The organism is Alkaliphilus peptidifermentans DSM 18978, from assembly GCF_900101495.1.
In the GTDB taxonomy this organism is placed as follows: Bacteria; Bacillota; Clostridia; order Peptostreptococcales; family Natronincolaceae; genus Alkaliphilus_C; species Alkaliphilus_C peptidifermentans.
This window is the reverse complement of record NZ_FMUS01000002.1, coordinates 57,672-173,014: the sequence shown is the minus strand read 5'-3', so window position 1 is coordinate 173,014 and position 115,343 is coordinate 57,672. Positions and strand designations below refer to the sequence as shown.

Here is a 115,343-nt window from a genome sequence, read left to right as displayed (position 1 = left end):
GGGTAGACCCACAACAGTTGGATCAGTTGCTTCATCCAACCTTTGATGAAGAAGACCTGAAAAATGCAGAAGTTATTACTAGAGGCTTACCCGCCTCTTCGGGTGCATCCTATGGCAAGATATATTTTTCTCCAGAGGATGTGGTAAAGGCCAATAGTAGTGGAGAAAAAGCAATACTTGTACGTCATGAAACATCACCTGAGGATATTGAAGGAATGGTGGCTTCCGTTGGTATTTTGACAGCAAGGGGAGGTATGACATCACATGCGGCTGTAGTAGCAAGGGGTATGGGGAAATGCTGCGTTGCAGGAGCAGGAGAGGTTAAAATCGATGAAGCTTCAAGAATCTTCAAGGTTAGAGATCAAGTTTTTCATGAAGGAGATTATATATCCTTGAACGGAAATACTGGAGATGTTTATAGTGGTGAAATAAAAACAGAGAATCCACAGCTGACAGGGAATTTCCAAATATTTATGGGATGGGCAGATCAATATAGAAGGCTTAAAATTAGAACTAATGCAGATACCCCAAGAGATACAAAGCAGGCCTTGGAGTTTGGTGCAGAAGGGATAGGACTTTGTAGAACTGAGCATATGTTCTTTGATGATACTAGAATACCAGTGGTTCGTCGAATGATTTTATCTAGAACCATAGAACAACGCAAAAAAGCTTTAGATTTACTACTTCCAATGCAACGACAAGATTTTAAAGAAATATTCGAAGCCATGGGAGAAAAACCTGTAACCATTAGACTCCTTGATCCTCCACTACATGAATTTTTACCCCATGAGGAGGAGGATATTAGAGCTTTAGCAAAAGGTATGGAGATATCATATCAGCAAATAAAGGAAGTAGTAAGTGATTTAAAAGAGTTCAATCCAATGCTGGGGCATCGTGGCTGTAGATTGGCAATAACCTATCCAGAAATCTATCAAATGCAGGTACAGGCAATAATAGAAGCTGCTGTAGAGCTGAAAAAGGAAAAGGGGCTTGAAGTTGTTCCAGAGATTATGGTTCCATTAGTAGGAGAATTAAAAGAATTACAATATGTTAAAGATATTATAACTAAAACAGTAGATGAAATAATTGAAGATAGTGGAGTAGACATTAAATACTTAGTTGGTACAATGATTGAGGTACCACGGGCAGCAATTACTGCTGATGAAATTGCTAAGGATGCAGAATTCTTCTCCTTTGGTACAAATGATTTAACACAGATGACCTATGGCTTCTCTAGGGATGATGCTGGTGCTTTTATTAAAGAATATGTCGACAAAAACATATTAGAAAAAGATCCCTTCCAAAGGATTGACCGAGATGGTGTTGGAAAACTGATGGAAATAGCAGTTGATTTAGGTAAAAAGACTAGAGCTGATCTTAAAATTGGCATATGTGGTGAGCATGGAGGAGAGCCAAATTCAGTAGAATTTTGCCATATGTTAAATTTAGACTATGTATCTTGTTCACCTTATAGAGTGCCTATAGCAAGGCTAGCAGCAGCCCAGGCGGCGATTAACAACAAAGACAAATTAAAATAAGACTTGCAAGCTATAAAGATAACTTTTGAAATGTTGAAAAATCAAAGTTAGATAGAATGCATACAAAATGATGGCGGGGTATTGTCTATTGATAATTCGATAGACAATACCCATTTTTTTATAATTTTTATCATTTTGGAATAAAAAATACTGATAAAAATAAGTATTATGAAACACATTTAACTTAATTATGGCAGGTTTAACTTTAAAAAAAGTAATAAACTAGAAAGGTAGTATGTTTTTCTTATTGATGCTGCAAATTAACATGTTAATTTGCGTTGTTATTTAAGAATATTTGGTTTATAATAATTATAAGGAGTGATGAAAAATGCCAAATATTAAACCAATATCAGATCTGAGAAATTATACAGAAGTATTAAAAGAGGTATCCTACAATAAGCCGGTATACCTTACCAGAAATGGAAGAGGTGAGTATGCAATTATTAAAGTGGAAGAACTTGATAAGCTCCGTGCAATGGTTAGGCTTATGGCACAGCTTGAGGAAGGGGAAAAATCAGCTAGAGAGAAAGGGTGGCTTTCTGCAGATGAAGTAGAAGCTTCATTAGGATTATAGTATGTGGAAAGTAGACTACTCACCGAAGGCTCTGGAGGATTTACAGAGTATCAAGGCATATGTAATTGAGAATTTTGGCGTTGATACTGCCCATAAGGCTCTAGGTAAGATTACAGCCAGCGTTAGGAGATTAGAGGAATATCCTCTTTTAGGAATGTCGTTGGGAAAAATGATTGATGTTTCTACTGATTATATGCATATTTTCATTGAAATGTATTATGTGTTTTACAGAATCGAAGGTAATATAGTGAAGATTGTCAGAGTTCTAAATGAACGACAGGATTTTATGAAGATACTTTTTGAAATTCATACAAGCTTTGAAGAGGATGAAGATTGCTGATTACATGAAGTATTCCATAATGTGAAAAAACGCAGGGAAATTGAACCTTATTTTGTTACTTTCAAGTGGTCTGAGTGGTATGTCTTTGGATACTGTAAATTAAGGCAAGATTTTAAGCTTTTTAAACTTAATAGAATTAGTCATCTGAAAACAATCAATAATCAGTTCACTCGTAGAGATATCCCCAGGGAAAAACTTGATTTTAATATCTATTTTCAAAGTGAACAAAAAACAATTACTATTCTCATCGACCGATCCGTTGAATATCAAATTGTTGATAGCTATGGTGCAGACTCCTATGAAATTACCGAGGATAACCGTATAAAATTTCATCTCGTATACACTAATCATCATTACGCAATGGATTTTATACAGAGCCTCGGTGATAAAGCATATGTGATATCATCACAATCGATAATTGATGAACTGAAAGCTAATGCACAAAATATTTTAAAAATGTATAAATGAACATGACATACTGTTGTCATGTTCATTTTGTTATGATGTTTAAGTAAAGTGGTAGCTTAATGATGATCTAATGCTTATTATAAAAAAGATTAGGAGGAGATGTAAATATGAAAAAGTATAGAGTGATTAAAAATAGAAAAACCAGTTCAGAAAAACCAATAATTTTATTTAAGGATGAAAGAGTTATATGCGGTGAGGAGTCCAGTGAAGATAGCGGTTGGACTGGTTGGATATATTGTAAAAGTCAAAATAATGAAGGATGGGTTTCGAAACAAATAATCAATAGAAATGATAATATTGGTATTGTACTAGAAGATTATGATGCAAGAGAATTTGATATAGAAATAGATGAAATTATAATTATGGATAAGATATTAAATGGTTGGATATGGGGAGCTAAAAAAGATAATTTGGGTACAAAGGGATGGGTTCCCCTAAATCATGTAGAAGAGTTTACTGAAATTAACAAGCCATGCCATCTTAATTGGTAGGGTGTTTGAGGGTGTAAATAATTCTGTGTATAAAGAGAAGATCGAATATATCCAATCTGACAAGAGATAACGGATTAGAAAACTAACTATTAAATTAGATTTGAGTATATAATCTTCAGAAAATATAAAGAAAAAGTTTTTCAATGCATATATTGTAGATATGAGTTTATATGCTACTCGATGATTATTTTATGTTGAACGGTTTTAATAAATATTAAATTTTAATTGTTTAAGATTATATAAACTTCATAAGATTATTTATATAGTGCGGGGTTACACTTAAACAAGTGAAAACGTCTAAATGATTATCCGTTGTTTTTCGTTATAGTGTAAAATTTTTAGAATAAATCTTGGCATTGTTTCTGATGTCATATTCCCATATACTTATCTTGTAAGTGAAAGGCCATTCCTTAACATAATTTTGAAAGAGGTGTGTAAAAATGAAACCAACTCAAAAAGAATTAACAGATTGGGCTATTACTCAAATACAAGAGAAATATAAGGACGATATTGCTCTGCTCATAGGGATTTCAGGGCATTCATTAGAAAATGACTGTCATGGTGAGTGCTTTGATTACTTTGTACCTGCAAATGAAAATGGAAATAAGCTAGCACAGACTTTTATCATTGATGGTGTTGGCCATGACTTGTATCCCCGTTCATGGAAACGCATAGAGAACATGGCAGAATTCAATGACGATTTTACAAATGGTTTAGCGGATGCAAAAATTCTGTATTCGCGCAACGAAGAAGATAAAAAGCGTTTTGTTGAGTTTCAGATAAAACTGATGGCAAACCTTAAGAATAAAGATTTTATGTTCAAGAAAGCTCTAGGAAAATTGGATACAGCTATGGATATTTACCGCACAATGATGTTTGAAGATTCACTTTATAAGGTGAAGATGGGAGCAGGCTTTATAGCCCGTTATTTATCCATTGCAGTTGCATGCATCAATGAAACATTCTTTAAACAGCGGCTTGATTTGGAGACTGTAGAGTTGTCACAGATGGAAGAAATACCAGATGATTTTATTACTTATTTTGAGGAGATTGTCAAAGCAAAATCTGTTGAAGAGTTGAAGAAGCTTTGTTATGAGATCATTAGTACCTCCCGGAAGTTTATCGCAGAACATAAGCCATCCAAGGTTGAAGAGTTAAAAACGCCTATTTATAAAGATTTGGCGGCATGGTATGAGGAAATGTCGCTGACATGGCGGAGAATTTATAATCATTGTGATACTCATAATTATCAAAGGGCCTTTCCAGATGCACTTAATTTGCAACACGAGCTTAACATTATCAAAGAGGAGTTTGGACTTCAGGAAATGGATTTACTCGGGAGCTTTGATGCGACGAATTTAAGTGGACTTAAGCAAAGGGTGCAGGAGTTGGAAAGATATATAGTTTCTGAGATTGAGGGCCACGGTGTTGCTATAAATAAATATGATACGCTGGAGCAATTTTTAGCGAAAAACAGTTAGCGAGGTGCATTCAATGAAATATAGAAATGCATCAGACATTTTACCGGATGAATTGCTCAAAGAGATACAGAAATATGCCGCGGGTGAAACTCTGTATATTCCAAGCAATATAGAACGCAAGAAGTGGGGGCATGATACTGGGGCAAGAATGTTTTACAAACAGCGAAATGACGAAATTCAAAATAGATTTTTTAACAAAGCAAGCATTGAAGAACTTGCTGAGGAATACTATCTTTCACCGGAAACAGTCAAGAAGATAGTATACAAATAATATGCCCAGTACATGATTTTATAACCACATATGTTTTTTATTAGAAGTGTTCCATAATGTGAAAATGGTGATTCGTCTATTTTGATAGCAGCGGCACAGGCGACGATTAACAACGAGGGCCAATCGAAGTAAGGCATAAAACAATAATTTTTTAGTAAAGTTTTTTCAATTATGTTGAAACTAATAATACTACAAAATAAAGGTGTTGGAATCAGTTTTTTAAGCTCCAACACCTTATTTTTATTAATTTAATAGAATAATTCTTGCCACAGTTACCATACAATTATATAATTGTGTGGTAGAAAAGGATGTGATAATATGCCTGTAAATTCATTTGAAAATTACCCCATGACTTGGAAACCTGTTTTAGATACAGTTAAACCATTATATCGCTCTTTAGCAAATCAACTGGAACAGGATATTATAAATGGAAGGATACTTCCAGGAACTAAATTACCACCCTATAGGGAACTAGCTGATTTTTTAGACATAAATGTAAGCACAGTTACAAAGGCTTTTAAGGTGTGTATATTAAAAGGCCTAATAAGCACAACTGTGGGAAGTGGTGCATTTGTTTCCTTTGATGCCCTTTCAAATGCTTATTTGCTCACTGATGGAAAACCAAAGAATATAATTGAAATGGGAGCTACTATCCCGGAACCAGCCTCTTATGAACCACTCATGGCACAATTTAAAAACATAGTGAGTGAATCTGACCTTATAAAATACTTCAGATATAACAGACCTGGAGATGTTCTATGGCAGAAAGATGCAGCAGTAAAATTTATGCTTAAGGGTGGTTATACTACAAATATCGAGACTATTTTATTTGCTAGTGGTGGCCAAAACGCTATCACAGCTGCACTTATTGGTTTATGTCAGCATGGAGATAAGATTGGTACTGACCCCCACACTTATTCTGGCTTAAAAACAACCGCCAGTATGCTTGGTATTCAACTAGTGCCTATTAAATATAAAGGGTTAGTAATGGATGAAAATGCACTGATATATGCCTGTAAAAATGAAAATTTAAAGGGTATTTATTTGATACCAGACTATCAAAATCCAACTACCCATATTATGTCCATTGAAGGCAGAAAAGCTTTAGCTAGAATTGCTAAAGAGAACAATATTTTTATTATCGAGGATGCTGCTTATAGTCTGATGCATGAAAAGCCAATACCAGCTGTAGCATCATTTGCACCGGAGAATACAATCTATATAGCCAGTATGTCTAAAGCCATTGGTCCTGGCCTCCGTTTAGCTTATGTATCAGTTCCCCTAAAGTATAAAAAACCTCTATCTAATGCACTTTATAATATGAATATATCTGTTTCTCCATTGATGGCAGAATTAGCTGCTCGTATGATTGTGTCAAATCAATTTGATACTATTATTCAAAGCCACAGGAAGAACACAATTGAAAGAAATCAATTGGTTAATGATTATTTATCTGAATATGATTGTCTCGGTGAAAAAACCTGTATTTTTAGGTGGCTTAAACTACCAGGAAAAACATCAGCCACAGACTTTGAAGCATTGGCCTTGAAGCATTGTGTTCAAGTGTATGGGGCAGATCGATTTGCAGTTGGTAATAGTAATCCTGAAAAAGCAGTTCGTTTGTCTATTTGTGCACCTGAAACCATAGAAGAGTTAGAAAAAGGCTTGAAAACTTTGAGGAAGTTACTGAGTTCCATTAAACAATAAAACGAAATTGTACGCCATACAATTATTAGATTGTATGGCGTATTTGCATGTGATAGCATAGGTTTCAAGATAAATGTTTGTATATAAAGGAGTTGCATATTATGAAGACATTTGGTTTTGCTGTAAAGCAAATAATACCTTTGATATTTTCATATGTTTTTGTAGGAATTGCATTTGGAATTCTAATACATGAAGCAGGGTATTCAGTTCTCTGGGCTTTTTTATCAGGAGCTTTCATTTATGCAGGTTCTATGCAGATTGTTATGGTTTCTCTTATGACCTCTGGTGTACCGCTAATTATGATTGGGATTATGACATTCTTTATCAATGCAAGACACATTTTCTATGGTATAGGATTTGTGGCTAAGTTTAGTAAGATGGGCTGGAAGTATCCTTATATGGTTTTAACACTAACCGATGAAACATATTCAGTATTCTGCTCCATCAAATATCCAGAGAATATGGATGAGGAAAAAGTAGACTTTTATATTGCTCTAATATGCCATGTGCTGTGGATTATCAGTTGCACAATTGGTGCTTTGGCTGGTGAAATGCTATTCTTTGATATGAAGGGGATTGAATTTTCTGCTACGGCATTTTTTGTTGTGGTCTGTGTCAATCAATACTATCAATTTGATTCCCATATCCCTGTTATCACAGGGTTTGTCAGTGCTATTGTATTCTATTTTCTATTAGGATCAGACTACTTTATACTTCCTGCATTATCGGTTAGTTTAATTATACATACCATCATGAAGGAGCGTATAGACATTCAAATGGGAGGAATGAATTATGACAATTGAACTTGGATTTTCTACTTTAATTCTTATTGTAGTTGCATCAATAACAGGCCTCACTCGTGCTATACCCTACTTTTTGTTTGGTGGAAAGAAAGAACTTCCCAAAACCGTTCACTATCTTGGCACAGTATTACCTGCATCGATAATGATTATTCTAGTGGTTTACTGTCTAAGAAACATTAACTTCACCACTTTCCCCTTTGGTATGGGGGAATTACTTTCAGTTGGCATTGTCATAGCTGCACAAGTCACAAAAAAAAATGCTTTTCTCAGTATCTTTCTTGGAACAGCCTGTTATATGATTTTGATTCGTACGGTGTTGCCCATATGATATAAATTTAATCGGAGAAGATGAAAATCTTTTAATATCAATCATTACAATAAGTGTCCTAGAATAGTAAAAAACGGTGATTGGTCTATTTTGCTAGCGGTAACCTAGGCGGCGATAAAGCATCAAGGGTCAATCAAATAATAGGACAAATGATAAAGCCTAGCTTAAAAAGCTTTACAGCATAGACATTTGCGATTAACTATAATATGAAAAAAATAGGGTATTACACATGAAATCGGTAATTTCAAGTGTAATACCCTATTTCATTTAAATACTGTGTCTACAGAATTAATTTAGTCTAAAGTGTTGTCGATGGAGTAAATTATTATAGTATTATTGTCTCCATAAAAGATAAGAAAGATTTTTTTATATTGCCATTGACAAAGTAGTCTACAAATTGTAAACTGAAAGCAACACTGGTCTAATGTTTGTAGACTGAAAGGGGCTTGGATATGAAAGAATATAGACTTACTGATATGGAGACTAAATTTGCTGATATTATCTGGCAACATGAACCTATTCCATCAGGTATATTGGTAAAGTTGTGTTATGCAGAGCTTGACTGGAAAAAATCAACCACCTATACTATGCTAAAACGTCTTGAGGTTAAAGAAATCTTTGAAAATGATAATGGCATGGTGAAATCACTAATAACAAAAGATGATTTTTATGCTGAGCAAAGCAAGCAATTTGTAGAACAAAACTTTGGATCACTACCAAAGTTTTTAGCTGCATTCTCAAGAAGTAAAAAAATGAGTGATAAGGAAATTGATGTGTTACAAAGGTTAATCAATGAACATAAGGAGGAATAGGTGTGGATACGTTGTTTTTACAGATTTTAAACATGAGTATTACTGCTAGCTACGTTGTTTTATTTGTTATAGTAGCTCGACTACTGCTTAAAAGAGTGCCTAAAATTTTTTCCTATGCCCTGTGGTCAGTGGTGTTTTTCAGGCTTATATCTCCATTTTCCTATGACAGTATGTTTAGCTTAGTACCCGTCAGCACACAAACCGTACCAACGAACATTATGTATTCACAGATACATACAATTAACAGTAGCATTACAGTTATGGATCAAACAGTAAATAACTCTATGATGTCTGCACCTGTAGTTGAAGTGAGTGTAAATCCGTTGCAGCTATGGATTACTTTGGGTGAAATACTATGGATTTTTGGTATTGCTGTATTGCTTATATATAGCTTTTTTACAGCTATAAAGCTATATATGAAACTCAAACCTGCTAGTCTAATTTTTGATAATGTGTATACAATGCATGGTATTAAAACCCCCTTTATTTTTGGTATATTAAAACCTAAAATTTATCTACCAATAGGTCTTACAGAGAAGGGAAAAAACTATATCATTAAGCATGAACAAACTCATATTAAAAGGTTGGACCATATTATAAAGCCTTTGGCCTTCTTAATCCTGTGTGTTCACTGGTTTAATCCTCTTGTTTGGGCTGCTTTCTTTTTGATGAGCGAAGATATGGAGATGTCATGTGATGAAAGTGTTATTAAGCAAATGGGTAGTGAAATTAAAAAGGATTATTCTACATCTCTTTTGTTTTTAGCAACAGGCAGACGTATTATAGGTGGTAGTCCTCTTGCTTTTGGAGAGAACAACACCAAAGGTCGGATTATTAACATATTAAACTACAAAAAGCCTCGATTTTGGGCTATTATTGGGGCAGTTATTGCTGTAGTGGTAATTAGTGTAGGGCTTATGAGTAATCCCCCTAAAGAACAGTGGACAGTAGAAGAGTATGCTGAACAATTTGTAAAGGAGAAGATAGAATTTTATAGCACGGCTTATAAGACTGTTGATAGTAAAATTACTAAACTTGAAAAAATAGCTTCCTTAGATCAATTACTTCCATCCAATGTAGAAATCTGGAGTCTTGAGTATCGTCTAAAGCCTGATGATATAAGTAATGTTATGTTAGCGGGTGGTATGAATGCAATTGATGGATGGATAACAGAAGATGAAAGTATGGGTAAACCATTGTTAGTTTTTTCTTACGAAGGTTCTAAGTTGCAGTATTTAGGATATATGAAAAGTGGGGAAGCAGATTTTTCTAATTTAGCTGGGCAGGAAATAGCCCTACGTATTTTTCTTGAAGGCAAAGGGCTATTAGAAAATGTAAGCTATAAGGGAAATCATATCCTTGTGCAATTTCAATTATCGACCGGAGAAACATCACAGCTGTTAGTATCGCAGCCAGTTATTCAAGGTGAACAGGGAATTTGGTGTGTGGAACGCTGGATGGATGGAAACGGTACAGTCTATTATGTTACGCCAGAAACGGATATTAGGATAGCCGAATACTATAAGGAACTACAAAAACAAAGTGATGATGGAACTAACCTTTCTCTTTTAGATCCTATGCAGGTTGCTACTGACTTCATAATCAATGATCTTGGTCAAGGTGGTTCTGTTGACAACATTGTTTTGAAGTATTCTGCAAAACCTGAGGATTTTTATAAAACTCCGGAAAGTCACTTTATAGGATTTATTTCTAACTTTAGTAAGGAAAGCGCTTCCTTTCATTTAGATAAAATTGAGTGGTTGACCTTAAATGACACACAGAGGCTTAAAGAGTTGAATATAGACCCAAATGATTTAAATGGGTTCTACATTTACAATCCTGATAGCTATCCAATGTATTTTCAAGTAACAGAACAAACTGAATATAATATTATAAATTGGGATGAAGGTGCTGTTCATAAATCGGTTACTATGGAGGAATTCATCGATTCTTTTAAAAAATACTCGGATTTCACACCACCCTTTAGAATTATTACAAAAGATGGATACGTCCAAAGTATTACAGAGCAATATGTGCCATAATTTTTATTCTTTGTCTTAGATTTACGTCTCATTAGCTTGTTAAATCTTTGCAAAACTGCTGCTAATGAGTGAAAAAATACAGGGAATAAAACTCAAAATTAATTCAATGGACATACCCCAGCTTGGAGTAAGCAAAGAAAGCCCTTGCATTTATACATTTGATATAGTGGAATAAAGCAATTGAAATCATTTTTACATCTGCTACTTCTAAAATTATTTCTCGCTTCTCATCAGGAAGATTTAAGAAAGTCTGCTTTGGCATAGTTAATCACCTCCTTTCTTCTATGACTACCCAGTCATATTATTATGTGACTGGGTAGTCATATTGTCAATACATAGTATTAACAATTAACAATATTTAATTCATGTAGTTGAGGAAGCCTGTAGCAACATCAATAGCACCATGTAATGCAAATTGTTCATTGCCTCCAAACCACTCAAAAGGAGTAGCATCCATTTGAATTAATAAGCCTTCTTTAGGCATACGCTTCCGACGATGATGTTGCTTAGGCTTACGATGTTTTTTAGGGCTCTTAAAACCTGCTTTAGTTAGGATGTGATATAAAGCATTATAGCTAATTTTAATCTTTTCATGAATTTCTAATAACTCCTTGAAGTGAAGAAAATTAGAATTCATGTAAACATCAGTATTTCTCAGACTAAGAATTTGATTTTTAAGATTATCTTCAATGGTATGAAGAGGTTTTTTGCCAGAGTTTTTATGTATTAAGAAAGCAACTCCTTCTTTCATCACTCCTTTTTTTAATCTTATAATCTGGCGTTCGCTTAAGCATAGAGATTTAGCAGCATCAGCAACCTTTAAATGCCCATCAATTACCATGGAGATAACATTATACCTATTCAATTGATTTTGACTCAATAGATAAATCACCTCGTTATTCATATCTAGATTTTGACCATAGGTGACATTTTCTAAAGATAATTACAAGGTGACATTATCATAAGATAAACACACAATTTTTTAAAAGGATTGACAATAATATATATTACTTATATATTAGAGATAATTACAGTCTATAATATCTTCGTAAGGAGGCTACATATTGAAATATACTAAAGCTACAAACTACGCACTTCATACCATGGCGTATATGATTAAATATAATAAAGACGATAACTTTAATTTACAAGTATTATCAAATCACTTCAATATATCTGCGACTTATCTTTCAAAGATTTTAACGCAGCTAGTAAAGGCTAATTTAGTTCAGTCGACTCCAGGTGTAAAAGGTGGCTATGTTTTACGTAAAAAAGTAGAGGAAATTTCATTTATGGATGTAATTAAGGCAACTGAGGGAACAGGAGGGTTATTTAGTTGTGAATTACATGAGGAGGAGAGCCAGTGTGAAATCTTCAAAGTGATGAAAGAAGCAGAAAACACTATGGAGACGTATTTGCTGAATAAAAAGATTTACGAAATAGTCTAAAATACAGCAATCAATGGAATATGTAAGGAATAATCTCTGCCATATTCAGCTAGATTTAAGCTTTTTATACCATGATTACAGATAAAATATATCTACAATATATACAATCTAAAAAATATGGATATGAATGATGGAGTTGAAAAAACTATTATAAGGAGATAATGATATGACAGAATTCTGGGAATCAAGCTTTATAGAAAAACAATCAATGTGGGGATTTGAACCTTCAGACTCCGCAATTTTGACAAAGGATTTTTTCCTTGAAAAGAAAGTTAAGGACATATTGATACCAGGTATTGGATATGGTAGAAATTCAAAGGTATTTATTGAGAATGGAATTAATGTAACGGGTATTGAGATTTCAAGAACGGCGATTGAGTTGGCAAGAAAAAGCGGGCTTGATGATATTAGTATCTATCATGGTTCAGTAACTGATATGCCCTTTGACAGCAAACTTTATGACGGCATATTTTGCTATGCACTTATCCACTTATTGAATAATCATGAGAGAAAGAAATTTATTAAAGATTGTTATAATCAATTAAAACCAAATGGATATATGATTTTCACAACTATTTCAAAAAAAGCCCCAATGTTTGGACAGGGGAAACAACTGAGTAGAGATCGATTTGAGAGAATAAAAGGCGTAAAAATCTTCTTTTATGATCCTGATTCAATAAAGCGAGAATTTGGAAAGTATGGGTTAACAGAAATTTCAGAAATCGATGAATCAGATAATAAAACAGAGAATAAACCTCCATTAAATTTTATGATTGTTAAATGTAAAAAAGCAGATTTTGCATAGTTAACAATATCTTTTAGTTTTTTTGCTCTTCATTCTGAAATGAAGTTGGAGAATCTTATGTTTTGAATATATTTAGATCCTCCGCTAACCCTCACAATTATAATGCCATTATTAAACTCCTTTTATATGAGTAGCTTTAGAATTCTGCTAGGTCTTCCGGCTTTACCAACTATCTTTTTGCCAACTACCTCTATATAGCCCGCTTGTTCAAGCCTTTCAATGATTCTGTTCATACTTCTGAGGGAATTTCCAAATTCCTCAGACAGTTCTAAGCTAGTGAAGGTAGACTTTTTATATATATCCATAATACACTTTAACTGATAGATATTATTTATACTGACGCCGCTTTTTTCTGAGATATCCTTCAAAGGGAGATCCAGTGGTGAAATACTGCTGTTGGATCTATCGAAGGGCGTAATTCTTTCCATACGATTTCTATCGTATACTACAAAACACTGATTTCCACCCATCTTTAGGGCTTTATTCTTCCCAATGATTGCATTGACTTTAGCTTCCCTTGCTGTGATCCCAAAGCCAATCCCAACACTAACAGTGTTGTTGGTTTTATTTTTTATGGAGCTTAGAATAGAAAGCTCCCCCAAATTTTTAGTCTCAAACTCAACTATTTGCTTTGTTGTGAAAAGCAAGTAGTTTTTTTCTGTTTCTATTACAGCAGCTTGAATACGTTGTGTAAATTTATACACCTCTTCTGTTATTCTTGTTTTTTGAAGCATAATGCTGTACTCATTTTCAGATATTAGGTCATATTCATTATTTACATCAATTTCTATAGATATTACGACAATCTGACTAATGCTCATATTTTCAAGCCTAATCTTCTCAAGAAGGTTATATAGCCTATTCTTGATTGCATTTTCATTAGGGGTTAAGAGGAGGCTTGGTACCTGATGGGCTTGAAGAAGCCTATAGACAGAGGAAATTCCTGTAATACATATTAAGTCTGGCCTTGCTAAATAGTTGTTCTTGTGAAACTTAAATAAATCATCTATAAAGGTTTCCTTAAAAATATCAAGCTTGGATACATAGGCAGAATATTGTCCAGAGCTTAGTCCAGAGTCTTCATATATGGCTCTTACAGTACCTTCAGAATAAGAGTCAATGCTAATTTGGGTGATGTCCATATGATGCTTAAGGCTTGCTTCCAGTAAAATGCGCTGTAATTGGCTCTCATCGTTTTCGATATATACCCAAGGATTTTGTGAATGCATGCTGTGATTCATAATGTCAAAAAGAATTTTCCCAGTGAAGATAATACCATCAAAATCATTAATATGCTCCTTTAGATAATTGACGGTTGTTTGAATGTGGCTCATCTCATTAGTTTGAATAGGATAGCCATCGATATTGGGGAAGCTCTTATCAATCACCTGCTGAATTCGGTTGATGTTGTCAGTATGGCCTACTATTCCGATTTTTTTCATAATAAAACCCTGTATAATGAGGTATAGTTTCTCATTATAACTTTTCCTTTCTAAGTATTTTAAAACACTAGTGCTATGGAGGGATGTATCACCCTATAGTAATTTTAAGATATACAGCAATTAAAGTCAAATTAAAGACACTATAAGGCTTTGCATATATGTGTTATGCTTTAATCAATAAATCTCAAGGGGGAATTAAAGTGATTAAATATGTTGCAGAACCTTTTAAAATCAAAATGGTTGAGCCACTGAAAATTACAACAAGGCCAGAAAGGGAAGAGAAGCTAAAGGAAGCTAATTACAATCTTTTCGGGCTTGACTCTGATGACGTGTACATTGATTTACTAACGGATAGCGGTACCGGCGCCATGAGTGATGCTCAGTGGGGAGGTATGATGACTGGTGATGAGTCATATGCCGGGGCAAGAGGCTATAAGAGGCTTCAAAATACAGTCAAAGATATTTTCAATTATAAGTACTGCCAACCTGTACACCAGGGTAGAGCAGCAGAGCAGGTTTTACTTCCAAGCCTACTTAAGAAGGGTCAAAAATGCATATCAAATATGCACTTCGATACTACCAGAGGACATGTAGGCCTTCTTGGTGCAAGACCAGTTGATATAGTTGTGCCTGAAGCAAAGGATACTCAAACATATGTGGCGTTTAAAGGCAATATGGATATTGAAAGATTAGAGGCTTATATTAACGAGGTTAGAGCAGAAGAGGTTGGACTTATCATTATGACGATAACCAACAACTCTGCAGGTGGACAACCTGTTTCTATGGCAAACATTAGAGCAACAAAAGAAATTGCAGATAAATACGGCATTACTATGATAATCGATGCTGCCAGATATGCAGAAAATGCGTATTTCATTAAGCAAAGAGAAGAAGGCTATGCAGATGTAGAAATTATAGATATTGTTCGTGAAATGTTCAGCTATGCTGATGCCTTTACCATGAGTGCTAAAAAGGACGCTATAGTCAACATGGGCGGTCTTATCGGAATTAGAGAATCTGAAGAGCTATTTACTAAGGTAAAGGGTCTGACAATTCCATATGAAGGCTTTGTAACCTATGGTGGTCTGGCAGGTAGAGATATAGAAGCCCTTTGTATAGGCCTGTATGAAGGCTTAGACAAGAATTTTCTACGATACAGAATTGGACAGGTTGAATACATTGGTGCAAAGCTTAAGGAAGCAGGGATCCCCTTCCAATACCCAGTAGGTGGTCATGCGGTATTCCTAGATGCTAAAGCTTTATTGCCACATATTCCATACTTCCAGTTCCCAGGTCATGCTTTGGCTTGCGAGCTATACCTTGAAGCAGGTATTAGATCCTGCGATATAGGCTCTTATCTTTTAGATTTAGACCCAGAGACAGCTGAGCAACAGGAAGCAGAAATGGAGTTTACAAGGCTGGCTATACCAAGAAGAGTGTACACTCAAGCTCACTTTGATGTTGTAGTTGAGGCTCTGATTAACATTAAGAAAAGAGCAAGTGAAATTAAGGGCTACGAGATATTATGGCAACCACCTGTGCTGAGACACTTCACAGCAAAGCTAAGACCCATTGAATAAGTAATATTAGAGCTTTAATAACTAGAATTAAAATATTAAAAACCTGATTTGATATGATCGAGTTGATAAGACAAAATCATACAGATTAGGTTTTTTTTCTTTATTTGATAAATACTGAGAATGTTAGGCGCAAGCAATAGAGAATGACTTAGAGATTGGAATTCTGATTAAAGAGAGTAATATGACAATCAAAACTTTTTTACTGCAGATATAAGTATTATACTGTATTGCAATTTAATTTCATTAGTGATTTTATGATACCCTGCTTTATTTCAAATACTGATTCTATTAATTAATATTTTGCCTATAAATGTACTAGAATCAGAAGTTTATCATTCTATTGACTCATTAGTTTTATTTGGGATTATTAACTGTGAACCGTATTATAAGGTAGCGAAATGGGCTCGAGTGCTATACTATTACAATATCATTTACATGCCTTGGAGAGAGATGCTTTTTTATTCCTTAACTGATATGAAATGTTGAGCAAATAATATATAATATATAATATACGCTTAAAAATAAAACGAAATTATATTAGCTTCACATTAGAATTTTATATTTAGGTTAATTTTTGAGGTGAACAAAATGAACATTACAGCATCAATCAGTACGGATATTCTTGCTATTATCGCACTTTGTTTAGCAATATGTTTGGCTAAACGGAACCCAATCATAAATAATTATAAAAATAAAATGTACATATCGGTGTCAGTGGTAACAATTATTTTGCTTGTTTTGGAAATTATTACTATATTGTTGGTACTTTCGACCAATAACAAACTGGTGGTATTCCATCGTATCGCTAACATCATGGGGTTTTCTTTGAGTCCTGTAGTTCCTTTTATCTTTCTTATGCTCTATGATAATAATCAAAAAAGAATATTTAATAAATGCTTTCTAGCCATACCCTTATATCTTAATGCAGTCATATGTATTCTAAGCTATAGTACAGGCTGGATCTTTTTCGTTGATGCTCAAAATCAGTATTTACGTGGGAGTATTTTTATACTGCCGATGATAATTAGTGCCTTTTATTTTGTTATGATAATGATTGCCGTTAAACGAAACACAGATGAATACCAAATCGACAATAGAAATTTTTTGGTTTTAATCATTATTATGCCTATGCTGGGAGCAACTCTTCAAATTATATTTGAAGATCTACTATTAATTTGGGGAAGTATGGGTATATCATTGCTACTGTATTATATTCTGTTGCGGGAGTTACAGTTCAAATATGATATTCAAACTGGAATTAAAAATCGTTCAGCATTTGAAAAAGAAATGGAGCAATATATTAAGGATGATAAAAATGCTGCAATTGTTGTGTTGGATATTAACAACTTAAAAAAAAATAATGATAGTTATGGACACAAAGCCGGAGACGAGATCATTTTCTATACTGCTAAAAGTATACAGGAAAGTTTTGCCACTATCGGGAAGGCCTTTAGGATCGGTGGAGATGAATTCTGTGTTATTTGCGAGGAGATTAAAAAAGAGTCAGTTGACCGTGGGCTGGAAAAATTAGATAATTTATTAACAAAATTAAATGAAAAACGTACCATTAAAATTGAAATCGCTTATGGGTATGCTTTTTATACAAAAGAAGAAACTGAAAGTGTATATTCTACATTCACTCAGGCTGATAAAGCTATGTATGAACATAAAGCAAGATTAAAGAGTCTTTGTGGCAGAAGAATAAATGATTAGCAATTGGAAACAAGTGTATGAGACCAAGGGTTTGAAAGCTATAGTGTAAAATAAAGGAAGGGTATTTTTTCTTAGCGATTTAAGAGAAGATACCCTTGTTTTAGATCTCTTGTGTTATGGTAGAAAAAAATATTTTATAGCTAAGGTGTGGTCATAGCACATTCATCATCATGATTTAATTGCCAGCTAATTCCAAACCTATCGATAACAGCACCATAGCATTTGCTCCAGAAGGTTTCCTGCAGAGCGATATTGATATTGCCATTATGTTTCAAGAAAAATATGAATCTAAGAGGGAAGTCATAATTAAAGGAAATATAATTGATATGGGAATGAAGTATTTTCAAAGAAAACTAGATGTTGTATCCCTTAATAGTGCTACTCCGCTGCTTAAATATGAAGTAGTAAGGAAAGGTATTCTCTTAAAAGAAAGTAAAAGAAGAGCAGAATTTGAATCTTTAGCTTTACGAGAATACTTTGACTTCCGATATTATGCTGAAGCATATAATAAAGCTATGATAGAAGCAATAAAAAAAGATTTAGCTCAGAAAGCTGGTGATATTAGTGGTAAACCAAGAGATATTAATGACAAGATTAAATAAGTTAAAGGAATATATTCATTTTTTAGATAGTATAAAAAAATATACTGAAATTGAGTATGTAAAAGATCCTTTCATATATGGATCCAGCGAAAGGTTTTTTCATTTAGCTATAGAATGTGCCATAGATATTGGGAACCATATTATTTCTGATATGAGATACAGAAAGCCAGAGACTAATAGAGATGTGTCTGAAATATTACATGAAAATGAAATTATATCTTTAAAACTAAAAGAAAATCTTGGGAACATGGCTTTTTTAAGATATCCTTTCAGAAGAGTACCCTTTTCAACGATTTCTGCGTTATAAAAGAAAATAATAAAAAATGGGCATTAAAACATATACTATTGACTTGGCATTAGTTATTGATTATAATACTATTAATTTAATATCTGCATAACGAAGATTTGTGGCATGTCACATTTCGGAGTATAAGAATAAAAGCTGTGATAAGAATTAGTAGCAATCAGGAGGCCAAACAGAAAGTTACCGGGTGATGAGAGGTGCATGGTTAGCGGTTGTGAATACATCTTTGAGCTTTGCACCCAACGGTTTTACTCAGTAGGCTGCAACGGAAATCAGCACCCGTTATTGTGCTGGAGTATCTCATCCTAAGATGACGTACTTGGTAAGGTAAGTAATGAGAGTTGCTTATGAATTTAAGGTGGTAACACGAGAAGATATCTCGTCCTTTTGGAAACAAGAGGGCGAGTTTTTTTATTACCAGCTTTTTCTTATAGACCTTGCAAATATTGAGAAATAATATTTCAAGGAGATGTTAAACATGTTAAAACCAGAAGAGCAAAAACAAATTATTCTAAAAGGGGTCCACACACTTGTAAGTGAGGATGAGTTACTGATAAAACTCAATAAATCCTTTGATACAAACCAACCACTAACGATTAAACTAGGTCTTGATCCCTCAGCACCAGATATCCATCTAGGTCATGCGGTTGTGCTGCGTAAAATCAAACAAATGCAAGACCTCGGCCATCGAGCGGTAATTGTTATTGGTGATTTTACAGGGAAAATTGGTGATCCTACTGGAAAATCTAAAGGAAGAATTGTACTCACTGATAAACAAGTAAAGGAGAATGCAAAAACCTATTGTGAACAGATATTTAAAGTGCTGGATAAAGATAAAACACAAGTACGGTTTAATAGCCAGTGGCTTTCTAAGCTTAATTTCGAAGATGTTATTAGGCTTGCTGCTACTACTACCGTTGCTAGGATTTTGGAACGAGAAGACTTTCAGCAAAGGTACAAAAGTCAAACACCTATAGGAATTCATGAATTTTTCTACCCGTTGATGCAGGCATATGATTCTATTGAACTGAAATCAGATATTGAGCTAGGCGGCACTGATCAAACCTTCAATATTCTAATGGGCAGAACTCTCCAAAAAACATTAAGTCAGGAGCAGCAGATTGCCATATTTATGCCTATTCTTGAAGGCTTAGATGGCGTAGAGAAGATGAGTAAAAGCCTTGGTAATTATATTGGTGTGAGTGAGCCTGCTGAGGTGATTTTTAAAAAAGTAATGGAGGTGCCGGATAATCTTATTATCAAATACTTTGAACTTGCAACTGACGAACATCCAAGTGAAATCGAGAGAATAATAGCAGAACTAGATAGGGGAACAAACCCAAGGGATATCAAATACCGTTTAGCTAAGATTATAACAACCCTATACCATACACCTGAGAATGTAGAAAAGGCAGTTGAATACTATAATATAGCTTTTAGTAAAAAAGCTATTCCAGAGGATATCCCAGAGCTTTCAATTGAAGGGGATCAAGAAACTGTTACGGATATTATTTCACAGCTAATAAAAATGGGTTTTGTAAAAAGTAAAAGTGAATTTATCCGTTTAGTAAATCAGGGTGGCGTACAGTTAAATTGTGAAAAACTGTCATCTGATGATTTTGTGAGTGTGATAAATTCTAACGATGTTATGAAAATTGGTAAAAAGCGTTTTGTTAAATTCAAAAAATAACTTGAGTATACTTGACCCCCTAGATGTAGTAGGGAGGTTGCAAACACATATATAAGGGGAGGAAAATCATGAATTATACTGTAAAATCAGAGGTGTTTGAGTTTAATCCGCGGCTCCACTTTGGAATTCTTATCGGGAAAGGACTTAATAATAGTGAGTCAACATCTTCAGACATCGATTTGCTCAGGAGTGCGGAGAACTATGTAAGACAAGTAATTAAGGAGGAAGAGCTCAGAAGTCTTCCTATCATACAAGACTATCGAAATACGTTGCAAGAGGCAGGGATTAATCCTAATAAGTATCCACCCTCTACAGAGGCTATGCTAAAGAGGGTACTAAAGGGTCATTCTTTGCCCACAATCAATGCCTTAGTAGATTTATGCAATGTAGTTTCTTTAGAAAATCAGATTTCTTTGGGAGGTCATGATTTAAGAGATATATCCGAGGATTTGAGTGTTTGTTTAAGTAGAGGTACAGAAAGATTTTTACCCTTTGGCGCTAATGAATATGAAACTGTAGAAGAAGGGGAGCTAGTTTTTACAAGTGGAGATATTGTACAGACAAGAAAATGGATTTGGCGTCAAAGTGAATTAGGAAAAATGACATTAGATACAAAAAATGTTTTCTTTCAGCTGGTGGGCTTTGAAGATAACGAAGGAAGTTCCTTGATTAGAGCTCTTAATACACTGGAAAAATTTGTTGCAGACCGATTTGGAGGCGTATGTCAACGCTACATAGTAAATCAAAATAATGCCAGTATTGAATTTTAGTTTAGTTAGTCTCTAATACTAAATAAAGAAGAGTGACATTATATAAAGCCGCAATGAATATTCGCATATTGTGTAATTGATTTGTAAAGATATGATGTTATTGTATAGGAGTGTGCTAGAATAGTAAAAAACGGTGATTGGTCTATTTTGCTAGCAGTAGCCCAGGCGGCTATTAAGAACAAAGACTAATCGAAGCATGATTTAAAGTAGTTCATCAAAGGGTAAGAAGCCTTCTAATTAAGTTCATAAAGAATGGTCTAAGTAGATAATTAGGTAGGGAATTGTGTCCTTGCATTAGATGTAATGGAGAAATGGATAAAAACCATTGAGTAAGTAAAGAAAATATCAGTAATATATAAGCTGAAATAAAGGAAATAGAAACACTAATGGCGAAGTATCTCGAATAACAAGGCTATTGGTAGTAAAATACTTAGAAGGTGCTTTTTTATAATTCTGATGTATGAAAGGAAGGGAGGCACTATGGGAAAAGAGGGTCTGTTGGAAAAACTAGATGAATTTCTAGATCAAATTAACCAGCAATATCCTATAGAGTTTGCTTATTTATTTGGATCATTTGCTACAGAAAAATATAATAAAGAAAGCGATATTGATATTGCCATTATGTTTCAAGAAAAATATGAATCTAAGAGGGAAGTCATAATTAAAGGAAATATAATTGATATGGGAATGAAGTATTTTCAAAGAAAACTAGATGTTATATCCCTTAATAGTGCTACTCCGCTGCTTAAATATGAAGTAGTAAGGAAAGGTATTCTCTTAAAAGAAAGTAAAAGAAGAGCAGAATTTGAATCTTTAGCTTTACGAGAATACTTTGACTTCCGATATTATGCTGAAGCATATAATAAAGCTATGATAGAAGCAATAAAAAAAGAGATTTAGCTCAGAAAGCTGGTGATATTAGTGGTAAACCAAGATATATTAATGACAAGATTAAATAAGTTAAAGGAATATATTCATTTTTTAGATAGTATAAAAAAATATACTGAAATTGAGTATGTAAAAGATCCTTTCATATATGGATCCAGCGAAAGGTTTTTGCATTTAGCTATAGAATGTGCCATAGATATTGGGAACCATATTATTTCTGATATGAGATACAGAAAGCCAGAGACTAATAGAGATGTGTTTGAAATATTGCATGAAAATGAAATTATATCTTTAAAACTAAAAGAAAATCTTGGGAACATGGCTTCTTTTAGAAATATATTGGTTCATGACTATGTGAAAATAGATCGGGTAATGGTTTATAAAATTATTACAGAGGATATTAAAGATCTAAAATTATATATGAAGGACATTATTGGGCATTTTTATGGTTAGTCTTATTAGCCTGTAGGGAGTAAGTAAAAATGAGATGTGCGCAAGCCTTCCCCACTGAAAAGCTTATCTCATTTGGAGAAGCTTCGTTTTTTAAGATATTCTTTCAGAAGAGTACCCTTTTCAATGATTTCTGCGTTATAAAAGAAAATAATAAAAAATGGGCATTAAAATATATACTATTGACTTGGCATTAGTTATTGATTATAATACTATTATTTTAATATCTGCATAATGAAGATTTGTGGCATGTCACATTTCGGAGTATAAGAATAAAAGCTGTGATAAGAATTAGTAGCATTCAGGAGGCCAAACAGAAAGTTACCGGGTGATGAGAGATGCATGGTTATCGGTTGTGAATACATCTTTGAGCTTTGCACCCAATAGTTATACTCAGTAGGCTGCAACGGAAATCAGCACCCGTTATTGTGCTAGAGTATCTCATCCTAAGATGACGTACTTGGTAAGGTAAGTAATAGGAGTTGCTTATGAATTTAAGGTGGTAACACGAGAAGATATCTCGTCCTTTTGGAAACAAGAGGGCGAGTTTTTTTATTACCAGCTTTTTCTTATAGATCTTGCAAATATTGAGAAATAATATTTCAAGGAGATGTTAAATATGTTACGGAATAGTATTATAAGTACATATGAAAAAAAATATAAAATAGGGTTATGATTCTGCCCAAAAATGTTCCAAATAGTTGACTTATAATTGTTTATAAATCTTTATTGGGAAAAAGATAAAGGATTCTTCCATATATAAAATATATTGGAAATGCTGCTACCATTGAAAGCAAAAGAAGTGAGGATGTATCATGACAAAAACATCATATTTATACAATGAGTGTAGCAAGCGTCTATCCCCATTATGTTACTAAGGCAGAGAAAAAAGGACGTGCTAAAACAGAAGTCGATGAAATTATCCGTTGGTTGACAGGTTATAGCCAGGAAGAGTTAGAAGCTCAGTTTGAAAAACAGACCGATTTTGAGACCTTCTTTGCCGAAGCTCCTCAACTAAATCCTTCCCGGGATTTGATTAAAGGTGTAGCCTTTGGTGTCCGAGTGGAAGACATCGAAGAGCCAACTATGCAAGAAATTCTATTTTTGGATAAGCTGATTGATGAGTTAGCAAAGGAAAAAGTGATGGATAAGAATTTGCGTAAATAATTATTAAAAACGAAGAAACACTGATTCTATATAAAATATAAAAGAATCGGTGTTTTTTGATGAATCGACAATAATATTGAAGCTTCAGGTAAACGAGTCCAGTAATCCCTATAATAATTCAAAAAAAGCCACGTCTAAGAGTCTTTATGTGTTTTAGCTTTTACCTACGAACAAGAACAAAGCGTTACCTTGATTTGATAATTGAAATAAATGTTCATTCCTTATTGAGAAATGTATTTGAAATCAATATAATAAAGGAAATAGATTAAATGAGAAAATGGGGGAAATAAAGGTGGTTAGATTATTTGTTTTTTTATTCACACCTATGCTATTAATACTATTTGGGATATTAATTAAGTATTTTAAACAGTACTGGTTGATTGCAGGATACAATACAGCCTCTAAAAAAGAGAAAGAAAATATCGATGCAGAAAAATTAGGCGCCTTTATTGGGAATGTAATGTTTGTTTTAGCAGCAATTAATCTATCGGGACTATTACTGCGATATTTAGGCTACAGACTGTTGGGAGATTTAACTTGGGGTTTGTTTATTATAGTAATCATATTTACTGTGTTTAGAGGACAAAGCTTTTATAAGGAAAGTGGTTCTACCAATGGAAAAATGGATAGGTTAAGTCTGATAGTAGTATTAATAGTAACCCTACCTATACTTATGTTTGTAGGGGGTCTAATGTGGTATGGGAATGTGACCAATGAGGTTACAGTAGAGGGAGATATAATTAGAATTAGTGGTATGTATGGAACATCTGTATCAAGGGAAGCTATTACATCTATTGAATTACTTAATGAGATTCCAAATATTGAAAGAAAACTCAATGGATTGAATTTTGGAAATATTAATAAAGGAGTTTTTAGGTTAGCAGACTGGGGAAATGGATGGGTCTATTTAGAATCTAATAAGGGTCCCTATGTAGTTATTAGATATAATATAGAAGGTTTAATTGTAATCAATTATAAGAACTCAGAAGATACAGAGAGGGTTTATGCGATGATTTCCAATTAGTTAGCCTACACCCTTCTTGATAGGTGAAGTCGCCTTTACTATACTATTCTTAGAGGGGATACTAGGTTTATTAACAATCCTCTAATAAGAATTTTACAAATGTTGACAGCAAAGAAAGTAATCTATATAATAAAGTTGAATATTATAAATTCTAATACTAAGAAAGGGCAAGGTATTTATAGAAATGAGAATATAATTCACTTAAACTATTTATGTAAAATGAAGACTGAAATAAGACCTAAAGCAAAGGTTTTATTGTTATGCATTTTATGATAATTTGTGAGTGGATAGTATTTTTATCTGTAGATAGCTTGTTAAAATATATGTAATCTTAATTGAGGACTTAAATTTTTATGTGGAAATAAATTTATTTACACATTGCTTAAATTTAATCCCATACTAATAAATTAGATTAGACTATGGCTTTAAAATAAAAAGTTCTCTTTCAATTCAGCCTTTTTTACTTCTGATAGATTAAGATTATATATTGTTAAGATACTATCCTCTCCGACTACAGGGAGGATTTTTTTATGTTATTAATTGAATGTAGCAAGATAAAAAAGTATTACTGCGATAGATTGATATTAGATATAGATAATTTGAAAATCTATTCTGAAGATAGAATAGGTATTGTAGGTGCCAATGGTGTAGGTAAAACTACCTTGATGAGCATATTGAGTAAAAGGCTGGAGCCTGATGAAGGATGGGTTAAGTTATATGGTAGCTATAGTTATATAACACAGATGGAGGAGCCAAGAGGTAGAAGGATAAGTGAGGAACTAGCTTCTAAATTTGGAGTCGAATCTACTTGGAGAGTAAATATGAGTGGAGGAGAAAAAACTAGATTTAAGCTGGCTGAGGCTCTAGGTAATGACAGTGTAATATTATTTGCAGATGAACCCACCAGCAATGTGGATATGGAAGGAATTCAACTGATGGAAGAGCGATTTCATGAATACAAAGGTGGACTGATTGTGATAGCCCATGATAGAGGTTTTTTAGATAAGCTATGTAATAAGATATTAGAGATAGAAAATGGTAAGATAAAAATCTATCAAGGTAATTATAGTCACTTTAGGGATCAAAAGATGAAAGAAAGAGAAAGAGCTGAAATTGAATACGATGCTTATATGAAAGAGAAGAGACGACTGGAAGAGGTAATTAATCATACAAAACAAAAAGTAAAAAACATAAGAAAGGCTCCCATAAGGATGGGGAATTCTGAAGCTAGACTGCATAAGATGGGAAACCAAAAGGCAAAGGTCAATCGTGAAAAGGCAGTTAAAAATGTAGAAAAAAGAATAGAGCATCTGGAATCTAAAGATAAACCTAAGAAGGAAGAGAGAATTAAACTAGGGATTATGGATACTGATAGAATCCATAGTAAAATAATCATAGAAGGAAAAAATTTAAATAAAACATTTGGAAATAAAATAATATTTAATGATGCAGAATTCAATATTTATAACGGCTATAAAATAGCTTTGATTGGCTCCAATGGCTGTGGTAAAAGCACCTTGATTAAAATGATTATGGAAAATGATGAAGGAATAAAGGTTGCTCAAGGTGCAAAAATAGGGTACTTTAGTCAGGATATGGATATTTTAGATGAGAAGGAAAGTATCATAGAAAATATAATGGAAAGTAGCATATACCCTGAAAATTTTGCAAGGCTATTGCTGGCAAGGCTGTTATTTAAAGGAGAAGCTGTTTACAAAAAAATTGCTGTATTAAGTGGAGGAGAAAGGGTAAAGGTTTCCTTTGCTAAGATATTACTACAGGATATAAACTTACTGGTATTAGATGAGCCGACTAATTTTATAGATATCAATGTCCTTGAAGTAATAGAGGAAGAACTAAAAGATTATGATCGAACCTTATTATTTGTTTCTCATGATCGAAGTTTTGTAGACGCTGTTGCCAGTCATATTATGACAATTGAAAATCACAAAATAAAAGTATTTCCAGGAAATTATAAAGCATATTTAACCAGCAAAGAAAAATTCATACATATTAACGAAACAGAACTTGAAAAAAGGATTTTTATACTAAAAAATCGTTTGTCAGAGGTTGTAGGAAGATTATCGATGCCGTCAAAAACAGATGATATAGTAGCATTGGATAAGGAATACCATGAAATATTGGGAGAAATAGAGAAACTGAAGGAGAGATAGAATTATTAAACTATTTAATCTCTGTATTGGATAAATACCTACAAACTTGTGCAGGAAATGTCGGATAGCTAAAAGTTATTTCTGCTATTCTATAGATAAGAGGGAGGTCATAGAGTTGGATTCGCTAAAAAAAATGAATGAAGCACTAAATTATATCGAGGAAAATCTCACCGATGAGATTGATTTTAAGAAAGTAGGCATGCTAGCTTGTTGATCGGAGTATCACTTTCAGAGAATGTTTTCTTTTCTTGCAGGGGTTACACTATCGGAGTATATCCGTCGAAGACGTCTTACCTTGGCTGCTTTTGATCTACAAAATAGCTCTATAAAGGTAATTGATATTGCATTGAAATATGGATATAATTCTCCAGATTCTTTTACAAGGGCATTTCAAGCTATGCATGGGGTAACCCCAACAGTTGCTCGAAGTAAAAGCATTCCATTAAAAGCTTATCCACAAATGACCTTTTATCTATCAATTAAGGGAGGTATTGAAATGAATTATAGAATTGAAGAAAAAGAGGCATTTCGCATAGCTGGTATTATGAAAAGAGTACCTATAATTTTCCACGGAGTTAACCCGGAAATTGCTGCAATGTGGGAAAGTTTGAATGACAAAATAATAGAACAGCTTTATGAACTTTCAAATGTAGAACCTAAGGGACTGATTAGTGCATCCACTAATTTTTCTGAAGGGCGAATGGAGGAGGAAGGAGAGCTTGATCATTATATAGGTGTGGCAACCAACAAGGAATGCCCAGATAATCTATCACGGCTTGAAGTTGCTGCCTCAACATGGGCTGTATTTGAAGCAGTAGGACCTTTTCCTGAGACTCTACAGGATATATGGGGACGTATCTATTCTGAATGGTTTTCATCCTCAAACTATGAAATAGCAGAGGGACCTGAAATATTGTGGAATGAGGATAAGGATTTAACTGATCCAAATTTCAAAAGTGAGATATGGATACCGGTTGTAAAGAAATAAGGAATGAACCCCACTGAAATCAGTGGGGTTTATTTGAAATTAATCATATTTTACATTATTGAATCTAACCTACTTAGACATAATATAAAAAACATAGCTATATTCAGAATAATATTTGTGGTATAGATTAATCTCTGTTTGCAACAGATTAATAGTCTGTTTAGCAACCTCATTGTCTGCATACTTTTGAAGCATACTGTTAATGCTGGCTTGTAGCGGAGTATAATAGTTATCGGTCCAATCTGTAACAGGCGCAATAAAATGGGTTTTATAACTATATCCTGCCTTCTTAATTTGATTTATTTTGTTTTCTACAGTATCGATTTGTGGATAGTCATTTGACCAAAAATTATAAATTTCTTCTGATGGGTTATTTACTACCCAACTAATCTCACTACAAATAAGATATCCATCATCCCTAAGAAACCTCTTCCAATCATGAAGTCCATTTTCAAATCCAGCTATGTAAATAGCACCCTCTGACCAGATTAAGTCAAATGAATTATCCTCAAATGGCATTTCAAACATAGATATACACTTTCCTATTACCCTATCAGATAATCCATGTTCTCGTGCCGTGTTATTCAAATTCTCTATAAAGGTCACATTATTGTCTATTGCAGTAATTATGGCATTGGGAAACTCCTGTGCTAACAACATTGTGTGAATGCCGTTGCCACAACCAATGTCTAAAATCTCAATCTGCTCTTTTGAGCTATGAAACATCGATATTGCCTTTAATGTAGAAGCTTTGCTACCAGGACCCATCCTATCTAAACCTTCAAATGCTTCAAAAAAATATTTTTCCATTTTATAATCCTCCAGTTAGTTTATTTACTTACACTGGAATGCAGGAGGGCACATAATAAAATTATAATTTATTTGGAAAAACCCTCCTGCTTGAAACCGACTCATTTTTAATATTTTTATACATAAAAACATCCTTTCTGTTATTATCTATTATCAGAATCTATTATATTACGATGGAATGACGTTGTCTATACGTTAACTCATCATTAAAGCCTTAAGCAAGTTACTTCTTGATTTCAATGTTAGTTCATATTTAGTTCACATTAAAATTATACAATATATCTATAATCAAGAGAATAATTAAAGAAATACATAATATAGAAAGCAAATAACTACGAAGGAACAAGTGGGCATGAAAAATGAAAAGCAAAATATTAAGAGATTATTGTATAGCTTATCAATTAAGTTGGAGGGGTAGGATGAATAAATTTAGGAAAGAACACATGATGACCAACTGTCCTAATTGTGGAGGAATAAATATAGGAAGATTAAATAAGTATAGTTATTTTTGTCGAGAATGTTTTGTAGAAGTAGCTATAACAAGGAAAAATCATATATATGTCTATATTCATTCGGAGGATGGTATGATAACAAGAAGGATCAAGGTAGGATAAGGGATAAGGCAAAAGAGTAGGGTTGCAAAGCTATAGAAAAGATGGTGTTTATTATAATTTAAGGGGCTCTTTAAAGGTTTGTCAAACTTATTAGCAGTTATCAACTACAATCAAGAAATTGTGAGCAAGAATAGATTCAAATAATTTACATGGAAAATCGCTAGAAAAAGTGCACTCATTCTAGCGAATTACAATGTTTAATGAAGCTAATAAAGTGGTGGAGTCGGAGCATTACATGATGGAAATGGAAGAACATCTCGGATTCTGTATAGGGGGTAGTGTTTTAATGCAAACTGAGTATGATATAAATACTCCAGCAAGTATATTTCATTATGAGTTATAGTACAAAGTATACCTGAAACACCTGTGCCGTCAGTTAGTGACACACCTACAGGTTGGTTTATTAAATATTGCATAGTTGTTTGCCAAGGCATATTGCCTCACCTCCTAATATAGAATATTCAATACTTAAAAATAAGGTACTGTATAGAGAAAAAAAGACACGGGGACAAACGAGAAAGGTCCCCCATGTCCGAATATCATCAATACCCAGCAATCTTACCTATTAATACATAGGTTACCTTTGCTGGGTTTTTGCGCCTTAAATCTAAAAAACTTTTAAAGTACGGATAATACCACGTAGCTAAAGAGAACTAAAAGTGTATAAAATTCTGACAATTGTAAACAGTATTTAATGGAGAAAAAATGTTCGGTTAATTAGAAAGGATTTTGAACCTAAAAAGCGTATATATATAGTAAGCTTATTATAGGAAGGTTGAAGGAAAATGAAAGAAAACCTTAGAAAAATGACCGAAGAGCTTGAATCTAAAAATTTATCTCCCTATGCTCAATTAAGTCATAAAACTAGGGGCAGGTTAGTAGAGGAGGATGAATGTGATATACGAACTGTTTATCAAAGGGATAGGGATCGCATTATTCATTCCAAATCATTTCGTGCCCTTAAAGAGAAAACCCAGGTTTTTATTGTAAAGGATGATTTTTTTCGAACTAGACTAAGTCATACTCTTGAGACCAGTCAAATAGCTAGAACTATTGCAAGAGCTCTTAGAATTAATGAGGACCTAGTAGAAGCAATAGCATTGGGGCACGATTTGGGGCATACCTGCTTTGGTCATAGCGGAGAAGAGGTGCTTCATAGCATTACCGGACATTTTAAACACAATGAACAAAGCCTCAGGGTGGTAAATGAACTGGAAGGAGACGGTAACGGGCTAAATCTCACATTTGAAGTGAGGGATGGTATTTTGAATCATACAGGGGAAGATCTTCCTGTTACTTTAGAGGGTAAGCTAGTTAAACTTATTGATACAATTACTTATCTTTGTCATGACATACAAGATAGCATAAGCGCAGGTATATTAAAGGAAGAGAAAATTCCTAATAGCTTTATTGAAGTTTTGGGAAATACCCATAGTAATAGAATAAATACCTTTGTGAAGGACATTATAGAAGAAACAACAAAACAGATATCTGTAGGAAGTGCAATTAATATATATCAGAGCATTGAGATAGCTGATGTTACTCAAAAATTGAGAGAGTTTATGTTTAAACAAGTATATAACGGAGATATATGCTTAAGAGAAAAGGAAAAGGCAACCTTTATAGTAAAAACCCTTTATAACTATTTCGTAGAAAATCCTAATAAAATGCCATGTGAATATATAAAGCGATTGGAGAAGGATTCTTTAGATAGGGTAGTAACAGATTGTATCGCAGGAGCTACAGATTCATATGCAATAAAATTATTTCAGAATATTTTTATACCATCACCCTATTGATTAGTACCGAAGTTAAATATTCAGAATTTACTTTTTTTATTCTATGGGGAGGATTTAACAAGTTTTATGTCGAATAAACTTCACCATGTCATTAAAGAGGGGTTAAATTAAATATGAAGGTAATTGTTGATGCCGATGCTTGCCCCGTTAAAGAGATTGTAAAAGCTTTATGTATTAAGTACAATATAGATTTGTTATTTATTCATAGTATTAGTCATATTTCAGAAGCTGATGAAAATGTTGAAAGAATTATTGTTGATAGTGAAGCTCAGGCAGCTGATATGGCAATTATTAATAATTCACAAAAGGGAGATTTAGTTATTACTGCAGATACAGGTTTAGCTGCTATCATATTGGGGAAAGGCTGTTATGCCTTGAATCCATGGGGACAAATTTATACTAATGAAAATATAGATAATCTCTTAGAAAATAGATATTTAACACAAAAGTTACTTGCTTCTGGCGGACGGGTAAAGGGACCTAAGAAAAGAAAAAATATTGATAACCAATACTTCACAGGGGCTTTAGAAAAATTCCTACAAAAAATTATCCAAATCGATGGTTAGTAGAAGGACTTTATAAAAGAAAACAGAACTAATAATATATAGAAAGTAACTAATAATTAGGTGGTATATATGGGAAATTTTTTTCCTGATGAAATTATTGAAGAGGTAAAGGACAGAAATGATATAGTTGATGTTATATCCGGCTATATATCTGTTAAAACTACAGGTGGTAGCCATAAAGCCCTTTGTCCCTTTCATAGAGAAAAAACTCCCTCCTTTGTTATCAATGCTGAAAAGCAAATTTATAAATGCTTTGGGTGTGGCGTAGGAGGAGATGTAATTCATTTTGTAATGAAAATTGAAAATCTAGATTTTATAGATTCTATTAAAGTTCTAGCCCAAAGGGCAAATATCCATATAGAGGAAAATAATATTTCCAATGAGGAAAAAAGAGAACTGCAAAAAAAAGTAGAGCTATACGAAATAAATAAAGAAGCAGGGCGATTTTTTTATTTGAATCTTATAAAAAGTGGCAAATTAGCACTTGAATATCTTGAAAAAAGAGGATTAACAAGTCAAATCATTAAAAGCTTTGGTTTGGGGTATTCATTAAATAATTGGGAAGATTTATTAAATCACTTGCTAAAGCTTGGTTATGATGAAAAAACTATAAATATTTCCGGGTTGATAATCGCAAGAAAAGATAAATCTGGGTATTATGACCGATTTCGAAATCGAATAATGTATCCAATTTTTGATACTAGAGGAAATGTGATTGGTTTTGGAGGTAGGGTGCTTGACAATAGTTTACCAAAATACTTAAATTCACCTGAGACTCCAATTTTTAATAAAAGCAATACATTATATGGATTGAACATTGCTAGAAAGAATATTACTGATGGTAAAATAATTATTGTAGAAGGCTATATGGACGTTATTGCACTACATCAGCATGGATTTAAAAATTGTGTTGCATCTTTAGGCACATCATTAACAAAGGGACATGCATTATTACTTAAAAAATACTGTCAAGAGGTTATTGTTTGCTTTGATGGAGATGAAGCAGGAACTAATGCAACCATTAGAAGCCTTGATGTATTAGAGGAAGCAGGTTTGATCCCTAAGGTACTGGTTCTTCCCAACAATTTAGATCCAGATGACTTTATTAACCAAGATGGTAAATTTCAATTTAAGGAACAATTACAGAGTGCGATAGGTCTAATTGATTATAAGTTACTTCTTGCTAAAAAAAAGCATGATTTAAATTCATCAGAAGGTAGAATTGGGTTTGTAAAAGAACTAGCAAGCGTTATGAAGGATATTAAAAGTCCTGTAGAAAGGGAGGTTTATATCCAAAAGATTGAAAAGGAAACAGGAGTCTCTAAGGAAACCATACAGCTTGAAATATATGGAAACAGATCTCCGAAGCCCTTTGAAAAGAATCAAAAGTATACTTCTAAAAACAAAAGAGATAATAAATATATAGATGCTATAAATCCTGTAGAACAAAAAGGACATATTATAGCAGAAAAGCAATTAATTAAGGCAATGATCATAAATAAAGAGCTTGTTCCACTATTTGCGTCAAAAGTTAATCTTGAAGAGTTTTCAATAGCTGAATATCAAATGATTTTTGAATACTTACTATCTAATAATGACAAGATTTACAGTATAGAGTCACTACTAAATGAACACCCTCAACTTCAGGAGATAATAAAAGATATATTGAAGACAGACATTGAGCATATAAATATAGAAAAAGCTTTAGAGAAATATATTATTAATTTAAGAAGATACAAGCTATTATATCAAATTAGAATATTACAGCAGCAGCAAAATGATCTGCTTAAGGAGAAAAAATTAAATAAGGAAGAGGTTGAGAAGGAATTGCTTAAAATTGGAGTAGAGATTATGAGATTAAATACAGAGATACAGAAGCTACAGCTTTAAGGAAAGGAGGGGACATTTGTGAGTAATCCACAGGAAGGCAAAAAAGAGACAGTTAAGCTACTGATAGAAAAAGGTAAAAAAAGAGGAATGATTACCTATACGGAAATAATGGATGCATTTGAAGATATTGCTTTAGATAAAGATCAGATTGATGAAGTTTATGAACATCTTTCAACTTTAGGAATAGATATCGTCGGAGATAAAGACGATGATATCGATATTGAAGTTGATGAGGCTGAACTAGAAGCTGAAATTCCACTAGAGGAAAACATAGAAGATGATGTGGCATTATTAAAAGGGATTAATATAGATGATCCTGTAAGAATGTATTTGAAGGAAATAGGAAAAGTGCCATTGCTTTCAGCTACTATGGAAATTGATTTAGCTCAACGAATGGAAGCTGGAGACGAAGAAGCAAAAAAACAGCTTGTGGAGGCTAATCTTCGACTGGTTGTTAGTATTGCTAAAAGGTATGTAGGCCGAGGGATGTTGTTTTTGGATCTTATTCAAGAAGGAAATCTTGGTCTAATAAAAGCTGTGGAAAAATTTGATTTTCGTAAAGGGTTTAAGTTTAGTACCTATGCTACCTGGTGGATACGTCAAGCAATTACTAGAGCAATTGCTGATCAAGCCCGTACAATTCGAATTCCCGTTCACATGGTTGAAACAATAAATAAATTAATACGTGTTTCAAGACAATTATTACAGGAATTAGGACGTGAACCTAAGCCAGAAGAAATTGCAAGAGAAATGGATTTATCAGAAGAAAAGGTTAGAGAAATTTTAAAAATTGCTCAAGAACCTGTTTCTTTAGAAACACCAATTGGTGAAGAAGAGGATAGTCATTTGGGAGATTTTATCCCCGATGATGAGGTGCCCGCACCTGCAGAAGCAGCAGCATTTTCATTGTTGAAGGAGCAATTAATTGAAGTTCTAGATACTTTGACCCCAAGAGAACAAAAAGTTTTAAGACTCCGTTTTGGGCTAGATGATGGAAGAGCAAGAACTTTAGAGGAAGTAGGTAAGAAGTTTGATGTTACCCGCGAGCGTATTCGACAAATAGAAGCTAAGGCATTAAGAAAGCTACGACATCCAAGTCGAAGTAAAAAACTAAAAGATTATCTTGAATAAATCAATAATAGATTCGCAACTGCGAATCTATTATTTTATCACCATAATGATGTTAAGAGTATAATTCTTTTAATTACCAATATTGTTTTTGCTTAGCGTATTCAATTTTCTTCTTTTTTTCCTCTGCTGTTTCACTGTCATCAATTTGATCTTGCAAAACGTGCATTATTTGGTCTGCTTCTTCCTCCCATTCTTGGGTACGTCCTCCCCATTTAAATTGAACCATGTCCTCTGGAGGAACAATCTTTTTTTTCTTTTTATTTGTATGGGGCATTATATAACCTCCTTCAAATTAATAGTTAAATGCTGTAATTAAAATTATTGTTAAGTAAAGGAGTCATAAATATGCAGGTAAAATTAACCCCAAGATTAAATAAGATTACCCAACTAGTGTCAGAAGGGTCAATTGTAGCAGATATTGGAACAGACCATGGATATATCCCTACTTATTTAATAGCCAATAATATATGCTCAAGAGTAATAGCCAGTGACGTAAATGAAAAACCTTTAAAAAGTGCCATTAACAATATTAAGAGCTATGGATTTGAAAATCAAATAGAAACAAGATTGGGTAATGGTTTAGAGGTACTAAAGCCCCATGAAGTAGATACTGTTATTATAGCTGGCATGGGTGGACTACTTATTAGTGAGTTGCTTAATAACTCTAAGGAAATTATTGATACAGTTGATTTCTTTATCCTACAACCAATGCAGGCACAGGAAGAACTTAGAAGGTATTTAGTGGAGAATAAGTTTACAATTGTAGAAGATGTATTGGTAAAGGAAGATCATCGCATATATGAAATTATTAAGGCCAAGAAAGGAAATCAATTGGTTGATGATGAATTAAAATATGAAATAGGATTTCATATTGAAAAAAACCAACTTAATCTTGCGGAAGAATTCCTAGAAGGAAAGCTAAAGGCTTTAAGAGAAATTATATTACAAGTAGAAGCACAGAAATCTGCAGCAGCAATTGAAAAGTTTAATTATTGTGTTGATAAAATTTATAAAATTGAGGAGGTGCAAAAGTGGCTGAAAAAATTAAGTTAAAAAAGCTAACTGATATACTTGAAGCCCTTGCCCCCACTAATAATGCTTTGTCCTGGGATAATGTTGGATTACAGGTGGGGGACAATAATAGTTGGGTAAGTAAAATTTTAGTTTGCCTAGATGTTAATGAAAAAATCCTAGATGAAGCAATTGAAAAAGGATGTCAGGTCATTGTTTCCCATCATCCATTAATATTCAAGCCTATGAAGTCGATACTAAACAATGATATAAGGGGTAAAATCATCATTAAGGCTATTAAAAATAATATTAGTATTTATGCAAGTCACACAAATATGGATATTGCCAATGGTGGTTTAAATGATTTTATAGCACAAAAACTAGGGTTAAAGAAATTGAGATTATTGGATGTTACGAAAAATAAGAGTTTTTCGAAGCTGGTGGTTTTTGTACCAGAAGAGTATTCGGATATTATTGCAGATGTAATGGGCAATGCTGGAGCAGGGCATATTGGCAATTATAGTCACTGTAGCTTTAAAACCCAAGGGGTAGGAACATTTAAACCATTAGAAGGGACAAATCCATTTATAGGACATAAAGATGAACTTGAGAATGTTAATGAAATTCGTTTGGAAACAATAATAGAAAATGAAAAGCTCAATTACATTGTTGAAGAAATGATAAAGGCTCATCCATATGAAGAAGTTGCATATGATATATATCCTTTACATAAGGAAATACCCCAAAATGGAATTGGGAGAATTGCTGATGTAGATCCAATTCTAACATCTGTATTAATTGAAGATATAAAAGCCTCACTAGAAATAGAGAATATTCGATTCATTGGAGATGTAAATAAAAATGTCAGTAGTATTGCAATTGTAAATGGTAGTGGAGCTGAGTATATTCAAGCAGCAGTTAAAGCGGGATGTGACTGCTTGATTACAGGAGATGTAAAATATCATGAAGCTCAAATAGCCCTAGAGCTTGGTCTAAATGTTATGGATGTTGGTCATTATGAATCTGAGATACATTTTATTGAATTAATAACAGAATACCTACAGAAAACTTTTCATGAAATGAAAATTAATGCTGAGGTAGTAGGGTCGAAGGTTTTTAGCAATCCATTTCAATATATGTAAAATATAATGTAAAATGATAAATGTTTAATGTTGAATTAATGAAGCTTCGGAGATACGAAGCAAATTCATAAGAAATTTCAAAGTAAAAAATTAAACCTATTAAAGAATTAGGCAATAAGATAATCAATATTAAATAAAAATTTAGACTAAATTTTTTTACAACAATTCAACATTTATCATTCAGCATTCAACATTTTAATTGGAGGTGTTTTACTAATGAAAGCAATAATATATACCGATGGTGGTTCTAGGGGGAACCCTGGAGAAGCAGGAATTGGGATAGCAATAGAGGATGAACAGGGAAATATAATTAAAGAAATAAGCCAATATATTGGAAAGCAAACTAATAATGTTGCTGAATATAAAGCCCTAAGTAGAGGACTTGAAGTAGCACTTGACATGGGAGTAAAGGATATTGTATGCTATCTTGACAGCGAATTAGTTGTTAAGCAAATAAAAGGGGAATATAAGGTCAAAAACGAAGGTCTTATTCCAATATATAATATGATAATGCCTTTAATTAATAAATTTGAAGCCTTTGATATAAAGCATATAAGACGAGAGTATAATAAAAAAGCAGATAAGCTGGCTAATGACGCAATGGATAATAAGTAAATTCCAATTTTTACATTTTGACAATTAGTATGATATATACTATAATTAGATTTCCAAAGAGAAAAAACAAAATAAAGTGAGTAAGTCAGATGGTCGCGTGGGCTTTTATGCCTACGAGGAAAGTCCGAGCTCCATAGAGCAGGGTGCTGGGTAATACCCAGTGGAGGCGACTCCAAGGAAAGTGCAACAGAGAGATACCGCCCATCATTCTTTAGAGTGACGGGTAAGGGTGGAAAGGTGAGGTAAGAGCTCACCAGCAGCTAGGTGACTAGCTGGCTATGTAAACCCCATCTGGAGCAAGACCAAGTAGGGACTAAAAAAACGGCTGCTCGTCGTGTCCCGTGGTAGGTTGCTTGAGCCAACTGGCAACAGTTGGCCTAGATAGATGACCGTTTAATACAGAACTCGGCTTATAGATTTGCTCACTTATAATAAATCAACATTTATGTTGGTTTTTTTGTTTTTTGAAAAATCGTAAGTAAAGATTATAGAGAATAAGAAATAGGATAAAATTTTCAAAAGCTAAGCAACAATTTGAACTTTTTAAAAGAGTTTAGTAAATTTCAGTAGAATGATTTGATATAATATCTATAATGGAAAGCTGCTCATTCAGTTATAAGGAAGGTGTATCATATGAAAATCGACAGGCTTCTTGGTATAATAACTATTCTTTTGAATAATGAAAAAGTAACAGCTAAGATTTTAGCTGAAAAGTTTGAGGTGTCTGTCCGTACTATATATAGAGACATTGAAAATATATGTATGGCAGGTATACCTATAGTTACCTATCAGGGAGGTGGTGGGGGAATCAGTATTGCCGAAGGTTATAAACTTGATAAAAGTATACTAACTAGTGATGAGCTTGGTAATATAATAATCGGTTTAAAAAGCATTGAAAGCATATCAAATAATTCAAATATTAATCTCCTATTAAATAAGTTATCACCAAAACATGAAGATATTATATCCTTTAGCGATAATATTTTTATTGATTTAACCTCTTTCTATAAGACAAGCCTCTCTCAGAAGATAAGCCTTATTAGAGAAGCTGCCAATAGTAACTATGAGGTTGTTTTTGACTACTTTTCCACAGCAGGGGTGTCAAACAGATATGTAGAGCCTTATTTTATTACTTTCAAGTGGGCTGCATGGTATGTCTTTGGATACTGTAAATCAAGAGAAGATTTTAGACTTTTTAAACTTAACAGGGTTAATCGTCTAAAAATAACCAATAGAAAATTCTCTCGGCGTGAGGTTCCAAAAGAAAGACTTGATATTGATAGGTATTTTGAAAGGGATAAAAAAACAATCACTATGCTTATTGATCCCTCCATGGAATATAAAATTGTAGATACCTACGGTGTAGATTCCTATGAAATTACAGATGATAATCGCATCAAGTTTCAACTTATTTATGTCAACCATCAGTATGCAATGGATTTTATACGTAGTTTGGGTGATAAAGTATGTGTTTTATCTCCACAATCAATAATTGATGAGATTAAAGCTAATGCTCTAAATATTTTAAATATGTACTAACCAACATGACATACTGTTGTCATGTTGATTGTGTTATGCTTGTAAATAGATAAAACTTATATCATAAAATTGGATAGAGAAGGGGGAGTAATTAGTTGAATAAGGATTACATAAGTACAAGAATTTCTGAATATAGCGAATTTATCTCAATGGTTAAAGATATTGGATTTATGACTTTATCAAATAACCGTATTGATTTTCCCTGTCTTTCTGACTTAACAAACCAAGAGGAATGGCATACTGGTCTATCAACAGACCCGTGGTTGTGGCGTGTGAGTATTGAAAAAGATCGTAAAGCGGCCTATGGTAAGCTGTTTGACAAAAAACCTGGATTTATTTCTCTTGAATGGTACCCTAAATTTCTTGCTGCTAAGAGAAGTGGACGGAATTTTTCGGAAATATATTCTGCGGGTTTAATAAGTAATTATGCTAAACAGATATATGATTTATTTGAGGATGACACAATTTTAGCTGTCCATGAAATAAAATCATTAGGTGGATTTACAAAGGACTTAAATTCCAAATATGAGGCGGCAATGTGTGAATTACAAATGTGGATGTTTATAACAGTGAAGGGTAGCAAACAAAAGATAAGCGCTAAAGGAGAACCGTATGGTTGGCCTTCTACTGCATACTCTACTGTAGAAGCATGGGCAGGAGATAAGATTATGGAAGAATCCAATAATATTAAACCTAAGGATGCAATGGAGGAAATTTTTCAGAGAATTAGGGAAATTTCTCCTGACATTGAACCAAAGAAAATAAAACGCTTTCTAAACTTTTAAGCTTACAAAAAACATAAAAGGAGAGACATATAATGGATAAAGAAATGATTGGAATGTGTGGTACCTACTGTGGAGTATGTGAATGGAAAGAAAAAACCAATTGTCCAGGCTGTCAAGCAGTCAAAGGTAAACCCTTTTGGGGAGAATGTTTGGTTGCAGGTTGTTCTATAGAAAAGGGTTATAATCATTGTGGACATTGCTCAAGCTTACCATGCGAAAAGTTACAGGATGCATATAATAATGAAGAACATGGCGACGATGGTGAACGATTGATTAATTTAAAGAATTGGGTGGATGGAAAGGAAGAATATTTACAGATAGGAGAACTTAAATCAGGTGAAAAATAAATTTCAGTCTGAGCCAACATTATTTATGTTGGTTTTTTTATTGAAGTTTTATCATCTATACAAAATGTTGGTTATGATAAGGGCCCGGCGGAGGAGATAGAGGCGGTGAGATCATTGTCACGGGAACGCCAGCAGATTTGCAAAATACATACGTTCTTCTATGGGCACTTTTTTGACATAAGAGGGTTGTATTGTGCAGATAAACCTCCAGAAAAATACAGAAGATTCTTTCAAAGATATTATACTCTTAAGATAACTGATGTCTGATAAGTTAATTATTAAATTAAACATCCTAGAACTATATGTAAATCCATTTATAAGACATATATTTAATTCTCCCTCAGGAAGAAATGACTTTAATGCTGGAAAAATTTAAAACCTATGGTCAGAAATAAACTAATCTTACCGAAATAAACTCAATTGTCCACCAAAACCATAGCAGAGAGTAGTCAATTGGAAAGGTTTTTAGACATTATTTTTTTTATAATTGTAACTAGTTATAATTTTTTACTATATTAAAAAACCTAATAATAGAATTCTTCTATATACCCTCAAAGTATTTAATATTTTAATATTAAGAATCTCCACTAAAACACTAAACTGACCGCCTGTGATATTAAATACAGGCGGTTTTACCTTTAATAAAAGTGAGCATATATGATTTTTATATTGTTTAATTTGTTATTTTTATATAAAAGTAAACTAACATCGAAACTTTCAATTGTACATTCCTAAACAAACCTAATAAAATCAAAGTGAAAAAGTTTTATTATTAGAAATTGTGTATGCTTTAAAAGATTATTTTATAAAGAAAGCATCATAATGGTTTTCTATGTACTTATGGAGAACTCAATGAATTCAACATAACCAAATTTAGAGAAAGAGGGGGAGTTTATTTGAGACCAGTACTTATGGAGAAAGTAGAAGAGCTTAGAGGAATTAACTCTGTAAAAATTAAAGAAGCCAGTGAAGCAGGACAAAAAGTAGTTGGAATGTATTGTGTTTTTTCACCACAGGAAATTGCATTAGCAGCTGGAGCTATTCCTGTAACCCTATGTGGTACAAAGCAAGAACCAATAGAGGATGCAGAAAAGGAACTACCAAGAAACCTATGTCCACTGATTAAATCCAGCTATGGCTTTGCCATTACTGATAAATGCCCATACTTCTATTTCTCAGATGTACTATTGGCAGAAACAACATGTGATGGCAAGAAAAAAATGTATGAATTGATGGGTAAAATTAAACCTATGCATGTAATGAATCTTCCTCAAACAGCTGATGGAGAACAAGCCTTGGCTTACTGGAAGGATGAAGTAGTACGTTTTAAAAGCTTTCTTGAAGATAAATTAGGAGTAGAAATTACTGAAGAAAAGCTTAGAGATGCTGTTAAGCTTGCTAATAGAGAAAGAAGAGCCTTAAAAAAACTGCATCAATTAAATGCCCATAAGCCGGCTCCCCTTACAGGGATGGATATGATGCTAGCTCAATGGTTAAAGGGATTTAATGTAGATAAGAAAGCTGGTATTAAGTTGATTGAAGATTTAATTATTGAAATAGAAGAAAGAATGTTAGAAGGAAAATATGCTTTTGATGAAAGTGCTCCTAGAATATTGTTAACTGGAGTACCGATTGGTAGTGGGTCTGAGAAGGTATTAAAGATACTGGAAGAAGTAGGGGCTAGTGTAGTGGCTTTGGAAAACTGCACTGGATATAAGGGATTAGATGTAATGGTGGAGGAAGAAAAAGAACCAATTCTAGCTATAGCAGAAAAATACCTATCTACACCATGTTCCTGTATGAGCAATAACAATAGAAGATTAGATTTAATTAATAGATTGGCAAAAGAATATCAAGTAGATGCAGTAGTAGATTTAACATGGCAAGCCTGTCATACTTACAACATAGAGTCATTTACTGTAAAAAAATATGTAAAAGATCAATTAAACCTACCTTTCTTACAAATAGAAACCGATTATTCTGATTCAGATATAGGACAGATCAAAGTTAGGGTAGAAGCCTTCTTAGAGTCTTTCTTTGAAACAGCAAAGTAATATTCTTATATTTTGAAAGAGTTTCTTAACCGAAACTCTTTTTCTGGTATAGTAGTAATTAGTTATGATGAAAAGCATTAAAAGTGTTTAATATATCATATTAGTAAAGAAGGGATAAAATGTATACAATAGGCATTGACATTGGCTCAGTAGCCAGTAAGGCAGTGACATTTGATGGTGAGAAGGTGACTAGCAAAATTATACTACCTACTGGGTGGAGTCCTAAAGAAACAGGAGAAAAATTATTAAAGATCCTGCTAGAAGAAAAAATGATTGCAAGAGAGCAGGTAAAAACCATCATTGGAACTGGTTATGGTCGTGGGTCCTTGTCTTTTATAGATAAAAAAGTTACAGAAATCACCTGTCATGGTGTAGGGGCATATTTCTTAGACCCTGAAGTTAGAACTGTTATCGATATAGGTGGACAGGATAGCAAAGTAATAAAATTAGACTGTAAAGGTAATGTTATTGATTTTTTAATGAATGATAAATGTGCTGCTGGCACCGGACGCTTTTTACAGGTAATGGCTAATTCTCTAGAGATAGATATCAGCGATTTATCAGAGGTAGCACAAGGTGATGCACCACAAAAAATAAATAGTATGTGTACGGTTTTTGCTGAATCAGAGGTGGTTAGTCTTATGGCAGAGGGAGCCTCTAAAGAAAGTATAGCAGCAGGATTGTTACAATCAGTAGCAAATAGAACCTATTCATTAGCAGGCAAAGTACAGGTGGAGAACAAGGTATACTTTTCTGGGGGAGTATCAAAAAATTCCTTACTAAAAGAATATCTAGGAAAAAAGCTAGGGGTAGAAATCTATTCTTCCGATATGGCACAGTTTATCGGTGCAATAGGGGCAGCAGTTATTGGATATAAGTGAGGAAATATTAGAATGTATTACCTAATGTATATATGATCTGTTAGGAATTGATAGAAAAATGAAATATACCCCAAGGCTATATACTGATGTCAGATTGTGCTTTACCATCCCTTACACCTCCTATAAATGTACATGCCATGGTGAAGGCACGTAGGAATTTTTGGAGATCTCAGTTAGAGATTGTGTATAATTCTTTAAAGAGACAAGGCTGATTTTACTCTATTTTGGGTTTAATTAAGTGGTTACTGATAAAAAAGAGCAGATATACCGGCTTTATAGCTTAGAATATGCCCAAAGGATTATAAAAATAATATATTTTATTGAAGATGAATATGTAGAGAATAATAATCCACGGGCTAAGCTGGTGGATTTTTGATTTAATCGGTACTATTTTAATTGATATTACTATAGATATATAAAGAAAATAATGATAAGATTGAAACAAAAAAATATTGATGGGAGATATAACAAATGGGGAGACGGAAAAATAGAAAAAATAAAGGGGTGGACAGGGTAATTTTATTTATAATATTAGCTATAGCAGCAATAGGTTATTACTTCATAAATAATGACAATAATTTCATTACTATATTTAAAGAAGGTGATCTAAATCACGAAAATTATCAAGAAGCAGAAGTAGAAGTAGAATTAGTGAGTGACAATTCAAAGGAAAAAGATCAGTTGCTAGAGTTTTATACTGACATTCCAAGTATCGATGTTGAAGTTATAAATCCAGAGTTTTGGATAGGAAGGGTAAAGGATGCAGATGAAATTTTAATGAATTCTGATGAAATACTAGAATTTAATAAAAGAAATATAGAAGTATTGGGAGTTCTTAAAGACATTGCAAATCATGAGGATTATATCTCGAAGGATGAACTAAAGGAACTGCTTCAAAGTATAAGTAAAATTCCGGCCACTACTATGTATAATAAAGAAGGAAAAACTCTAACAGCAGAAGATTATAATCTATTAATGCATAATACTAATATAGAATCCATTAATGATATTAATGAAGTTTTATATGGTTTAGTATGTAGACGAACTGCAATGAGAACCTTTCCCAATGAAAAACCTGTATACAATAAGCCTGGAGATATAGAATTTGATAGATTTATGGAGACAGCAGTTTATCCGGCTGAAGCAGTTACTATTCTATTGGAGAGTGTCGATGGTGAATGGCTTCTTGCACAAACCTATAACTACTTAGGCTGGCTTCCTAAAAAGGATGTGGCCATAGGCTTGAAGGACGAAGTTCTAAATTATGTAAATAAAGCTCCATATATAGTGGTTACAGCAAGGCAGATGGAAATATTGGTGGAAGAAGAGGTAGTTTATGTTGATATGGGAGTTAGAATACCATTACAAAATAATAATGATGTAAATTCGTACAAGGTAATCTTTCCTGCCAGAAGCCAGGAAGGCAAACTATATTTTACCTATGCTGACCTTTCTAAAAATAGTGAAGCCAGTATGGGATTTTTGCCCTACAATAGAGCTAATATTATTAAACAAGCTTTTAAGTTTCAAGGAGAAAACTATGGATGGGGCGGTATGAATAATGCTAGAGATTGCTCAGCTTTTATTATGGATATTTATCGAACCTTTGGAATAAAGCTTCCACGAAACTCATCGGAGCAAGGAAGACTATCCCAGGGAATTACATACAATGTGACTACCCAAAATATAGATGAAAGAAAAGCGTTTATTCAAAACATAAATCCAGCTACACCTATATACATGTCTGGTCATGTAATGCTTTATCTTGGTGAGTACAAAGAGGAAAACTATATAATTCATAGCTTTTCTGGATTTTATAAGGAAGATAAAGATAATACTTTAAAATATCAAAAAGTAATGAGAACACTAGTAACACCACTTAGTATACGACTGGCAAATGGAAAAACCTTTTTAGAGGCTTTATACTGTGGTAAAGAATTTCTGTAAAATAGAACTTGAATCTGCGGTTCGGTATTATGGAATTACTGTTCGATAAAACGGACTGAGGAAATTGGAATTATGTTGGTTAAAAATTCATGCCTATTGAGATAATTACAAAATATTACCATTATAAGAAGTCCTGATTATCGAACTCTTAAGTCTACTAAAAATATTGTAAGCTAGGAAAACTCTAGCGGCTAAATAAATGCAATCATTGGCATAATAATTGCATTTATATATCTGGAAAATTAAGAATATTTAATAAATTATAAACAGCTGTGTCTAGGTACAAGTTCTTTTATGTGTATTATAGAGTTTATAATTTTTGTGAATTTCAACATAATATTGACTTAACATATTTGATTACTAATAGAAATAATAATTTGAGGAGGTGGAAAAAAAGACTTAGATATACTTTAAACTAAATTTAAAATGGAGGGGTTAAAATGTATAAGAGGAAAAAAATGAGTTTAATTTTGGCTTTGCTTATGATATTCTCAATATTTATTACAGCTTGTTCCAGTGAAGAAGCAGTAACAACGCCACCAGATGAAACTGTTGGAAATGCAGAAGCTAGCAAATACGGGGGGATATATGAATCCTATATAGAAGCAGACTTTAATACTCTTGATCCAGCATTTGCTACAGCAGCCCTAGATGGATTTATGGTTTCTTTGATTTATGATGCATTAATTGGTTTCGATGCTGAGGGTAAGGTAATGCCAGCCCTTGCTAAATCATGGGAAACACCAGATGAAGTGACTTATATCTTTGATCTGGTAGATAACGCAAAATTCCACAATGGAAATTCATTTACTGCCAATGATGTTAAATATACCTTTGAAAGAGTGCTAGACCCAGAAGTTGCATCTCCTCGAACCTGGGTATTTGATAAGCTTAAGGGAGCAGAAGCATTTATGGAAGGAAACGCAGCTGAGGTTGAAGGCATTGAAATACTAAGTGATTATAAAATTAAACTTACTTTAGAGGATCCCTTTGCTCCATTCTTGAGTATGCTGGGAATGCCTGCTGCTCATATTGTTGATAAAAATGAAGTCGAGAAATATGCAGATCAAACTCAATTTGCATTACACCCTGTGGGAACAGGTCCATACATATTTGATGTATATAATCAAGGAGAAAGACTAACCCTTAATGTTTTTGAAGACTACTTTGCTGGTAGAGCCTTCTTAGATGGCATTAACTATAGAGTTATACCAGATCCTTCAACTCAAGTTGCAGAGTTTGAAGCAGGTAATTTGGATGAATTGCTTATTCCAGCTGCTGATCTTGAGCGTTTTAGAAATAATCCTACCTATAGACCATACTTACGTGATATGAATACTTTTTGGAACTTCTTTATTGGTTTGATGGCAGATAAGCCACCATTTGATGACGTAAGGGTACGACAGGCATTTAACTATGGTGTTGACCGTGAAGCTATTGTTCGGGCAGTAAGAGGTGATACAGCCATTGTAAGCCATGGTCCAATTCCTCCTGGACTAGACGGCTTTAGACCAGAGTTTAAATCTTACCCATATGATCCTGAAAAATCAAAGGCGTTATTGGCTGAGCTTGGCTACTCACCAGAAAATCCACTACCAATAGAGTTTCTTCACATTGAATCAACCGCTAATGTAGCCTTATTAGAGCCAGTACAGGCAATGCTAAATCAAGTTGGCTTTGATGTTAATCTAATTTCTATGGAATCTCAAGCTGCAAGGGTTCAATTTAGAGAGGGTGGCAGTCATAATGTTTACTATTTAAGCTGGGGTGCAGATTATCCAGATGCGGAAAATTATCTATTCCCGTTATTCCATTCATCAAACTGGGGTGGAGGAGGAAATGGAACCAGATACTCAAACCCAGAGGTAGATGCACTTCTAGAAAAGGCTCATAAAACAGCAAATTATAATGAAAGAATTAAGTTATATCAGGATATTGAAGACATCGTTGTGGAAGAAGCAGCCCGTATGTGGTTCTTCCTAAGCAGAAACTGGAGGGTTTATAAACCAGAGGTAAAGGATGTAGTTCTATACAGAATATTTAATGCTAATAAAATGTTGGATGTTTGGTTAGATAGATAATTTATTACTTAAATTACTGGGGTTAAGCCAAGGCTAGCCCCAGTAATATTCAGATATAGGGGGCGTAATCATAATGCTTACTTATTTAACAAGAAGAGTTTTATTATTAATTCCAGTAATGATTGGTGTATCTTTGATAACATTCTTTCTGTTATATTTTGTACCAGGTGATGTTGCTACTACTATTGTTGGTGATAGAGCCTCAGACGAAGCGATAGAAAAGGTTAGAGCTGAACTAGGTCTGGATGATCCCTTTCACCAACGGTATATAAGCTATATGTCTAATGCAATAAGAGGTGATTTAGGTAAATCCTATATAAATCATAGAAGAGTTGCTGATGAGATAAAAAGGCGATTTCCTGTAACTATTAAACTTGCCAGTCTATCTTTTTTAATTACAGTTGTGGTGGGGACTACTGTAGGAATTATCTCTGCAGTCAAGCAAAATACATTGTTAGATAGGTTTGTTAGGTCGATTACTTTGATTGGAGTCTCCACACCAGTAATTTTTTTTGGATTACTTATGATGTATATTTTTGGAGTGTGGCTCAAGATTCTACCTGTTTCTGGTATAGGGAATGGTAGCTTTAAATATTTCATTTTACCATCAACTGTATTGGGATTAAACTCTGCCGTATTTAATGCAAGACTGACTAGATCTTGTATGCTGGAGGTAATTAGACAAGACTATATAAGAACTGCAAGGTCTAAGGGACTATCGGAAAGAGTAGTTATTTATAAGCATGCATTGAGGAATGCCATGATACCGATTATAACCAATATGATTATGACAATAGGTCTTTTGCTGGTGGGTTCTGCTTTAACAGAAATTGTTTTCTCTCTTCCTGGTATTGGATCATATACAATGCAGGCAGTTTTTGCCAGAGACATTCCAGTAGTTATGGGGTGCTTCCTATTTCAAGCCTTCATTTTTGTATTTGCAAATCTGTTTGTAGATATTGCATATGCAATTGTGAATCCAAGAATCAAGTTTAATTAAAAGGAGGAGAAGATGTTATGGAAAGCACTAAAGAGATCATGGTAGAAGAAAAAGTCAAAAAATCAAATAACCCTTGGGTAATTGCAATGGGTAGATTAAGACGAGATAAAAGTGCTATGCACGGTTTATATATTATAGTCTTTTTAACCTTTATAGCTGTCTTTGCCTCCTTCCTATCACCATATCATCCTATAAATGACTTTAATTTAGATAGAGCATTTGAAGGACCAAGCTATCAGCACTGGTTTGGTACCGATTGGATGGGGAGAGATGTACTTTCTAGAGTATTATATGGTTCTAGAATTTCCTTAACTGTTGGTCTGGCATCAAGGTTGGTGACACTGAGCATAGGTATTACTTTGGGGGCAATAGCAGGTTATTTTAGAGGGATACCAGATATGATAATCATGAGAATTGCTGAAATAATGGACGCATTCCCAAATTTTTTATTTGCCATTGCCATATCTATAGCAATAGGCCCAGGGCTATATACAGTGTTTTTTGCCCTTGGGTTTGTGGGATGGTCTGGTATGTGTAGACTTATTAGAGGACAGGTATTGGCTTTGAGAGAAATGGAGTTTGTAGAGGCAGCAAGGTCATTGGGTGCTTCAGATACAAGAATTATTTTTAAAGAGATTCTTCCCAATTGTATGGCTCCGGTGATTATATCGACAACCATGGGAATTTCAAGTGCTATAATGTCAGAGGCTGCACTTTCCTTTTTAGGATTAGGAGCACAGCCTCCTACACCTACTTGGGGTTCTATGATGAATTTTGGAAGGCAATATATTTATAATGCCCCTCACTTAGTTATTTTCCCTGGAATCGCCATTGCATTGACGGTTTATGGGTTTAATTTGTTTGGCGATGGGTTAAGGGATGCATTGGATCCTAGGATGAAGGACTAAAGGGAATGGAGGAAAAAGGGATATGAAAAATAATGAAAAATTATTAGAAATAAATAACCTACATACCTACTTTTTCACCCAGGACGGTATGGTTCCGGCTGTCGAGGGGGTTAGCTTTCATATAAAAAAAGGAGAAACTCTTTGTGTTGTTGGGGAGTCGGGTTGTGGTAAAAGTGTTACAGCAATGTCTATACTTAAATTAATTCCAGTACCACCAGGTAGATATGTTGATGGAGAAATATTATTCAACGGAGAAAATATTCTTAATAAAAGCGACGAAGAAATGAGGAAAATTAGAGGAAATGATATTTCTATGATTTTTCAAGAGCCAATGACTTCTTTGAACCCTGTATACACAGTTGGAGATCAAATTGCAGAGGCTGTAGTACTGCATCAGAAATTAAATAGATCTGATGCAATGAAGGTTGCCATTGAAATGCTAAAAAAGGTAGGCATCCCTTTGCCAGAAAAACGTGTGAAGGAATATCCGCATCAGCTTAGCGGAGGTATGCGTCAAAGGGTAATGATTGCTATGGCCCTTAGCTGTAATCCAATGCTTCTAATTGCAGATGAACCTACAACAGCATTGGACGTGACAGTTCAAGCTCAAATCCTGGATTTGATGAGAAAAATGAAAAAAGATAGCAATGCATCAATATTGTTTATTACCCACGACCTTGGCGTAGTTGCAGAAATGGCAGATAGAGTTGTAGTTATGTATGCAGGTAAAATAGTAGAGCAGGGCAGAGTAGAAGAGATTTTTAATGAACCAAAACATCCTTATACCATCGGGTTACTTAAATCAATACCTCAAATAGATGGAAGGAGAAAGGTTGACCTCCATGTTATAGAGGGTATGGTACCCAGCCTATATAACCTTCCGAAGGGTTGTAGATTTAATCCAAGATGTAAATTTGCAATGGATATTTGCTTAGAAAAGGAGCCATCATTAATGAATTTGGGGCATGAGGAAAGACAGTGTGCCTGTTGGCTTATTTCAGAGGGGGAAGTCAGATGAAGCAGACATTACTAAAGGTCACAGATTTAAAAACATACTTTCCAGTAACAGGAGGAATCTTTGGTGGTGTAAAGGCCCATGTAAAAGCAGTGGATGGTGTATCTTTTGAAGTTTATCAAGGGGAAACCCTGGGATTGGTGGGAGAAAGTGGCTGTGGAAAATCTACAACAGGAAGAACTGTACTCAGATTAATAGAACCAACTGCAGGAAATATTACCTTTGAGGATCAGGATATACTAAAGCTAAAAAAAAGTGAAATGGTTAAACTTAGGAAAGAGATGCAAATGATTTTTCAAGATCCTTATTCATCACTAAACCCAAGAAAAATGATTAAAGAAATAATTGGTCAGGCATACGAAATTCATGCACCTTCAATGAATAAAAAAGAGCGTGAGGAAAAGATAGCAGGTCTACTTAAAGAGGTAGGATTAAATCCTGATTATTTAGTAAGGTATCCCCATGAGTTTAGTGGAGGACAAAGACAAAGGATAGGAATAGCGAGGGCAATTGCATTAAATCCTAAGCTTATAATTGCTGATGAGCCGGTATCTGCTCTGGATGTTTCTATTCAATCTCAGGTACTTAATTTGATGAATGAATTACAACAAAAATACGGTTTGACCTATATTTTCATTGCTCATAATCTGAGTGTTGTAAGGCATCTAAGTGATCGAGTAGGAGTAATGTATCTAGGTAAAATTGTTGAGCTTACAGATAGTGATAGTCTTTATAAAAAGCCCCTGCATCCATATACTCAGGCATTGCTTTCAGCCATTCCAATACCAGTTGTAGGAGGTAAAAAGGCTCATGTTATTCTTGAAGGTGATGTGCCAAGCCCTTTAAACCCGCCAACTGGTTGCAGATTTCATACAAGATGTAGATACTGTATGAATATCTGTAAAGAAGCAGAACCTGAGTTTAAAGATATAGGAAATAATCATTTTGTAGCATGTCATCTTATGGATAAATAATTCATTTAATTAAGTTTCTTTTCATATTCTGAAGGTGGAGGTGGTTTTGAAATGAAATTATATGGGTCTGAGAATAATACAACCATTTTACACAAAGGAGAGGATTTTCAAAAAGGAATAATGAAGTCCTTAAAACTTACTCCAAAGGGTTATTTGGCGCTTGTGGAAAACTCTAAGGAGGGAGTATTCTACTCACCGGAAATCAACACACCCGGTTTTAAAAAACTGATTGCCTCATGGAATGCATTAACTCCAATAAATACAAGTGTGGAGCTTAAAATAAAAGTAAGGAAAGGGAATCAATGGTCTGAATGGTTTTCCTATGGGAAATGGGGCTGTAATGGCAAAGCCAAAAGTGTTGAAGTGGAGCAAAAAGATAAAATTGCCCATATGTCTGTTGATATTATAAAACTATTAAATGAAGGATCGGCAGATGGACTACAATATAATATTAGTATCAATAGGGATGATCTTAGTATAGAGTCTCCCCAATTAAAACTAATTGCAGTGGCATTAGAGCTATCAAATGAGGAAAAGTCCCATTCGTTAATAAATGATGATGACTGGATTAGAGATCTTCAAGTTCCGGTCAGGTCACAAATGGTTATCGATAACATAGGAAGGATAATATGTAGCCCTACATCATTGGCAATGGTGATGGAATACTATGGGGAATGCATGGAAACTGAAGAAGTTGCAGAAGGTGTAAAGGATTATGGGGCTTCAATATATGGAAATTGGTCCTTTAATGTAGCCTTTGCTGGTTCGCTGGGGTTTAATGCCTATGTAGAAATCTATAATTCAATTAATGAAGTAAAGAGGATGATTGCCAAAGGATTTCCTTTGATTGCCTCCATAAAAACCAAATCAATTGAAGAGCTTTCCGGCTCCCATATGCCCTATCCAAATGGACATCTTGTTGTTATTAGGGGATTTAGTATAAGAGACGGAATAGAATACATAATTGTTAACGATCCTGCTGCACCTAATGAGGTAGAGGTAAAAAGAGAATATCCTATTTCGGATTTTATAAATGTTTGGAATAAAGTAGTTTATTATATTGAAAAAGAAAATATGTGATAATTTTATAAATATATTACTCGATATTCTAAGGAGATGAAGTCATAAATGAAAATATTTATATCTGTAGATATGGAAGGTATATGGGGTCTTTCTGCAAAGGGACATGTTTCAAAAGAGTCCAATGAATATTCTCGAACAAGAAGTCTTATGCTGCAGGAAACTAATTGGGCCATTGAAGCACTATTTAAAAATGGAGCGACAGAAGTAGTTGTTAATGACTCCCACGATAGCATGGACAATATTATGATAGAGGGGCTAGACCCTAGGGCAAGTCTTATTACTGGTCAATTTAAACCATTCAGTATGATGGAGGGAATTGATGAAACTTTTGATGGAGTGATGTTTATAGGATATCATTCAAGGATGGGAACAGAAAATGGTATTTATAATCACACCTATTCAGGAAAAACAATAGAAAAAATCATTATCAATGGAAAGGAATTAGGGGAAGCAGGTATTAATGCTGGTGTAGCAGGATACTATGGGGTGCCTATTTTAGTGGTTTCAGGTGATGATAAACTAGCTCTACAAATAAAGGAAGAGATAGGCGATGTTGAAGCGATTGTAGTTAAAAAAGCAATTTCAAGATTTTGTGCCCATAATATCCCAATGAACTCTGTTAAGGAGCAATATTGCAGTATAATTGAAAAGGCCATTAAGAATATTACTCAATATCCTGTATTAACCTATGAAGGGGAAATTAATATTGAAGTTACTTATAACATGGAAATTATGGCAGAGCAGGCAACACTAATTCCCGGAGTAATAAGAAAAAATCCTAAGACTATAGTTATATCTTCTAGTGACTATATATCACTTTTTAAGCTTTTTAGAGGTTGTCTTATCCTGGGTGGATCAATATAGTTAATTAAGGTGGGGAAGAAAGTGGAAAATAAAACTATATTAAAGGGCATTGTAAAAGAAACTATTGCACCTATCAAAAAGCATCCTGATTTTGAAAGTGAACTGGCTGATGAAGCCCTTTTTGGAATGGTGGTTAAAATTTTAAGGCATGAAAAAGACGGGTGGTATTATATTGAAACCCAGTATGATTATCAGGGTTATATACATGAAAAATATTTGCATATAGACAAGGTTAGAGCTGAAGAATGGGAAAAAAATGCAAATAGTTGCATTAATCATGCTATAATTGATGTGATGGCAGAACCCAAGTATCAAAGCTACGGAATAAAACTCTTAACTAGAGGTGCAATTGTTTGTACAACTGGTGTAACTGAAGGGGAATGGAGCCAGATGCTTATGCCGGACGATACAAAGGGATGGACAAAAACCAGATTTACTAATAGAATTAACAAGTGGAATGAAAAAGAGCAAGAGAAGATAATTAGAAAAAAATTGGTTGAAACGGCACTGCTTTATTTAGGAACACAATATAGATGGGGAGGTAAAACACCACTGGGTATTGATTGTTCTGGCCTTTGCTCAATGGTATACTTACTTCATGGAAAAATTATTCATAGAGATTCTAAATTTAATGAAAAGTATTTGAGGAAAATATCAAGGGAAGAAATACAAGCTGCTGATATTCTGTTTTTTCCAAAGCATGTAGCTTTATATATAGGAGAAGACAAATATATTCATTCCACATCCTTTAGTGGGGAGGTTGTAATCAATAGTCTGAATTCACATCATGAAGATTATAGGGATGATTTAGCAAATACAATAACAGGATTTGGAAGTGTATTTAAAGCTCCACCATTAGACTTATAAACAGTATATGCTTTTTAGACAAAAGACAAAGGAAGGTGTAAAAACATGAGTCCTTCAATAAATATTGGCAAAAAGTATAAGCACTTCAAGGGTCAAGAGTATCTTGTTTTACATTTGGCAAAGCATTCTGAAACCCTTGAAGACTTAGTTGTGTATCAAGCCCTATATGGAGAATTTGGTATATGGGTGCGTCCTTTAGATATGTTTTTGGAGAAGATTAACGTAAATGGTGAATTAGTAAATAGATTTCATGAGCTTGAATAATCTGTATTCTAACTATAACCTTATAAAAAGAATCAATCGACATTTTTCAAATGGAGGTTGGTTCCTTTTTGTTGTAAATAGCTGTTTTACTTACTTCTTTCATTAATGAAGTTTTTAAGTCTTTCGTTTAATTGAGGCTCTTCATGAAAAAATTGAATTAGTAAATCTAATCTTTTTAGGGTGTCCCAATTAATATTATGTTCGAGAGCTTCAGTTTGAGAGAGTAAATTTGAATCAACGGTTAAAAGCTTTAAAAACTCTTTTAACGTGTTATGTCGATATAAAAGAAACTCACCTATTGACCTTCCCTTTTCAGTTAAATGGATAATACCATATTTTTTGTAGCTTAAAAGACCTAATTTAGTAAGCTTTTGTACCATTTTAGACGCTGATGATGCTTGAACATTCAGTTGATCAGATAGGGTATTAATTCTTGTATAGCCCTCCATCAAGCATTGACGATAAATCATTTCTAAATAGTCCTCCATACTATGACTTAGAAGTTTGTTTTCTCTTCTTTGAAGCTCATAACCCCTAACGGTGCAGTATTCTTCTTTTTTATTCAATAAAATCACAACCTTATAATTATTTACAATCATATTAAATTGCATCCTTTCTAGAATTATATTCGTAACACTTTTTTTTTATTTTCATATATTGGTCTCAGGAAGAGATTTTTCACATGACTAAATTATTATGAGGAGGAAAAATATATGAATGAAAAAATAGTACCACTTCATCAGCTTCCTATTGGGGCCTTTGGTAAGGTAAAGAAACTTAGCTCTCAAGGAAATGTAAGAAGAAGAATGCTGGACTTAGGATTGATTACAGATACAAGGGTAGAATCACTTAGAAAAAGCCCATCTGGAGATCCTACAGCCTACGAAATAAGAGGTGCAGTAATCGCCCTTCGCTCTGAAGAGGCATCGAAGATTTTAGTAGAGATAGTGGAAGGTTAAGGAGGGATTGACTTGGGACTCACAAATCAATCTACAGGTACTGGTGTATTAGATGAGATGTTTAACGTACAATTAGATTCGCCAGATGAAATTGTAATTGCTCTAGCTGGAAATCCTAACACAGGGAAAAGTACTGTATTTAATAGTCTAACTGGGTTAAATCAGCATACAGGAAATTGGCCAGGTAAGACAGTTACCAATGCACAGGGAAGATATAAATATAAGGATGGAAAGTTTGTTTTAGTAGATTTACCAGGAACATATTCCCTATTATCAAATTCTGTAGAGGAAGAAGTGGCAAGGGACTTTATTTGCTTTGGGAGTCCACAGGCTACAGTAGTAGTTACAGATGCCACATGCCTAGAGAGAAATCTAATATTAGTGCTTCAGATACTGGAGATAACTGAAAATGTTGTGTTGTGCGTAAACCTTATAGATGAAGCAAAAAGAAAAGGAATAAAAGTAGATATAAAAAAGTTATCTTCAAAGCTGGGAATTCCGGTAGTAGGAACCAACGCAAGGGATGGAGAAGGGCTAGAGGACCTTATGGATACTGTCTATCAGCTGGTACAAGGGGATATAACAACCAACGCGTTAGAGATAAAATACAATGAAGAAATAGAAAAGATAATAGATGCAATTTCAGCACCTATTACAGAATTATTTGATGGAGAGATGAGTAGCAGGTGGATTGCTTTACAATTATTGTGCAATGATTCAAGTATGAAGGAATCCTTAAATCAATATATAATTGATAATACTACAAAATACACAAGTGATGACTTATTAAGCAAAATTGAGGCAATTACAGAAACAATTTCTTTAACACCAGATTATATTCAAGATAGCATTGTGACTTCAACGGTTTTAATGGCAGAGGAAATATATAGTCAGGTGGTTGAGATCCACAATGACAAATATAACGAAACCGATAGAAAAATAGACAACATACTTACATCAAAAATATTTGGTTTTCCCATTATGATAGGAATATTAGGAGTGATTTTTTGGATAACAATACAAGGAGCAAATTACCCGTCTGAAGCATTGGCTACATTTTTCTTTTGGGTAGAAGGACATTTAACAAGCTTGTTTAACAATGCAGGTGTACCGGCATGGATTCATGGTATTCTTGTCCTTGGTGTTTATAGAACTCTGGCTTGGGTAGTGTCGGTAATGCTTCCACCAATGGCTATATTTTTTCCATTATTTACACTGTTGGAAGATTTAGGATACTTGCCACGAGTAGCCTTCAATCTTGATAATTTCTTTAAGAAAGCATGTGCCCACGGAAAACAGGCGCTAACCATGTGTATGGGTTTTGGCTGTAATGCAGCTGGAATAATCGCCTGTAGAATTATAGACTCACCTCGGGAAAGGCTTATTGCTATAATTACCAATAACTTTGTGCCCTGTAATGGAAGGTTTCCTATACTAATTGCAATGGCAGCGGTATTTATTGGTGGAGCCACTGCAGGGTTTTCTCAGTCAATAATTGCGACTATAGCAGTTCTAGGGGTTATAATACTAGGTATTATTACTACTTTGGTTATTTCAAAAGCTCTTTCAAAGACTATCTTGAAGGGCGAGCCTTCCTCATTTACGCTGGAGCTACCTCCTTATCGTAAACCTCAGATGGGAAGAATTTTAGTGAGATCTTTACTGGATAGAACCATATTTGTGCTAGGTCGTGCTATTATGGTGGCAGCACCAGCAGGGATTGTTATTTGGGTAATGGCAAATATAATGGTTGGAGATTTGAGTCTTTTAGATCATAGTGCTGGGTTTTTACAGCCATTTGCTCAACTAATAGGATTAGATGGATATATACTTATGGCTTTTATACTGGGACTTCCAGCAAACGAAATTGTTATACCTATTATAGTAATGAGCTATATGGCTACTGGATCGATGCTAGAGTTAGACAGCTTAGAGGCTTTAAGGGAATTACTAGTAAGTAACGGATGGACCTGGTTAACAGCTGTGTGTGTAATGATATTTACACTAATGCATTTCCCTTGTGGAACAGCCCTCTTGACAATTCGAAAGGAAACTCAAAGTAAGAAATGGACGTTTATTTCATTTTTAGTACCTACTGTATCAGGAATAGTAGTATGCTTTATAGTGGCTCAATCTGCAAAATTACTAGGTTTGATTTAACCTGTTCTATTGACTGAAATATAATCTATAATTATAACTAACTACTTTAAAGGGCAAAATATATATTTTTCCTCACTTAATAAATGTTACACTTTTATGTATTCGAAAAACTATCTTATGTATATAACTAAAAAAGTTGATGCCAGTTGGCATTGACTTTTCCATTGTTGGGTATAAATGGAGAAATAAAAAGATGTTAACCAATACCTTTAAAAAAAGTTACAAAATATTACAAAATTTTAAAAAAAACTTGACTTTTTATCAATAAATACATAAAATAGAATTTATTAGCAGGTAATAATTTCTATTAAAATATTAAAATGAATTGTACGAAGTTAAAAACTGTAAAACTAAAGAAGGAGGTTGTCTTTAGCAACTTTTCAATTTTTATAGGGGGTATGCTTTATGCATAAGGGTGATACTTTGATATTTTATAAGGAAGATGAGACGTATTATGGAACAATAACCCATAAGGAACAAGAAAAAGTAGTCTTTCAATCAAAGTTTATCGACAAGCTAGAAAATCAGGAAACAATGCAGTTTCACCTTTTAAGTCCAGTTTATGGCGTAGTAACAGGAGAATCTAAGGTTTATAAATTAGAGAGTCCTTTTGAAGATATAGCTGTTATACAAGTTATAAATAATTCAACACAGAAAAGAAAAGACATTAGAGTAGAAACAGATTTAGCAGGAAAGATTATTGACTTTACTGAGATCAAAACTGGTAACATAGTAATTACAAATCAAGATATAACAATAAAAAATTTATCACAAAATGGCTTATGTCTAGAATCTAATCAACACTTTCCCGTTGGCACCATTCTACATATAAAAATATCTCTATTTGACTCTCCAATAAACATCTACACTAAAATAATTAGAGGAAAAAAGAATACCAACTCATATGAAATGGGCTGTATACTGGTAAATACTCCTCAATATACTAAAGGTATAATTGGGAAGTATGTGCTAGCTAAATTGAAGGATGAATTTGCAATACTTAAAAAATAGAGGTTGTATTTAAATCAAATCAATTGAGAAATTATTAAAATATTTAAAATATTTAACATTATTAAAGTATAAATATGGACATCATGTGAAAATAGGAAGTTGTCTGGTTATACTATATATGGCAAATCAAGTACAGTTTTATAACGCTAAAAAGTTCACAAAATAGTGTGGACTTTTTTTAATTGTATAAAATACGTAACACATATTAATTTTTTTTAAATTTTTGCAATATTGTTAATAGTGTGTAACAGTGTTAAAATGAGGTTGAACGCATGCGGATTCAATAAAATATGACAAAACATGGTGGTAGTATTATGAAAATTAAAAATTTTAAGGGTTATTTTTTTATCATGCCTAGCTTAATAGGCTTTTCGATGCTCTACGTAATACCTTTTCTTTTAGGGTTAAGGTATTCTGTTAGTCGTAGCGGTTTTGATGATACCTTTGTTGGATTCACTAATTACAGAAACATAATTAACAGTCTCTCCTTTAGATTAGCATTAAAAAATAATCTTATCTTTTTATTTGCAGGATTAACCATAATAATTGTATTATCATTTGTTTTAGCTTTAATAATCCATGAAATAAATGCACCTAAAATCCTTAAGTTGTGTATTGTTTTACCTATAGCTATTCCTTCAGCAACTGTAGCTGGCTATTTTAGAGAGGTTTTTGCTACTGGGGCAAACAATCTTATGGATTCAGAATTTGCAATGATAGGTGTCATATTAATTTTTCTATGGAGAAGCACTGGATATAATCTTATAATTTACCTAGCAGCTCTATCCCAGCTGGATAAAAGCGTTATTGAAGCTTCGGAAATTGATGGAGCAAACTATTTAGAAAAATTACGTCATGTAATTATACCACTGGTGACTCCTGCGACATTTTTCGTCAGTATTATTTCTATTATTAATTCCTTTAAAATCTATAAAGATTTATATATACTTCAAGGGAATTATCCAAATCCCAAAATTTATATGCTTCAACATTACATGAATAATAAATTTAGAGACCTAGAATATGAGAAGCTAACATCTGCTGCATATCTTTTTGCAATATTTATTTTTATAATAGCTCTAATGTTTTACTATATGGATAGACGTTACATAAAGAAGATAGGAGAAAATTGATATGAAAAGAATACTGCTCTGTCTAGTTGGAATAGTAGCTGCCATATTTTTAATTCCTGTTATCAATACAATCACCAATTCTTTTATGGCTACAGAACAGCTTTATACATCAGGGTTACAATTCCTGCCACAAAGATTCAATATTCAGCAATACTATATCCTGACTGTCTTCAAAGGAGAATATTTTAAGTTTTTCTTAAACTCAATTAAACTAACTGGATTCATAATAGTAGGGCAGGTTATTATTGGAGTTATTACAGCCTTTGCATTTGCTAAAATGAAATTTCCGGGAAGGGACTGGATTTTTGCCATATACATATTGGTGGCATTATTGCCATTTCAGGTAACTCTTGTACCTAACACAATAATATTTAATGCCCTAGAGCGTACCTTAAGCTTTAGAATAATAGACACCCATTGGTCAATTATATTACCTGGTGTATTTTCTTCCTTTGGAATTTTTCTTTTAAAGCAGTTTATAACCAACATACCAAATGAGCTAATAGAAGCGGCTAGAATTGATGGTGCAGGGGATATGAGGATTTTCTTCAGAATTGTACTGCCTATGGTAACACCTGCTGTCTTTATCTTGGTCATGTTAACCTTCATAGATTATTGGAATGTAGTAGAGCAAGCATTTATTTTTCTAGACACTCCCGGTCGATTTCCTCTGTCTGTATTTTTAGAAGACATATACTATGAAGATTTTGAAGTTTTTTATTCAGGTGCAGTATTGTACTTTATACCAGCTATTATAATCTTTTTAAAGGGTGAAAAATATTTAACTGAAAGTATTGGGCTAGGAGGACTAAAATAATGATAAAAAGTAAAGTTTTAAGTTTTTCTAAAAAGGTGTTAATAGAGTTTTTCATACTAGTATTTATAATTGGATTTTTCTCTAAATCTTTTATAAGCTATTCACTACCCCAAGCCAGATCAGTTTTAGCCTTTTCTGGTACCTTTAATGAGAGCATTTCAATTGAAGGAGGACTGAAATATAAAGATGTTTATTTGGTTCGACTAGGGTCAAGGGTTATTGTACGGGACTTCTTTATAGAACCTGGAAGAAGGGTAAGTAAAGGAACACCCCTATTTCAAATAAATTTAGATTATGGAATAAATGATTATCAGCAGCAAAATGGTGAGCTTCAAATAAAGATTGAGAGGGAAAGGAATAACCTTACCAGATTACATAGTACCAGCTTTTTAATTGACGAAAGCAATATTGCTTCTTTAAAGAGAAGGATACAACAAGAGGAGGCTGAGCTTGATAGGTTAAACTCTCTATACCAATCGGGGGCTATTCCATTAACTGATGTGGAGAAAAAAGATAATGAACTTCTTAACTTGAAAGAAAACTTAATGATTGAAGAAATAAAAATGAAGGAAAAGGCCTTGGATGTAGAGCTTCAGATTAAGGAAGGCCATAATACTATTGCCAGATTAGAAGCTGAGATACTTGAAAATGAAAGGAAAAATGAGTTTTATGCCAACATCGGAGATGATGGGATATACTATGCAGAATTTGATGGAATAATAGTATCTCGAGGGCAAGCAAATAAGGTAATACCAATAGATGAAACCATAATGGAAATTGCTGTTATTACAGAGGATACATCTGTTATGAGAAGAGACTTAATATTCTCAGGATTAGTTCCAGTGGAATACGCAGACTACTTTGAGATAGGAAAATCTGTGTACATTGAAATATTAGATTTAAAAGAATCTATTAGATTTAGGGTTACTGATGTAAGTTATGGAGATAAGGATTATGTAAGAGTTGAGGGAGATTTCATTGATGAAAGAATAAGTCGTATAGTCCCTTTAAGAAATTATAAGGGAGTTGTAAAAAAGCAGAATTATGGATCTAACGTTGTCCCTAAATCAGCAGTAATTACTACAAATTTTAAACCGGGTGAAGTAGGAAAGGTATTTTTGGTGGAGACCACAGAGGGAATATTAGGGAAGCAACACACTGCTAGGGAAGTAGAAATTACTATTGATGAAGTTGGTGATCAAAGGGTTAGCATTATAGGGCTTGAAGGTTACGAAAATCCCAGAGTAATTACTAATCTTTCCTATAAAATAAGAGACGGAGTGAAGGTATTCCATGGTAATTAAAAGGATTTACATACTGACTTTAATTATACTATGCTCCCTTACAGGATATTTTTATCTGCAGGAAAATCATAATCCCTATAGTGTTGAAGTCTTTATAGAAGACCTTGTAACCCATGAAAAAATAAAAGAAATTGCCCAAAGTCAAAGCATAATATACTCATTGAACTATGAAATTAAGTATAGAAATGAAAATGTTATGATGACCACCGGGTATGATACTATGTTTAAAAATATTAATGTTATTGAAGGAAATTTTATAACAATGGCTGATAGAAATGCAGTTGTAATAGGAGACTTGGTGTCTAATTCATATTATAGAACATCAGAGTCTGTAGGAAGAAACCTTACAATTTTAGGGAAAGAGCATATAGTTATTGGAGTAATAGAGGACAGTACAGATATTTATGTATCCTATGATGAGAAGCTACTAAATAGGCAATGGGATAGAATTATCCTTCGTTTTATGCCACCATCAGATTCTATATTTGATAGAAAGGTGGAGGATGTAAAGAGGGTTATAGATACAAATGGGATAAGATACAGTGAAATGATAGTTCTAAGGGAAAAGATTGACTCCTATGTTAACTATATAATTGCAGCCATAATAGGAATTTTAATTACATTAGCTATAAAGCCAGGTTTAAAACTAATAAATGATATTAAAAGATTGTATAAAGGCTATAAAGAGAATCACAAAACAATTGAATGGTATCGATACATAATAAACAACAAAAAAAGCACTTTGAAGATTTGTATTTTATTGGGTGGAGGAGTTATAGTAGCATTAATAATGTATCAACTGACTAAAATCATTACAATACCAAAGGAATTAATTCCTGATAATTTATTTTCGCCAGTTAGCTACATAAATCAAGCTAAGTCACTATTTGAAATATGGTATGAAAGGATGAATAGAGGCTTTAGTCACTTTTTGATTAATAGATTATTGGTTAATTTTAGCATGATAGCTGTTATCTTTGCCGTTCAAATAAAATGGCTATTAAAAGACCCATGTCAAATCCATTATGAAGGAGAACAGAGGATTGAAAACTAAGAAGCTTATAATCATTACTCTTTTTGTAATCCTGCTGCTACTTTTATTGGTTTTAAGAGGCATATGGCCTACTGCAGAGGAGCAGGAGGAAAATGAAATAGTTATTCTTTTCCCTTATAGTGATACCCCAATGGAAAGCTATGCCTTTATAGAAACCTATAGACGACAATATGAAGAGGAAACTGGGGTAAAGGTAAGAATTGAAAAAATAAGAGCAGGTAATCCTGATAAATACACCATGAAGAGAAACAGTATGCTATATATGAAGAATGGACCTACCTTATTGCTATTGGGGCCTTTTGATAACGCTAGGGAATTTGTAGAAAAGGGAGTTGCCCTTGAAATAACTGGTAAAATCCAAAATCAAGAAAAGCTATACAATGGTTTAAAGGACGACTACTACCTTCCCATAAAAATTCATGGGAGGACAATTTCCATTAATAGAGAACTCCTGAATAAATTAAATATTCCAGAGCCAGGACTTGATTGGACTTTAGCTGATCATGACTATTATTGGGAGAGGGCTCTTGAGGCTGAGGATATCTACTTTAACAGGAATCTATTCTATCAAATAGTGGGAATGAAGATTAGAGATTTGACTTTTATTGATGAAGAATCAAATAGGGCCCTTCTGAATAGCAATGAAACTAAAAAGGTAATAGAAGAAATTAGAGAAGAAGTTTTTTCAGGTAAGTATATTTTAGAAGAAAGCTATACCTATGAAAACTATTATAGAATGTTCCACGAGCTTAATTCTCAAGAAAGCAAAGACTCATGGGATAAGTACATGGCAAATTCGGCTAGGTTTTTCATTATGAACTCGGTAGGCCATCATTATAACGGTTTAACCAGTATACGAATGGATAATGTGTTTAAACATATTACAACCTCCCTTTTGGTACCAGATGTTCGAGGTAATGAAATTCATTCAGTTGGATTTGTTGTAAATAGAAATGGGAAAAATGTAGATCTTGGCTTAGACTTCCTAAATTTCTTAATAAGTGATGAAATACAATTCAATATTTATGAGAGAGAAGCTGAATGGGAAAATGCAACTAATGCCCCTGTTAATAAAGCTATAATGAGTGAGGTTGAAAGAATAGAAAGTAATAGAGGGATTTTAGAGGAAACCTTAGAGCTAAGAAGATTCATGACAAACAGACTTGATGAAGGGGATTATGAGAGAGTCTTTTACGGACTTGATTCACGAGAAGTAGTAATCAGAAATAGATTTTTTAATGAGCTTATAGATATAGTATTTGCCGATGAACCATATTCAGATGAGGAATTAAGCAGAAGATTGAGAAAAGCAGAAAATGAGCTAACAATTTATATTAATGAATAAAGCCCATTTTCCAATATGATATAATACAGTATAATCTGCTTATTGGAGGTGATAGCTTGCCACTTTATGAATATATATGTAATGAATGTGGAAATTCCTTTGATGAGTTAAGAAGGTCTGAGGATATGGATAAAGAAATAGTATGTACCAAGTGTGGTAGTGTTAAAACAGTTAGAAAGCTTTCAGCCTTTGGTGTTGGTGGAGGTAATGGTAATAAAACTCAATGTGCCAGAAAAAATCAATGCGGTGGTGGCTGACTATAGGCTATCCTTAGGAAAGGATATATTACTAGTCTATATCAAAGATGGAACCTCCAGCAGCTAATGAAATAGTAAATTCCAATGTTGTGGTGGGGTTAATGTAAATAGTCAATTGAGCGGCGGCAGCCGCTCTTCTTGTGCCCGGAGAAAATACTACATCAAAGGGTATACCCACCTTAATTAACAGAGTTATTGCGGCATTAAGTTGAACTATTTGGAGAGTATCAGAGCCTATTATTTTTTTAAACACATCAGTGGTTAATAGTGCAAATACTTCATTTTCAAAGGAAGCCATCTTCATACCCCATTTCCTATTGCTTTGTTATACTGTATATTATGTAATATATATGAGATATGAAATTACTTAGTGACAATTATTTTACATATCTGCCACATACCTTAGCAATTTCATTGGCAGCAAGCATTCCTGTTTGTAATGCCCCCTGCATCCATGCTCTAGAAACTGAGACATGCTCTCCTGCAAAAAAAACACGATTATTATACTCAGGATCTATAGCCTCCTTTGAATAAAGCACCTTCTGCTGAGGTGAATAAAAAGCAAATGCTCCCAAAGACCAAGGATGATTATTCCATAGAAGGGTTTTATGATCAATAACTATGGAGTCTAAGCTTCCATATGGAAGGCCATGAACCTCTTCAATTTGCCTTTTTAATACCTCGAACCTTAAGGGCTCTTTAAAATTTCCTAGACGAACTGAATCCTGAGTCCAATTGTATGAAGCTGTTATCACACCTGGAATATGTGGATTAACAGCACCTACAGAGGGATACCAGATGGTGTTTATTACAAGATCTGTGGCTGAACCACCACCGATAATTCTTTTATTTGGCGGACCTGCCTCCCAAAACCTATAATTACAGAGCATAACAGTCTTTTGAGAAGCTGGCATATTCAGCATTCTAATGGCCTGCATTTTACTGCTGTTGAATACAGGGTTAAGGTTAAAGAGTCTTAGATTAGAAAAAGGAACAGCACAAACAATAAAATCAAATTGATCCTCCTTATAAAGATTTCTTTTTATATGCCTATGGTGAACAGTTACAGATCCATTTTTCTCCATCTGACTCAGGCCCATAACCTGATGACCTGGTAGCCATCTAACATTACCCAGTTTATCTGAGGATATGCAATTACTATATTCCTTAGGTGTTTTACTTAAAAGTGATGAAAGAATAGACAGGGGAAGCTTCACTAAACCCCCAATTATCTCATATGCAAAGGAAAAGCTTACAGGATATAATTCTTGAAGCATTTCAAAAAAACTATGTATTAAAAAACCACCTAGAAAGGGCTCTACACTACTGAGCATTTCTATTGCACCTTTACTTAAGCCAAACTTTTCCATCATTTGACGGATATTAAAGTAATCTGATTGAACAATTTCAGGTGAATATGTAGACTTAATTTGTAAAATTTCCCTCCGGATCTCTGGGGGCATAGCCAAGAGGTAACCCTCAAAAACTTCATCGAAAATTTCAGTCCATGTTTGCTCACGTTCTTTTGGTGTCATATTAAACTCAGGATATATATATTTTTGAACCTCTCTTCCTTCAGGGTCGTTTTGTACTCTAATTCCTTGAACATAGCGAAATGCATTTTCATTTGCTGATATGAATGGTCGTGTTTGAAGCTTGAATAGATTAATATAGTGCCAGGTTGTTTCATGGCTAACTGGAATCCGCATTGGACCAAGCTCTCCGTAAAGAGGTTGCCCTTTATCAAAATAATATGTGTACACTCTACCACCAATACGATCTTCCTCTGCCTCAAAAATGGTTATGTCAAAGCCAGCCTTTCTTAGCTGGAAGGCAGAAGACAGTCCAGCCAAGCCGCCTCCCAAAACAGCCACCTTAATGTTTTTACAGCTTCCTATAGGTACAATAGTTGTAATGTCAGGTGGAGGGTTTAGGAGTTGAACTATATTAAAAAAGTCCTCCAGTCGGTTGTTTTCTTCTAATGCAAGTTTTACCAGTTGATGCCTTTCTTCTGTAGTAGGATTATTGGGTTGAATCATTTTACTCATATAATACCCCCTGATAAATTAAGTAGTTATGTAAAATATATGCTTGAGATAACTAAAAAAAAACCTTGACAATGTTTTAGATAACGTGTTAAATTAATGTTATAAATGCATACGATTTCAAAAGGCTAGGTGTGTCACTGAGTAATATCAGGCATAAACCTATGTGCGGTGTGAATTAGCTTATTCATCGCATTTAGGTTTGTGCCTTTTAAATTTTTTTAGGGGGTAGGGAAATGATTAATAAAAAGAAATATGAAATTATTAAAGTACTAAATAATAATGTAATACTAGCCCTAGAACCTAAAAAAAGGCAGGAAATGATATTGGTTGGTAAGGGTATAGGCTTTGGTAGAAAAGATAAAACAGTTATAAGCCTCTCCAATGATGATCTTGAAAAATCCTTTATTGCCTATGATGAAAAAACTAAGAATCAATACTTTCAGCTTATTGATCAAATTGATTCAAAGGTAATGGGCATAAGTGAAGAAATAATTGCAGAGGCGGAAGAAGCTCTAGGTAAACTAAATTCACATATACATATTGTTTTAACAGATCATATTGGTTTTGCACTAGATAGAATTAAAATGGGAATGGAGATAAGCAACCCTTTTATATATGAAATAAAAACATTATATGATGAAGAATTTAGAGTAGGTATAAAGGCTGCAGAGCTAATAAGAGATAGTCTTCAGATTGATATTTGTGAAGATGAAATCGGTTTTATTGCTCTTCATCTACACTCAGCAAGGCAGAATAAAAAGATCACTGAAACAGTAAAAAACACTCGACTTCTTAAGGAGCTTATACAAATAATTCAAGATGAGCTGTCAATAACCTTAGATATCAAGGATTCAATGTATATTCGCTTAATAAATCATTTAAAACTCGTAATCAATAGGTTGGAAGAAAAATCATATATCGATAATCCTTTATTGGGGGATATTAAAAAGCAATTCTCGGAATCATTCAATATAGCTTATAAAATAGGCGCTCACATATCAAATATTAAGAATATAACCGTCCCAGATAATGAGTTAGGATATATGACAATTCATATTGAAAAACTAAGAAATGAAAAAGAAAAAGTTAGTAAGCGTGTTACTGTTTAATCAGGCATGAGCTTATATACAAATACGACTTATCAATAGGTCGAGGTATATAGTCTCATGCTTTTTTGCATTTATATGAAATAGAAGGAGGGGAGGTATATTTACCATATTGTTTAGATTTACATAAAAATAAGGGGGTAAAGTAAATGGGAAACTTTTTTGGTAAGCTACAAAAACTAGGAAAGGCAATGATGCTTCCAGTGGCAGTTATGCCTGTGGCATCAATTCTTCTAAGGATAGGGCAGGATGATTTGCTTGGTATACCATTTATATCAGCAGCAGGTAGTGCAGTTTTTGCAAATTTAGCAATACTTTTTGCTATAGGTATAGCTGTAGGACTGGCAAAGGATAATGCAGGAGCAGCTGGACTTGCCGGTGCAGTAGGTTACTTTACGTTAACAAGTGGTGCTACTGCAATTAATTCCACTGTAAATATGGGGGTATTGGCTGGTATTATATCTGGTATTATCGCAGGAATTTTATATAATAAATATCATAATATTAAGCTACCAGAATGGTTAGGTTTCTTTGGAGGAAGAAGGTTTGTGCCAATAGTTACATCCTGGGTATGTATAGTTTTGGCTATAGTGTTTGGAAATTTTTGGCCTTATGTACAAAATGTAATTGATGCTGTAGGACAATGGATTATCGGTGCAGGTGCACTGGGAGTATTCACCTTTGGCTTCCTAAATAGATTATTGATACCTGTTGGTCTGCATCATATACTTAATACCTTAGTTTGGTTTATTTTTGGTGATTTTGCAGGTGTTGATGGAGCAGTAGTTACTGGTGATTTGAGTAGATTTTTTGCCGGTGATCCGACTGCAGGAGCATTTATGGCTGGTTTTTATCCTGTTATGATGTTTGGTTTGGTGGGAGTAGCCCTTGCAATATATACTACAGCTAAGCCAGAGAACAGGAAAACCTTAGGAGGTGCACTTTTTTCTGTAGGTTTTACTTCCTTCCTTACTGGTATTACAGAGCCAATTGAATTTATGTTTATGTTTTTAGCACCGGTACTTTATGTATTACATGCATTGCTAACGGGAGTTTCATTTGTAATAGTTTATATATTGAATATTAAGCATGGTTTTGGATTCTCAGCAGGGTTATTTGATTTTGCACTGAACATGAAGCTGGCAACAAATGGCTGGATGCTACTTCCTATTGGTCTTATATTTTTAGCAATATATTATGTTATATTTGTTTTTGCCATAAAGAAAATGAATTTACCCACACCTGGAAGACTAGACGAAGAAGGTGCGGGCTCAGAATGCATAATTGCCGACAAAGGTATTCATGACTTAGCAAAAGAATATATTGCTAAACTGGGAGGAGCTGATAATATCATTGAGGTAGACTCCTGTATAACTAGATTAAGATTAACTTTAAAGGACAGTAGTATTGTTAAGGATGAAGAGCTAAGGGCACTTGGAGCATCAGGAGTGTTAAGACCAAGTAAAAAGAATATGCAAGTTGTGGTTGGAACAAAGGCAGAGTTAATTGCTGAAGAGATGAAAAATTATTTAATTACACTACAAAAAGCTTAAGCTATAGCCTTATAGTATATGACGATCCTATTGGATTGGATCGTCATATACATATATAGGTTATGGACTTCATTTCAATATTTGGGTCTATACTAAATGTTATGAGCTGGAGGTATACAATGAAAATCATTATCCTAAAGGACAGCAATGAATTAAGTAAAAGAGCAGCTCAAATCTTAGCCAATCAAATAATGGTGAAACCAAATTCTTCAATTGGTTTAGCAACTGGAGATACACCATTAGGTATGTATAAAGAGCTAATAAAACTTTATTTAAATAACTGCATTGATTTTAGTAGAACTACAACCTTTAACTTAGATGAATATTATGGCCTGAAACCTGATGATCCAAAGAGTTATTATTACTATATGTATAATAATTTATTTAAATATGTTAATATCGACTATGAAAATGTAAATATACCCAATGGTATATGTGAAAGTATAGAGGATGAGTGTAATAGATATGAAAAAGAAATTGAAAAAGCTGGTGGAATAGATCTGCAAATACTGGGAATAGGAAGAAATGGACATGTTGGGTTTAATGAGCCGGATGCGAATTTTGAGGCTAAAACCCATATCATTCATTTAAAGGAAGATACTATTCTAGCAAATTCTAGATTTTTTACATCTCCTAATGAAGTACCTAAAAAGGCCATCAGTATGGGCATTAAATCAATAATGAGATCAAGGAAGATATTGTTATTGGCTAAAGGGATAGAGAAAGCCACAGCAATATTTCAAACGGTAAATGGTAAAATTACACCACAGGTTCCTGCTTCAATTTTACAGCTTCACCCAAATGTCACATTGATACTTGACCTGGAGGCGGCATCATTACTGAAGTCTAATGAAATAAACGGAGCAATGGACTTTCCATTATATAATTATATAGAGTAAGGAGGACTAAAGATGTTTGGATTATTCAAAAAAGATAAGGAAGTATCTTTTATTGCCCCTATGGAGGGTGAGGTTGTAGATATAGTAGAAGTACCAGATCAAGTGTTTTCAAGAAAAATGGTTGGAGATGGTATAGCAATTAAGCCTACTACTGGTGTAGTTGTTGCACCATGCAATGGAAAAATTGTAAGTCTCTTACCCTCAAATCATGCAGTAGGAATTATTGATGATGATGGTATAGAGATATTGATTCATGTAGGTATAGATACGGTAGAGCTAAAGGGAAAGGGATTAAAGAGCTTTGTAAATGTGGGAGATGTAGTGAAGAAAGGGGATCTATTAATTGAAGCTGATTTAAAATTTATAGAGTCTGCTGGAAAATCAACAATTACTCCAATAATCATTACAAATATGGGCAATGTTAAGGAAATAGTTAAAATTCAAGGAAATGTTGAAGTAGGTAAAGGTGAGGTTATGAAAATATTAATAAAAGCTTAGATTTGCTGAAATGAAAAGGGGATGAGTTATGGAAAAGGTGGAGGTTATATTAAATAACAAAACTGGCTTGCATGCTAGGCCAGCTTCAGTTATAACAAAAGTAGCATCAAGGTTTAAATCTGATATTAAAATTACTAAGGATGGTAGAGAAGGCAATGCTAAAAGTATAGTAAGTATATTGAGTATAGCAGCAGTTTATGGAGATTCACTATTTATATCGGCTGAAGGTATAGATGATATGGAGGCAATTACTACCATAAAGCAGCTTATTGAAAATAACTTTGTTGAATAGTATTGGAGTATGTATAACTAAATATCTAGTGCTAAGGGGAGTCAAAATATGACTCTTTTTTATTTGTAAAATCATAATTTTTCTAGAGATTGGAATACTACCAGTAGCAAGCTTTCACAAGGGAAAGGAGTATTTAAATGAAAAAATATAAAAGGACTGTAATACTACTTATAATTATTGCTTTAGCATTATCCTTTGGATGTGGACCAAGGGAGGAGCCAGAAGCTAGGGACCCAGTAGATGAAGATCCCAGGGTAGTTGTACCCAGTCCTGAGGATATGCTGGTTGCCGCAGAGGATTGGAAGGAAGAATATCCTTTAATTTACGAGTCATTTATTAGAACATCAAGAATGCAGGATAATAAAGTAGAGGACTCCTCATTAGGTGGACTCCATCCTATTGATTACTTAAAAAAATATCCCAACATAATTACCTTATATGAAGGCATGGGTTTTTCAAAAGAATATTACATAGCACGAGGTCACTATTACGCATTGGAGGATGTTATTAATACATCTAGGCCTAAGCCTGGTGCTTCATGTTTAGCCTGTAAAACTTCAGAATATGAGAAACTATATGTTGAGCACGGTGACGACTTATTTGCTAGGGATTTTCAAAAAACCTCTCAGGAAATAAGCCATAGCATTAGCTGTTACAACTGTCATAGAAATGAACCAGCTGATGGAGAAATTCAAATAACCTCGCCACATTTTGCTTTGGGCATTGAAAAGCTTGAAACAACACCAAAGGCTGGTACTCAAGCATGCGCTCAATGTCACGTAGAGTACTATCTTGACCCTGAGACAAGGGAGGTAATTCTACCTTGGGACAATGGGATTGGTGTAGATGAAATAGAAAGCTTTTTTGACGAAAGAGATTATTATGACTGGGAGCATCCCCGAACTGGCACACCCCTTATCAAGGTGCAGCATCCTGAGTTTGAAATGTATACAGGTAGCATACATGACCAAATGGGTGTCAGCTGCGCTGATTGCCACATGCCAAGGGTTGAAGAAAATGGTCAGGAATATAAATCCCATTGGGCAAAAAGTCCATTAAAGACTGTGGAGGAGTCCTGTGGAAGGTGTCATGGAGCTGATAACGAGGGGCTTATTGCCCAGGTGCAGGAGGGACAAAGAGAAATTGAAAGCCTACAGGTACAAGTAAGTGACATGCTGGTAAAGCTAATTGCAGATTTCGGAGTGGCACTAGAGGAACAAGAGCTTGATGATGATACAATTGATCAGCTTAGAAGTCTTCATCGAAAATCTCAGTACAGATGGGATTTTGTATTTGTAGAAAACAGTACAGGCTTTCATGACTATGATAAAGCTAGAGAAACATTGGAAAGTGCAAAAGAATATGCAAGAGAGGCATTAAATATATTAGAAGCACAATAATTTAAGTAAAAAAAACTACCACAATCTTTGAGGTTTAAGATTGTGGTAGTTTGTCTATATTCAATAAAAGGAAGTATATGTATTTTATTATATCCTTAGCTATTAAGGATCAACAAATATGATATAGGAGATTGAAATGATAAAACCCAAAGTATTAATTAACAAGATAAAATCAATGAAGCTTGGATTGCTTCTACTAATGCTGCTGGCAAGCATATCAGTAATTGGATCATTTATACCTCAAGGTAGGGATATGGCTTTTTATGAAAGCATGTTTTCTAAAGAGGGGGCCCTATGGATAGAGCGATTAAAGCTATATGATATATATCATGGATGGGTTTTTATATTTCTGTTTGCTGGCCTGTGCATAAACTTATTTCTTTGTAGTGTTACAAGAATAAACGGAATAATAAAAAAGGTAAAGGAACTACCCTCCATAGAAAAGATGATTAAAGTAGAAACATATCAGGCATCAACGGAATTAGATGAAAAACAAATACTTTCAGCCTTTAGAAGATATGGTTTCAATAAATATTATAAGAGTAAATATAACGAGGGTTATTACAGCAGGAGGAATGTACTAGGTTATTTCGGATCATGGCTAATACATATGGGTTTGTTATTTATTATAGTTGCCTATGGATACGGTCAATTTACCAGCTACTCTACTGCAGTTTATGGAATAGCTGGTGATGTAATAGAAGTAGGAAACACTCAATATAAAATTGCCATCAATGATTTTCAAGTAATACATAGAGAAGATGGCAGTATTAGTCAATATATAACCGAGGCAGACTTAATGGATTTAGAAGGAAACCTATTAAAATCCTCGGAAATATATGTAAACAAACCCCTAAGATATGACAGATACAATTTTTATCAAACAGCAAGTGGTTGGACAGTTGGTATTAGTTATATTAGGGATGAGGTTTTACAGTATGATGATATATTATACGAAGGAACTGCTCTCATTAATGAAAATGATAATATTGCTATAATGTTTTCTAAGTTTTATCCAGATTTCCTTGAGACAGATAAAGGATTCTTCAATAATTCACCGATGCTAAATAACCCTAAAATCCTTTACTCGATTTTTTATCGTGAAAATCGTGTTGCCATGAACTTTGTTGACCCAGGTGAAATGATTACCTGGAACAATTATAAATTTATTTTTGATAATCCTAACCAATATACATATTTGCAAGTAAATAGAATAAAAGGGAAGTCTATTATTTCAATTGGGTCATCATTGATTATCATTGGTCTTATCCTTGTATTTTATCTTAAGCCCCAAGTGCTTGTAATTGATAAAAGCTATAATGAGGTTAATATATACAGGTATTAAAATAAAAAAGCAATATTTCAGGAGGGTTTGTTATGTTATTAGAAAGTCATAGCTTTAATATTGCATTTCTTCTTTATGGTTTATCCATGGTGCTTTACTTAGTTTTTTTTATTCTTAGAAGTGATAAATATGCAAGTCTAGCAAGCTATTTAGTTATTTGTGGTCTGCTTTTCCACACTATATCTTTAGCCACAAGAACAGTAGAGGCAAGCAGATTACCTTTAAGTAATCAATACGAGTTTGCCACCAGCTTCTCCTGGGGTATAGCAGCATGCTTAATAGCATTCGAAAAAAAATATAGATTTAAAATACTTGGCACCTTTGTTTGCCCTATAATAGTACTGGTTACCTTTTATGCAGCACTACAGTCAAGAGAAATCAGACCTTTAATGCCAGCACTGCAAAGTAATTGGATAATTCTTCATGTCAGCACTGCAGTTATTAGCTATGGTGCATTTGCAGTTGCTTGTGGTATATCTGTTATGTTTTTGATTAAGAGCTACTTAAACAAAAATAGCTTCATACAAAAAAATATGCCTTCACTAGAAATATTAGATACCATTAGCTATAGAGCCATAGGGTTAGGCTTTGTCATGCTTACTATAGTAATAGTAAGCGGAGCAATATGGGCAGATCAAGCATGGGGAAGATACTGGCAGTGGGACCCAAAGGAAACATGGTCCTTTATAACCTGGATAATTTATGCTGTATATTTGCATGTGCGGCTTTCAAGGGGATGGAAATATAAAAATGCAGCATGGTTTGCAATAATAGGATTTTTATCAATCCTGTTTACTTATGTAGGAGTAAATACCTTGTTAACTGGATATCATTCATATGCAATAATATGGTTGAATATGTTATAATGTATTGATAAACTAAACAGGCAGGTGAAATATTATGCTTTTTAAAATAAAACTACCACTGTTGTTGGTTTGTTTTTTAATCATGGCTCTGTTTATAACAGGCTGTGGTAGAGGTGAGAAGTTTGATTCATCTTTAAATGATGACGAAGCAATAGACTTGGAAGAAGCTATAGATGTTAAGGAAGATGATACAAGACTTTTTTCCTTTGAAGAATTAAAGGATAAGCTATTGGAAGCTACTTTAATAGAACTAAAGGACACTGACAATCAAACAATTGGAGCCATTTCTGATAGAGATGACATAATAGAACTGGTGGAGACTCTATTCGGTTATCCGTGGCAAGATAAATTTCCAGAGGAAAATCAAGCTTACTCTGTTATTGGTCCAATTAACTTTTACTTCGATGATAAGGATAATATTTTTGGACTGGTGAAGGAAAATTATATTTACATCGAAGGGTATTATTTTTTACCAAATAAAACTCAACAAGAAGCCCTTAAGAAAGTATTTCAACAGAATATATTACATGCACCAGTAAGTGGAACTTAAGAATCAATACAACCTACATTCTAAAAATCAAATGCACCTGTGCTTTCTCGTATTAATTATATACGATTTAGTGCAGGTGCATTTTTCGACTCTATAAATTATTAATATTATTTTCAGTATTAGAGGGTTTTATTATATCCTCTATAAAGCTATTTAGTATTCTTGCTGTAATACCCCATATTATAAAATTTTTATAGCTGTAAAAATAAACTGGATATATACCTTTATTAAAACTATAATTTTCACCATTTTCTATGAGGTGATATGGGAAATCTGATGGGGTAATAAGGCTCATTTCCATATGGTATTTTAGTGGTTGTTGCTTTATAAGCTCATCCAAAGGAACCGTAAAGATTGAATAAACCTCTTCTTTATTATATTTAATTTCTTCGCAATCAACTCCCTTAATTACACCGCAAAATGGATAAATAATAGTATTAAAGGGTGTTATAAGGGTATTCAATTCACCAAGAATATTTATCCTCTTTTCTGATATACCTAATTCTTCAACTGTTTCCCTAATAGCAGTTTCAGTAGGGGTTTCACCAAGCTCAATTTTTCCACCAGGAAAGCATATCTCACCAGGTTGTTTTTTTAAATGATGTGCACGTATCTGGAATAATATATGAAGCTTGTCATCAATTTCTATAATTGGAATTAAAACAGCATACTGCATTGTTATGTCAATAAAGCCGTTGCTTTTTTCACTTAGAACATCAGAAATACTTTTGATTGTCAACATATTTTTACTCCTTAATAGTTTTGTTACCTTATATTATATTGTATCATATCCAACTATAAAACCAGTTCAAAGAAATTTATATATTTTGTACCAGCTAAAGTTCATTTAATATGATGCTGTTTACTTTGTTGTATCTTATTTTTATCTAAGGGTAAGTCATTCTACTCTATAATTATTGAAATTACAGTAAAAATTAATATGTGTTTTAAAGGATTTATTTATATCATTCAAGAATATTTCATATAAGAAAAAATGAAAAGAAAGGAGATAAAAGGATGAAAAATAAATTCATAGTGCATCCATATATGCCCAATAGTGTACCGGAAACGAAAAAAGAAATGTTAAATGCCTTAAAGGTCGAGAAGGTAGAAGATTTATATAAAGATGTCATTCCTAAGCATTTAAGATTTAAAGGAGAAATGAGGCTTCCTGATCCGATATTTAGCGAGTATGAATTAAAGAAACATGTAGAAAAGATACTTTCAAAAAACATTTCCAGTAGCGATTATATTAGCTTCTTAGGTGCAGGCTGCTATCAGCATTATGTGCCTGCTGTTTGTGATGAAATCAATAGCAGATCTGAATTTTTAACAGCATATTGTGGAGATACATATTCAGATCATGGAAAAATGCAAGCTATATTTGAATATTGCAGCATGATGGCTGAGCTTGTTGATATGGATGTTGTGAGCTATACAAATTATGATGGAGGACAGGCTTCATCTTCTTCTATTCGAATGGCCTTAAGGATAACAGGAAGAAGAGAGGTAATATTACCTAAAATAATGCATCCAGAGATTCTTTCGCAGGTAAGAGATTATTGTAAGCATGTAGCAGATATCAAATTTGTAGATTACGATCCAGTAACTGGTCAAACTGATTTAAAGGATTTAAAGAATAAGATATCTGAAAAAACTGCTGCTATTTATTTAGAAAATCCTTCCTATATTGGTATTCTTGAAGAACATGGTCAAGAAATTGCTGATATGGCCCATGAACATGGTGCATTATTTATTGTTTCTGCAGACCCATCGTCATTGGGGATTTTGGAATCACCAGCTAACTATGGAGCTGACATTGTATGTGGAGATATACAACCATTAGGTATGCACATGCATTATGGTGGAGGCTGTGCTGGCTATATTGCTACACCACAAGAAAAGAAACTCGTACAAGAAATTCCAACCTATTTATATGGAATTACTCTTACCAAGGTTGAAGGAGAGTATGGCTGGGGGAGAGCATTAAATGAAAGATGTTCACATGGTAGTAGAGAAGATGCAAATGAATACTTTGGAACGGAATGCGGTTTGTGGGCAATTACTGCTGGAGTGTATTTAGCACTAATGGGTCCTCGGGGTATGGAAGAGTTAGGTGAAACAATAATCTATAGAGCTAATTATGCAAAGAATCTACTTTCCAAGATCGATGGAGTAAAAGCAGGTATATTTGATTCTAACCATTTTAAAGAATTTGTTGTAAATTTTGATGAGACAGGAAAAACCATAGATGAAATTAATAAGAGATTATTGGATTATGGAATCTTTGGAGGAAAAGATCTTTCAAAGGATTTCCCTGAGCTTGGAAATAGTGCTCTTTATTGTGTTACAGAGATAATTGGAATAGATGAAATAAAAAAACTCGTGGCTGCATTGAAGGAAATTGTTTAAGGGTTAGGCTTTGATATTATTCCATTTATACAGAACTATAGAAGGGATTGATTATTTATGGGAAATGAAAATAATAAAGCAAGAAAGAGAAATTTTCATCAAGCAAGATGGAATGAGCCTATCATAATGGAAATGGGAACAAAAGGAGAGCGGGGCATACTTATTCCAGCAGTAGAGGCAGAGGTAAGGGCTATAACAGGAGAAATTGAGAGCTTGATACCTAAGGGGCTTAGAAGAAAAAAAGCTCCTGCATTGCCAGAAATGTCACAAATGCAAGTACTAAGACATTACCTGCGACTTTCTCAGGAGACAATGGGTGCAGATTTTAATATTGATATTGGACTAGGTACTTGTACTATGAAATATAATCCTAAAATACATGAGGTGTTTGTTCGCTCACATAAAATGACAGATTTACACCCATATCAGGATGAAAGTACAGTTCAAGGGATACTTGAAGTACTTTATAAAATGGGTGAATTTTGTAAAGAAATATCAGGACTAGATACATTTACATTCCAACCTACAGCAGGGACTCAAGCAATTTATTCTAATGCTTCAGTGGTAAGGGCATATCATGAAGATAATGGGGAGGGTGAAGAAAGAGATGAGATAATCACCACAATATTTTCACATCCTGGGAATCCTGCGGCTGCCAGTACAGCAGGGTATAGGGTTATTACTTTAATGCCTGATGAAAGTGGCTTACCAGATTTTGAAGCTTTAGAAGCGATTGTTTCGAATCGTACTGCTGCTCTAATTATTACTAATCCAGAAGATACGGGCATATTTAATCCTCGTATTAAAGAATTTACTGATTTGGTACATTCAGTGGGAGGCCTGTGTATTTATGATCAGGCTAACTTGAATGGTGTATTTGGAATAACGAGGGCAAAAGAAGGCGGTTTTGATATGTGTCATTTTAATTTACACAAAACCTTCTCATCACCCCATGGCAGTCAAGGACCAGGTGCAGGAGCTCAAGGAGTTACAAAAAAATTATCGAAATACCTTCCTACACCCACCATAGAATTTGACGGAGAAAAGTATTATTTCCAGTACAATAGGCCTGATAGTATTGGTAAATTAAGAAAATTCTACGGGGTTCCACCTGTAGTGTTAAGGGCTTATGCATATGTAATGAGCTTAGGAGCTGCTGGATTGAAGGAGGTTGCTGAAATTTCAATATTGAATAATAATTATATGCTTGAGCGTATGCTGAAGGAAATTCCAGGAATAAGTATGCCTATGGCTGAAGGAGTAAGAAGGCTAGAGCAGGCTAGGCTGAGCTGGGAAAAATTAAAGGAAGACACTGGTGTAGGAACAGATGATATTGATAGAAGAATTGTTGATTATGGATTCCAAAGCTATTTTACTAGTCATCATCCCCAGATTATTTCCGAACCATTTACCCCAGAGCCTGTTGAAACCTACTCAAAGGCTGACATTGATGAATATGTAGAAGCATTTAAGGAAATCGCCAATGAGGCCTATTCAACCCCTGAAGTTGTTAAAACAGCCCCCCATAATGCAGCATTATCAACAATAGCAGATCCGGAAGGCTTGGTAAATTACGAGAAATTTGCTTGCACATGGAGAGGCTTTAAGAAATACATTCAACCGTAAAATTAGGAGGCAAATATTTTTATGACTAAAAAAATAGGACTCATTGTAAATCCTGTAGCTGGAATTGGTGGGAGGGCTGGCTTAAAGGGAAGCGATAGCCCGGAAATTATAGAGCTGGCGGCAAAAATGGGGATAGAATCAGAATCTCGAAAAAGGTCAGAAGTAGTCTTAACTGAAATTTATAAATTTAGAGATAAATTTGAGCTAATAGTGGCTCCTGGTGAAATGGGGGAGGATGCAGCAAAAGCAATGGGATTCAACCCAATGATATTGGGGGAAATTAATTCTGGAAGTACAACCTCCAATGATACAGAAAAAATAGCAATGAAAATGATGGACATGGGGGTGGATCTTTTACTATTTGTAGGAGGGGATGGAACAGCACGAAATATTTATAATGCTGTTAACACTTCTATTACTGTTCTAGGAATCCCCTCTGGTGTGAAAATGCACTCCTCGGTTTTTTCAATTACTCCTAAAATTGCTGGAGAACTAATTAGCAAATATTTTCAAAATGGAATGGGAACAAGAGAAGCAGAGGTAATGGATATAGATGAAGAACTATTCCGTCATGGAAAAGTAGTTGCAAGGCTATATGGATATTTAAAGGTTCCCAATTTAGCAAACTTAGTTCAAGGAACTAAAGTAGGGGGAATCGATACTGAAGCTTCAATAATGCAAGGAATAGCTACCACCGTAACAGAAATGATGAAAAGAGACAACGAGTATATTTATATTATTGGACCAGGAACGACTACTAGAGCAATTACAGATAAATTGGATTTAGAGAGTACATTACTTGGGGTGGATGTATTGTACAAGAATAAATTAGTTGCTAAAGATGTAGATGAAATTACAATACTAAACCTTATAAGGGATAAGCCAGCAAAAATAATTGTTACCCCTATTGGAGGACAAGGCTATGTTTTTGGAAGGGGAAATCAGCAAATAAGTTACGATGTAATTAAGCTGGTTGGCAAAAATAACATTATAATTGTGTCAACCATTGAAAAATTAACATCTATAAAAAATAAAACTCTACTGGTTGATACAGGTAGAGAGGATGTAGATAACATGTTGTGTGGGGTATATAGAATTATTACTGGATATAGAAGTGAACATACATATAAGATTAAATAAAAACTAATGAAGAGTGGCTAGTGTAAAAAAAAATTAATAATATTTAATAAATAGCTTTGATGGCTTGAACATATTCATAGTATTAATAGGAATATATATACAAAATAATTAAAAAATGTAAATGAATGTGATTGATTTACCTTAAAGATTACGAAAATATGGAAAAAGTCTACAATAAATTGCTTGAATTTTCCATGAATTTAGAATAAAATAAAAATCAATCATATAAATATTTAGCTATGTAAAAAATAGAGACATCCAAGTTAAATATTACCAAAAAAAAATATTTTTCATATAAATATTTTTATTAAAAAGAAGGATATTTTACAAAAAAATAGAATTATTTGTAATAATAAAATTATTTGTAATAAACACAATAGTTTGCATTTGTTGAAAATTAAAAAATGTTTAAACCTTTATGGTTTAAAATTGAAAAAGTTTTTGATAAAGGTTAATTTTTAAAATTAACCTTTTTATCAAAATATTTAAAAGGAGGAGAAAGAATGAAAAGAAAATTAAGTTTATTACTTTGCTTCGTTTTAGTAGCAGCAGTATTTTTGACCGCATGTGGGGGCGGTACAACTACTGAAGCTCCAGAAGCACCAGAAGGTCAAGGTGGAGAAACTCAACCACCACAAGTAGCTGAAGATAATCCCTTCTATAGTGAATATGTTACTTTTATTAGGGGTGCTGGAAATCCCAATAACCCTGCTACAAGAAGAGGCGACGCTTCAAACACTATAGTTATTGGAATGCAAAATGGTAACGATGAGTTTTTACCAGTATATTACAGCTCTGTATACGATGGATATGTTTCTAAAGCCACTTTTGATGGGTTACTAACAAACAATGCTGCTGGGGAGTACATTCCTGAAATAGCTGAGAGCTGGAAGATTTCTGAAGATGGCAGAACATATACCTTCAAATTAAGAGAAGATGTATACTTCCATGATGGTGTACAGCTAACTTCAAAGGATGTTGCCTTCACCTTTACAATTTATGCTGATCCCGGATATACCGGTCGTTACTACACCAGCGTAGGCGCATTCCTTCAGGGCTATGAAGATTATAAAGAAGGGGATGCTGAAACATTAGAAGCCATCAATATTATTGATGACTTTAATATCTCAATAACATTTAAAGAAAAAATGGCTAATCATTATGGTAGACTGATCTATGGTATTATGCCAGAGCATTATTATGGCGGCTTTGAAAAGGGTAACGCTGATGCAGCATTAAAGCCAAAGCAGCAGGATTTAATGGGATCTGGGCCATATCAATTTGTAAGACATGAGCCTACTCAATTTACTGAATTTAAAAGATTCGACGAATACATAAAAGGAACACCTCCAACAGAAAGAATTATATACAGATATACCTCTGCTGACACCTATATGATGGAGCTGGAAGCAGGATCAATTGATATTCAGTTACAGGTAAATGCAAATGCAGATAACATGGCACAAATAGAGCCTATGGGCTTTATTGATATAGTTTCATTCCCTGCCAATTCTTATCAATATATGGGCTTTAATATGAGGAATGAAATATTGGGGGATAAAAACGTTCGTCATGCCTTAACCTACGGTTTAAACCGTCAGCAATTTGTAGACGTATTTTTTACGGGCTATGGAAATGTTGCAACAATGCCATTTTCACAGGTATCATGGGTTAATACAGATAGAGTTGCAAGAGAGGTAAATCGATATGAATACAGCCAGGAAAAAGCTATAGAATTACTTGAAGCATCTGGCTGGATGCCAGGAGCAGATGGAATTAGAGAAAAAGATGGTAAGAAGCTATCCTTTGTTTGGGATGTTGCTACTGATAGTCAATATTATGAAACCTTAATTCCAATGCTTATTGCTGATTGGAAAAAAATAGGTGTAGATGTAAGACCTAACCTTATGGACTTTGGTGCATTGGTTGACCATATTTATAAGGGTAGAGAGTTTGATGTCTACACCATGGGTTGGAGGATGGTAATAGATCCGGGTGCTGGCCGTACAACCTTCCATACAGCTGGTGATGTTATAGACGGAAATAATAGTATTGGATACAACAATCCAAGAGTTAACGAGCTTTATGACCTTGGAGATAAAGAGATGGACTTCGACAAGAGAGTTGCCATCTATGAAGAAATTGCATTACTTATTAATGAAGATGCACCATATATCTTCCTTACTCAACAGGCCAATTGGGACGTAGTAAATCAAAGAATTAAAGGTATGGATTTAAGCCCATATGTTGAAATACCTTATGTACTACATCAATTAGAAATAGTACAGTAGGATATTTAACATTACAATAAACAGCAGATCAGGCCCGGTATTATGCCGGGTTTGTATCTGCAAATAGATAGGAGGTAAATTATGTTAAGGTATTTGGCAAGAAGAATATTACACATGATTCCAGTAATGATAATAATTTCCATATGCATATTCACAATAATAAAACTTACCCCTGGTAGTCCTGTGGGCTTAAATCTTGATCCGGAAATGACAGCGGAGCAAAGACAAGCAGAATATGAAAGATTGGGCTTGCATTTACCTCTGCCGGTTCAATATGTCAATTGGGTTGGAAGAAGTTTAAATGGAGACTTTGGACCATCATCCTTGTACAATAGACCAGTTTCAGAGATTGTACCTAAATATGTTTGGAATAGCTTTAAGCTCAATGTTTTAGTTTTTATTTTTGCCTTTCTTTTATCAGTACCCATTGGAATTATATGTGCGGTGAAGCAATATTCCTTTACAGATAATTTTTGGACTGTATTCTCTCTGTTTGGAATATCAATGCCCTCATTCTTTTTTGGTCTTTTATTAATATATTTCTTTGCAGCAAAGCTGGGTTGGTTCCCAATAAGCGGAATGATGACGGCAGGGTCTAACCTTACAGGTATGGCAAATGTTCTAGATCAATTAAGGCATATGATTTTGCCAGCAACGGTACTTACCATTGGAAGCTTAGCAAGCTTAGTTCGATATACAAGAACCAGCATGCTTGACATAATAAAACAAGATTATATAAGAACAGCCCGTTCAAAGGGTTTAACAGAAAAGGTGGTTATTTATCGCCATGCCTTCCGAAATGCCATGCTGCCCATAGTAACCTTAATAGGCTTTTGGGTGCCACAGCTATTCAGTGGAGCAGTTATATTGGAAACTGTATTTAATTGGCCTGGAATAGGACAGATTATGTTAAATGCAATAAACTTTAGAGACTATAACTTAATGATGGCAACATTATTACTTTTTGCAGTATTAACTCTATTGGGAAATCTATTGGCCGACATAGGCTATGCAGTAGTTGATCCAAGAATTAAGGTAGAATAGGAGGTTAGACAATGGACACGAAGGTTATTGTTGAAGAATCCCAAGAACTGCAGAACATAACCAAGGAGGAATCAGTAGGTCCTTGGAAAATGGTTTGGCTACGATTTAAGAAGAAAAAAATTGCTTTAACAGGAGTTATTATTCTTATAATATTAGTTTTAAGTGCAGTATTTGCTCCATTTTTAACCCCCTACAGTCCAGATGAAATGAATTTCTCCAATGTAAATGCTGCCCCCTCCAGACAAAATTGGATGGGTACAGATAATTTAGGAAGGGACTATTTCACCCGTTTGCTATACGGTGGTAGGGTATCTTTAATGGTTGGGGTTATATCAGCCTTTATTAGTGTTACCTTAGGCTCAACCATAGGAGGCATTGCAGGATTCTTTGGTGGCAGAGTGGATAATATATTAATGCGTTTTGCAGAAATTGTTATGTCATTTCCATTTTTGCCGTTGGCCATTACAATTTCAGCTGTTGTTGGTGCAAATGTGGCACCTGAAACAAAGATGTATATAGTTATGATGATAATTGGATGCCTCAGTTGGCCTGGACTATCTCGTATAGTGAGGGGACAAATACTTTCATTAAAGGAACAGGAATTTGTATTGGCAGCAAAGGCCTTAGGAATTCCAAATTATAAAATAATATTAAAGCATTTAATTCCCAATACCATAGGATATATAATTGTTTCGGCAGCATTGTCAATGGCAAATGCAATAATGGCAGAATCTGGTCTATCCTTTCTTGGTTTGGGAGTAGTGCCTCCAACACCAACTTGGGGTAATATGGTACAGCATGCAAGAAACCTTCATGTATTAAGAACAAGACCTTGGCTATGGATACCACCTGGAGTGGCTATACTTTTAGCAGTTATGAGTATTAACCTATTGGGCGACGGTCTGAGGGATGCCATAGACCCTAAGTCAAATAACTAGGAGGTGGAAAAAGTGAGTAATAATGTATTAGAGGTAAAAAATCTAAAAACATATTTTTATACTGATAAGGGTGTTGTAAAAGCTGTAGATGGTGTGGATTTTACTATTGAATATGGGAAAACATTGGGAATCGTTGGAGAATCAGGCTGTGGTAAAAGCATTACCTCAATGTCTGTTTTGAGACTTATTCCAACTCCGCCAGGAAAAATTGAAGATGGAGAAGTAATATTTGAAGGAAGGGACCTTTTAAAGGTTTCTGAAAAAGAGATTAGAAGTATTAGGGGAAATGACATATCTATGATATTTCAAGAACCCATGACTTCACTTAACCCCGTTTTCACGGTGGGTGATCAAATTATGGAAGCCATAATCCTTCATCAAAAGCTATCGGAAGAAGAAGCTAGAAAAAAGGCTATAGAAATGATAAATTTAGTTAATATTCCTAGGGCTGATAAAATTGTTGATGAATATCCACATCAATTAAGTGGGGGTATGAGACAAAGGGTTATGATTGCAATGGCTTTAGCCTGTATGCCAAAGCTATTGATTGCTGATGAACCTACCACCGCTCTAGACGTTACAATACAAGCACAGGTTTTAGAAATAATGAATGACCTTAAAGAAAAGCTAAATACAGCTATTATGCTTATTACCCATGATCTAGGTGTTATTGCAGAGATGGCTGATCATGTTATAGTTATGTACTGTGGCAAGGTAGTTGAGGAAGCACCAGTACAAGAATTATTTGATAATCCAAAGCATCCCTATACTCAAGGCCTATTAAATTCTAAGCCAAGTATTGTAGAAAATAAAAACAGACTTGAAAGTATAAGAGGTACTGTTCCAAATCCACGACTATTGCCAAAGGGGTGTTACTTTAATCCCCGTTGTAAATATGCTGTTGATAAATGCAGACAAGAACAGCCTACATTGGAAGAAATTACTACAGGCCATAAAGTCAGCTGTTTTGTTGCATGTAAGGAGGTGGAATAATGACAACTCCATTACTAGAGGTGAAAAACCTAAAAAAATACTTTCCTATTCATAAAGGTTTTCTTAGAAGGCATGTGGGAGACGTAAAGGCAGTAGAGAATGTTTCATTTATTCTTAAAGCTGGCGAAACATTAGGTCTTGTTGGAGAATCTGGATGTGGAAAATCTACAACAGGTAGGACGTTATTAAGACTTGTCGAAGCCACTGCAGGTGAGGTAAAATATAATGGAATAGATGTTTTAAACGCCAAAGCTAACGACTTAAGAAAGCTTCGTAGAGAAATGCAAATTATCTTTCAAGATCCATATAGTTCGTTAAATCCAAGAATAACAATTGGTGAAGCTGTTGGAGAAGCATTACGTGAGCATAATCTTTATAAGGGAGCAGCCCTTAAAGAAAGAATTCAAGAGGTTATAGAGATTTGTGGATTGGCAGATTATCATGTTAATAGATATCCCCATGAATTTTCTGGTGGACAAAGGCAAAGAATAGGCATAGCTAGAGCACTAGCACTTGATCCTTCATTTATAGTAGCAGATGAACCAGTATCAGCTCTAGATGTTTCTATTCAAGCCCAAATTATTAATTTAATGATGGATCTACAAGAGCAACTTGGATTATCCTATTTATTTATATCCCATGACCTCAGTGTTGTTAAGCATATAAGTGATAGGGTAGGGGTAATGTACTTAGGAGATATCGTTGAATTGGCCAATAAAAATGATCTATATGATACTCCTTTGCATCCCTATACAAAGGCTCTACTATCAGCTATACCAGTACCTGACCCTAAGATGAAGCGTAATATTATTATATTGAAGGGTGATATACCAAGTCCATCGAATCCACCGTCTGGATGTAAATTCCATACTAGATGTCCAATTGCTCAAGACATCTGTAAAGAAGAGGCGCCAGAATTCAAGGAGTACGCAAAGCAGCATTTTGCAGCGTGTCACTTAATTGATAAGTAGAATTAGAAAGGATAAGTTAAGTGAATAAAAAAAGAAAAAGAATAATAGAAGATATGTACGAACAAGTAAAGAATAGTAATAAAGACCATTGCTCACCTACGGATGATGATAGGATCGAAGCTACATGGCATGATATTTTGGCAATGATTATAGCGGCATTTCAAGTAATATTTCCGATAATTATTGTTGGTATAGCTGTTCTTGGAGGTCTTTTATGGCTTATGATGAGGCTGTGGAGATAGATATATAACTACTCTCATCTAATTAGACTTAAACCCAGTCAATTTCCAGTGTTAAAGCTGTATTGACTGGGCTTTTAATGTATAAAAAAAATTATTTAGTACGCAATCGGCTTTAGTAGTACAAAATTTTAATAGGAATATATCTTTATTTTTGGTAAAATGGAAATGATAGGTATACTAAGCTAAAGGAGGTATTAACAATTGATAAAGCTAGAAAAATTAAACGATCACTTAGCGCTAATTACATTATCAAGACCTGAGGCACTAAATGCACTTAACCTGCAAATGCTAAATAGATTAAATGAGATTATCGATGAAGTTATGTCTGATAAGACTATTAAAGTAGTTATATTGACTGGTGAGGGAAAAGCATTTGTAGCAGGAGCAGATATTGAAGAAATGCTAAATATGAAACCCCATGAAGCCAGAGAGTTTTCATTACAAGGACAAGCATTATTTAGAAAAATAGAAACAATGGAAAAACCAGTTATAGCTGCTGTTAATGGATTCGCTTTAGGTGGAGGCTGTGAGCTAATGATGTCATGTGATATTCGCATTGCTTCTGAAAAAAGCAAATTTGGACAGCCAGAAGTAGGCCTTGGAATTCCTCCTGGATTTGCGGGTACACAACGATTACCACGAATAGTTGGTATGGCAAAGGCAAAAGAACTGATTTTTACTGGAGATATTATTAATGCGGAAGAAGCAAAGAAAATACTTTTAATAAATCATGTGGTGAAGCCAGAGGAATTATTACCTTTCTCTATTGAAATGGCAAATAAAATAATTAGTAAAAGCTCTACTGCTGTTAACTATAGTAAAGCAGCAATTAACCAGGGTACAGAAATAAGTATGGAAAAAGCATCAGAAATAGAAGCAAATCTGTTCGCCCTTTGCTTCGCCTCAGAAGATCAAAAAGAAGGTATGGCTGCATTTTTAGAAAAGAGAAAGCCTAACTTTGAAAGATAGGTAAGAGTTAAGAATTGAGAATTGAAAATGGAAAAGAATTAAGAATTAAGAGTTAAGAGTTAAGAGTATATAAAATGAAATGTTGAATGTTGAATGTTGAATGTTGAATGTTGAATGTTGAATGGAAAAAATAAAAACAATAAACCAATAAAACAATATAAACATTAAAAACAATAAAAACAATAAAAACAATAATAAAGAATAGCTACCTATGTAATGTTGATGAAGTAAAATTACTTAATAAGAAATTAAAAGAGGGAGGATACAAACTATGAAAAAAATCGGTGTAATTGGTGCAGGTACTATGGGAAATGGTATTGCTCAGGTATTAGCTCAAGGTGGATTCAATGTTGTATTGAGAGATCTTAAGCATGCTTCACTGGAAATAGCTATGACACAAATTGATAAAAACTTTAATCGTATGATAGAAAAAGGTAAGCTTTCAGAAACTGAAAAGCAGCAGGCATTGAATAACATATACACAACAATTGAGATATTAGATCTTAAGGATTGTGATATGATAATAGAGGCAGCAACAGAAAGTATTGAAGTAAAAAAACGTATTTTTCAAGAGCTAGATAAAATTTGTGATGAAAAGACAATTTTAGCTACAAATACATCATCATTATCTATTACAGAACTGGCTAGTGCAACACAGCATCCTCAAAGGGTTATAGGTATGCATTTTTTTAATCCAGTACCAGTCATGAAACTTGTTGAAATCATTAAGGGTATGATTACAGATGAAGAGGTTGTAAACTCAGTTATTGAATTATCCAAGGCTCTAGGAAAAACGCCAGTAAGGGTTGAAGAAGCACCAGGATTTGTTGTTAATAGGATATTAATTCCTATGATTAATGAAGCCGTAGGAGTTTTTGCAGATGGAGTTGCAAGTCCTAATGAAATAGATGAAGCAATGAAACTGGGAGCTAACCATCCTATTGGACCATTGGCTTTGGCAGATTTAATAGGTCTCGATGTTTGTCTTGCAATCATGGAGGTATTGTATAATGAGTTTGCCGATTCCAAGTATCGCCCTCATCCTATGCTTAAAAAATATGTAAGAGCAGGACACTTAGGAAGGAAAACAAATAAGGGATTCTTTAACTATTAATTATATGTATAAAGTATACAGTATCATATATAATTCTGTAGCTGTTTTTATATAAGTTGTCATAAGGCTATGGAAACACGTGAAAACTAATAAAAATCTAGGGATTATATATAAATAAGTTATGAAAGAATTAAGACTATTCCGACACAAAATTATTAAATAAATTTAAAATCTCTTCATTTCTATTGAAAGTAAGGTCCCACTGATTATATAATATTCATATAATTTAAACGATTAGTTGGTTATTATATGTAAATATTATATAAACTTCAATCGTTTAACATTTTTTGCCCAAAAGGCAAAGATATAAAAATATAAGGGGGAAAAACAATGTTCAAAAGCAAAAAACTATTGGTTTTATTGAGTATGGTTTTAGTATTCGCTTTATTTGCAGTTGGTTGTAGTCAACCTGCTGACACAACACCAGATGGAGACACTGAGCAACCAGCTGGAGATGTAACAGTAAAAGATACTTTAATCGTAGCACAAGGTGGAGACCCAGCATCATTAGACCCACATGCAACAAATGATCAACCTTCAGCAAGAGTAATGAAGCACATCTATAACACACTAGTTACTCAAAATCAACAAATGGAAGTTGTGCCTGCTTTAGCTGAATCATGGGAAGTTATTGACGACTTAACCTATGAATTCAAGTTAAGACAAGACGTTAAGTTCCATAATGGCGAAGATTTTACAGCTAATGATGTTAAGTTTACATTATTAAGAGCTAAAGAATCTAACCATATTGGACATATTGTTGGTGCAATTGACCCAGAAGGCATAGAAATTATTGATGATTATACAATCAGAATTTCTACAGAAAAGCCTTTTGCTCCTTTATTAGCTCACTTATCTCATACAGCATCTTCAATCTTAAATGAAAAGGCTGTTACAGAAGGTGGAGAAGATTATGGACAAAATCCAGTTGGAACAGGACCATTTAAGTTCGTAAACTGGGTTACAGGTGACTCTATTGAGTTAGAGAGATATGATGGATACCATGATGGACCAGCTAAGATGGCTAAGGTTACATTTAGAGCAATTGTAGAAAACACTACAAGAACTATCGAGCTTGAAACTGGTGGAATTGACATAGCTTATGATATTCAACCACAAGACGTAAGTAGAGTTGAAGGAAACAGTGACTTAAATCTAATAAGAGGCGAATCCTTTACAACAGGTTATATTGGATTTAATGCAGCTAAGAAGCCTTTTGACGATGTAAGAGTACGTCAAGCAATCAACTATGCAATAGATATCGATTCAATTGTTGAAGCGGTATTCCAAGGTGTTGGTACACCTGCTAAAGGACCATTAGGACCAAATGTATGGGCATCTCATCAAGGATTAGAGCCATACGGTTATAATGTTGAAAAAGCGAAGGAATTAATGGCAGAAGCTGGTTTAGCAGATGGATTCAAAACAACTATCTGGACAAATGAAAACCAACAAAGAATGGATATTTCTGAAATAATTCAAAATCAATTACGTGCTATTAATATCGATGTAGAAGTTAAAGTTATGGAATGGGGAGCATATCTAGACGGTACAGCTGCTGGTGAGCATGATATGTTTATCCTTGGATGGGTAACAGTTACAGGTGACCCTGACTATGGTTTATATGCATTATTCCACTCTGCACAGCATGGAGCAGCTGGAAATAGAACATTCTACACTAACACAAGGGTAGATGAATTATTAGATTCAGCTAGAGTTGAGACTGATCCTTCAATGAGAGAGAAATTCTATCTTGAAGCACAAGAGATTATTAGAAATGATGCACCATGGATATTTAATAATAATGGTGAGAACATTGATGGATTAAGAAAGAATGTTAAGGGATATATGCAACATCCAGCAGGACATCATTACCTTTATAATGTTTACTTTGAATAAATAATTGAAGATAAAATTTGATTTTTGTTCAAGATGTTAGACTTATAATTAATATAGGGTCATAGTTTTATGGCCCTATATTAAATTAAAGAATTATAGTTTAGGGAAGGAGGATTTTTGTGCACAAATATATAATTAGACGACTTCTCCTATTGATTCCTGTAATGTTGGGGGTAACTTTTATAATTTTCACAATGATGTATTTTACTCCTGGTGACCCAGCAAGAATCATGCTTGGAGAATCAGCTCCAGAGTCAGAGGTAATAAAGCTTAGAGAAGATCTAGGGCTAAATGATCCATATCTAGTTCAATTTGGTCGATATATTAAAAATGCAGTTGTTCATCAAGATATAGGTCGTTCTTATACTACAAGAAGACCAGTAGTAGATGAAATTATGGCTCGTTTCCCTGCAACTTTAAAGCTGGCTGCAATGGGAGCTTTTGTGGCTGTTGCATTGGGTATACCTACTGGAATAATATCTGCTACCAAGCAATATTCCTTATTTGACAACATTGCAATGGTACTTGCTTTAATTGGAGTATCAATGCCTAACTTCTGGCAGGGGTTAATGATGATGCTGGTATTTTCAGTTTATCTGGGGTGGTTTCCAGCCTCTGGTTTTACTTCACCAAAGCATTGGGTTTTACCTGCCCTAACCATTGGTACATCGTCCGCGGCAATTATAACACGTATGACCCGCTCAAGTATGCTTGAAGTTATCCGTCAAGATTATATTCGTACTGCACGGGCAAAGGGACAGGTGGAATCAGTAGTAATCAACCAGCATGCCCTTAAAAATGCACTTATACCAGTTATTACTGTTATTGGGCTGCAATTTGGATTCTTACTTGGAGGAGCAGTATTGACAGAAACAATATTTGCAATTCCTGGAGTAGGCAGGTTAATGATAGAATCCATTTTCCGAAGAGATTTTCCGATTGTTCAAGGCGCAGTTCTATTCATAGCAGTATCCTTTAGTATTGTTAACCTATTTGTAGATATTTTATATGCCTTCGTTGATCCAAGAATTAAATCCCAATACAAATAAACATTTGAAAGTGTTGAAAAGGAGGTAGTGCTATGTCAAATGTAAAAACTGTCTCTCAAGAGGCACAGGCACAGGTTGCCAATAATGTCCCAAATAAAAAACGTGGCCCATGGAGAGAAGTTTGGAGAAGAATGAAACAGAATAAAGCTGCCATGGTTGGTCTAGTTATAATAGGAATATTGATATTTGCTGCTTTAACCGCTAATATTATAGCACCATATGGATATGATGATCAGAACCTTCCTGGAAGATTCCAAACACCAAATAGTAAACATTTATTAGGGACAGATAACTTTGGACGAGATATATTTAGTAGAATAATCTATGGTTCCAGGATATCATTAATGGTTGGTTTTATAGCTGTTGGTATTGCTGCACTATCAGGAGGAACATTGGGAGCAATCGCAGGTTTCTATGGTGGCAAGCTTGATAATGTAATTATGCGTATGATTGATATTTTACTGGCAATACCAGGAATACTATTGGCCATTTCAATTGTTGCTGCTTTAGGACCAGGCTTAAGAAATGTTATGATAGCTGTAGGGATAGGTGCAATTCCTGGATATGCACGGATTGTTAGAGCCTCAGTATTATCTCTAAGAGATCAAGAATTTATTGAGGCAGCTAAGGCGGTTGGGGCAAACGATTTTAGAATTATAACAAAGCACATAATTCCAAACTCTATGGCACCAATCATAGTTCAAGCAACCCTTGGAGTAGCCAATGCAATTTTAGCTGCAGCAGGCTTAAGCTTCATTGGATTAGGTATTCAACCACCAACACCAGAATGGGGAGCAATGCTTTCTAGTGGAAGAAACTATATTCGAGATTATCCCCATATTGCAACCTTCCCTGGTATAGCAATAATGATTACCATTTTCGGCTTAAACCTTCTAGGTGATGGATTAAGAGATGCACTTGATCCTAGACTAAAGAGCTAATTCTAGTAGGATAGGAGTGTGATAAGAATGGATAATAAAAAGAAATTAATTGAGATAAAAGATTTGACTATACACTTTATTGTTGAGGGTGAAGGAATAGTTCGTGCAGTAGAAGACATGAACCTTGAAATTGGAAAAGGTGAAACCCTTGGCCTGGTAGGTGAGACAGGAGCAGGCAAAACTACCACCGCCCTTGGTATCATGCAATTGGTACCTAATCCTCCAGGTAAAATAGTAAGTGGAGAAATCATTTTTGAGGGTGAAAACCTTCTTACTAAGTCACCAGCAGAACTTAGAAAGGTTAGAGGTAATAAGATTTCGATGATATTCCAAGATCCAATGACCTCACTAAACCCTGTAATGACCGTAGGAGATCAAATTGCTGAGGTTGTTAAACTTCATCAAAAGGTTAATGCTGCCCAAGCAATAGAAAGAGCAAAAGAAATGTTGGAGAAGGTAGGAATTCCACCGGATAGATCTAAGGAGTATCCACATCAATTCAGTGGAGGTATGAGGCAAAGGGTGGTTATTGCCATTGCTTTAGCTTGTAACCCAACACTATTAATTGCTGATGAACCTACAACAGCTCTAGATGTAACTATACAAGCACAGGTATTAACTCTTATGAAAAATTTGAAGGAAGAATTTGAGACATCTATGCTTCTTATAACCCATGACTTGGGTGTTGTTGCAGAGGTTTGTGACAAGGTTGCAATAATGTATGCAGGTAATGTAATTGAATATACCGATAAGAAAAGATTGTTTACAGAGCCAAAGCATCCATACACCTTAGGATTATTCGGGTCTATACCAGATGCAGAAGAGGACGAAGAACGTTTAAATCCTATTAAAGGACTAATGCCAGACCCAACAAATGTTCCTTCAGGATGCCCGTTCCACCCAAGATGTCCTAAGGTAATGAGTATTTGTTCAGAAAGAAAGCCAAACAATACTGAAATTGAACTAGGACATTTTGTTAAGTGCTTATTGTTTGAAGAGGGTGTAAAATAGTACTAGTGGAGGTGAGATTTATGCAGGAAAGATTATTGGAGGTTAGAAATCTTAAGAAGTACTTCAGTACAAAAAAAGGTTTATTACACGCCGTTGATGATGTAAACTTTTTTATAAATAAAGGTGAAACATTAGGTTTGGCAGGTGAGTCTGGTTGTGGGAAATCCACTACAGGTAGAGTTGTTTTACGCTTATTAGAGGCAACTGAAGGTGAGATAATCTTCGAAGGAAAAGATATAAGAGCGTTTAATAAGGATCAAATGAGAGTCATGCGTAAAGAAATGCAAATAGTTTTCCAAGATCCCTTTGCTTCATTAAATCCTAGACTGAGTGTTTCGGAAATAATAGCAGAGCCTTTAGTAGTTAATAAGGTTTATAAAGATAAAATCGAAATGAGAAAGCATGTTTCAAAACTAATGGAAACCGTTGGTTTAGCAGAAAGATTAATAAATACCTATCCCCATGAGTTAGATGGTGGTAGAAGACAAAGAATTGGTATAGCAAGAGCCTTGGCTTTAAACCCTAAGTTTATTGTTCAAGATGAGCCTGTTTCAGCACTAGACGTATCTATTCAGGCTCAGATATTGAATTTGATGGATGACTTACAAAAAGAATTCGGTCTAACCTACATGTTTATCTCTCATGACCTGAGTGTAGTTAAACATGTAAGCGACCGAATAGCAGTTATGTACCTTGGCAAAATTGTTGAGTTATCAGATTATACATCAATGTTTAAGGATCCAAAGCATCCTTATACTCAAGCGCTACTATCTGCAATACCAGTTCCAAGAATAGATGTAACCCGGGAACGTATTATTCTTGAAGGAGACGTTCCGAGTCCTATTAATCCGCCAGAAGGTTGTCGTTTCTATGGTAGATGTCGATATCGTCAAGATATATGTAAAGAACAAACTCCAGAGCTAAAAGATGTTGGAGACTTACGCTTTGTTGCTTGTCACTTTACTAATAACCTAAAGGAAACTTCAAAATAATAAATTGTTAATAAATAAGGGCGTCGGTCGCCCTTATTTTTTTATTTTGATCCTAGGCTCTGTTAAAGATAAATCTTAATATCTATAAAAGTCTTCATATACTGGGGTAGTGTCATTCTGAGGATTAGCGAAGAATCTTACAAATGACATACTCTATGATTATCCAATATTATTAACTAATATAAAATAAACAACAGAATCTTATAGAGTTTTTTATTAAGTAATAGCAATATAATTATATCATAAATGTAACAAAATTTAAATATATTAAATATTTAAAAATAAAGTATTCAAGCAATTACAGAAAAAGAAATAAATAGTGAGTTTTAATATAAATTGTTAATCCTACTTGCAAAAGTGTATATAATAAATATAAACACAGAAGGAGGATTATTATGAAGATATATACTAAAACTGGAGATAAAGGAGAAACTAGTCTTTTTGATGGAGGTAGAGTTAAGAAGGATGATATACGGGTGGAGAGCTACGGTACAATTGATGAACTGAACTCTTCGTTGGGCTTTGCAAGATGCTTTATAGAGGATGAAGAAATTACTAACATAATTTTTAAAATACAGCGTGAATTATTTGATGTGGCAGGTGAATTGGCAACCTATGAAGGAAATAAATTTCCGGAAAGGATAAAAGAAGAACATGTAAATTATTTAGAAGAAGTTATTGATAATTATTTGGCCATGATACCTAAAGTGGATCAATTTATTATTCCAGGCACCAATAAAGAATCTGCAGCATTACATGTATCAAGAACAATATGTAGAAGAGCAGAGCGACGTATTATTTCCTTAAAGAGAACAGATAATATAAGTGATATGCTATTAAAATATGTAAATAGACTTTCTGATACCATCTATACATTGGCAAGATTTTTAGAATCGGACTTAAAATATGTTGATTTTAATAAATAGGTAGTTAAAAATTCATAGTATTACGTATAATAAACCAAAAAACGAGAATAATATTCATATATTTTGTAAATTATGCTATAATGAAGTTGGATTATTTAGAAGGGGTGATACTATGAATAAGGATGTAGAAGCAATACTATTCACTGAAGAACAAATTGCAACAAAAGTTAAGGAACTTGGTAAACAGATAACAGTTGATTATGAAAATATGGAAGATATTATTATGATAGGTGTTTTGAAGGGTGCTAATGTTTTTCTAGGAGACCTAATTAGAGAGATAGCCCTTCCTGTATATGTTGATTTTATGGCAGTATCAAGCTATGGATATTCTACTCAAAGTTCGGGTGTAGTAAAAATCATGAAGGACCTTGATATAGAAATTGAGGGTAAACATGTTATTATAGTTGAAGATATTGTTGATACTGGCTTAACCCTGAAGTACTTAACTGAGAACTTAAAATCTCGAAAGATTGCAAGTTTGAAAATTTGTGCATTGCTTGATAAGCCTGAGAGAAGGAAATGTGACTTAAAGCTAGATTATATAGGCTTTGATATACCTGATAGATTCATTGTTGGCTATGGTATTGACTATGCTGAAAAATATAGAAACCTCCCATATGTAGCTATTTTAAAAGAAGAAGCTTATCAATAGAATAAATCCTTGAATAGTAATCTAATTTTTTTCCATACTATTAATAGAATCTATTCGAGGAGGTTTTACAGTGAGTACAGTTAATTTTCAAGAAGTAAAGCAACGCTTTATGCAAGCAGACATTGATGGTAAAATAGAAATCTATACAACGACACAGGGGCTATCAGTAGATCAGTTTAAGGAGTTACTAAAGCATTTTCCACTACAGCATCTTGAAAAATTAGAAAGAGCAATGGGTTAAAACACTAATTAAGTCTCTAACGATGGAGGCTTTAGACTGATGATTGATACCTATTTTCCTCACTCTATCAAAACCTAGCATCTTACGTATTATGGATACGTCGAGGCTAGGTTTCTTTATGTTTAAAAGTAGTAGTACATTAGCATATATTCAGATAAGTAGTATGTGGTATTAAGGCTAATGAGAGTTTTTTAATTATTTTAAAGCGTGAAATGCTTTTGTTCCTTGGATAATTCTTGTTAAAGTGCTTAAAATATATTTCAGGAGGTCAATGTAATAAAAGAAAGCTAAAATAAGCCTTAATGGAATACGAAGATTAAAGAATAGAGAGGAATGGTTATGAGATGAGAAGTAAGAGAATAGCAGTACAGGAGGGACTACACGATGCTGCTAAGCTACTTGAAGATTATGGCTATGCAGTAACTAGTGTAGATGATGCCAGTGATACAATTGATGCTATAGTTTATTCCTTTAAAAATACTGAATACTTAGCCCATAATATGACGGGTAGGCTTGGTTTTTCAGATAATAATAAATTCGTAAAAATGATTAATCTTGATGAAATTGGACTAGACCAACTTATTAATGCTTTAGATGAGTTAGACTAAACTAGTAAAGGATTTTTAAAATAACCGACTTTTACAAGTACGGTTGTTTTTATAGAAGGGAGCATGGGTAATGAGTAAGTTTAATCAATTGTGTATATTTTTTCTTAATCAAATTAAAGGTTATAAAAGAAATAGGGACAATAGTAGAAGGTTTAGATCATATTATATGACCTCTAAAGAGGATACTAGAAGTAATAGTGCTAAAATAATTGATTTTTCACTGATTAGAATATTTTTATTCTTTCTCTTTTTCATGGTTACATACATATACTTAAATCATTTGTCAATTGCACTTTTTATTTCAGTGTTAATGCTACTTTTATTTCATTACATATCGATAGGTATTAGAAATAAAAAGCTGGAGAGTATAAAAATACAAAAACGTAGAAATGTAGCAAGTCAAAAAGTATATCAAGAAATTCTCAACAGGACAGAAGCTGAGCTTAAAGAATTTTCACTAGAATTATATAGCAAGTTAGGATTTTCAAATGTGAGACATATATACAATAGTCATAATATTTTAGTTTGCCAAGGCTTATACAATGGAGAAAAGATGCTGCTATCTTTCTATGTATATAAAAATGATTTCTATGTAGAGATGAAGGAAATTAAAGAGATATTAAGTCGACTTCACGAAATGGACATAAAAAGAAATGTTGTAATTACAACCTCAGATTTTACAAAGGATGCATACGATTTTGTTAATCTACTAAACAAGAATTATAGAGTACTTCTATTGAATAAAGAAAGAATGCTTAAACTAATTGAAAGCTGTGATATGTTTCCTACAGATAAAGAAATTGATGAGCTTATTGAAAATAAAATTAGCAGAAGGAACGCTTTATGGAAGAAGTACAAGATAGCGCTTTTATCTAATAAAAAATCTAAGAGCTATTTTTTCTTGAGTTTATTTTTAATAATAGCTGCTTTTTATACTCCATACCCTATTTACTATATGACAGTTGCCGGCCTTTCAATGGGGCTAACGGTTATAACATTTATTTCAGCGTTAAAAATCAAAAAAGATAAAGTGGATGAGGACTACTCGTATTTTAGTGCATTGCTTAATGATTTATAAGAAATAAACAATAATTATTATGCAAAACTATTAACTTGGAACATTTGATTTATAAGATAAAAAAAAGTATAATAGGATTGTATACAATATGATGGTATCTTTATCTTATTGTTATAGAGAATACATATGAGGAGGTAAAGGGGTATGAGCAAAAAAATGTTACCAATAGCTTTATCCAACAGACATCTTCACTTAAGCAGGGAAGATATTAATAGTTTGTTTGGTGAAGGCTATGAGCTGAAAAATTTTAAAGATTTATCACAGCCAGGACAGTTTGCTGCTGTAGAAAAAGTGGATATTATAGGACCAAAAGGTACAATAAGTGGTGTTAGAGTTTTAGGACCTGCTCGGAATAGTACACAGATTGAAGTTTCATTAGGTGATAGCTTTGTTTTAGGGTTAAAGCCACCTGTAAGAGATTCAGGTAATCTTAGTGATAGCCCAGGTGTTAAAATTGTAGGACCAAATGGAGAAGTTGAATTGAAGGAAGGGGTAATTATTGCTTCAAGACATATACATATGCATACATCTGATGCAGAGGCATTTGGTGTGACTGATAAACAAACCGTTAAGGTCAGAACCTTTGGTGAAAGGGCAGTAATATTTGAAAATGTTTTAGCTAGAGTACATCCCACCTTCGCACTAGAAATGCACGTAGATGTGGACGAAGGCAATGCCGCTGGTGTCAAGAATGGTGACTTAGTTGAATTAATTATTGAATAGATGGGAGAACATCCAAATGAATATTGCAAAGTATATTGATCATACAATTTTAAAACCTGATGTGAAAAAAAAAGAAATAATACAATATTGTAAAGATGCTAAGACCTATGGATTTTTTTCTGTTTGTGTTAATGGATCGAATGTAGCTATTGTAGCAGACGAACTAAAGGGCTCCGATGTTAAGGTTACTGCAGTAGTAGGATTCCCATTAGGAGCTTCAACTATGGAAGTGAAGGCCTTTGAAACATCAAATGCCATCGATAATGGAGCTAATGAAATTGACATGGTGATTAATATTGGAGCATTAAAGAGCAAAGAGTATGATTTGGTTTATAAAGATATTGAGGCAGTTGTAAATGCCGCAAAAAGTAAAGCAATTGTTAAAGTTATCATAGAAACATCTCTATTGACTGATGAAGAAAAGGTTAAGGTTTGTGAATTAGCAAAACAAGCTGGAGCAGACTTTGTTAAAACCTCGACAGGATTTAGTACGGGTGGTGCTACTGCTGAAGATGTGAAGCTAATGAAGGAAACAGTTGGAGAAAATGTACAAGTTAAGGCATCTGGTGGTGTACGTGATTATAAGACAGCAATAACAATGATTGAAGCAGGTGCAACAAGAATAGGATGTAGTGCTTCAATAAGTATTGTTAAGGGTATTGAAGATCAACAGGGCGGATATTAAATCAACTGATAATTGATAATGATTAATGACAATAACAAAGCATTTTACGCTTTTCAATAACCCCAGGAGCCTGTAAAGGTTCCTGTTTTTAGAATTAGTCTTATAAAATAATATAAATATAAGAAGGAGGTTTGATTATTGGAAATTCTAATCAGGGGCGTCGATAATTCAGATATGGATTCAATTATTGATTTTAATACGGAATATGGAAATGGAAAAGCAGTATGGAATGGAAATAGTGATCCTGAAGTAGGTAATAAATATAACGTAGAGTATGATATTACAGATATTTTAGAGTGGAATAAAACAGTTAGCCTGAGCAAAGAGAAATCTTTTAAGATTTTTATTGAAGAAGAAATTACTCATATTATTGGAGTTTTAGAAAAGGTGTATAAGGATGGAATTTCTGACCTCAGATTTGGAAATAGCATTATACAGTTGGAGGTAGAAGGTAAGGATTTGCCAGTAGGTGAATATGTTTTAGTAAAAGCCGATAGCTTAGAAGTATATGATACAGTATATTAGGTATTAAAAAATATAGCCTATAGAAGCAATGGACATAGTTAGGACCATTGCTCCAGACTGAAGAAAAAGTAAGAGGGAAAAGATAATCAGGAGTTTTCAGCTGTATGAAAACTCCTGATTATCTTTAGCTCACCAATATTTAAACGTTAAATCTAAATAGTATCACGTCTCCATCTTTAACAATATATTCTTTTCCTTCTAATCTAACCAAGCCCTTTTCTTTAGCTGCTCCATGGCTTCCACAGGCTACAAGATCATTGAAAGCTACTATCTCTGCACGAATAAAACCTCTTTCGAAGTCAGAATGGATTTTTCCAGCTGCTTGGGGGGCCTTAAGACCATTTTTGATGGTCCATGCACGCACTTCCTTAGGGCCAGCAGTAAGGTAACTAATCAAGCCTAGTAATGAATAGGATGCCTTTATAAGTCGATCTAAACCTGATTCCTTTAAACCTAGCTCATCTAAGAACATTTGCTTTTCATCTTCATCTAATTCAGCAATTTCAGCTTCAATTTTTGCACAAATAACTACTACCTCAGCGTTTTCACCAGAAGCCAATTCCTTAAGCTTTCCAACATATTGATTATCAGCACCATAATTTTTTATATCCTCCTCTGAAACATTTCCAACATAAATAGTTGGTTTAGAAGATAATAGATTAAAGCTTCTAACAATTTTTTGTTGTTCAGGCGATAAATCAAGGGTCCGAACTGTATTACCCTCTTCAAGCGCTTCTTTTATTAGCTTTAATAGCTCAAGCTCTTCAATTAATGATTTATCTGATTTTATGAGTTTTTCTGTCTTTTGAATTCTTTTCTCGATAATCTCTAAGTCAGAAAAAACAAGCTCTAAATTAATAGTTTCAATATCTCTTAATGGGTTTACGTCACCTTCAACATGGGTAATATCAGAATCTTCAAAGCACCTGACAACGTGAAGAATAGCTTCAACTTCACGAATATGAGATAAAAACTTATTTCCAAGTCCTTCACCTTTGCTGGCTCCTCTCACGAGACCTGCTATATCGTAAAACTCTATGCTTGCAGGTATAACCTTTTCAGATTGATACATTTCATTTAATACAGCCAAACGCTGGTCTGGAACAGCAACCACTCCTATATTTGGTTCGATAGTACAAAATGGATAATTGGCAGATTCTGCTCCCGCCTCAGTAATTGCATTAAATAAAGTACTCTTGCCTACGTTTGGTAATCCAACGATGCCTAGTTTCATTAAATCCGTCCCTTTCTACATAAAAAGATTAAAATTTGCACACAAGTAAGATTATATCTTATTAAGTATCTATTGGCAATAAAGAAGCCAGCATTTTTATAGCTAGCTTTTTTCAATGTTCCTGCCATAGCTTAAGGATAAACTACTTAACTTTGAAATTAGCCAAAATAAAAATAAAATGAAAAGTGGTAGTTTTACTTTTTGGAATGTTTTTTGAAATAGTTTGGATAAATAATAGAGTAATAGAATGTCCATATGATGCCTCCTTGATAAGTAATAAATATGAATATTATATATTAAATTTATTTTCCTCCAAAGGCATGTAAATTATTAATAACAAATTGTCAATCATAGTTTTTTTATGAAAAAGTTAACTAAATAAAAAATCAAGACGGAGATAAAATAACTATAGGAGGTGATAAAATGAAAAGCAAAAAATTATTAATATTTTTATGCTTTATATTAATATTAGGTATAGCCGCAACTGGTTGTAGACGACCTGTCGAAAGACCGGCTCCAGCACCAGCAGATCCAAGGAGAGTAGAACCAAATCAAGAAATGACCGATAGAAATGCACCAATGAATATGCAACCAGGTGAAGCCATGCAAGATTTAAATATTAGGGCAGATAGAATCGTTAATGCAGTAGTCAAGCTAGAAGAAGTTAGAAGTGCTACTGTTGTTATTACCGATAATATTGCTCTAGTAGGCGTATCTTTAACTGAAGATACTCAAGGTGAGGTAAATACTGAAGTAAAGAAAAAAATAGAGGATGTAGTAAGAAGAACTGACAGAAATATAGAAAGGGTATCTGTTTCAGCAGATCCTGATATTGTCCAACGAATCGAAAACATATCTACGGAAGCAACAAGAGGACGACCACTAAGTGGATTTGGAAGAGAAATAGAAGAGTTGATTAGAAGAATGACTCCAGGTGCATAAAATTAGACAATTAAAAGTGAGTAAAGGTGGAGGGTTATATATCCACCTTTATTCATTTTATTATTATTTTCATCATATCTATTAATCAAATTGAATTGTGTTATGTGAGAAATCTGGGGGGATAGATATGATTTTGATGTTAAAAGCTATAATTTTTTCTGTGGTTATAAGTTACGGATTAATAACTATTGGTCTAGTGGAGAGATTTCTTTGGATATTAGCAGTATTATTAGGATGCATATTTTTTAAAAATGAAAACATCATAAAAAAGTCAAAAATTAATAAAGTAACTTTAGGAATTATTTTGGGATATTTTCTCACTATAGTAAGTCTTTATTTGATTCAATATAAAATATCCAGTGATTATATTGCAAAAAATTATTTGTTGAACGAAAAAACAGCAGTTATTCTTGTGTTTAAAGGAGAGCCACCAACCTATGACCTACCAACTATTTTGAAAAATGAATTTGATTACTTAAGCAAATATCAGTATTTAAATTTACCATTTCGACTATTTAAAACCAAGCTCACATATGAAAAAGTTAGCAGTATTAGTGATTCTTATTATTATACAGAGCTAAAGCATCTATTACAAAATGAATTTACGGAAGAATTTAAATTCTACTCATCATTTATAAATACAAGACCATATTTTGAAGAGGTATTAAATCAGGCTATGGTAGATGGAAATGGAAGGATTATCATATCAACTGTAATGCTTACTGACTCAAATGATTTTAAAAAAATAAATGAAGTTGTTCAAAGGGTTAATCCAATTCAACATATGAGGGTGGTAAAAAATACTAACCCTCTTTGGGATAGTGATGAATTATCACGTGGATGTGTTAACTGGTTAAATGGATATATTGAAGAGGATCAACGAAGTAACGTGGGCATATTGATTTTAGGAGAAAAATATCAGGCGGGATTAGAAGAAAAGAATTATATTAAGCAAGAGCTTCTATTTAGGGAAAAAGTAAAAGATATGCTAGTTCAAGAAGGGTATAATAGTAGGCATGTTCAACACACTTTTTTAGATAAAAGGTTAGTTAGGAATGAATTAGAAAAATTAATGAACCATGCAGTAAAGGATATCTACATTTTTCAAGGTACTTCACTATTTGAAGATATTAATTACAAAATTGAAATAGAAAAAATATTGGAGGGAATTGATAAGCCAAGAGGGGTTGAAGTCCACTATATTACTGGTTGGCAGCTACAGGATGGGGTATTTAATGAATTAAATAAAAGAATTAAATTATTAAATATGCAAAGATAGAACTGACTTGTTATATTTAAAAGAGTTGGGAATAATATAAAGAAAATAAAATGGAGAATTTAAAATAACAATTGATAATTATTTATTACTCATTTAATTTTTTAATTAAATTGATATAAAAATAAGGAGGATATTTCATGCTTAATTTAACCAGTGAACAGATTGCTGATGGATTACAGCTTCATACCGTGAATGAGGATAAGTTTAAAACAAATTTAATTAATATATATTTTAAACGACCCTTAATCCCAGAGGAGGTTACCTACAATGCTTTACTACCTATGGTGCTACAAAGGGGTACAAAGCATCATAAAACATCACAGGAGTTGGCTAAAAAATTAGATTATTTATATGGCTCTAGTTTAAATGGCGATGTGGGGAAGAAAGGAGAAAGGCAAATTATTCTATTTTCTTTAAACACAGTAGGTTTAAAATATATAGATGACAAAAATCTACTGGAGGATTGCATGAAATTAATGAATGAGATTTTATTCGATACTCTTATAGAGGGTGAAGGATTTAAGGAAGAATATGTTGCACAAGAAAAGTTGAATCTTGAAAGTAGAATAAAGGGAAGGTTAAACGATAAAAACAGATATGCATATGATAGATGTATTGAAGAGATGTGTCGTAATGAGAAGTTTCATTTATATGAATATGGAATATTGGAGGACATACCACAGATAAATGGAAAGAATCTATTAAATCATTATAGGAATATAATTGAGACTAGCCCAATAGACATAGTTGTTGTGGGTAGTTTGCAGCATCAACAAGTCAAAGAGTATATCACCAATAGTTTGAAATTTAATCAAAAAGAGATTATTAAAATAGAAGATGATAGTTTTATTAGTCATGAAAGGCCAATTCACGAGGTAGATGAAAAGATGGAAATTAACCAAGGAAAGCTCTCGTTAGGATATAGAACTAATCTATCCTATCAAGACCCACTATACCCTGCTCTAATGGTATATTCAAGCATTCTAGGAGGAGGACCTCACTCAAAGCTATTTTTAAAGGTGAGGGAGGAACGAAGCCTATGCTATTATATTTACTCGAAACTAGAGAAGTTTAAATCACTTATGATGATAAGTAGTGGTATAGAAGTAGATAAGGCTAATGAAACTAAAACAGTTGTACAACAGCAAATAGATGAAATGAAGGACGGAAAAATTACTGACCATGAGATGACAAATGGAAAGAAAGCACTAATTACTGCAATTGAAGCTCTAGGAGACAGCGCGGGAGCTATGGCGGAATATACCTATAGTCAAATTGTAGGAAATCATTTCATTAACCCTGATGAGCTAATAGAGAAAATCAACTCTGTAAGAATTGAAGATGTTGTCATGGTGGCAAAAAAAGTTCAACTGGACACTGTATACTTTTTAAAAGGCTTAGCAGAGGAAGGAGGCAATATCTAATGACCTACAGTGAAATAAAAGGAGACGTTGTAAAGGAATCTATTTTTACAAAAAAGCTTAGTAATGGATTAGAAGTGTTTTTTATGCCTAAGGAAGGTTATACAAAACAGTATGCAATATTTGCAACAAAATTTGGCTCCAATGATTTGAAATTTAAAAAGCTACATGATAAAGATATTGCAGAAGTGCCTGAAGGTATAGCTCACTTTTTAGAGCACAAATTATTTGAAGAGCCAGAGGGCAATGCCTTTGATCGTTTTGCTCCATTAGGGGCTAATGTTAATGCATATACTAATTTTAATATTACTGCCTATTATTTTACTTCAACAGATTATTTCTATGAAAATCTGAAAAATCTAATTGAGTTTGTGCAAGCTCCTTACTTTACTGATGAAAATGTAGAAAAAGAAAAGGGGATAATTACACAGGAAATTAAAATGTATCAGGATAATCCACAGTGGCGGGTATTTTTCAATTTTCTTAAGGGAATGTATCATAACCACCCAGTTAGAATTGATATTGCAGGAACAGTAGAAAGCATAAATAAAACAACAAAGGAAGATTTATATACATGCTTTAATACCTTTTACGACCCATCAAATATGATATTATTAGTTGCCGGTGATTTAATAAAAGAAGAGGTTTTTAATAAGGTTGAAGAACTTTTCCAAAAGCAGGATATAAAAGAACCCTTTTCAATAATTAGGTATTATCCAGATGAACCCATTCATGTAAATAAAGAGATTATTGAAGAAAAATTATCGGTATCTATGCCCATGTTTTATTTAGGATATAAAAAAATACCTAAAAATTCAGAGGAGAGACATATTAATCTACTGAAGGAGGAAGCTACAGTTAGAATACTACTTGATATGGTTTTTGATAAGGGGACAGATTTATATCAAAAACTATATAACGAAGGATTAATTGATCGTAGTTTTCAAGTAGATTATGTATGTGAGCCAGATTATGGACATAGTATTATTAGTGGTGATTCAAAGGACCCTAAAATGGTTAAAAAGATAATTGATGAGTGGTTAGTCATTTTGAAAAATAGAGGGTTAGATGAGGCTGATTTCGCCAGGGTACAAAGAAAGCAAATTGGAGAAAATATAAGTTATTATAATTCTATGGAGTATATTGGTAATTCATTTATCGGCTATCGCTTTAAGAATCTCAATTTTTTAGAGTATATTGACATGCTAAAGTCAGTAAGCTTTGAAGATGTTGAAGAAGAATTAAAAAATCATTTTAATGAAGAGAGACAGGTGCTTTCAATAATAAGTCCTGTTAATTGATTTTTTCTATCATTTGACATTTTTTTTATCATTCAATATAATGTTAATTATCAGCTATTAAAACAGCAGCTCAGACTGTTGGAAATTACATCAAAACACATTACATTTATTCTGGATTGATGTCTTTCTAATCAACTTGTGGTTGATGTTTACTGTAACACATACTGATGAAATGGTATCAGAAGTATTCTGAACAGTTTCATCATAGATTTTTTTTGCGAGGGGTGTAATTATTTATGAATCCAGTAGCTTTTAGGATAGTTGGAATAGAAATTGGTTGGTATGGTATTATTATAGCATTTGGTATGCTTTTAGGAGTGCTTGTGGCTTCTGCTAGAGCAAAAAAGGAAGGCTTACAGGAGGATGTAATTATAGATATAGCTCTCTTGGCGGTACCTGCTGCACTGGTTGGAGCTCGGCTATACTATGTATTGTTTAATTGGCAATACTACTCTCAGCATCCGGAAAATATTTTAAGATTTCGTCAAGGTGGTTTGGCTATACATGGAGGTGTAATTGCTGGAGTTATAGTTGGATACCTATATTGTAGATATAAGAATCTTGGTTTTTGGAGAATGGCAGATATATGTGCACCTAGTATAATACTGGGTCAAGCTATTGGTAGATGGGGAAATTATGTGAACCAAGAGGCTTATGGTGGGCCAACCGATTTGCCGTGGGCTATTGAAGTTGATGGTGTTATGGTACACCCAACCTTTTTATATGAGTCTTTATGGAATTTTGGAGTATTCTTTTTCCTGCTTCATTACACCAAGAGAAAAAAATATTCAGGGCAAATTTTCATTTTATATGTTATTCTTTATTCAATAGCACGGTTTTTTATTGAGGGTTTAAGGACAGATAGTTTAATGATTGGACCTTTGAGAACTGCACAAGTAGTAAGCTTAGCTTTAATAGCTGGTGCCTTTGTTATATCATCTCAAATAAGAAAAAAAGGTTATTAAATTTGAAAAAAATTCAATTAATGTAATAAATTGAAGAATTCATAAGAAAATACATGAATCCTTTAGATACAATGTAAAAATATGGTTATAATAGGCTTTGACAAAGCTGCTTTTTTTCTTTAGAATTTATCTTGCGGCTAAAGATAAAATATGAGGTGAGATAATGATAAAGAAAGAAATTGAAAGGCTACAGAAACAGTTAAATCAGATGATAAATGATCAGAAAAACTACAATGCTATTTATCAATTAAGCATTCAATTAGACGAGTTAATAGTAGCCTATTACAGGAATTAATTTACAAATAACTGCTTAGTAAAGAGTCGAAAAATGACATTTTATTACTTATTTAGTTACAATAGATTAATCATCATTGTAATTATAAATATTAAATTACTATCAGTATTTCAAAACTGCCTAAACAAGGGCATTTTTTTTTGTTTAAAAAAACGATTATTAAAGTTTAATTTTATTTTGTTCTAGAGCTTAAGCACTAAAAAAATAAAAAAATAAATTTCTTTTAAAGAAAAGCAGGAATTTGATGGTGAAGCTAGAAAATATAAGAAAGTGGTGTAAAGTGGTATGAAGTGGTATAAAAACCCCTAAGGTGGGATGAAAATGTTTATTGGTGAATATAATCACACAATTGATGTAAAAGGTAGAATAAGCATTCCCTCCAGGTTTAGAGATGAACTGGGGGAACACTTCATTGTCACAAAAGGATTAGATAACTGCTTATTTATATATCCGATGGAGGAATGGACAATACTGGAGAATAAGTTAAAGCAATTACCATTAACCAATAAAGATGCAAGAGCATTTGTTCGTTTTTTCTTTGCTGGTGCTTCTGAATGTGAATTGGATAATCAGGGAAGAATAAGAATCCCCAATAATATAAGAGAACATGCCAAGCTTGAAAAGGATACTGTTTTAATCGGTGTCGGGACAAGAATAGAAATATGGAGCCAAGAAGAGTGGCAGCAATACAATAGTGATTCAAATTTAAGCTACGATGAAATTGCATCAAAGATGGCAGAATTAGGAATATAACTGTGAAGGTGATTATATGAATTTTGAACATTTATCTGTACTACTTAAGGAATCAATAGAAAGCTTAGACATAAAGCCTAATGGTATTTATGTTGATGGAACCATGGGTGGTGCTGGCCATTCTATGGAAATAGTAAAAAGGCTCAATTCGGAGGGTTTACTAATTGGTATAGATCAAGACGAAAATGCACATATAGCTGCAGAAAAAAAACTAGCAGAGTATAAAGACAGAATAAAGCTAGTAAGGGATAATTTTTCAAACCTTAAAGATATTTTAAATAATCTTGGGGTGAGTAAAATAGACGGGATATTATTGGACCTTGGAGTTTCTTCTCATCAATTAGATGAAGCTGAGAGAGGATTTTCCTATATGCAGGATGCTCCATTAGATATGAGAATGGATAATAGAAATTCCTTTAATGCAGCTACAATTGTAAATACATATAGTGAAGTGGATCTAGAAGAAATCATTAGAGATTATGGAGAAGAAAAATGGGCTAAGCGCATAGCCAACTTCATTGTTAAGCATAGACAAGAAGAAAAAATAAACACAACAGGAAAATTGGTTGAGGTTATAAAAAAGGCTATTCCAGCTGGTGCAAGGCGTGATGGACCTCACCCGGCCAAAAGAACATTTCAGGCAATAAGAATAGAGGTAAATGGTGAATTGGAAATCATAGAAGAAACAATAAAAACTGCTGCAGAGAAATTGAACAGTGGTGGAAGAATTAGCATCATTACATTCCATTCCCTTGAGGATCGAATAGTAAAGAATACCTTTAAAGATTTAAATCAAGACTGTATATGTCCACCCCAGTTCCCCGTTTGCAGATGCAATGAAGAAAAAATTCTTGATATTATTACCAGAAAACCTATACTTCCCTCTGATGAAGAGTTAGAGAAGAATCCTAGGGCAAGAAGTGCTAAATTAAGGGTGGCTACGAAGGTATAGTAGGTCTAAAAGGCAGAAAGGGTGAATAAATTTGGAAGTAGTAAGAAAAGATTATCTTCCCTATTTAACTGAAGAGAAAAAACAAAACAACCAAAAGCAAAGACCTCAAAAGCAAAAGAAGAATAGCTATCGCTTTGTAAAGATTGCTACTGCCTTTAGCATTTCATGCCTTTTAATGCTTGGATTATTGTTGGTTATTAGATATGCAGCTATTACAGAGATGAAGCATGAAATATACAACCTTAGTAGACAATTAGATGAAATTGAAGACAGCAGAGAGAAACTGAAGGTGGAATTGGAAAAGGTAACTAAATCAAGATGGATAGAATCAGAAGCTGTGAATCGCTTGGGAATGATGTACCCCATTTCAGAAAACACCTACTATTTCTCTGTAAATTCCACAAAAACTGCTTTGTTAACTAATGACCTTAATAAGAATATGAATACAGAAGACACTGTAAAGGTTGATGAAAATGGCTTTATACAACGGACAATAAATAAATTTGCTGCACTTTTAAAAATATAAAGGAGGAAATAATCTTGTCTCAGCCTTCGATATCCAGCAAAAAAAGACTTATGTTCATGTTCGCTCTTACTTCTTTAGCCATTCTTGGGTTGATAATCCGTTTAGGATGGATTCAGATTGTAAATGGTGAAAAATACAAAGAATTAGCAAAATCACAGCAGACAAGAGATATACCAATACCCGCTAAAAGGGGAGTTATATACGATAGGAATGGTAAAGAATTAGCCATCAGTGCCAGTACAAATACTGTTTGGATACGTCCTCGTGAAATTTCAGATGCGGATGCAGAACATACAGCTGAAAAGCTAGCAAAAATACTAGGGCTAAATGCTTCTGAGGTAGAAGAAAAAATAAAAGATAAAAGGTATAGTACGGTTAGGATTGTTTACTGGATAGATGATAATATAGCTGAAGAAATTAGAAATGAAAAGTTGAAGGGTGTTTATATTGCCGAAGATAATAAGCGACATTATCCCTATGGAAATTTTGCTTCATATATTCTTGGGCACACTAATGTAGATAATAGGGGCATTGCGGGTATTGAAATGGAATACGACAAATATTTAAGCGGTATCCCTGGAAGATGGATAAAAAGTACAGATGGAGCTGGACGACAGCTTGCATTTAGTGTTGAAAGATACTATCCTCCAGAGGAAGGATTAAATGTTGTATTGACAATAGATGAAGTTATTCAACATTTTGCAGAAAAAGCAATTCAAAATGCATTAGAAATTAATCAGGCCACAAGAGTAACTACTATAGTAATGGATGTTAAGACTGGTGAAATATTGGCTATGGCAGCAAAGCCAGATTATGATCCTAATACTCCAAGGGTACCCCTTGACGAAGCAGTAAAGCTACAGCTTGAGGGTTTGTCTCAAAACGAGCAGTTAGAAACATGGTATAGTATGTGGAGAAATCCAATGATTAATGATACATACGAGCCTGGTTCCACCTTTAAGTTAGTAACAACTGCTGCAGTACTTGAAGAAGGAGTAGCAACACCTAATAGTCACTTTTATTCCTCCGGTACAATTAATGTCGCAGGTAGAACCCTAAAATGTTGGAGATATTATAATCCTCATGGCGATCAAACATTGACAGAGGCAGTACAAAATTCATGTAACACAGTATTTGTTCAGTTGGGGGAAAAGCTAGGCACCAATTCCTTCTATTCATATATTGATGCCTTTGGATTTACTGATACAACAAGTGTAGACCTGCCCGGGGAAAGAAAATCTATTATGTATCAATTACCACAGGTTGGCCCGGTAGAATTGGCAACTATGTCATTCGGCCAAAGTATATCAGTAACACCCATTCAATTGATAACGGCAATTTCAGCAATTGCCAATGATGGTATGCTTATGAAACCAAGAATAGTTAAGGAGCTTGTAGATCAAGAGGGACGCGTCGTACATCGATTTGAAGAAACCATGGTAAGACAGGTTATTTCAGAAAAAACCTCTAGAGAAATGAGAGAAATAATGGAATCGGTAGTAGTTGAAGGGTCAGGAAAGGCTGCATATATTCCTGGATACTCTGTAGGTGGGAAAACAGGAACAGCACAGAAGGTTATAGATGGTAGATATGCACCAGGCTATTATGTAGCTTCCTTCGTTGGTGTTGCACCTATCGATGATCCAAGATTAGCAATATTGGTTATTGTTGACGAACCAAAAGGATTAAGTCATTTTGGTAGTATAACGGCTGCTCCAATTGCAAGAGAAATATTAGAAGAAAGTCTTCGCTATTTAGAAATAAGACCCAAATATACGGAAGAAGAAGCAGAGCGTCTAATTAAAGCAGATGTTATAGTTCCAGAAATTAGACAGCTATCTGTAAAGGATGCAAAAAAGGTACTAACAGAAAGTAAGCTGCTATACAATATTGAAACGGAGCATCAGGTTGAAGACTCAGCTGTAATAGTAGATATGTTTCCTAAACCCGGAGCCAAAGTGCAAGAAAATTCAACGATTTTATTATATACTAAAGATAGTGCCAATGATGCAGTAGTATTAATGCCAAACCTGACTGGTAAAACCATCGGCGAGGTAAATAGAATTGCTAATGCATTGGGTTTGAGATTGAAAATAAGTGGGAGTGGGGTTGTTGCTAGTCAATATCCTGAAGCCAATGAGGAAATACCTCAGGGAACAATAATAAGTGTTGATTTTAAGCCCAATTAGAATTTTATGCTGGAAAATATAATCTAATAGTTTTATAATTAAATGGGCAACTGAAATTAATGGTTTTATACATTAATTTTAAGTTGCCTTTTAAAAAGTCTACGAATAGTTAATAATAGCAATAGAAGGGGGGCAAACCCATGAACTTAAGAAAACTAGTTCAAAAGCTAAAAATTAAAGAGGTAATAGGAAATATAGATTTAGAAATTCACAACATTCATTATAACTCGCGTAATATTAAGCCTGGAGGACTGTTTGTCTGTATAAAGGGTTTTAAAACAGATGGACATTTATACATTAAAGAAGCGATAGAAAATGGTGCAATAGCCATTCTGGTATCACAAAAAGTTATGGTTGATGGTGCTACAATAATACATGTAGATGATACAAGAAAAGCAATGGCAGAGGTGTCCAATGTCTTTTATGGCAAACCAAGCTCGTCACTGGAATTAATAGGTGTTACAGGAACAAATGGAAAAACCTCTATAACCTATATGGTAAAAAAAATATTAGAGCATAGCGGAAGAAATGCTGGACTGATAGGTACTATTGCTACTTGGATTGATAATGAAAAGATTGATGCTGTCAGAACAACACCTGAGGCCAATGACTTGCAATATCTACTGAATAGAATGGTTGATGCAAAACTAGACAGTTGTATTATGGAGGTTTCATCCCATTCATTAGAGTTAGGAAGGGTAGAAGGAGTAGATTTTAAAGTTGGCATATTTACCAATTTGACACCAGATCATTTGGACTTCCATGATAATCTAGAAAATTATAAAAATGCAAAGAAGAAGCTATTTTATAAAACTTCTTTATGTAATGTAATAAATGTTGATGACGCAGCTGGTAAAGAAATAAGTGATGAAATAAAACATTTAAATACTCCAATATTGACATATGGTATTGTAGAAAAATCTGATTTCACAGCCTGCAATGTGAAATTTAATAGTAAAGAGGTCACCTTTAACGTAACAGGTCCTGATAACTTTAAAATAGCTGTAAAGTTGCCTATTCCTGCAATTTTTGCGGTATATAATGCATTGGCAGCTATTGCCTGCTGTTATAGTTTAAAGGTTCCCGCCGATATAATTGCAATGGGGTTAAATGATTTTCCAGGTGTTCCGGGACGATTTGAAGTAGTCCCAGACATTGAAGAGTTTTCTGTAGTGGTTGATTATGCCCATACCCCAGATGCTTTAGAAAATCTTCTGAAGTCTACACGAGATTTTACTACAAAGAGAATAATAACTGTTTTTGGATGCGGAGGGGACAGAGATCAATCTAAAAGGCCTGTAATGGGGGAAATAGCAGGAAAGTACAGTGATATTACTGTAATAACCTCTGATAATCCACGCTCTGAAGATCCAATGAGAATTTTATATATGATAGAGGAAGGAATAAAATTGACTAAAGGGAATTATATAGTAATAGAGGATCGTAGAGAAGCTATTCGCTATGCTATCAAGGAAGCAAATAAGGGAGATATTGTTTTAATTGCTGGAAAAGGGCATGAGATTACTCAGGTGATTAAAGATCAGATCAATGTCTTTGATGATAGAATCGTAGCACTAGATGTTGCGAGGGAGGAAGGAAGAAAATGATTTCGTTAACATATGAGGAGATATGTAGAGGATGTAATGGACATATCATTTCTAAAGGAGCATCCACATCTGCATATGGGGTATCAACTGACACTCGTACAATACAGAAGGGTATGCTCTTTGTACCACTGATGGGGGAAAATTTTGACGGCCATACATTTATTGAAGAAGCGAAAATAAAGGGAGCAACTGGTGCCATCATTGAGAAAAATAGGAGCTTAAACCTTAGTGTATTGGATAGTATGTATCTAATAGAGGTGGAAGATACCCTAGAGGCATTAAGTAGGCTAAGTAAGTTTTATAGGAATATGTTCAACATCCCCTTTGTTGGAGTTACAGGAAGCACTGGAAAAACCAGCACCAAGGATATGATTAGTGCTGTTTTGTCCAGCCATTTTAGTGTTCTAAAGAACATAGGGAATTTCAACAATCATATTGGTTTACCCCTTACACTATTTAATCTTGAAAAGCATAATCAAGTAGCGGTATTAGAGATGGGAATGTCAGCCTTCGGTGAAATATCAATGCTGGCTGAAATCGTAAGACCTAAAATTGGTGTAATTACTAATATTGGTATGTCTCATATTGAACATTTAGGCAGTAAAGAAAATATAATGAAGGCAAAAATGGAAATAGCTGAACATATGACTGAAGATAACTATTTGATCATTAATGGAGATGATGAATATTTAAAAAAGCTTAAGGGACAGAAAACTCCTTATACTAAAATATTTTACGGTATAGGGCAGGATAATGATTTGTATCCATCAAGTATTAGTGAAAATGAGGATGGAGGATATAGTATTTCTATTACTATTAACGATAGAGAAGCTACTTTTAATATAAAGCAATATGGATTACACAATGTGTATAATGGATTAGTGGCTATTTGGATAGGAAACTACTTTGGCCTTTCACCTGACAAAATTCAACAAGCATTTGATTTTTATTCTCCATCTAAAATGAGAATGGAAATTCTAGAATTACATAATTTTAAAGTTATAAATGATACCTATAATGCTAGTCCAGACTCAATGAAGGCAGCAATTGATGTATTAAAGCATATAAAAGGAAAACGTAAAATAGCTGTTTTAGGAAATATGTTAGAAATGGGTGCCTTTTCCGAGGAGGGACATCGATTAGTGGGAAGTTACCTGGTTAAAGCAGGGGTTGATGGATTAATTGCTGTTGGAGATGAAGCTCGATGGATTGCTATGGAAGTAAATTACATAAATAGTAGCATAAATACCATTATAGTAGATGATAATAAGCAAGCATGTATTAAGTTAAATGAAATGTTGGAAAATGATGATGTTATTCTAATAAAGGGCTCCAGAGGAATGCAGATGGAAGAAATAGTAAATTTTTTACAAGAGAGGAGCTAATTTATGATTCAGCACAAACAGGTAATATATACAATAATAATTGGATTTATAATAACCTTAATACTTGGCCCATTAATTATCCCTTATTTAAAGAAGCTTAAGGTGGGACAAATGATTAGAGAGGAAGGACCACAGAGTCATCAGCATAAGAGTGGAACACCAACCATTGGTGGAATAATTATTATTGTCTCTATTCTTATTACATCTTTGACATCAGGACTTTTAAACACAGATATGCTGGTGGCACTTTCTGCAACTATTGCCTTTGGTATAATTGGATTCGTTGATGATTTTATTAAAGTAGTGCTTAAGCGTTCTTTAGGCCTAAGGGCATACCAAAAAATAGTTTTGCAAACAATCGTAGCAATTATGCTGGCCATATATCAATCAAATGTATCAAGTATGGGTACTAAGATTATTGTACCCTTTATAAAGGGAAGCTTTACTATAGGTAATATTGTAATACCTGAGTATTTAGATCTAGGGTTGCTCTATATTCCATTTATTATATTTGTGGTGTTATCGACTGTCAACAGTGCAAATCTAACAGATGGACTAGATGGCTTAGCAGCAGGTGTAACTTTGATTATTACTGCATTTCTAAGTTTAGTAGCCATTAATGGGGGATATACTAGTTTAGCAATTTTTTCTGCTTCGGTAACTGGTGCATGCCTAGGCTTTCTGAAATTCAATTCCCATCCTGCCCAGGTTTTTATGGGAGACACTGGTTCTTTAGCCCT

The 115,343-nt window shown here is 33.9% G+C and carries 116 protein-coding genes, 1 other RNA gene, 1 pseudogene and 2 other annotated features (2 of these 120 cut by a window edge); of the genes and pseudogenes, 107 read left to right on the top strand and 11 right to left on the bottom strand.

Annotation, left to right across the window (positions count from 1 at the left end; translation table 11 throughout):
• From ppdK to BLP68_RS02420, 12 genes are all read left to right on the top strand, one after another.
• On the top strand, nt 1-1,538 hold the 3' portion of the coding sequence (gene ppdK, locus BLP68_RS02475; RefSeq protein ID WP_091539619.1) for a pyruvate, phosphate dikinase. 1,096 nt of this gene lie to the left of the window's left edge; 1,538 of the gene's 2,634 nt are visible here — the last part of the coding sequence; its start codon lies off the left edge, out of view; its stop codon occupies nt 1,536-1,538.
• A gap of 328 nt (nt 1,539-1,866) precedes the next feature.
• Nucleotides 1,867-2,112 carry a type II toxin-antitoxin system prevent-host-death family antitoxin gene (locus tag BLP68_RS02470; protein ID WP_091539617.1) on the top strand — a complete coding sequence of 82 codons (246 nt, stop codon included), beginning with the start codon at nt 1,867-1,869 and terminating at the stop codon, nt 2,110-2,112.
• 1 nt (nt 2,113) lies between these two features.
• Entirely contained in the window at nt 2,114-2,452 is a 339-nt protein-coding gene (locus BLP68_RS02465) for a type II toxin-antitoxin system RelE/ParE family toxin (protein WP_091539614.1), read from the top strand.
• Between the two features lie 21 nt (nt 2,453-2,473).
• Entirely contained in the window at nt 2,474-2,920 is a 447-nt protein-coding gene (locus tag BLP68_RS02460) for a helix-turn-helix transcriptional regulator (protein WP_091539612.1), read from the top strand.
• Nucleotides 2,921-3,027: 107 nt separating this feature from the next.
• Complete coding sequence (locus BLP68_RS02455; RefSeq protein ID WP_091539610.1) at nt 3,028-3,411, top strand: SH3 domain-containing protein; 384 nt, start codon at nt 3,028-3,030, stop codon at nt 3,409-3,411.
• A 440-nt stretch (nt 3,412-3,851) separates the two neighbouring features.
• Nucleotides 3,852-4,892, top strand: a complete 1,041-nt coding sequence (locus BLP68_RS02450) for a hypothetical protein (RefSeq protein ID WP_091539608.1) — start codon at nt 3,852-3,854, stop codon at nt 4,890-4,892.
• Nucleotides 4,893-4,905: 13 nt separating this feature from the next.
• The gene (locus BLP68_RS02445) at nt 4,906-5,163 is read left to right on the top strand and encodes a CD3324 family protein (protein ID WP_091539605.1); all 258 of its coding nucleotides are present in this window, start codon (nt 4,906-4,908) and stop codon (nt 5,161-5,163) included.
• A 318-nt stretch (nt 5,164-5,481) separates the two neighbouring features.
• Nucleotides 5,482-6,870: an aminotransferase-like domain-containing protein gene (locus tag BLP68_RS02440; RefSeq protein WP_091539602.1), complete on the top strand. Its 1,389-nt coding sequence runs from the start codon at nt 5,482-5,484 to the stop codon at nt 6,868-6,870.
• Between the two features lie 101 nt (nt 6,871-6,971).
• On the top strand, nt 6,972-7,673 hold the full coding sequence (locus tag BLP68_RS02435) for an AzlC family ABC transporter permease (protein ID WP_091539601.1): 702 nt from the start codon (nt 6,972-6,974) through the stop codon (nt 7,671-7,673).
• Nucleotides 7,663-8,001, top strand: a complete 339-nt coding sequence (locus BLP68_RS02430) for a branched-chain amino acid transporter permease (RefSeq protein WP_091539598.1) — start codon at nt 7,663-7,665, stop codon at nt 7,999-8,001. The genes BLP68_RS02435 and BLP68_RS02430 overlap by 11 nt, the downstream gene beginning before the upstream one ends.
• A gap of 452 nt (nt 8,002-8,453) precedes the next feature.
• A complete protein-coding gene (locus BLP68_RS02425; RefSeq protein ID WP_091539596.1) occupies nt 8,454-8,813 on the top strand; it encodes a BlaI/MecI/CopY family transcriptional regulator in 360 nt (119 codons plus the stop codon).
• A 2-nt stretch (nt 8,814-8,815) separates the two neighbouring features.
• Complete coding sequence (locus BLP68_RS02420) at nt 8,816-10,855, top strand: M56 family metallopeptidase (RefSeq protein ID WP_091539594.1); 2,040 nt, start codon at nt 8,816-8,818, stop codon at nt 10,853-10,855.
• Nucleotides 10,856-10,958: 103 nt separating this feature from the next.
• Here BLP68_RS02420 and BLP68_RS21595 read toward each other — a convergent pair whose 3' ends face one another.
• Together BLP68_RS21595 and BLP68_RS02415 are read right to left on the bottom strand one after the other, a co-directional pair.
• The gene (locus tag BLP68_RS21595; protein ID WP_176758834.1) at nt 10,959-11,117 is read right to left on the bottom strand and encodes a hypothetical protein; all 159 of its coding nucleotides are present in this window, start codon (nt 11,115-11,117) and stop codon (nt 10,959-10,961) included.
• Between the two features lie 96 nt (nt 11,118-11,213).
• Nucleotides 11,214-11,735, bottom strand: coding sequence for a hypothetical protein (locus tag BLP68_RS02415; protein WP_091539591.1), 522 nt, complete (start codon nt 11,733-11,735; stop codon nt 11,214-11,216).
• Nucleotides 11,736-11,919: 184 nt separating this feature from the next.
• Between BLP68_RS02415 and BLP68_RS02410 the strand changes: the two genes are divergently transcribed.
• Entirely contained in the window at nt 11,920-12,303 is a 384-nt protein-coding gene (locus tag BLP68_RS02410; RefSeq protein ID WP_091539589.1) for an RrF2 family transcriptional regulator, read from the top strand.
• A gap of 166 nt (nt 12,304-12,469) precedes the next feature.
• Nucleotides 12,470-13,108 carry a class I SAM-dependent methyltransferase gene (locus BLP68_RS02405; protein ID WP_091539586.1) on the top strand — a complete coding sequence of 213 codons (639 nt, stop codon included), beginning with the start codon at nt 12,470-12,472 and terminating at the stop codon, nt 13,106-13,108.
• Nucleotides 13,109-13,230: 122 nt separating this feature from the next.
• Here BLP68_RS02405 and BLP68_RS02400 read toward each other — a convergent pair whose 3' ends face one another.
• Complete coding sequence (locus tag BLP68_RS02400; protein ID WP_091539584.1) at nt 13,231-14,550, bottom strand: hypothetical protein; 1,320 nt, start codon at nt 14,548-14,550, stop codon at nt 13,231-13,233.
• A 200-nt stretch (nt 14,551-14,750) separates the two neighbouring features.
• Between BLP68_RS02400 and BLP68_RS02395 the strand changes: the two genes are divergently transcribed.
• The 13 genes and pseudogenes from BLP68_RS02395 to BLP68_RS02340 all read left to right on the top strand — a co-directional run bounded on the left by BLP68_RS02395 (nt 14,751) and on the right by BLP68_RS02340 (nt 27,900).
• A complete protein-coding gene (locus tag BLP68_RS02395) occupies nt 14,751-16,130 on the top strand; it encodes a tryptophanase (protein WP_091539582.1) in 1,380 nt (459 codons plus the stop codon).
• A 588-nt stretch (nt 16,131-16,718) separates the two neighbouring features.
• Complete coding sequence (locus BLP68_RS02390; RefSeq protein ID WP_091539579.1) at nt 16,719-17,843, top strand: GGDEF domain-containing protein; 1,125 nt, start codon at nt 16,719-16,721, stop codon at nt 17,841-17,843.
• A 179-nt stretch (nt 17,844-18,022) separates the two neighbouring features.
• Nucleotides 18,023-18,445, top strand: coding sequence for a nucleotidyltransferase domain-containing protein (locus BLP68_RS02385; protein ID WP_091539578.1), 423 nt, complete (start codon nt 18,023-18,025; stop codon nt 18,443-18,445).
• Nucleotides 18,429-18,752 carry a type VII toxin-antitoxin system HepT family RNase toxin gene (gene hepT, locus BLP68_RS02380; RefSeq protein ID WP_242876887.1) on the top strand — a complete coding sequence of 108 codons (324 nt, stop codon included), beginning with the start codon at nt 18,429-18,431 and terminating at the stop codon, nt 18,750-18,752. The genes BLP68_RS02385 and hepT (BLP68_RS02380) overlap by 17 nt, the downstream gene beginning before the upstream one ends.
• Nucleotides 18,753-18,880: 128 nt before the next feature.
• Nucleotides 18,881-19,139 (top strand) — a binding site (T-box leader).
• An 88-nt stretch (nt 19,140-19,227) separates the two neighbouring features.
• On the top strand, nt 19,228-20,439 hold the full coding sequence (tyrS, locus tag BLP68_RS02375; protein WP_091539572.1) for a tyrosine--tRNA ligase: 1,212 nt from the start codon (nt 19,228-19,230) through the stop codon (nt 20,437-20,439).
• A gap of 68 nt (nt 20,440-20,507) precedes the next feature.
• The gene (locus BLP68_RS02370; protein WP_091539571.1) at nt 20,508-21,209 is read left to right on the top strand and encodes a B3/B4 domain-containing protein; all 702 of its coding nucleotides are present in this window, start codon (nt 20,508-20,510) and stop codon (nt 21,207-21,209) included.
• A gap of 480 nt (nt 21,210-21,689) precedes the next feature.
• Nucleotides 21,690-22,109 (top strand): type VII toxin-antitoxin system MntA family adenylyltransferase antitoxin, encoded by a 420-nt coding sequence (gene mntA, locus BLP68_RS02365; RefSeq protein ID WP_176758833.1) that lies wholly within the window; start codon nt 21,690-21,692, stop codon nt 22,107-22,109.
• A gap of 21 nt (nt 22,110-22,130) precedes the next feature.
• Entirely contained in the window at nt 22,131-22,550 is a 420-nt protein-coding gene (gene hepT / locus BLP68_RS02360; RefSeq protein ID WP_091539565.1) for a type VII toxin-antitoxin system HepT family RNase toxin, read from the top strand.
• Nucleotides 22,551-22,819: 269 nt separating this feature from the next.
• Nucleotides 22,820-23,078: a binding site (T-box leader), on the top strand.
• Nucleotides 23,079-23,387: 309 nt separating this feature from the next.
• The gene (locus tag BLP68_RS02355; protein WP_091539563.1) at nt 23,388-23,714 is read left to right on the top strand and encodes a DUF2200 domain-containing protein; all 327 of its coding nucleotides are present in this window, start codon (nt 23,388-23,390) and stop codon (nt 23,712-23,714) included.
• A gap of 292 nt (nt 23,715-24,006) precedes the next feature.
• Nucleotides 24,007-24,738 carry a DUF3784 domain-containing protein gene (locus BLP68_RS02350; RefSeq protein WP_176758832.1) on the top strand — a complete coding sequence of 244 codons (732 nt, stop codon included), beginning with the start codon at nt 24,007-24,009 and terminating at the stop codon, nt 24,736-24,738.
• 530 nt (nt 24,739-25,268) lie between these two features.
• Nucleotides 25,269-26,912, top strand: a complete 1,644-nt coding sequence (gene abc-f, locus BLP68_RS02345) for a ribosomal protection-like ABC-F family protein (RefSeq protein ID WP_091539558.1) — start codon at nt 25,269-25,271, stop codon at nt 26,910-26,912.
• A gap of 226 nt (nt 26,913-27,138) precedes the next feature.
• Nucleotides 27,139-27,327: pseudogene (locus BLP68_RS22300) on the top strand (helix-turn-helix transcriptional regulator); the annotation flags it as partial.
• Complete coding sequence (locus BLP68_RS02340; protein ID WP_330389034.1) at nt 27,310-27,900, top strand: GyrI-like domain-containing protein; 591 nt, start codon at nt 27,310-27,312, stop codon at nt 27,898-27,900. The pseudogene BLP68_RS22300 and the gene BLP68_RS02340, both read left to right, overlap by 18 nt.
• A gap of 69 nt (nt 27,901-27,969) precedes the next feature.
• On the opposite strand, the gene BLP68_RS02335 is transcribed toward BLP68_RS02340, so the two are convergent.
• Nucleotides 27,970-28,710, bottom strand: a complete 741-nt coding sequence (locus tag BLP68_RS02335) for a class I SAM-dependent methyltransferase (protein WP_091539557.1) — start codon at nt 28,708-28,710, stop codon at nt 27,970-27,972.
• A gap of 419 nt (nt 28,711-29,129) precedes the next feature.
• Here BLP68_RS02335 and BLP68_RS02330 point away from each other — a divergent pair, with 419 nt between their 5' ends.
• Nucleotides 29,130-29,324 carry a hypothetical protein gene (locus BLP68_RS02330; RefSeq protein WP_091539555.1) on the top strand — a complete coding sequence of 65 codons (195 nt, stop codon included), beginning with the start codon at nt 29,130-29,132 and terminating at the stop codon, nt 29,322-29,324.
• A gap of 206 nt (nt 29,325-29,530) precedes the next feature.
• On the opposite strand, the gene BLP68_RS02325 is transcribed toward BLP68_RS02330, so the two are convergent.
• A complete protein-coding gene (locus BLP68_RS02325) occupies nt 29,531-29,758 on the bottom strand; it encodes a hypothetical protein (protein ID WP_091539553.1) in 228 nt (75 codons plus the stop codon).
• Between the two features lie 351 nt (nt 29,759-30,109).
• On the opposite strand from BLP68_RS02325, the gene BLP68_RS02320 reads away from it, so the two are divergent.
• The 4 genes from BLP68_RS02320 to rpoD all read left to right on the top strand — a co-directional run bounded on the left by BLP68_RS02320 (nt 30,110) and on the right by rpoD (nt 34,710).
• Nucleotides 30,110-31,123 (top strand): deoxyguanosinetriphosphate triphosphohydrolase, encoded by a 1,014-nt coding sequence (locus BLP68_RS02320; protein WP_091539551.1) that lies wholly within the window; start codon nt 30,110-30,112, stop codon nt 31,121-31,123.
• Between the two features lie 113 nt (nt 31,124-31,236).
• Entirely contained in the window at nt 31,237-31,689 is a 453-nt protein-coding gene (locus BLP68_RS02315) for a YaiI/YqxD family protein (RefSeq protein ID WP_091539549.1), read from the top strand.
• A gap of 69 nt (nt 31,690-31,758) precedes the next feature.
• The gene (dnaG, locus tag BLP68_RS02310) at nt 31,759-33,579 is read left to right on the top strand and encodes a DNA primase (RefSeq protein WP_091539548.1); all 1,821 of its coding nucleotides are present in this window, start codon (nt 31,759-31,761) and stop codon (nt 33,577-33,579) included.
• An 18-nt stretch (nt 33,580-33,597) separates the two neighbouring features.
• Nucleotides 33,598-34,710 carry an RNA polymerase sigma factor RpoD gene (rpoD, locus tag BLP68_RS02305; protein ID WP_091539545.1) on the top strand — a complete coding sequence of 371 codons (1,113 nt, stop codon included), beginning with the start codon at nt 33,598-33,600 and terminating at the stop codon, nt 34,708-34,710.
• 73 nt (nt 34,711-34,783) lie between these two features.
• Here rpoD and BLP68_RS02300 read toward each other — a convergent pair whose 3' ends face one another.
• The gene (locus tag BLP68_RS02300; protein ID WP_091539543.1) at nt 34,784-34,984 is read right to left on the bottom strand and encodes a hypothetical protein; all 201 of its coding nucleotides are present in this window, start codon (nt 34,982-34,984) and stop codon (nt 34,784-34,786) included.
• 71 nt (nt 34,985-35,055) lie between these two features.
• Between BLP68_RS02300 and BLP68_RS02295 the strand changes: the two genes are divergently transcribed.
• From BLP68_RS02295 to BLP68_RS02205, 20 genes are all read left to right on the top strand, one after another.
• A complete protein-coding gene (locus BLP68_RS02295; RefSeq protein ID WP_091539541.1) occupies nt 35,056-35,763 on the top strand; it encodes a tRNA (adenine(22)-N(1))-methyltransferase in 708 nt (235 codons plus the stop codon).
• Complete coding sequence (locus BLP68_RS02290; RefSeq protein WP_242876886.1) at nt 35,742-36,863, top strand: Nif3-like dinuclear metal center hexameric protein; 1,122 nt, start codon at nt 35,742-35,744, stop codon at nt 36,861-36,863. The genes BLP68_RS02295 and BLP68_RS02290 overlap by 22 nt, the downstream gene beginning before the upstream one ends.
• 216 nt (nt 36,864-37,079) lie before the next feature.
• On the top strand, nt 37,080-37,478 hold the full coding sequence (locus BLP68_RS02285; RefSeq protein ID WP_091539539.1) for a ribonuclease HI family protein: 399 nt from the start codon (nt 37,080-37,082) through the stop codon (nt 37,476-37,478).
• A 77-nt stretch (nt 37,479-37,555) separates the two neighbouring features.
• Nucleotides 37,556-37,907: RNase P RNA component class A (gene rnpB / locus BLP68_RS02280), an RNA gene on the top strand.
• A 204-nt stretch (nt 37,908-38,111) separates the two neighbouring features.
• Nucleotides 38,112-39,017, top strand: coding sequence for a helix-turn-helix transcriptional regulator (locus BLP68_RS02275; RefSeq protein ID WP_091539536.1), 906 nt, complete (start codon nt 38,112-38,114; stop codon nt 39,015-39,017).
• Between the two features lie 95 nt (nt 39,018-39,112).
• Complete coding sequence (locus BLP68_RS02270; protein ID WP_091539534.1) at nt 39,113-39,802, top strand: AlkZ-related protein; 690 nt, start codon at nt 39,113-39,115, stop codon at nt 39,800-39,802.
• A gap of 32 nt (nt 39,803-39,834) precedes the next feature.
• A complete protein-coding gene (locus BLP68_RS02265) occupies nt 39,835-40,149 on the top strand; it encodes a DUF3795 domain-containing protein (RefSeq protein WP_091539532.1) in 315 nt (104 codons plus the stop codon).
• An 896-nt stretch (nt 40,150-41,045) separates the two neighbouring features.
• Entirely contained in the window at nt 41,046-42,203 is a 1,158-nt protein-coding gene (locus BLP68_RS02260; RefSeq protein WP_091539528.1) for a double-cubane-cluster-containing anaerobic reductase, read from the top strand.
• A gap of 119 nt (nt 42,204-42,322) precedes the next feature.
• On the top strand, nt 42,323-43,084 hold the full coding sequence (locus BLP68_RS02255) for an acyl-CoA dehydratase activase (protein WP_091539527.1): 762 nt from the start codon (nt 42,323-42,325) through the stop codon (nt 43,082-43,084).
• 238 nt (nt 43,085-43,322) lie between these two features.
• Complete coding sequence (locus tag BLP68_RS21590; RefSeq protein ID WP_176758831.1) at nt 43,323-43,460, top strand: hypothetical protein; 138 nt, start codon at nt 43,323-43,325, stop codon at nt 43,458-43,460.
• A 95-nt stretch (nt 43,461-43,555) separates the two neighbouring features.
• Nucleotides 43,556-45,031: an SH3 domain-containing protein gene (locus BLP68_RS02250; protein ID WP_091539524.1), complete on the top strand. Its 1,476-nt coding sequence runs from the start codon at nt 43,556-43,558 to the stop codon at nt 45,029-45,031.
• 440 nt (nt 45,032-45,471) lie between these two features.
• The gene (locus BLP68_RS02245; RefSeq protein WP_091539523.1) at nt 45,472-47,112 is read left to right on the top strand and encodes an ABC transporter substrate-binding protein; all 1,641 of its coding nucleotides are present in this window, start codon (nt 45,472-45,474) and stop codon (nt 47,110-47,112) included.
• 73 nt (nt 47,113-47,185) lie between these two features.
• Nucleotides 47,186-48,112, top strand: coding sequence for an ABC transporter permease (locus tag BLP68_RS02240; protein ID WP_091539520.1), 927 nt, complete (start codon nt 47,186-47,188; stop codon nt 48,110-48,112).
• A gap of 17 nt (nt 48,113-48,129) precedes the next feature.
• Nucleotides 48,130-49,020 (top strand): ABC transporter permease, encoded by an 891-nt coding sequence (locus BLP68_RS02235; protein WP_091539517.1) that lies wholly within the window; start codon nt 48,130-48,132, stop codon nt 49,018-49,020.
• A gap of 22 nt (nt 49,021-49,042) precedes the next feature.
• Entirely contained in the window at nt 49,043-50,038 is a 996-nt protein-coding gene (locus BLP68_RS02230; protein WP_091539515.1) for an ABC transporter ATP-binding protein, read from the top strand.
• Complete coding sequence (locus BLP68_RS02225; RefSeq protein ID WP_091539513.1) at nt 50,035-51,009, top strand: ABC transporter ATP-binding protein; 975 nt, start codon at nt 50,035-50,037, stop codon at nt 51,007-51,009. Before BLP68_RS02230 ends, BLP68_RS02225 begins: the two co-directional genes overlap by 4 nt.
• A 51-nt stretch (nt 51,010-51,060) precedes the next feature.
• The gene (locus BLP68_RS02220; RefSeq protein ID WP_091539510.1) at nt 51,061-52,089 is read left to right on the top strand and encodes a C39 family peptidase; all 1,029 of its coding nucleotides are present in this window, start codon (nt 51,061-51,063) and stop codon (nt 52,087-52,089) included.
• A gap of 48 nt (nt 52,090-52,137) precedes the next feature.
• Complete coding sequence (locus BLP68_RS02215; protein WP_091539509.1) at nt 52,138-52,956, top strand: M55 family metallopeptidase; 819 nt, start codon at nt 52,138-52,140, stop codon at nt 52,954-52,956.
• 21 nt (nt 52,957-52,977) lie between these two features.
• Nucleotides 52,978-53,823, top strand: a complete 846-nt coding sequence (locus BLP68_RS02210) for an SH3 domain-containing C40 family peptidase (RefSeq protein WP_091539506.1) — start codon at nt 52,978-52,980, stop codon at nt 53,821-53,823.
• A 45-nt stretch (nt 53,824-53,868) separates the two neighbouring features.
• Nucleotides 53,869-54,087, top strand: a complete 219-nt coding sequence (locus tag BLP68_RS02205) for a DUF1653 domain-containing protein (RefSeq protein ID WP_091539504.1) — start codon at nt 53,869-53,871, stop codon at nt 54,085-54,087.
• Nucleotides 54,088-54,173: 86 nt separating this feature from the next.
• On the opposite strand, the gene BLP68_RS02200 is transcribed toward BLP68_RS02205, so the two are convergent.
• Entirely contained in the window at nt 54,174-54,686 is a 513-nt protein-coding gene (locus BLP68_RS02200) for an iron dependent repressor, metal binding and dimerization domain protein (protein WP_176758830.1), read from the bottom strand.
• Nucleotides 54,687-54,800: 114 nt separating this feature from the next.
• Here BLP68_RS02200 and BLP68_RS02195 point away from each other — a divergent pair, with 114 nt between their 5' ends.
• The 9 genes from BLP68_RS02195 (at nt 54,801) to BLP68_RS02155 (ending at nt 64,127) form a co-directional block, all read left to right on the top strand.
• Nucleotides 54,801-55,046, top strand: coding sequence for a FeoA family protein (locus tag BLP68_RS02195; RefSeq protein WP_091539501.1), 246 nt, complete (start codon nt 54,801-54,803; stop codon nt 55,044-55,046).
• A 12-nt stretch (nt 55,047-55,058) separates the two neighbouring features.
• The gene (gene feoB, locus BLP68_RS02190) at nt 55,059-57,206 is read left to right on the top strand and encodes a ferrous iron transport protein B (protein WP_091539499.1); all 2,148 of its coding nucleotides are present in this window, start codon (nt 55,059-55,061) and stop codon (nt 57,204-57,206) included.
• Nucleotides 57,207-57,611: 405 nt separating this feature from the next.
• Nucleotides 57,612-58,217, top strand: coding sequence for a PilZ domain-containing protein (locus BLP68_RS02185; RefSeq protein ID WP_091539496.1), 606 nt, complete (start codon nt 57,612-57,614; stop codon nt 58,215-58,217).
• A 314-nt stretch (nt 58,218-58,531) separates the two neighbouring features.
• Complete coding sequence (locus BLP68_RS02180) at nt 58,532-59,350, top strand: carbohydrate ABC transporter permease (RefSeq protein ID WP_176758829.1); 819 nt, start codon at nt 58,532-58,534, stop codon at nt 59,348-59,350.
• A 1-nt stretch (nt 59,351) separates the two neighbouring features.
• Nucleotides 59,352-60,167 (top strand): carbohydrate ABC transporter permease, encoded by an 816-nt coding sequence (locus BLP68_RS02175; RefSeq protein WP_091539492.1) that lies wholly within the window; start codon nt 59,352-59,354, stop codon nt 60,165-60,167.
• Complete coding sequence (locus BLP68_RS02170; RefSeq protein WP_091539489.1) at nt 60,167-61,471, top strand: HlyD family secretion protein; 1,305 nt, start codon at nt 60,167-60,169, stop codon at nt 61,469-61,471. The genes BLP68_RS02175 and BLP68_RS02170 overlap by 1 nt, the downstream gene beginning before the upstream one ends.
• Nucleotides 61,461-62,525, top strand: coding sequence for an ABC transporter permease (locus BLP68_RS02165; protein WP_091539487.1), 1,065 nt, complete (start codon nt 61,461-61,463; stop codon nt 62,523-62,525). The genes BLP68_RS02170 and BLP68_RS02165 overlap by 11 nt, the downstream gene beginning before the upstream one ends.
• Nucleotides 62,515-63,870, top strand: coding sequence for an extracellular solute-binding protein (locus BLP68_RS02160; protein ID WP_176758828.1), 1,356 nt, complete (start codon nt 62,515-62,517; stop codon nt 63,868-63,870). Before BLP68_RS02165 ends, BLP68_RS02160 begins: the two co-directional genes overlap by 11 nt.
• A gap of 56 nt (nt 63,871-63,926) precedes the next feature.
• Nucleotides 63,927-64,127 carry an FmdB family zinc ribbon protein gene (locus tag BLP68_RS02155; protein ID WP_091539482.1) on the top strand — a complete coding sequence of 67 codons (201 nt, stop codon included), beginning with the start codon at nt 63,927-63,929 and terminating at the stop codon, nt 64,125-64,127.
• Between the two features lie 31 nt (nt 64,128-64,158).
• Here the strand turns inward: BLP68_RS02155 and BLP68_RS02150 are convergent, their stop codons facing one another.
• Both BLP68_RS02150 and BLP68_RS02145 read right to left on the bottom strand, forming a co-directional pair.
• Complete coding sequence (locus BLP68_RS02150) at nt 64,159-64,425, bottom strand: hypothetical protein (RefSeq protein WP_091539479.1); 267 nt, start codon at nt 64,423-64,425, stop codon at nt 64,159-64,161.
• A 79-nt stretch (nt 64,426-64,504) separates the two neighbouring features.
• A complete protein-coding gene (locus BLP68_RS02145; protein WP_091539478.1) occupies nt 64,505-66,175 on the bottom strand; it encodes a flavin monoamine oxidase family protein in 1,671 nt (556 codons plus the stop codon).
• A 233-nt stretch (nt 66,176-66,408) separates the two neighbouring features.
• Between BLP68_RS02145 and BLP68_RS02140 the strand changes: the two genes are divergently transcribed.
• The 9 genes from BLP68_RS02140 (at nt 66,409) to BLP68_RS02100 (ending at nt 74,684) form a co-directional block, all read left to right on the top strand.
• Nucleotides 66,409-67,284: a PRD domain-containing protein gene (locus BLP68_RS02140; protein WP_091539475.1), complete on the top strand. Its 876-nt coding sequence runs from the start codon at nt 66,409-66,411 to the stop codon at nt 67,282-67,284.
• A 146-nt stretch (nt 67,285-67,430) separates the two neighbouring features.
• Complete coding sequence (gene nagE, locus BLP68_RS02135; RefSeq protein WP_091539473.1) at nt 67,431-68,834, top strand: N-acetylglucosamine-specific PTS transporter subunit IIBC; 1,404 nt, start codon at nt 67,431-67,433, stop codon at nt 68,832-68,834.
• Between the two features lie 119 nt (nt 68,835-68,953).
• Nucleotides 68,954-69,733 (top strand): glucosamine-6-phosphate deaminase, encoded by a 780-nt coding sequence (gene nagB / locus BLP68_RS02130; protein WP_091539471.1) that lies wholly within the window; start codon nt 68,954-68,956, stop codon nt 69,731-69,733.
• A 12-nt stretch (nt 69,734-69,745) separates the two neighbouring features.
• The gene (locus tag BLP68_RS02125) at nt 69,746-70,231 is read left to right on the top strand and encodes a PTS sugar transporter subunit IIA (RefSeq protein WP_091539468.1); all 486 of its coding nucleotides are present in this window, start codon (nt 69,746-69,748) and stop codon (nt 70,229-70,231) included.
• Nucleotides 70,232-70,259: 28 nt separating this feature from the next.
• Nucleotides 70,260-70,523: an HPr family phosphocarrier protein gene (locus tag BLP68_RS02120; protein WP_091539466.1), complete on the top strand. Its 264-nt coding sequence runs from the start codon at nt 70,260-70,262 to the stop codon at nt 70,521-70,523.
• 137 nt (nt 70,524-70,660) lie between these two features.
• A complete protein-coding gene (locus BLP68_RS02115) occupies nt 70,661-71,923 on the top strand; it encodes an ammonia-forming cytochrome c nitrite reductase subunit c552 (protein WP_091539463.1) in 1,263 nt (420 codons plus the stop codon).
• 136 nt (nt 71,924-72,059) lie between these two features.
• Nucleotides 72,060-73,268, top strand: coding sequence for a cytochrome c biogenesis ResB family protein (locus BLP68_RS02110; protein WP_091539460.1), 1,209 nt, complete (start codon nt 72,060-72,062; stop codon nt 73,266-73,268).
• 32 nt (nt 73,269-73,300) lie between these two features.
• The gene (gene ccsB / locus BLP68_RS02105; protein WP_091539459.1) at nt 73,301-74,134 is read left to right on the top strand and encodes a c-type cytochrome biogenesis protein CcsB; all 834 of its coding nucleotides are present in this window, start codon (nt 73,301-73,303) and stop codon (nt 74,132-74,134) included.
• A 34-nt stretch (nt 74,135-74,168) separates the two neighbouring features.
• Entirely contained in the window at nt 74,169-74,684 is a 516-nt protein-coding gene (locus BLP68_RS02100; RefSeq protein WP_091539457.1) for a hypothetical protein, read from the top strand.
• 91 nt (nt 74,685-74,775) lie between these two features.
• On the opposite strand, the gene BLP68_RS02095 is transcribed toward BLP68_RS02100, so the two are convergent.
• Nucleotides 74,776-75,426, bottom strand: a complete 651-nt coding sequence (locus BLP68_RS02095; RefSeq protein WP_091539455.1) for an NUDIX hydrolase — start codon at nt 75,424-75,426, stop codon at nt 74,776-74,778.
• Nucleotides 75,427-75,701: 275 nt separating this feature from the next.
• On the opposite strand from BLP68_RS02095, the gene gcvPA reads away from it, so the two are divergent.
• The 24 genes from gcvPA to BLP68_RS01975 all read left to right on the top strand — a co-directional run bounded on the left by gcvPA (nt 75,702) and on the right by BLP68_RS01975 (nt 99,754).
• Nucleotides 75,702-77,096, top strand: a complete 1,395-nt coding sequence (gcvPA, locus tag BLP68_RS02090) for an aminomethyl-transferring glycine dehydrogenase subunit GcvPA (RefSeq protein WP_091539452.1) — start codon at nt 75,702-75,704, stop codon at nt 77,094-77,096.
• Between the two features lie 57 nt (nt 77,097-77,153).
• Nucleotides 77,154-78,722 carry an aminomethyl-transferring glycine dehydrogenase subunit GcvPB gene (gene gcvPB / locus BLP68_RS02085; RefSeq protein WP_091539450.1) on the top strand — a complete coding sequence of 523 codons (1,569 nt, stop codon included), beginning with the start codon at nt 77,154-77,156 and terminating at the stop codon, nt 78,720-78,722.
• A gap of 21 nt (nt 78,723-78,743) precedes the next feature.
• On the top strand, nt 78,744-79,862 hold the full coding sequence (locus BLP68_RS02080) for an ATP-NAD kinase family protein (protein ID WP_091539448.1): 1,119 nt from the start codon (nt 78,744-78,746) through the stop codon (nt 79,860-79,862).
• A gap of 503 nt (nt 79,863-80,365) precedes the next feature.
• Nucleotides 80,366-82,153 (top strand): ABC transporter substrate-binding protein, encoded by a 1,788-nt coding sequence (locus BLP68_RS02075; protein WP_091539447.1) that lies wholly within the window; start codon nt 80,366-80,368, stop codon nt 82,151-82,153.
• Nucleotides 82,154-82,234: 81 nt separating this feature from the next.
• Nucleotides 82,235-83,197: an ABC transporter permease gene (locus BLP68_RS02070; protein ID WP_091539444.1), complete on the top strand. Its 963-nt coding sequence runs from the start codon at nt 82,235-82,237 to the stop codon at nt 83,195-83,197.
• 11 nt (nt 83,198-83,208) lie between these two features.
• Nucleotides 83,209-84,135, top strand: coding sequence for an oligopeptide ABC transporter permease (opp4C, locus tag BLP68_RS02065; protein ID WP_091539442.1), 927 nt, complete (start codon nt 83,209-83,211; stop codon nt 84,133-84,135).
• Nucleotides 84,136-84,147: 12 nt separating this feature from the next.
• A complete protein-coding gene (locus BLP68_RS02060; RefSeq protein ID WP_091539440.1) occupies nt 84,148-85,128 on the top strand; it encodes an ABC transporter ATP-binding protein in 981 nt (326 codons plus the stop codon).
• Nucleotides 85,128-86,099 carry an ABC transporter ATP-binding protein gene (locus tag BLP68_RS02055; protein ID WP_091539437.1) on the top strand — a complete coding sequence of 324 codons (972 nt, stop codon included), beginning with the start codon at nt 85,128-85,130 and terminating at the stop codon, nt 86,097-86,099. Before BLP68_RS02060 ends, BLP68_RS02055 begins: the two co-directional genes overlap by 1 nt.
• Before the next feature lie 20 nt (nt 86,100-86,119).
• Nucleotides 86,120-86,341 carry a hypothetical protein gene (locus BLP68_RS02050; RefSeq protein WP_091539434.1) on the top strand — a complete coding sequence of 74 codons (222 nt, stop codon included), beginning with the start codon at nt 86,120-86,122 and terminating at the stop codon, nt 86,339-86,341.
• Nucleotides 86,342-86,542: 201 nt separating this feature from the next.
• The gene (locus tag BLP68_RS02045) at nt 86,543-87,310 is read left to right on the top strand and encodes an enoyl-CoA hydratase-related protein (RefSeq protein ID WP_091539432.1); all 768 of its coding nucleotides are present in this window, start codon (nt 86,543-86,545) and stop codon (nt 87,308-87,310) included.
• A 271-nt stretch (nt 87,311-87,581) separates the two neighbouring features.
• A complete protein-coding gene (locus BLP68_RS02040) occupies nt 87,582-88,424 on the top strand; it encodes a 3-hydroxybutyryl-CoA dehydrogenase (protein ID WP_091539430.1) in 843 nt (280 codons plus the stop codon).
• Nucleotides 88,425-88,754: 330 nt separating this feature from the next.
• Entirely contained in the window at nt 88,755-90,323 is a 1,569-nt protein-coding gene (locus BLP68_RS02035; protein ID WP_091539428.1) for a glutathione ABC transporter substrate-binding protein, read from the top strand.
• Nucleotides 90,324-90,442: 119 nt separating this feature from the next.
• Complete coding sequence (gene nikB / locus BLP68_RS02030; protein ID WP_091539426.1) at nt 90,443-91,372, top strand: nickel ABC transporter permease; 930 nt, start codon at nt 90,443-90,445, stop codon at nt 91,370-91,372.
• A 32-nt stretch (nt 91,373-91,404) separates the two neighbouring features.
• On the top strand, nt 91,405-92,313 hold the full coding sequence (locus tag BLP68_RS02025) for an ABC transporter permease (protein WP_091539423.1): 909 nt from the start codon (nt 91,405-91,407) through the stop codon (nt 92,311-92,313).
• A 27-nt stretch (nt 92,314-92,340) separates the two neighbouring features.
• Nucleotides 92,341-93,324, top strand: a complete 984-nt coding sequence (locus BLP68_RS02020; protein ID WP_091539422.1) for an ABC transporter ATP-binding protein — start codon at nt 92,341-92,343, stop codon at nt 93,322-93,324.
• 20 nt (nt 93,325-93,344) lie between these two features.
• Nucleotides 93,345-94,316 carry an ABC transporter ATP-binding protein gene (locus BLP68_RS02015; protein ID WP_091539420.1) on the top strand — a complete coding sequence of 324 codons (972 nt, stop codon included), beginning with the start codon at nt 93,345-93,347 and terminating at the stop codon, nt 94,314-94,316.
• A gap of 395 nt (nt 94,317-94,711) precedes the next feature.
• On the top strand, nt 94,712-95,242 hold the full coding sequence (locus BLP68_RS02010) for a cob(I)yrinic acid a,c-diamide adenosyltransferase (protein ID WP_091539419.1): 531 nt from the start codon (nt 94,712-94,714) through the stop codon (nt 95,240-95,242).
• A 112-nt stretch (nt 95,243-95,354) separates the two neighbouring features.
• A complete protein-coding gene (gene hpt / locus BLP68_RS02005; protein ID WP_091539417.1) occupies nt 95,355-95,894 on the top strand; it encodes a hypoxanthine phosphoribosyltransferase in 540 nt (179 codons plus the stop codon).
• Nucleotides 95,895-95,964: 70 nt separating this feature from the next.
• Complete coding sequence (locus BLP68_RS21585) at nt 95,965-96,135, top strand: hypothetical protein (RefSeq protein WP_176758827.1); 171 nt, start codon at nt 95,965-95,967, stop codon at nt 96,133-96,135.
• A 344-nt stretch (nt 96,136-96,479) separates the two neighbouring features.
• Entirely contained in the window at nt 96,480-96,743 is a 264-nt protein-coding gene (locus tag BLP68_RS01995; protein WP_091539415.1) for a YkuS family protein, read from the top strand.
• Nucleotides 96,744-96,813: 70 nt separating this feature from the next.
• The gene (locus BLP68_RS01990) at nt 96,814-97,821 is read left to right on the top strand and encodes a restriction endonuclease (protein ID WP_091539412.1); all 1,008 of its coding nucleotides are present in this window, start codon (nt 96,814-96,816) and stop codon (nt 97,819-97,821) included.
• A 144-nt stretch (nt 97,822-97,965) separates the two neighbouring features.
• On the top strand, nt 97,966-98,544 hold the full coding sequence (gene pduL / locus BLP68_RS01985; protein ID WP_091539410.1) for a phosphate propanoyltransferase: 579 nt from the start codon (nt 97,966-97,968) through the stop codon (nt 98,542-98,544).
• A gap of 16 nt (nt 98,545-98,560) precedes the next feature.
• The gene (gene deoC / locus BLP68_RS01980; RefSeq protein WP_091539408.1) at nt 98,561-99,229 is read left to right on the top strand and encodes a deoxyribose-phosphate aldolase; all 669 of its coding nucleotides are present in this window, start codon (nt 98,561-98,563) and stop codon (nt 99,227-99,229) included.
• Between the two features lie 138 nt (nt 99,230-99,367).
• Nucleotides 99,368-99,754, top strand: a complete 387-nt coding sequence (locus tag BLP68_RS01975; protein ID WP_091539405.1) for a hypothetical protein — start codon at nt 99,368-99,370, stop codon at nt 99,752-99,754.
• 139 nt (nt 99,755-99,893) lie between these two features.
• Here BLP68_RS01975 and ychF read toward each other — a convergent pair whose 3' ends face one another.
• Complete coding sequence (ychF, locus tag BLP68_RS01970) at nt 99,894-100,988, bottom strand: redox-regulated ATPase YchF (protein WP_091539402.1); 1,095 nt, start codon at nt 100,986-100,988, stop codon at nt 99,894-99,896.
• 423 nt (nt 100,989-101,411) lie between these two features.
• Here ychF and BLP68_RS01965 point away from each other — a divergent pair, with 423 nt between their 5' ends.
• The 13 genes from BLP68_RS01965 to mraY form a co-directional block, all read left to right on the top strand.
• A complete protein-coding gene (locus tag BLP68_RS01965) occupies nt 101,412-101,930 on the top strand; it encodes a YhcN/YlaJ family sporulation lipoprotein (RefSeq protein ID WP_091539400.1) in 519 nt (172 codons plus the stop codon).
• Between the two features lie 127 nt (nt 101,931-102,057).
• A complete protein-coding gene (locus BLP68_RS01960; protein ID WP_091539397.1) occupies nt 102,058-103,209 on the top strand; it encodes a hypothetical protein in 1,152 nt (383 codons plus the stop codon).
• A gap of 137 nt (nt 103,210-103,346) precedes the next feature.
• Nucleotides 103,347-104,633 carry an EF-P 5-aminopentanol modification-associated protein YfmF gene (gene yfmF / locus BLP68_RS01955; RefSeq protein WP_091539394.1) on the top strand — a complete coding sequence of 429 codons (1,287 nt, stop codon included), beginning with the start codon at nt 103,347-103,349 and terminating at the stop codon, nt 104,631-104,633.
• Entirely contained in the window at nt 104,633-105,931 is a 1,299-nt protein-coding gene (gene yfmH, locus BLP68_RS01950) for an EF-P 5-aminopentanol modification-associated protein YfmH (protein WP_091539392.1), read from the top strand. Before yfmF ends, yfmH begins: the two co-directional genes overlap by 1 nt.
• 236 nt (nt 105,932-106,167) lie before the next feature.
• The gene (lgt, locus tag BLP68_RS01945; protein WP_091539390.1) at nt 106,168-106,896 is read left to right on the top strand and encodes a prolipoprotein diacylglyceryl transferase; all 729 of its coding nucleotides are present in this window, start codon (nt 106,168-106,170) and stop codon (nt 106,894-106,896) included.
• Nucleotides 106,897-107,059: 163 nt separating this feature from the next.
• Nucleotides 107,060-107,191: an aspartyl-phosphate phosphatase Spo0E family protein gene (locus BLP68_RS01940; RefSeq protein WP_091539388.1), complete on the top strand. Its 132-nt coding sequence runs from the start codon at nt 107,060-107,062 to the stop codon at nt 107,189-107,191.
• Between the two features lie 321 nt (nt 107,192-107,512).
• Nucleotides 107,513-107,944: a division/cell wall cluster transcriptional repressor MraZ gene (gene mraZ, locus BLP68_RS01935; RefSeq protein ID WP_091539385.1), complete on the top strand. Its 432-nt coding sequence runs from the start codon at nt 107,513-107,515 to the stop codon at nt 107,942-107,944.
• Between the two features lie 16 nt (nt 107,945-107,960).
• Nucleotides 107,961-108,896: a 16S rRNA (cytosine(1402)-N(4))-methyltransferase RsmH gene (gene rsmH, locus BLP68_RS01930; RefSeq protein ID WP_091539382.1), complete on the top strand. Its 936-nt coding sequence runs from the start codon at nt 107,961-107,963 to the stop codon at nt 108,894-108,896.
• 31 nt (nt 108,897-108,927) lie between these two features.
• Complete coding sequence (locus BLP68_RS01925; RefSeq protein WP_091539379.1) at nt 108,928-109,422, top strand: hypothetical protein; 495 nt, start codon at nt 108,928-108,930, stop codon at nt 109,420-109,422.
• A 14-nt stretch (nt 109,423-109,436) separates the two neighbouring features.
• Complete coding sequence (locus tag BLP68_RS01920) at nt 109,437-111,611, top strand: stage V sporulation protein D (protein ID WP_091539377.1); 2,175 nt, start codon at nt 109,437-109,439, stop codon at nt 111,609-111,611.
• 140 nt (nt 111,612-111,751) lie between these two features.
• Nucleotides 111,752-113,218 carry a UDP-N-acetylmuramoyl-L-alanyl-D-glutamate--2,6-diaminopimelate ligase gene (locus tag BLP68_RS01915; protein ID WP_091539375.1) on the top strand — a complete coding sequence of 489 codons (1,467 nt, stop codon included), beginning with the start codon at nt 111,752-111,754 and terminating at the stop codon, nt 113,216-113,218.
• Complete coding sequence (locus BLP68_RS01910; RefSeq protein WP_091539372.1) at nt 113,215-114,603, top strand: UDP-N-acetylmuramoyl-tripeptide--D-alanyl-D-alanine ligase; 1,389 nt, start codon at nt 113,215-113,217, stop codon at nt 114,601-114,603. The genes BLP68_RS01915 and BLP68_RS01910 overlap by 4 nt, the downstream gene beginning before the upstream one ends.
• Before the next feature lie 3 nt (nt 114,604-114,606).
• On the top strand, nt 114,607-115,343 hold the 5' portion of the coding sequence (gene mraY / locus BLP68_RS01905) for a phospho-N-acetylmuramoyl-pentapeptide-transferase (protein WP_091539369.1). Its footprint extends 259 nt past the window's final position; the window shows 737 of its 996 coding nt (coding positions 1-737); it begins with the start codon at nt 114,607-114,609; its stop codon lies off the right edge, out of view.

What these genes read in the sequence shown, in the direction of transcription:
- BLP68_RS02180 (WP_176758829.1), top strand. Translation starts at nt 58,532, where the DNA reads ATGAAAATTAAAAATTTTAAGGGTTATTTTTTTATCATGCCTAGCTTA.
- BLP68_RS02230 (WP_091539515.1), top strand. Translation starts at nt 49,043, where the DNA reads ATGAAAAATAATGAAAAATTATTAGAAATAAATAACCTACATACCTAC.
- BLP68_RS02455 (WP_091539610.1), top strand. Translation starts at nt 3,028, where the DNA reads ATGAAAAAGTATAGAGTGATTAAAAATAGAAAAACCAGTTCAGAAAAA.
- BLP68_RS02110 (WP_091539460.1), top strand. Translation starts at nt 72,060, where the DNA reads ATGATAAAACCCAAAGTATTAATTAACAAGATAAAATCAATGAAGCTT.
- BLP68_RS02425 (WP_091539596.1), top strand. Translation starts at nt 8,454, where the DNA reads ATGAAAGAATATAGACTTACTGATATGGAGACTAAATTTGCTGATATT.
- mraZ (WP_091539385.1), top strand. Translation starts at nt 107,513, where the DNA reads ATGTTTATTGGTGAATATAATCACACAATTGATGTAAAAGGTAGAATA.
- gcvPB (WP_091539450.1), top strand. Translation starts at nt 77,154, where the DNA reads ATGGGAAATGAAAATAATAAAGCAAGAAAGAGAAATTTTCATCAAGCA.
- BLP68_RS02250 (WP_091539524.1), top strand. Translation starts at nt 43,556, where the DNA reads ATGGGGAGACGGAAAAATAGAAAAAATAAAGGGGTGGACAGGGTAATT.
- BLP68_RS02115 (WP_091539463.1), top strand. Translation starts at nt 70,661, where the DNA reads ATGAAAAAATATAAAAGGACTGTAATACTACTTATAATTATTGCTTTA.
- BLP68_RS01915 (WP_091539375.1), top strand. Translation starts at nt 111,752, where the DNA reads ATGAACTTAAGAAAACTAGTTCAAAAGCTAAAAATTAAAGAGGTAATA.
- nagB (WP_091539471.1), top strand. Translation starts at nt 68,954, where the DNA reads ATGAAAATCATTATCCTAAAGGACAGCAATGAATTAAGTAAAAGAGCA.
- BLP68_RS21595 (WP_176758834.1), bottom strand. Translation starts at nt 11,117, where the DNA reads ATGCCAAAGCAGACTTTCTTAAATCTTCCTGATGAGAAGCGAGAAATA.
- BLP68_RS02225 (WP_091539513.1), top strand. Translation starts at nt 50,035, where the DNA reads ATGAAGCAGACATTACTAAAGGTCACAGATTTAAAAACATACTTTCCA.
- BLP68_RS01995 (WP_091539415.1), top strand. Translation starts at nt 96,480, where the DNA reads ATGAGAAGTAAGAGAATAGCAGTACAGGAGGGACTACACGATGCTGCT.
- BLP68_RS02285 (WP_091539539.1), top strand. Translation starts at nt 37,080, where the DNA reads ATGAAAGCAATAATATATACCGATGGTGGTTCTAGGGGGAACCCTGGA.
- BLP68_RS02390 (WP_091539579.1), top strand. Translation starts at nt 16,719, where the DNA reads ATGAACATTACAGCATCAATCAGTACGGATATTCTTGCTATTATCGCA.
- yfmF (WP_091539394.1), top strand. Translation starts at nt 103,347, where the DNA reads ATGCTTAATTTAACCAGTGAACAGATTGCTGATGGATTACAGCTTCAT.
- BLP68_RS01940 (WP_091539388.1), top strand. Translation starts at nt 107,060, where the DNA reads ATGATAAAGAAAGAAATTGAAAGGCTACAGAAACAGTTAAATCAGATG.
- BLP68_RS02220 (WP_091539510.1), top strand. Translation starts at nt 51,061, where the DNA reads ATGAAATTATATGGGTCTGAGAATAATACAACCATTTTACACAAAGGA.
- BLP68_RS02405 (WP_091539586.1), top strand. Translation starts at nt 12,470, where the DNA reads ATGACAGAATTCTGGGAATCAAGCTTTATAGAAAAACAATCAATGTGG.
- BLP68_RS02355 (WP_091539563.1), top strand. Translation starts at nt 23,388, where the DNA reads ATGAGTGTAGCAAGCGTCTATCCCCATTATGTTACTAAGGCAGAGAAA.
- BLP68_RS02435 (WP_091539601.1), top strand. Translation starts at nt 6,972, where the DNA reads ATGAAGACATTTGGTTTTGCTGTAAAGCAAATAATACCTTTGATATTT.
- BLP68_RS02165 (WP_091539487.1), top strand. Translation starts at nt 61,461, where the DNA reads ATGGTAATTAAAAGGATTTACATACTGACTTTAATTATACTATGCTCC.
- BLP68_RS02080 (WP_091539448.1), top strand. Translation starts at nt 78,744, where the DNA reads ATGACTAAAAAAATAGGACTCATTGTAAATCCTGTAGCTGGAATTGGT.
- BLP68_RS02010 (WP_091539419.1), top strand. Translation starts at nt 94,712, where the DNA reads ATGAAGATATATACTAAAACTGGAGATAAAGGAGAAACTAGTCTTTTT.
- deoC (WP_091539408.1), top strand. Translation starts at nt 98,561, where the DNA reads ATGAATATTGCAAAGTATATTGATCATACAATTTTAAAACCTGATGTG.
- hepT (WP_242876887.1), top strand. Translation starts at nt 18,429, where the DNA reads ATGACAAGATTAAATAAGTTAAAGGAATATATTCATTTTTTAGATAGT.
- BLP68_RS02235 (WP_091539517.1), top strand. Translation starts at nt 48,130, where the DNA reads ATGGAAAGCACTAAAGAGATCATGGTAGAAGAAAAAGTCAAAAAATCA.
- BLP68_RS01960 (WP_091539397.1), top strand. Translation starts at nt 102,058, where the DNA reads ATGATTTTGATGTTAAAAGCTATAATTTTTTCTGTGGTTATAAGTTAC.
- ychF (WP_091539402.1), bottom strand. Translation starts at nt 100,988, where the DNA reads ATGAAACTAGGCATCGTTGGATTACCAAACGTAGGCAAGAGTACTTTA.
- BLP68_RS02100 (WP_091539457.1), top strand. Translation starts at nt 74,169, where the DNA reads ATGCTTTTTAAAATAAAACTACCACTGTTGTTGGTTTGTTTTTTAATC.
- BLP68_RS02465 (WP_091539614.1), top strand. Translation starts at nt 2,114, where the DNA reads ATGTGGAAAGTAGACTACTCACCGAAGGCTCTGGAGGATTTACAGAGT.
- ccsB (WP_091539459.1), top strand. Translation starts at nt 73,301, where the DNA reads ATGTTATTAGAAAGTCATAGCTTTAATATTGCATTTCTTCTTTATGGT.
- nagE (WP_091539473.1), top strand. Translation starts at nt 67,431, where the DNA reads ATGGGAAACTTTTTTGGTAAGCTACAAAAACTAGGAAAGGCAATGATG.
- BLP68_RS02125 (WP_091539468.1), top strand. Translation starts at nt 69,746, where the DNA reads ATGTTTGGATTATTCAAAAAAGATAAGGAAGTATCTTTTATTGCCCCT.
- BLP68_RS02025 (WP_091539423.1), top strand. Translation starts at nt 91,405, where the DNA reads ATGTCAAATGTAAAAACTGTCTCTCAAGAGGCACAGGCACAGGTTGCC.
- BLP68_RS02215 (WP_091539509.1), top strand. Translation starts at nt 52,138, where the DNA reads ATGAAAATATTTATATCTGTAGATATGGAAGGTATATGGGGTCTTTCT.
- BLP68_RS02240 (WP_091539520.1), top strand. Translation starts at nt 47,186, where the DNA reads ATGCTTACTTATTTAACAAGAAGAGTTTTATTATTAATTCCAGTAATG.
- BLP68_RS02195 (WP_091539501.1), top strand. Translation starts at nt 54,801, where the DNA reads ATGAATGAAAAAATAGTACCACTTCATCAGCTTCCTATTGGGGCCTTT.
- BLP68_RS02040 (WP_091539430.1), top strand. Translation starts at nt 87,582, where the DNA reads ATGAAAAAAATCGGTGTAATTGGTGCAGGTACTATGGGAAATGGTATT.
- BLP68_RS02300 (WP_091539543.1), bottom strand. Translation starts at nt 34,984, where the DNA reads ATGCCCCATACAAATAAAAAGAAAAAAAAGATTGTTCCTCCAGAGGAC.
- BLP68_RS02200 (WP_176758830.1), bottom strand. Translation starts at nt 54,686, where the DNA reads ATGATTGTAAATAATTATAAGGTTGTGATTTTATTGAATAAAAAAGAA.
- BLP68_RS02070 (WP_091539444.1), top strand. Translation starts at nt 82,235, where the DNA reads ATGTTAAGGTATTTGGCAAGAAGAATATTACACATGATTCCAGTAATG.
- BLP68_RS02055 (WP_091539437.1), top strand. Translation starts at nt 85,128, where the DNA reads ATGACAACTCCATTACTAGAGGTGAAAAACCTAAAAAAATACTTTCCT.
- rsmH (WP_091539382.1), top strand. Translation starts at nt 107,961, where the DNA reads ATGAATTTTGAACATTTATCTGTACTACTTAAGGAATCAATAGAAAGC.
- BLP68_RS02325 (WP_091539553.1), bottom strand. Translation starts at nt 29,758, where the DNA reads ATGCCTTGGCAAACAACTATGCAATATTTAATAAACCAACCTGTAGGT.
- lgt (WP_091539390.1), top strand. Translation starts at nt 106,168, where the DNA reads ATGAATCCAGTAGCTTTTAGGATAGTTGGAATAGAAATTGGTTGGTAT.
- BLP68_RS02315 (WP_091539549.1), top strand. Translation starts at nt 31,237, where the DNA reads ATGAAGGTAATTGTTGATGCCGATGCTTGCCCCGTTAAAGAGATTGTA.
- yfmH (WP_091539392.1), top strand. Translation starts at nt 104,633, where the DNA reads ATGACCTACAGTGAAATAAAAGGAGACGTTGTAAAGGAATCTATTTTT.
- BLP68_RS02335 (WP_091539557.1), bottom strand. Translation starts at nt 28,710, where the DNA reads ATGGAAAAATATTTTTTTGAAGCATTTGAAGGTTTAGATAGGATGGGT.
- BLP68_RS02255 (WP_091539527.1), top strand. Translation starts at nt 42,323, where the DNA reads ATGTATACAATAGGCATTGACATTGGCTCAGTAGCCAGTAAGGCAGTG.
- mntA (WP_176758833.1), top strand. Translation starts at nt 21,690, where the DNA reads ATGGGAAAAGAGGGTCTGTTGGAAAAACTAGATGAATTTCTAGATCAA.
- dnaG (WP_091539548.1), top strand. Translation starts at nt 31,759, where the DNA reads ATGGGAAATTTTTTTCCTGATGAAATTATTGAAGAGGTAAAGGACAGA.
- BLP68_RS02470 (WP_091539617.1), top strand. Translation starts at nt 1,867, where the DNA reads ATGCCAAATATTAAACCAATATCAGATCTGAGAAATTATACAGAAGTA.
- BLP68_RS02275 (WP_091539536.1), top strand. Translation starts at nt 38,112, where the DNA reads ATGAAAATCGACAGGCTTCTTGGTATAATAACTATTCTTTTGAATAAT.
- tyrS (WP_091539572.1), top strand. Translation starts at nt 19,228, where the DNA reads ATGTTAAAACCAGAAGAGCAAAAACAAATTATTCTAAAAGGGGTCCAC.
- BLP68_RS01965 (WP_091539400.1), top strand. Translation starts at nt 101,412, where the DNA reads ATGAAAAGCAAAAAATTATTAATATTTTTATGCTTTATATTAATATTA.
- BLP68_RS02205 (WP_091539504.1), top strand. Translation starts at nt 53,869, where the DNA reads ATGAGTCCTTCAATAAATATTGGCAAAAAGTATAAGCACTTCAAGGGT.
- BLP68_RS02185 (WP_091539496.1), top strand. Translation starts at nt 57,612, where the DNA reads ATGCATAAGGGTGATACTTTGATATTTTATAAGGAAGATGAGACGTAT.
- BLP68_RS02340 (WP_330389034.1), top strand. Translation starts at nt 27,310, where the DNA reads ATGCATGGGGTAACCCCAACAGTTGCTCGAAGTAAAAGCATTCCATTA.
- BLP68_RS02170 (WP_091539489.1), top strand. Translation starts at nt 60,167, where the DNA reads ATGATAAAAAGTAAAGTTTTAAGTTTTTCTAAAAAGGTGTTAATAGAG.
- BLP68_RS02400 (WP_091539584.1), bottom strand. Translation starts at nt 14,550, where the DNA reads ATGAAAAAAATCGGAATAGTAGGCCATACTGACAACATCAACCGAATT.
- BLP68_RS02120 (WP_091539466.1), top strand. Translation starts at nt 70,260, where the DNA reads ATGGAAAAGGTGGAGGTTATATTAAATAACAAAACTGGCTTGCATGCT.
- BLP68_RS02035 (WP_091539428.1), top strand. Translation starts at nt 88,755, where the DNA reads ATGTTCAAAAGCAAAAAACTATTGGTTTTATTGAGTATGGTTTTAGTA.
- abc-f (WP_091539558.1), top strand. Translation starts at nt 25,269, where the DNA reads ATGTTATTAATTGAATGTAGCAAGATAAAAAAGTATTACTGCGATAGA.
- BLP68_RS02015 (WP_091539420.1), top strand. Translation starts at nt 93,345, where the DNA reads ATGCAGGAAAGATTATTGGAGGTTAGAAATCTTAAGAAGTACTTCAGT.
- BLP68_RS02445 (WP_091539605.1), top strand. Translation starts at nt 4,906, where the DNA reads ATGAAATATAGAAATGCATCAGACATTTTACCGGATGAATTGCTCAAA.
- opp4C (WP_091539442.1), top strand. Translation starts at nt 83,209, where the DNA reads ATGGACACGAAGGTTATTGTTGAAGAATCCCAAGAACTGCAGAACATA.
- BLP68_RS02140 (WP_091539475.1), top strand. Translation starts at nt 66,409, where the DNA reads ATGATTAATAAAAAGAAATATGAAATTATTAAAGTACTAAATAATAAT.
- BLP68_RS02175 (WP_091539492.1), top strand. Translation starts at nt 59,352, where the DNA reads ATGAAAAGAATACTGCTCTGTCTAGTTGGAATAGTAGCTGCCATATTT.
- BLP68_RS02430 (WP_091539598.1), top strand. Translation starts at nt 7,663, where the DNA reads ATGACAATTGAACTTGGATTTTCTACTTTAATTCTTATTGTAGTTGCA.
- BLP68_RS02095 (WP_091539455.1), bottom strand. Translation starts at nt 75,426, where the DNA reads ATGTTGACAATCAAAAGTATTTCTGATGTTCTAAGTGAAAAAAGCAAC.
- BLP68_RS02320 (WP_091539551.1), top strand. Translation starts at nt 30,110, where the DNA reads ATGAAAGAAAACCTTAGAAAAATGACCGAAGAGCTTGAATCTAAAAAT.
- gcvPA (WP_091539452.1), top strand. Translation starts at nt 75,702, where the DNA reads ATGAAAAATAAATTCATAGTGCATCCATATATGCCCAATAGTGTACCG.
- BLP68_RS02145 (WP_091539478.1), bottom strand. Translation starts at nt 66,175, where the DNA reads ATGAGTAAAATGATTCAACCCAATAATCCTACTACAGAAGAAAGGCAT.
- hpt (WP_091539417.1), top strand. Translation starts at nt 95,355, where the DNA reads ATGAATAAGGATGTAGAAGCAATACTATTCACTGAAGAACAAATTGCA.
- BLP68_RS02020 (WP_091539422.1), top strand. Translation starts at nt 92,341, where the DNA reads ATGGATAATAAAAAGAAATTAATTGAGATAAAAGATTTGACTATACAC.
- BLP68_RS02245 (WP_091539523.1), top strand. Translation starts at nt 45,472, where the DNA reads ATGTATAAGAGGAAAAAAATGAGTTTAATTTTGGCTTTGCTTATGATA.
- BLP68_RS02150 (WP_091539479.1), bottom strand. Translation starts at nt 64,425, where the DNA reads ATGGCTTCCTTTGAAAATGAAGTATTTGCACTATTAACCACTGATGTG.
- BLP68_RS02450 (WP_091539608.1), top strand. Translation starts at nt 3,852, where the DNA reads ATGAAACCAACTCAAAAAGAATTAACAGATTGGGCTATTACTCAAATA.
- BLP68_RS02330 (WP_091539555.1), top strand. Translation starts at nt 29,130, where the DNA reads ATGAATAAATTTAGGAAAGAACACATGATGACCAACTGTCCTAATTGT.
- BLP68_RS02295 (WP_091539541.1), top strand. Translation starts at nt 35,056, where the DNA reads ATGCAGGTAAAATTAACCCCAAGATTAAATAAGATTACCCAACTAGTG.
- BLP68_RS01910 (WP_091539372.1), top strand. Translation starts at nt 113,215, where the DNA reads ATGATTTCGTTAACATATGAGGAGATATGTAGAGGATGTAATGGACAT.
- BLP68_RS01990 (WP_091539412.1), top strand. Translation starts at nt 96,814, where the DNA reads ATGAGTAAGTTTAATCAATTGTGTATATTTTTTCTTAATCAAATTAAA.
- BLP68_RS02265 (WP_091539532.1), top strand. Translation starts at nt 39,835, where the DNA reads ATGGATAAAGAAATGATTGGAATGTGTGGTACCTACTGTGGAGTATGT.
- pduL (WP_091539410.1), top strand. Translation starts at nt 97,966, where the DNA reads ATGAGCAAAAAAATGTTACCAATAGCTTTATCCAACAGACATCTTCAC.
- BLP68_RS02075 (WP_091539447.1), top strand. Translation starts at nt 80,366, where the DNA reads ATGAAAAGAAAATTAAGTTTATTACTTTGCTTCGTTTTAGTAGCAGCA.
- BLP68_RS02440 (WP_091539602.1), top strand. Translation starts at nt 5,482, where the DNA reads ATGCCTGTAAATTCATTTGAAAATTACCCCATGACTTGGAAACCTGTT.
- BLP68_RS02370 (WP_091539571.1), top strand. Translation starts at nt 20,508, where the DNA reads ATGAATTATACTGTAAAATCAGAGGTGTTTGAGTTTAATCCGCGGCTC.